Origin of the sequence: Embleya sp. NPDC127516 (assembly GCF_044765325.1) — a bacterium.
Classification (GTDB): domain Bacteria; phylum Actinomycetota; class Actinomycetes; order Streptomycetales; family Streptomycetaceae; genus Embleya.
Map to the genome: position 1 here is coordinate 227,059 of NZ_JBIWJT010000005.1, position 114,711 is coordinate 341,769.

General features: G+C 72.0%; 105 protein-coding genes and 2 riboswitches (2 of these 107 cut by a window edge). Of the genes, 45 read left to right on the forward strand and 60 right to left on the reverse strand.

Annotated features, from left to right (window positions below):
- From ACIRL2_RS11690 to mraZ, 14 genes are all read right to left on the reverse strand, one after another.
- A protein-coding gene (locus ACIRL2_RS11690) for a YggS family pyridoxal phosphate-dependent enzyme (protein ID WP_395862443.1) crosses the window boundary here: on the reverse strand, positions 1-581 show its 5' portion. Its footprint begins 145 nt before the window's first position; only the first 581 of its 726 coding nucleotides appear in the window; it begins with the start codon at positions 579-581; its stop codon lies beyond the left edge, outside the window.
- Between the two features lie 43 nt (positions 582-624).
- The gene (pgeF, locus tag ACIRL2_RS11695; protein WP_395862442.1) at positions 625-1,356 is read right to left on the reverse strand and encodes a peptidoglycan editing factor PgeF; all 732 of its coding nucleotides are present in this window, start codon (positions 1,354-1,356) and stop codon (positions 625-627) included.
- 58 nt (positions 1,357-1,414) lie between these two features.
- Positions 1,415-2,587, reverse strand: a complete 1,173-nt coding sequence (gene ftsZ / locus ACIRL2_RS11700) for a cell division protein FtsZ (protein WP_395862440.1) — start codon at positions 2,585-2,587, stop codon at positions 1,415-1,417.
- A gap of 290 nt (positions 2,588-2,877) precedes the next feature.
- Positions 2,878-3,702: a cell division protein FtsQ/DivIB gene (locus ACIRL2_RS11705; protein WP_402231745.1), complete on the reverse strand. Its 825-nt coding sequence runs from the start codon at positions 3,700-3,702 to the stop codon at positions 2,878-2,880.
- Positions 3,703-3,723: 21 nt separating this feature from the next.
- The gene (murG, locus tag ACIRL2_RS11710; protein WP_395862436.1) at positions 3,724-4,818 is read right to left on the reverse strand and encodes an undecaprenyldiphospho-muramoylpentapeptide beta-N-acetylglucosaminyltransferase; all 1,095 of its coding nucleotides are present in this window, start codon (positions 4,816-4,818) and stop codon (positions 3,724-3,726) included.
- Positions 4,819-4,823: 5 nt separating this feature from the next.
- Positions 4,824-6,146 (reverse strand): putative lipid II flippase FtsW, encoded by a 1,323-nt coding sequence (gene ftsW, locus ACIRL2_RS11715; RefSeq protein ID WP_402231748.1) that lies wholly within the window; start codon positions 6,144-6,146, stop codon positions 4,824-4,826.
- 11 nt (positions 6,147-6,157) lie between these two features.
- Positions 6,158-7,657: a UDP-N-acetylmuramoyl-L-alanine--D-glutamate ligase gene (gene murD / locus ACIRL2_RS11720; RefSeq protein WP_395862432.1), complete on the reverse strand. Its 1,500-nt coding sequence runs from the start codon at positions 7,655-7,657 to the stop codon at positions 6,158-6,160.
- Between the two features lie 5 nt (positions 7,658-7,662).
- Complete coding sequence (mraY, locus tag ACIRL2_RS11725) at positions 7,663-8,721, reverse strand: phospho-N-acetylmuramoyl-pentapeptide-transferase (protein WP_395862430.1); 1,059 nt, start codon at positions 8,719-8,721, stop codon at positions 7,663-7,665.
- Positions 8,718-10,139, reverse strand: a complete 1,422-nt coding sequence (gene murF / locus ACIRL2_RS11730) for a UDP-N-acetylmuramoyl-tripeptide--D-alanyl-D-alanine ligase (protein ID WP_395862428.1) — start codon at positions 10,137-10,139, stop codon at positions 8,718-8,720. Before murF ends, mraY begins: the two co-directional genes overlap by 4 nt.
- The gene (locus ACIRL2_RS11735; protein WP_395862427.1) at positions 10,136-11,809 is read right to left on the reverse strand and encodes a UDP-N-acetylmuramoyl-L-alanyl-D-glutamate--2,6-diaminopimelate ligase; all 1,674 of its coding nucleotides are present in this window, start codon (positions 11,807-11,809) and stop codon (positions 10,136-10,138) included. Before ACIRL2_RS11735 ends, murF begins: the two co-directional genes overlap by 4 nt.
- A 96-nt stretch (positions 11,810-11,905) precedes the next feature.
- Positions 11,906-13,669, reverse strand: coding sequence for a peptidoglycan D,D-transpeptidase FtsI family protein (locus ACIRL2_RS11740; protein ID WP_402231751.1), 1,764 nt, complete (start codon positions 13,667-13,669; stop codon positions 11,906-11,908).
- Positions 13,670-15,115: 1,446 nt separating this feature from the next.
- Positions 15,116-15,751, reverse strand: coding sequence for a septum formation initiator (locus tag ACIRL2_RS11745; RefSeq protein ID WP_402231753.1), 636 nt, complete (start codon positions 15,749-15,751; stop codon positions 15,116-15,118).
- A 28-nt stretch (positions 15,752-15,779) separates the two neighbouring features.
- On the reverse strand, positions 15,780-16,733 hold the full coding sequence (rsmH, locus tag ACIRL2_RS11750; RefSeq protein ID WP_395862421.1) for a 16S rRNA (cytosine(1402)-N(4))-methyltransferase RsmH: 954 nt from the start codon (positions 16,731-16,733) through the stop codon (positions 15,780-15,782).
- Between the two features lie 248 nt (positions 16,734-16,981).
- The gene (gene mraZ, locus ACIRL2_RS11755; RefSeq protein WP_402231755.1) at positions 16,982-17,422 is read right to left on the reverse strand and encodes a division/cell wall cluster transcriptional repressor MraZ; all 441 of its coding nucleotides are present in this window, start codon (positions 17,420-17,422) and stop codon (positions 16,982-16,984) included.
- A 348-nt stretch (positions 17,423-17,770) separates the two neighbouring features.
- Here mraZ and ACIRL2_RS11760 point away from each other — a divergent pair, with 348 nt between their 5' ends.
- The 4 genes from ACIRL2_RS11760 (at position 17,771) to ACIRL2_RS11775 (ending at position 23,555) form a co-directional block, all read left to right on the forward strand.
- Positions 17,771-18,295 (forward strand): beta-class carbonic anhydrase, encoded by a 525-nt coding sequence (locus ACIRL2_RS11760; protein ID WP_395862417.1) that lies wholly within the window; start codon positions 17,771-17,773, stop codon positions 18,293-18,295.
- A 247-nt stretch (positions 18,296-18,542) separates the two neighbouring features.
- A complete protein-coding gene (locus ACIRL2_RS11765; protein WP_395862415.1) occupies positions 18,543-19,718 on the forward strand; it encodes an AAA family ATPase in 1,176 nt (391 codons plus the stop codon).
- 1 nt (position 19,719) lies between these two features.
- Positions 19,720-21,123: a DUF58 domain-containing protein gene (locus ACIRL2_RS11770; RefSeq protein WP_402231757.1), complete on the forward strand. Its 1,404-nt coding sequence runs from the start codon at positions 19,720-19,722 to the stop codon at positions 21,121-21,123.
- Positions 21,120-23,555 carry a transglutaminaseTgpA domain-containing protein gene (locus tag ACIRL2_RS11775; RefSeq protein WP_402231759.1) on the forward strand — a complete coding sequence of 812 codons (2,436 nt, stop codon included), beginning with the start codon at positions 21,120-21,122 and terminating at the stop codon, positions 23,553-23,555. Before ACIRL2_RS11770 ends, ACIRL2_RS11775 begins: the two co-directional genes overlap by 4 nt.
- A 234-nt stretch (positions 23,556-23,789) precedes the next feature.
- On the opposite strand, the gene ACIRL2_RS11780 is transcribed toward ACIRL2_RS11775, so the two are convergent.
- From ACIRL2_RS11780 to ACIRL2_RS11805, 6 genes are all read right to left on the reverse strand, one after another.
- Positions 23,790-24,182 carry a DUF3040 domain-containing protein gene (locus tag ACIRL2_RS11780; RefSeq protein ID WP_395862409.1) on the reverse strand — a complete coding sequence of 131 codons (393 nt, stop codon included), beginning with the start codon at positions 24,180-24,182 and terminating at the stop codon, positions 23,790-23,792.
- A gap of 280 nt (positions 24,183-24,462) precedes the next feature.
- A complete protein-coding gene (gene dinB / locus ACIRL2_RS11785) occupies positions 24,463-25,671 on the reverse strand; it encodes a DNA polymerase IV (protein ID WP_402231762.1) in 1,209 nt (402 codons plus the stop codon).
- 54 nt (positions 25,672-25,725) lie between these two features.
- Complete coding sequence (locus ACIRL2_RS11790) at positions 25,726-26,484, reverse strand: methyltransferase domain-containing protein (RefSeq protein WP_402231764.1); 759 nt, start codon at positions 26,482-26,484, stop codon at positions 25,726-25,728.
- A gap of 52 nt (positions 26,485-26,536) precedes the next feature.
- Positions 26,537-27,205, reverse strand: a complete 669-nt coding sequence (locus tag ACIRL2_RS11795) for a hypothetical protein (protein ID WP_402231766.1) — start codon at positions 27,203-27,205, stop codon at positions 26,537-26,539.
- An 11-nt stretch (positions 27,206-27,216) separates the two neighbouring features.
- On the reverse strand, positions 27,217-27,714 hold the full coding sequence (locus ACIRL2_RS11800; RefSeq protein ID WP_402231768.1) for an SAV_6107 family HEPN domain-containing protein: 498 nt from the start codon (positions 27,712-27,714) through the stop codon (positions 27,217-27,219).
- Between the two features lie 12 nt (positions 27,715-27,726).
- Positions 27,727-28,014, reverse strand: a complete 288-nt coding sequence (locus ACIRL2_RS11805; protein WP_395862401.1) for a DUF6504 family protein — start codon at positions 28,012-28,014, stop codon at positions 27,727-27,729.
- A gap of 322 nt (positions 28,015-28,336) precedes the next feature.
- Here ACIRL2_RS11805 and ACIRL2_RS11810 point away from each other — a divergent pair, with 322 nt between their 5' ends.
- A complete protein-coding gene (locus ACIRL2_RS11810) occupies positions 28,337-29,203 on the forward strand; it encodes a 1-aminocyclopropane-1-carboxylate deaminase/D-cysteine desulfhydrase (RefSeq protein WP_395862399.1) in 867 nt (288 codons plus the stop codon).
- Positions 29,204-29,743: 540 nt separating this feature from the next.
- Positions 29,744-31,231, forward strand: a complete 1,488-nt coding sequence (locus tag ACIRL2_RS11815; RefSeq protein ID WP_395862397.1) for a phytoene desaturase family protein — start codon at positions 29,744-29,746, stop codon at positions 31,229-31,231.
- Between the two features lie 4 nt (positions 31,232-31,235).
- Here the strand turns inward: ACIRL2_RS11815 and ACIRL2_RS11820 are convergent, their stop codons facing one another.
- Positions 31,236-31,529: a hypothetical protein gene (locus ACIRL2_RS11820; protein WP_395862395.1), complete on the reverse strand. Its 294-nt coding sequence runs from the start codon at positions 31,527-31,529 to the stop codon at positions 31,236-31,238.
- A 70-nt stretch (positions 31,530-31,599) separates the two neighbouring features.
- Positions 31,600-32,517, reverse strand: coding sequence for a methylenetetrahydrofolate reductase [NAD(P)H] (metF, locus tag ACIRL2_RS11825; protein ID WP_402231770.1), 918 nt, complete (start codon positions 32,515-32,517; stop codon positions 31,600-31,602).
- 144 nt (positions 32,518-32,661) lie between these two features.
- On the opposite strand from metF, the gene ACIRL2_RS11830 reads away from it, so the two are divergent.
- Positions 32,662-33,753 carry a polyprenyl synthetase family protein gene (locus ACIRL2_RS11830; protein WP_395862391.1) on the forward strand — a complete coding sequence of 364 codons (1,092 nt, stop codon included), beginning with the start codon at positions 32,662-32,664 and terminating at the stop codon, positions 33,751-33,753.
- A gap of 526 nt (positions 33,754-34,279) precedes the next feature.
- On the opposite strand, the gene ACIRL2_RS11835 is transcribed toward ACIRL2_RS11830, so the two are convergent.
- The 4 genes from ACIRL2_RS11835 to ACIRL2_RS11850 all read right to left on the reverse strand — a co-directional run bounded on the left by ACIRL2_RS11835 (position 34,280) and on the right by ACIRL2_RS11850 (position 37,095).
- A complete protein-coding gene (locus tag ACIRL2_RS11835) occupies positions 34,280-34,765 on the reverse strand; it encodes a ribonuclease domain-containing protein (RefSeq protein ID WP_395862389.1) in 486 nt (161 codons plus the stop codon).
- A 36-nt stretch (positions 34,766-34,801) separates the two neighbouring features.
- On the reverse strand, positions 34,802-35,446 hold the full coding sequence (gene thiE, locus ACIRL2_RS11840; protein WP_395862387.1) for a thiamine phosphate synthase: 645 nt from the start codon (positions 35,444-35,446) through the stop codon (positions 34,802-34,804).
- A gap of 10 nt (positions 35,447-35,456) precedes the next feature.
- On the reverse strand, positions 35,457-35,822 hold the full coding sequence (locus tag ACIRL2_RS11845) for an Rv2175c family DNA-binding protein (protein ID WP_395862385.1): 366 nt from the start codon (positions 35,820-35,822) through the stop codon (positions 35,457-35,459).
- An 88-nt stretch (positions 35,823-35,910) separates the two neighbouring features.
- Positions 35,911-37,095 (reverse strand): NAD(P)/FAD-dependent oxidoreductase, encoded by a 1,185-nt coding sequence (locus ACIRL2_RS11850; protein WP_402231772.1) that lies wholly within the window; start codon positions 37,093-37,095, stop codon positions 35,911-35,913.
- 114 nt (positions 37,096-37,209) lie between these two features.
- Positions 37,210-37,321: riboswitch (TPP riboswitch) on the forward strand.
- Between ACIRL2_RS11850 and thiO the strand changes: the two genes are divergently transcribed.
- The 4 genes from thiO to pknB all read left to right on the forward strand — a co-directional run bounded on the left by thiO (position 37,317) and on the right by pknB (position 41,619).
- Positions 37,317-38,483: a glycine oxidase ThiO gene (gene thiO / locus ACIRL2_RS11855; RefSeq protein WP_402231774.1), complete on the forward strand. Its 1,167-nt coding sequence runs from the start codon at positions 37,317-37,319 to the stop codon at positions 38,481-38,483. (Overlaps the previous riboswitch by 5 nt.)
- Positions 38,480-38,689 carry a sulfur carrier protein ThiS gene (thiS, locus tag ACIRL2_RS11860; protein WP_395862380.1) on the forward strand — a complete coding sequence of 70 codons (210 nt, stop codon included), beginning with the start codon at positions 38,480-38,482 and terminating at the stop codon, positions 38,687-38,689. The genes thiO and thiS overlap by 4 nt, the downstream gene beginning before the upstream one ends.
- Before the next feature lie 5 nt (positions 38,690-38,694).
- Entirely contained in the window at positions 38,695-39,489 is a 795-nt protein-coding gene (locus tag ACIRL2_RS11865; protein ID WP_395862378.1) for a thiazole synthase, read from the forward strand.
- Between the two features lie 93 nt (positions 39,490-39,582).
- Positions 39,583-41,619: a Stk1 family PASTA domain-containing Ser/Thr kinase gene (gene pknB, locus ACIRL2_RS11870; protein ID WP_402231777.1), complete on the forward strand. Its 2,037-nt coding sequence runs from the start codon at positions 39,583-39,585 to the stop codon at positions 41,617-41,619.
- Between the two features lie 79 nt (positions 41,620-41,698).
- Here pknB and ACIRL2_RS11875 read toward each other — a convergent pair whose 3' ends face one another.
- Complete coding sequence (locus tag ACIRL2_RS11875; RefSeq protein WP_395862375.1) at positions 41,699-42,343, reverse strand: sulfite oxidase-like oxidoreductase; 645 nt, start codon at positions 42,341-42,343, stop codon at positions 41,699-41,701.
- Positions 42,344-42,599: 256 nt separating this feature from the next.
- Here ACIRL2_RS11875 and bfr point away from each other — a divergent pair, with 256 nt between their 5' ends.
- Positions 42,600-43,082, forward strand: coding sequence for a bacterioferritin (gene bfr, locus ACIRL2_RS11880; RefSeq protein ID WP_395862373.1), 483 nt, complete (start codon positions 42,600-42,602; stop codon positions 43,080-43,082).
- A 144-nt stretch (positions 43,083-43,226) separates the two neighbouring features.
- Positions 43,227-43,538 (forward strand): bacterioferritin-associated ferredoxin, encoded by a 312-nt coding sequence (locus ACIRL2_RS11885; RefSeq protein ID WP_395862793.1) that lies wholly within the window; start codon positions 43,227-43,229, stop codon positions 43,536-43,538.
- 14 nt (positions 43,539-43,552) lie between these two features.
- Here ACIRL2_RS11885 and ACIRL2_RS11890 read toward each other — a convergent pair whose 3' ends face one another.
- The gene (locus ACIRL2_RS11890; RefSeq protein WP_395862370.1) at positions 43,553-44,578 is read right to left on the reverse strand and encodes a threonine aldolase family protein; all 1,026 of its coding nucleotides are present in this window, start codon (positions 44,576-44,578) and stop codon (positions 43,553-43,555) included.
- Positions 44,579-44,656: 78 nt separating this feature from the next.
- The gene (locus tag ACIRL2_RS11895; RefSeq protein WP_395862368.1) at positions 44,657-45,991 is read right to left on the reverse strand and encodes a class II 3-deoxy-7-phosphoheptulonate synthase; all 1,335 of its coding nucleotides are present in this window, start codon (positions 45,989-45,991) and stop codon (positions 44,657-44,659) included.
- A 295-nt stretch (positions 45,992-46,286) separates the two neighbouring features.
- Here ACIRL2_RS11895 and ACIRL2_RS11900 point away from each other — a divergent pair, with 295 nt between their 5' ends.
- The 4 genes from ACIRL2_RS11900 (at position 46,287) to ACIRL2_RS11915 (ending at position 51,449) form a co-directional block, all read left to right on the forward strand.
- Positions 46,287-48,149, forward strand: a complete 1,863-nt coding sequence (locus tag ACIRL2_RS11900) for an anthranilate synthase family protein (RefSeq protein WP_402231780.1) — start codon at positions 46,287-46,289, stop codon at positions 48,147-48,149.
- Between the two features lie 406 nt (positions 48,150-48,555).
- On the forward strand, positions 48,556-49,449 hold the full coding sequence (locus ACIRL2_RS11905; RefSeq protein WP_402231781.1) for a phosphotransferase: 894 nt from the start codon (positions 48,556-48,558) through the stop codon (positions 49,447-49,449).
- A 53-nt stretch (positions 49,450-49,502) separates the two neighbouring features.
- On the forward strand, positions 49,503-49,952 hold the full coding sequence (locus ACIRL2_RS11910; protein ID WP_395862363.1) for a nitroreductase family deazaflavin-dependent oxidoreductase: 450 nt from the start codon (positions 49,503-49,505) through the stop codon (positions 49,950-49,952).
- Between the two features lie 228 nt (positions 49,953-50,180).
- Positions 50,181-51,449, forward strand: a complete 1,269-nt coding sequence (locus ACIRL2_RS11915; protein ID WP_402231783.1) for a hypothetical protein — start codon at positions 50,181-50,183, stop codon at positions 51,447-51,449.
- A 98-nt stretch (positions 51,450-51,547) separates the two neighbouring features.
- Here the strand turns inward: ACIRL2_RS11915 and ACIRL2_RS11920 are convergent, their stop codons facing one another.
- The 4 genes from ACIRL2_RS11920 to ACIRL2_RS11935 all read right to left on the reverse strand — a co-directional run bounded on the left by ACIRL2_RS11920 (position 51,548) and on the right by ACIRL2_RS11935 (position 55,387).
- Positions 51,548-52,573 (reverse strand): 6-phosphofructokinase, encoded by a 1,026-nt coding sequence (locus ACIRL2_RS11920; RefSeq protein WP_395862360.1) that lies wholly within the window; start codon positions 52,571-52,573, stop codon positions 51,548-51,550.
- 137 nt (positions 52,574-52,710) lie between these two features.
- A complete protein-coding gene (locus ACIRL2_RS11925) occupies positions 52,711-53,415 on the reverse strand; it encodes a response regulator (RefSeq protein ID WP_395862358.1) in 705 nt (234 codons plus the stop codon).
- Complete coding sequence (gene macS, locus ACIRL2_RS11930) at positions 53,412-54,560, reverse strand: MacS family sensor histidine kinase (RefSeq protein WP_395862356.1); 1,149 nt, start codon at positions 54,558-54,560, stop codon at positions 53,412-53,414. The genes ACIRL2_RS11925 and macS overlap by 4 nt, the downstream gene beginning before the upstream one ends.
- 32 nt (positions 54,561-54,592) lie before the next feature.
- Complete coding sequence (locus ACIRL2_RS11935) at positions 54,593-55,387, reverse strand: lysophospholipid acyltransferase family protein (protein WP_395862354.1); 795 nt, start codon at positions 55,385-55,387, stop codon at positions 54,593-54,595.
- 372 nt (positions 55,388-55,759) lie between these two features.
- On the opposite strand from ACIRL2_RS11935, the gene ACIRL2_RS11940 reads away from it, so the two are divergent.
- The 3 genes from ACIRL2_RS11940 to ACIRL2_RS11950 all read left to right on the forward strand — a co-directional run bounded on the left by ACIRL2_RS11940 (position 55,760) and on the right by ACIRL2_RS11950 (position 59,270).
- A complete protein-coding gene (locus ACIRL2_RS11940; protein ID WP_395862352.1) occupies positions 55,760-56,539 on the forward strand; it encodes an alpha/beta hydrolase in 780 nt (259 codons plus the stop codon).
- Positions 56,540-56,546: 7 nt separating this feature from the next.
- A complete protein-coding gene (locus ACIRL2_RS11945) occupies positions 56,547-57,371 on the forward strand; it encodes a hypothetical protein (protein WP_395862350.1) in 825 nt (274 codons plus the stop codon).
- An 84-nt stretch (positions 57,372-57,455) separates the two neighbouring features.
- A complete protein-coding gene (locus tag ACIRL2_RS11950) occupies positions 57,456-59,270 on the forward strand; it encodes a serine/threonine-protein kinase (RefSeq protein WP_402231787.1) in 1,815 nt (604 codons plus the stop codon).
- 54 nt (positions 59,271-59,324) lie between these two features.
- On the opposite strand, the gene ACIRL2_RS11955 is transcribed toward ACIRL2_RS11950, so the two are convergent.
- The 4 genes from ACIRL2_RS11955 to ACIRL2_RS11970 form a co-directional block, all read right to left on the reverse strand.
- Complete coding sequence (locus ACIRL2_RS11955) at positions 59,325-60,005, reverse strand: endonuclease/exonuclease/phosphatase family protein (protein ID WP_402231789.1); 681 nt, start codon at positions 60,003-60,005, stop codon at positions 59,325-59,327.
- 161 nt (positions 60,006-60,166) lie between these two features.
- A complete protein-coding gene (locus ACIRL2_RS11960; protein ID WP_395862344.1) occupies positions 60,167-61,105 on the reverse strand; it encodes an ROK family glucokinase in 939 nt (312 codons plus the stop codon).
- A gap of 165 nt (positions 61,106-61,270) precedes the next feature.
- Complete coding sequence (locus tag ACIRL2_RS11965; RefSeq protein ID WP_402231791.1) at positions 61,271-61,726, reverse strand: DUF5304 family protein; 456 nt, start codon at positions 61,724-61,726, stop codon at positions 61,271-61,273.
- Positions 61,727-61,950: 224 nt separating this feature from the next.
- A complete protein-coding gene (locus ACIRL2_RS11970; RefSeq protein WP_395862340.1) occupies positions 61,951-63,219 on the reverse strand; it encodes a glycosyltransferase 87 family protein in 1,269 nt (422 codons plus the stop codon).
- 295 nt (positions 63,220-63,514) lie between these two features.
- Between ACIRL2_RS11970 and ACIRL2_RS11975 the strand changes: the two genes are divergently transcribed.
- Positions 63,515-64,663: a glycosyltransferase family 4 protein gene (locus ACIRL2_RS11975; protein ID WP_402231793.1), complete on the forward strand. Its 1,149-nt coding sequence runs from the start codon at positions 63,515-63,517 to the stop codon at positions 64,661-64,663.
- A 95-nt stretch (positions 64,664-64,758) separates the two neighbouring features.
- Here ACIRL2_RS11975 and ACIRL2_RS11980 read toward each other — a convergent pair whose 3' ends face one another.
- On the reverse strand, positions 64,759-66,564 hold the full coding sequence (locus ACIRL2_RS11980) for an AMP-dependent synthetase/ligase (protein WP_402231795.1): 1,806 nt from the start codon (positions 66,562-66,564) through the stop codon (positions 64,759-64,761).
- A gap of 449 nt (positions 66,565-67,013) precedes the next feature.
- On the opposite strand from ACIRL2_RS11980, the gene ACIRL2_RS11985 reads away from it, so the two are divergent.
- The 3 genes from ACIRL2_RS11985 (at position 67,014) to ACIRL2_RS11995 (ending at position 69,534) form a co-directional block, all read left to right on the forward strand.
- Positions 67,014-67,781, forward strand: coding sequence for a metallophosphoesterase (locus ACIRL2_RS11985; protein ID WP_395862334.1), 768 nt, complete (start codon positions 67,014-67,016; stop codon positions 67,779-67,781).
- Between the two features lie 126 nt (positions 67,782-67,907).
- Entirely contained in the window at positions 67,908-68,342 is a 435-nt protein-coding gene (locus tag ACIRL2_RS11990; protein WP_395862333.1) for an SRPBCC family protein, read from the forward strand.
- A gap of 7 nt (positions 68,343-68,349) precedes the next feature.
- Positions 68,350-69,534 carry an ArsA family ATPase gene (locus ACIRL2_RS11995; RefSeq protein WP_402231798.1) on the forward strand — a complete coding sequence of 395 codons (1,185 nt, stop codon included), beginning with the start codon at positions 68,350-68,352 and terminating at the stop codon, positions 69,532-69,534.
- 60 nt (positions 69,535-69,594) lie between these two features.
- Here the strand turns inward: ACIRL2_RS11995 and ACIRL2_RS12000 are convergent, their stop codons facing one another.
- The 6 genes from ACIRL2_RS12000 to ACIRL2_RS12025 form a co-directional block, all read right to left on the reverse strand.
- Entirely contained in the window at positions 69,595-70,863 is a 1,269-nt protein-coding gene (locus ACIRL2_RS12000) for a M48 family metallopeptidase (RefSeq protein WP_402231992.1), read from the reverse strand.
- Positions 70,864-70,879: 16 nt separating this feature from the next.
- Complete coding sequence (locus tag ACIRL2_RS12005) at positions 70,880-72,268, reverse strand: hypothetical protein (RefSeq protein ID WP_402231800.1); 1,389 nt, start codon at positions 72,266-72,268, stop codon at positions 70,880-70,882.
- Positions 72,269-72,358: 90 nt separating this feature from the next.
- Positions 72,359-73,438 carry an NlpC/P60 family protein gene (locus tag ACIRL2_RS12010; protein ID WP_402231802.1) on the reverse strand — a complete coding sequence of 360 codons (1,080 nt, stop codon included), beginning with the start codon at positions 73,436-73,438 and terminating at the stop codon, positions 72,359-72,361.
- A gap of 166 nt (positions 73,439-73,604) precedes the next feature.
- A complete protein-coding gene (locus ACIRL2_RS12015; RefSeq protein WP_402231803.1) occupies positions 73,605-73,928 on the reverse strand; it encodes a hypothetical protein in 324 nt (107 codons plus the stop codon).
- Positions 73,929-74,015: 87 nt separating this feature from the next.
- Positions 74,016-75,689: an NYN domain-containing protein gene (locus tag ACIRL2_RS12020; RefSeq protein WP_402231805.1), complete on the reverse strand. Its 1,674-nt coding sequence runs from the start codon at positions 75,687-75,689 to the stop codon at positions 74,016-74,018.
- A gap of 164 nt (positions 75,690-75,853) precedes the next feature.
- Complete coding sequence (locus ACIRL2_RS12025) at positions 75,854-76,090, reverse strand: hypothetical protein (RefSeq protein ID WP_020552989.1); 237 nt, start codon at positions 76,088-76,090, stop codon at positions 75,854-75,856.
- 255 nt (positions 76,091-76,345) lie between these two features.
- Between ACIRL2_RS12025 and ACIRL2_RS12030 the strand changes: the two genes are divergently transcribed.
- Together ACIRL2_RS12030 and ACIRL2_RS12035 are read left to right on the forward strand one after the other, a co-directional pair.
- Entirely contained in the window at positions 76,346-76,984 is a 639-nt protein-coding gene (locus ACIRL2_RS12030) for an exonuclease domain-containing protein (RefSeq protein WP_395862323.1), read from the forward strand.
- Positions 76,985-77,070: 86 nt separating this feature from the next.
- Complete coding sequence (locus ACIRL2_RS12035) at positions 77,071-77,349, forward strand: Lrp/AsnC ligand binding domain-containing protein (protein WP_020552991.1); 279 nt, start codon at positions 77,071-77,073, stop codon at positions 77,347-77,349.
- 410 nt (positions 77,350-77,759) lie between these two features.
- Here the strand turns inward: ACIRL2_RS12035 and ACIRL2_RS12040 are convergent, their stop codons facing one another.
- From ACIRL2_RS12040 to ACIRL2_RS12060, 5 genes are all read right to left on the reverse strand, one after another.
- Positions 77,760-79,160: an aminotransferase class V-fold PLP-dependent enzyme gene (locus ACIRL2_RS12040; protein WP_402231808.1), complete on the reverse strand. Its 1,401-nt coding sequence runs from the start codon at positions 79,158-79,160 to the stop codon at positions 77,760-77,762.
- Between the two features lie 234 nt (positions 79,161-79,394).
- A riboswitch (SAM riboswitch) is annotated at positions 79,395-79,511 on the reverse strand.
- Positions 79,512-79,640: 129 nt separating this feature from the next.
- Positions 79,641-80,744, reverse strand: coding sequence for an anthranilate phosphoribosyltransferase (gene trpD / locus ACIRL2_RS12045; RefSeq protein ID WP_395862319.1), 1,104 nt, complete (start codon positions 80,742-80,744; stop codon positions 79,641-79,643).
- A gap of 64 nt (positions 80,745-80,808) precedes the next feature.
- Positions 80,809-81,222, reverse strand: a complete 414-nt coding sequence (locus ACIRL2_RS12050; protein ID WP_020552994.1) for a response regulator transcription factor — start codon at positions 81,220-81,222, stop codon at positions 80,809-80,811.
- A 215-nt stretch (positions 81,223-81,437) separates the two neighbouring features.
- Positions 81,438-81,848, reverse strand: coding sequence for a hypothetical protein (locus ACIRL2_RS12055; RefSeq protein ID WP_395862317.1), 411 nt, complete (start codon positions 81,846-81,848; stop codon positions 81,438-81,440).
- 9 nt (positions 81,849-81,857) lie between these two features.
- Positions 81,858-82,973 (reverse strand): cytochrome c oxidase assembly protein, encoded by a 1,116-nt coding sequence (locus tag ACIRL2_RS12060; RefSeq protein ID WP_402231810.1) that lies wholly within the window; start codon positions 82,971-82,973, stop codon positions 81,858-81,860.
- 75 nt (positions 82,974-83,048) lie between these two features.
- Between ACIRL2_RS12060 and ACIRL2_RS12065 the strand changes: the two genes are divergently transcribed.
- Genes ACIRL2_RS12065 through ACIRL2_RS12080 form a run of 4 tightly spaced genes read left to right on the forward strand, consistent with a single transcriptional unit; the run spans position 83,049 to position 87,250 of the window.
- Positions 83,049-83,678, forward strand: coding sequence for a heme-copper oxidase subunit III (locus ACIRL2_RS12065; protein WP_360304941.1), 630 nt, complete (start codon positions 83,049-83,051; stop codon positions 83,676-83,678).
- A 46-nt stretch (positions 83,679-83,724) separates the two neighbouring features.
- Positions 83,725-84,525 (forward strand): c-type cytochrome, encoded by an 801-nt coding sequence (locus ACIRL2_RS12070; RefSeq protein ID WP_395862313.1) that lies wholly within the window; start codon positions 83,725-83,727, stop codon positions 84,523-84,525.
- Complete coding sequence (locus tag ACIRL2_RS12075) at positions 84,522-85,607, forward strand: Rieske 2Fe-2S domain-containing protein (protein ID WP_395862311.1); 1,086 nt, start codon at positions 84,522-84,524, stop codon at positions 85,605-85,607. The genes ACIRL2_RS12070 and ACIRL2_RS12075 overlap by 4 nt, the downstream gene beginning before the upstream one ends.
- Positions 85,607-87,250: a cytochrome bc complex cytochrome b subunit gene (locus ACIRL2_RS12080; protein WP_395862310.1), complete on the forward strand. Its 1,644-nt coding sequence runs from the start codon at positions 85,607-85,609 to the stop codon at positions 87,248-87,250. Before ACIRL2_RS12075 ends, ACIRL2_RS12080 begins: the two co-directional genes overlap by 1 nt.
- Positions 87,251-87,426: 176 nt before the next feature.
- Here the strand turns inward: ACIRL2_RS12080 and ACIRL2_RS12085 are convergent, their stop codons facing one another.
- The 5 genes from ACIRL2_RS12085 to coxB form a co-directional block, all read right to left on the reverse strand.
- Entirely contained in the window at positions 87,427-88,653 is a 1,227-nt protein-coding gene (locus tag ACIRL2_RS12085; RefSeq protein WP_402231813.1) for an Ig-like domain-containing protein, read from the reverse strand.
- Between the two features lie 196 nt (positions 88,654-88,849).
- Positions 88,850-90,133: an Ig-like domain-containing protein gene (locus ACIRL2_RS12090; protein WP_402231815.1), complete on the reverse strand. Its 1,284-nt coding sequence runs from the start codon at positions 90,131-90,133 to the stop codon at positions 88,850-88,852.
- Positions 90,134-90,341: 208 nt separating this feature from the next.
- The gene (locus ACIRL2_RS12095) at positions 90,342-90,740 is read right to left on the reverse strand and encodes a cytochrome c oxidase subunit 4 (protein WP_395862304.1); all 399 of its coding nucleotides are present in this window, start codon (positions 90,738-90,740) and stop codon (positions 90,342-90,344) included.
- Positions 90,737-92,455 (reverse strand): cytochrome c oxidase subunit I, encoded by a 1,719-nt coding sequence (ctaD, locus tag ACIRL2_RS12100; protein WP_395862302.1) that lies wholly within the window; start codon positions 92,453-92,455, stop codon positions 90,737-90,739. Before ctaD ends, ACIRL2_RS12095 begins: the two co-directional genes overlap by 4 nt.
- A gap of 3 nt (positions 92,456-92,458) precedes the next feature.
- Complete coding sequence (coxB, locus tag ACIRL2_RS12105) at positions 92,459-93,322, reverse strand: cytochrome c oxidase subunit II (RefSeq protein ID WP_395862300.1); 864 nt, start codon at positions 93,320-93,322, stop codon at positions 92,459-92,461.
- Positions 93,323-93,557: 235 nt separating this feature from the next.
- Between coxB and ACIRL2_RS12110 the strand changes: the two genes are divergently transcribed.
- Positions 93,558-94,958, forward strand: a complete 1,401-nt coding sequence (locus tag ACIRL2_RS12110) for a cysteine desulfurase/sulfurtransferase TusA family protein (protein ID WP_395862298.1) — start codon at positions 93,558-93,560, stop codon at positions 94,956-94,958.
- A gap of 435 nt (positions 94,959-95,393) precedes the next feature.
- Here ACIRL2_RS12110 and ACIRL2_RS12115 read toward each other — a convergent pair whose 3' ends face one another.
- On the reverse strand, positions 95,394-96,371 hold the full coding sequence (locus ACIRL2_RS12115; protein ID WP_395862296.1) for a carbohydrate kinase family protein: 978 nt from the start codon (positions 96,369-96,371) through the stop codon (positions 95,394-95,396).
- Positions 96,372-96,551: 180 nt separating this feature from the next.
- Here ACIRL2_RS12115 and ACIRL2_RS12120 point away from each other — a divergent pair, with 180 nt between their 5' ends.
- A complete protein-coding gene (locus ACIRL2_RS12120) occupies positions 96,552-96,764 on the forward strand; it encodes a hypothetical protein (protein WP_395862294.1) in 213 nt (70 codons plus the stop codon).
- Positions 96,765-96,812: 48 nt separating this feature from the next.
- Complete coding sequence (locus tag ACIRL2_RS12125; protein WP_402231818.1) at positions 96,813-97,484, forward strand: hypothetical protein; 672 nt, start codon at positions 96,813-96,815, stop codon at positions 97,482-97,484.
- 109 nt (positions 97,485-97,593) lie between these two features.
- On the opposite strand, the gene ACIRL2_RS12130 is transcribed toward ACIRL2_RS12125, so the two are convergent.
- Entirely contained in the window at positions 97,594-97,947 is a 354-nt protein-coding gene (locus tag ACIRL2_RS12130) for a HesB/IscA family protein (RefSeq protein ID WP_395862290.1), read from the reverse strand.
- A gap of 144 nt (positions 97,948-98,091) precedes the next feature.
- On the opposite strand from ACIRL2_RS12130, the gene nadA reads away from it, so the two are divergent.
- Positions 98,092-99,327, forward strand: coding sequence for a quinolinate synthase NadA (nadA, locus tag ACIRL2_RS12135; RefSeq protein WP_402231819.1), 1,236 nt, complete (start codon positions 98,092-98,094; stop codon positions 99,325-99,327).
- A 76-nt stretch (positions 99,328-99,403) separates the two neighbouring features.
- On the opposite strand, the gene ACIRL2_RS12140 is transcribed toward nadA, so the two are convergent.
- Together ACIRL2_RS12140 and ACIRL2_RS12145 are read right to left on the reverse strand one after the other, a co-directional pair.
- Positions 99,404-99,682, reverse strand: a complete 279-nt coding sequence (locus ACIRL2_RS12140) for a hypothetical protein (protein WP_395862286.1) — start codon at positions 99,680-99,682, stop codon at positions 99,404-99,406.
- Entirely contained in the window at positions 99,679-100,452 is a 774-nt protein-coding gene (locus tag ACIRL2_RS12145) for a PspA/IM30 family protein (protein WP_079026675.1), read from the reverse strand. The genes ACIRL2_RS12140 and ACIRL2_RS12145 overlap by 4 nt, the downstream gene beginning before the upstream one ends.
- 187 nt (positions 100,453-100,639) lie before the next feature.
- Here ACIRL2_RS12145 and ACIRL2_RS12150 point away from each other — a divergent pair, with 187 nt between their 5' ends.
- From ACIRL2_RS12150 to ACIRL2_RS12160, 3 genes are all read left to right on the forward strand, one after another.
- Positions 100,640-101,245, forward strand: coding sequence for a DUF3043 domain-containing protein (locus ACIRL2_RS12150; RefSeq protein ID WP_395862284.1), 606 nt, complete (start codon positions 100,640-100,642; stop codon positions 101,243-101,245).
- Entirely contained in the window at positions 101,242-102,012 is a 771-nt protein-coding gene (locus tag ACIRL2_RS12155; RefSeq protein ID WP_395862282.1) for a class I SAM-dependent methyltransferase, read from the forward strand. The genes ACIRL2_RS12150 and ACIRL2_RS12155 overlap by 4 nt, the downstream gene beginning before the upstream one ends.
- Before the next feature lie 80 nt (positions 102,013-102,092).
- Entirely contained in the window at positions 102,093-103,091 is a 999-nt protein-coding gene (locus tag ACIRL2_RS12160) for an aldo/keto reductase family protein (protein WP_402231822.1), read from the forward strand.
- 65 nt (positions 103,092-103,156) lie between these two features.
- Here the strand turns inward: ACIRL2_RS12160 and ACIRL2_RS12165 are convergent, their stop codons facing one another.
- On the reverse strand, positions 103,157-103,363 hold the full coding sequence (locus ACIRL2_RS12165) for a hypothetical protein (RefSeq protein WP_395862278.1): 207 nt from the start codon (positions 103,361-103,363) through the stop codon (positions 103,157-103,159).
- A 93-nt stretch (positions 103,364-103,456) separates the two neighbouring features.
- Here ACIRL2_RS12165 and ACIRL2_RS12170 point away from each other — a divergent pair, with 93 nt between their 5' ends.
- The 4 genes from ACIRL2_RS12170 (at position 103,457) to ACIRL2_RS12185 (ending at position 108,315) form a co-directional block, all read left to right on the forward strand.
- Positions 103,457-104,770 (forward strand): bifunctional adenosylcobinamide kinase/adenosylcobinamide-phosphate guanylyltransferase, encoded by a 1,314-nt coding sequence (locus ACIRL2_RS12170; protein ID WP_402231825.1) that lies wholly within the window; start codon positions 103,457-103,459, stop codon positions 104,768-104,770.
- Positions 104,771-104,832: 62 nt separating this feature from the next.
- Entirely contained in the window at positions 104,833-105,873 is a 1,041-nt protein-coding gene (locus tag ACIRL2_RS12175; RefSeq protein ID WP_402231827.1) for a nicotinate-nucleotide--dimethylbenzimidazole phosphoribosyltransferase, read from the forward strand.
- Positions 105,870-106,652 carry an adenosylcobinamide-GDP ribazoletransferase gene (locus ACIRL2_RS12180; protein WP_402231829.1) on the forward strand — a complete coding sequence of 261 codons (783 nt, stop codon included), beginning with the start codon at positions 105,870-105,872 and terminating at the stop codon, positions 106,650-106,652. Before ACIRL2_RS12175 ends, ACIRL2_RS12180 begins: the two co-directional genes overlap by 4 nt.
- Before the next feature lie 157 nt (positions 106,653-106,809).
- The gene (locus ACIRL2_RS12185; protein ID WP_395862271.1) at positions 106,810-108,315 is read left to right on the forward strand and encodes a leucyl aminopeptidase; all 1,506 of its coding nucleotides are present in this window, start codon (positions 106,810-106,812) and stop codon (positions 108,313-108,315) included.
- A gap of 171 nt (positions 108,316-108,486) precedes the next feature.
- Here ACIRL2_RS12185 and ACIRL2_RS12190 read toward each other — a convergent pair whose 3' ends face one another.
- Positions 108,487-108,810, reverse strand: coding sequence for a hypothetical protein (locus ACIRL2_RS12190; protein WP_395862269.1), 324 nt, complete (start codon positions 108,808-108,810; stop codon positions 108,487-108,489).
- A 275-nt stretch (positions 108,811-109,085) separates the two neighbouring features.
- Between ACIRL2_RS12190 and lpdA the strand changes: the two genes are divergently transcribed.
- From lpdA to ACIRL2_RS12210, 4 genes are all read left to right on the forward strand, one after another.
- The gene (lpdA, locus tag ACIRL2_RS12195) at positions 109,086-110,474 is read left to right on the forward strand and encodes a dihydrolipoyl dehydrogenase (protein ID WP_402231831.1); all 1,389 of its coding nucleotides are present in this window, start codon (positions 109,086-109,088) and stop codon (positions 110,472-110,474) included.
- Between the two features lie 71 nt (positions 110,475-110,545).
- Positions 110,546-112,372, forward strand: coding sequence for a 2-oxoglutarate dehydrogenase, E2 component, dihydrolipoamide succinyltransferase (gene sucB, locus ACIRL2_RS12200; RefSeq protein ID WP_402231833.1), 1,827 nt, complete (start codon positions 110,546-110,548; stop codon positions 112,370-112,372).
- A 116-nt stretch (positions 112,373-112,488) separates the two neighbouring features.
- The gene (locus ACIRL2_RS12205) at positions 112,489-113,382 is read left to right on the forward strand and encodes a TIGR01777 family oxidoreductase (RefSeq protein WP_402231835.1); all 894 of its coding nucleotides are present in this window, start codon (positions 112,489-112,491) and stop codon (positions 113,380-113,382) included.
- Between the two features lie 250 nt (positions 113,383-113,632).
- Positions 113,633-114,711: the 5' portion of an NAD(P)/FAD-dependent oxidoreductase gene (locus tag ACIRL2_RS12210; RefSeq protein WP_395862261.1), read on the forward strand. Its footprint extends 166 nt past the window's final position; the window shows 1,079 of its 1,245 coding nt (coding positions 1-1,079); it begins with the start codon at positions 113,633-113,635; the stop codon falls past the right edge of the window.

Genomic DNA, 114,711 nt, shown 5'->3' on the forward strand with positions numbered 1-114,711 from the left:
ATTTCTCGCAACCCGGCGAACGCGCGGGCGGGTTCCACGCCCAGCGGGGCCACCGCCATCACCCCGCCCAGGGTCAGGTTCGGCGCCTGGGCCACCACGTCCGCGAGTTCCGCCACATCGGCCGGCGACACCCCGCCGCGCGCCGGGTCTTCATCCAGGCTGACCTGCAACAGCGCGGTGATCGTGCGGTGTTGCCGAACCGCCGCGGCGGACAGCGCGTGGGCGAGTCGGACCCGGTCCAGCGAGTGCACCACATCGGCGTAACCGGCCACCGATTTGGCCTTGTTGGTCTGCAGTTGCCCGACGTAGTGCCACGTCAGGTCGAGGTCCTCGGTGGCCTCCGCCTTGGGCGCGGCCTCCTGGTCGCGGTTCTCGCCCACGTCGCGGACGCCGAGTCCGGCGAGCAGTCGCACGTCGCTCGCCGGGTGGGTCTTGGTCACCACGACGAGGGTGACGTCCTCGCGCGGGCGGCCGGCGGCGGCGCACGCGGTGGCGATGCGATCGCGGACGGCGGCCAGGTTGGCGGCGAGTTCGGCGCCTCGCCCGGCGGGGTCTGCGCTCGGATGAACGTGCGTTTCCATTCGCCCATCGTCGCCGACGGGGGCCGAACACGCCCGGGCGGGGTCAGCCCTCGGCGAGCCACACGTAGCCGGCGATCCGACCCGTGGCCCGGTCCCGCCGGTAGGAGAAATGGTCCGCCGACTCGCGCGTGCAGATGTGCGATTTCTCACCCGACGCCACCCCCTGCGCGGCGAGTTGCGCCCACACGCCGGCCGGGATATCGAGCCCCGGAGTGCCCTCACGGGTGCGCGCGCGGGCCGCTGGGACAACTGCGGACACTTCGTCGCACATCGCCTCGGGAACCTCGTAGCAGGCGCCGCAGACCGCGGGGCCGGTCTCCGCGACGATCCGGGCCGGGTCGGCGCCGAGGGCTCGCATCGCCTCGATCGCGGCGGGCACCACGCCCGCGGCCAGTCCGGGCCGCCCGGCGTGCGCGGCGGCCACGACGCCGGCCTGCGGATCGGCGAGCAGTACCGGGGTGCAGTCGGCGACCAGGACCACGAGCGCCAGGCCCGGGGTCGCGGTGACCACGGCGTCGGTGGCGGGCAGCGGCTCGGCCGAGGCACGGTCGACGACGGTGACCGTGTTGCCGTGTACCTGGTTCATCCAGACCACCCGTTCGGGCGACAGGCCCAGCGCCTCGGCGGTGCGCGCGCGGTTCGCGGCGACCACGCGCGGATCGTCGCCCACATGGTCGCCGAGGTTCAGTTCGTCATACGGCGCGGCGCCCGTGCCGCCCCACCGGTCGGTGAAGGCGAAACGGGCGCCGCCGGCGGCGGCCCTTCGCGTGAACACGTCGGGCCCACCCCTTGTCCGAATTTTTTCGCTACTGCTGCAACCTGCCGATTGTCTTCTACTTCATGAACGGCGGGATGTCGAGATCCAGATCGTCCTTGATCGGTTCCGGCACCAGCGGCGTGCGCGGGCCCGGGGTGGTCGGCGCCGGGTAGCTGGTCGGCGCCGGGGTCGGGTCGTGCAGCACACCCGGACCCGGGTTGGACGCGGGCCGCCCCACCGGCTCGGGCCGCGACGCCTGGGTCGTGGTCGCCGGCTTGCCCAACTCGCTCTTGGACGGCGGCTGCCCACCGTCGAAGCCGGCCGCGATCACGGTGACCCGCACCTCGTCGCCGAGCGCGTCGTCGATGACCGCGCCGAAGATGATGTTGGCCTCGGGGTGCGCGGCCTCGCTGACCAGTTGCGCGGCCTCGTTGATCTCGAACAGGCCGAGGTCGGAGCCGCCGGAGATGGACAGCAACACGCCCCGGGCGCCGTCGATGGACGCCTCCAGGAGCGGGCTGGAGATGGCCATCTCGGCCGCCGCCACGGCACGGTCGTCGCCGCGCGCCGAGCCGATCCCCATCAGCGCCGAACCCGCCTCGGACATCACCGACTTGACGTCGGCGAAGTCCAGGTTGATCAGGCCGGGCGTGGTGATCAGATCGGTGATGCCCTGCACACCGGACAGCAGCACCTGGTCGGCCGAGCGGAACGCGTCCAGGACGCTGACCTGCCGGTCGGAGATGGAGAGCAGTCGGTCGTTGGGGATGACGATCAGGGTGTCGACCTCGTCGCGCAACTGCGCGATGCCGTCCTCGGCCTGGTTCGCGCGCCGCCGTCCCTCGAAGGTGAACGGGCGCGTGACCACACCGATGGTGAGCGCGCCGAGCGAACGGGCGATGTTGGCCACCACGGGAGCGCCGCCGGTGCCGGTGCCGCCGCCCTCACCCGCCGTGACGAAGACCATGTCGGCCCCCTTGAGGACCTCCTCGATCTCCTCGCGGTGGTCCTCGGCGGCCTTGCGACCGACGTCGGGGTTGGCGCCGGCGCCGAGGCCGCGGGTCAATTCCCGGCCGACGTCGAGCTTGACGTCGGCGTCGCTCATGAGGAGGGCTTGGGCGTCGGTGTTGATCGCGATGAACTCGACGCCCTTGAGACCGACCTCGATCATCCGGTTGATGGCGTTGACACCGCCACCGCCGATACCGACCACCTTGATGACTGCGAGGTAGTTCTGGGGTGCTGCCACGTCGAAGGCCTCTCGCCTCGAGTTCCGGTCGGCACGCCGTGGTTCCGGCATGCCGACATTTGCCGACTTGGGGAGGTCGGGACGCGATTTCCGCGAGCCACCAAAACCCTCACCCTCAGGTATAGAGTTACACCGATTCGCGTCGAATGCCGCCGATGCGAACGGTGCGGATTACTGCTTTGTCAACCTGGGGCTAGGCCGACACTAGGTCCCCATCGGACACGGTTCAACGAACACGCCGAACCTGTCCCTATTGTTTTATCGCAGTGACGGGGTGCTTTCGCTCCACGTCACACGGCGGGCGAGGTCGAAACCGCCGCCGCGGGTGCGACCGGAGGTAACGACTGCGCGGGCGCCGGCGGCGCGAGCGAGGGAAACGGCTGGGTTCGGGTCACCGGCGCGTCGGGCGCGCTGACGTCGTAGAACTTGGCGGGCCGCGGCAACAGCGCCGCGAGTACGAGGGCCTTGCGGTCGGACGCGTCGGCCCCGCCCCACAGCACGGTCTCGCCCTTGTCGAGCACGAGCACGATGTCGTCGCGCGTTCGAGCGGTGATGTCACGTACACGTTGGGCGACCGGCGGCGGCAAGGCCGATACCACCTGCACCACCCCCCGTAGCGTTTGCGTACTCACCGTGTTGGCGTCGGCCTTGACGACCGGCACCCCCGGCGGCGCGGCGTCCACCGTACCGAACCGTACGCCGTCCTTGTCGATCTCCGCATAGCGGCCCGCGTCCGGCATCACCAGCGCGGTCACCCGTTCGCGCACCGAGATCCGCACCGTGTGAGGCCAGTCCCGCTCGACGCGGACCGAGGCCACTCGCGGGATCGCGGCCACCCGGGCCCGGATCGCGTCCAGGTCGACGGAGGCCAGCGGCTCGCCGATCGGCACCGCCGCCACGTGCGCGACCTGATCCCGGGGCAGCGCGCCCAGGCCGCCGACGGCCACTTTGCGAGTGTCCAGCAGCGGCGAGTGGTAGACGAGCGCCCAACCGGTGACCGCGACCAGCACGAGCAGCACCAGGACCAGGAGCGGGCGCAGGTTGGTCCAGCGCCGGCGCGGCGGCCGCCCGGCCTTCGCCGGTCGCCCCGGCGCGCGCTCCCTCGTCCTGGGCAAGAACGCTCCCCCCGGCCCGCGCTACTGGGGCAACCGCGCGGCGGCGATCGCCTCGTGGACCATCCGGACCAACTCCTCGTCCGCGTCGCGCCGGCCGAACTCGGCCGCCGCCTTGCCCATGTCGTGCAGCCTGCGCGCGTCGGTGAGCACCGGCAGCACGGAGGAGCGGATCCAGTCCGGGGTCAGGTCCGCGTCGTCCACCAGCAGGCCGCCGCCCGCCTTGACCACGGGCTGCGCGTTCAGCCGCTGCTCGCCGTTGCCGATCGGCAGCGGTACGTAGGCCGCGGGCAGGCCGACCGCGGCCAGTTCGGCGCAGGTCATCGCGCCGGCCCGGCACAGCACCATGTCGGCCGCCGCGTAGGCCAGGTCCATCCGGTCCAGGTAGGGCACCACGACGTAGGCCGGTCCGCCGGGCGGGGAGGTGATCTTCAACTCGTTGTTGGGGCCGGCCGCGTGCAGCACCTGCACGCCCTCGGCGAGCAGTTGTTGCGCGGTGGCGGCGAGCGTCTCGTTCAGCCGCCGGGCGCCCTGCGAGCCGCCGAACACCAGCAGCGTGGGCCGCATCGGGTCCAGGCCGAACATCGCCCGGGCCTCGTCGCGCAGCGCGTTGCGGTCCAGCGTGGCGATCGCGCGGCGCAGCGGGATGCCGATGTAGCGAGCGCCGCGCAGCTTGCTGTCGGGCGTGCTCACCGCGACGAATCGGGTGTACCGGGCGCCGATCTTGTTGGCCAGGCCCGGCCGGGCGTTGGCCTCGTGCACCACGGTGGGCACGCCCTGGCGCTTGGCCGCGAGGTAGCCGGGCAGCGCGACGTAGCCGCCGAAGCCGACCAGGCAGGACGCGTTGGTCCGCTCCAGGACGGCCGCGGCCTCGCGGATGGTGCCGCGCAGTCGACCGGGGACGGTCATCAGTTCGGGCGTGGGCTTGCGCGGCAACGGCACGGCCGGGATCAGAGCGAGTTCGTAGCCGCGAGCGGGAACGAGCTTGGTCTCCAGGCCCTTGGCCGTGCCGAGCGCCGTGATACCCACATTGGGGTTCTGGCGGCGCAGCGCGTCCGCCAATGCCAGAGCGGGCTCGATGTGCCCGGCGGTTCCTCCGCCGGCAAGGACGACATGCACCTGATTCACCCATCCCTGCGCGGCAGGATCCGCGCGAACGCTCGACGAACCGCCCCGGGCCCGCGTGCGGCGAGCGCCGCCTCGGCCTTTGGCTCACCTCGGGCGAAGGACAACAGCATGCCCACGGCGAACATGGTCGGAAGCAGGGCGGAACCTCCGTAGGACACCAATGGCAACGGCACTCCGGCGATCGGCAGCAGGCCGAGCACCGCTCCGACGTTGATCATGACCTGGGCCATGATCCACGCGGTCGCGCCACCCGCGGCGAGCCGTACGAACTGGTCTTTCGTCCGACTCGCGACGCGGATACCTGCATAGCCTAGGGCCGCGAAGAGGGTGAGTACGGACAGCGTCCCCACGAGACCCAATTCCTCGCCGATGACGGCGAAGATGAAGTCTGTATGCGCCTCGGGCAAAGTGCCCCATTTGCCGTAACTTGTCCCGATTCCACTGCCGAACCAGCCGCCCGTGGCCAGCGAGTAGATGCCCTGCGCGGCCTGCAGCGTGCTGCCGTTGGGGTCGGAGAACGGATCCAGGAAGCCCGCGAAGCGGGCGGCCCGGTGCGGCTTGAGCACGATCAGCACGGTGGCCAGCACGGCCACCACGGCGATCGCCATGGCGAACAACCGGCCCGGCGCGCCGGCGATCCACAACAGCGCAAGCACCAGCACGGTGATGATCATCGCGGTGCCCATGTCGCCGCCGAGCAGCACCAGGAACAGGATCACCAGGGCGCCGGGCAGCAGCGGGACGAACATGTGCCGCCACTGGCCGAGCAGCCGGCGCTTGCGGGTGAGCACGTCGGCCCCCCACAACACCAGGCCCAGCTTGGCGAACTCGGAGGGCTGGATCTGGAACGAGCCGAAGCCGATCCAGTTCCGGTTGCCGTTCACCTCGATGCCCAGGCCGGGCACCAGGACCAGGCACAACGCGCCGACGCAACCGATCAGGAACGGGTACGCCAGCCGGCGATACCAGCGCAGCGGCAGACGTGACGCGATCCACATCAGCGGGAATCCCATGGCGACCGCGATCAACTGCTTGGTGAAGATCTCGTCGAAGGAGCCGTAGATCGTCCGGGAGGTGATCTGCGACGCGGAGAGCACCATCACCAGGCCCAGCACCGTCAGCAGCAGGCCCGAGCCGAGCAGCAGGTAGTAGGCGGTCAGCGGGCTGTCCAGGGCCCGGCGCAGTTCGCGGCGCGCCGAGCCCGCCGGACGCGGCGCGGGCCTCGCGCGCGGTTTGGGCAACCGCGAACCGCCCCACGGCCGCCGCTTGTCGGCGGTGGGCGTGGGGCGTGCCTCGCGCGTCTGCGGACCGGCGGCCATCGCTCGCCCGGTCAGCCGGCCGCTGTGTCGAGCCCGCGGACCGCTTCGGCGAACGCGTCGCCACGCCTGCCGTAGTTGGCGTACATGTCCATCGACGCGCACGCGGGCGCGAGCAGCACGGTGTCCCCCGGCCGCGCCAGCGCCGCCGCCTCGCCCACGACCTGTTCCATGGCCCCAGTGTCGGTCGCGGCGACCTCCACCACGGGGACATCGGGGGCGTGTCGCGCGAGCGCGTCCCTGATCACCGCGCGGTCGGCGCCCATCAGCACCACCGCGCGCAGCCGGTTCTTCGCGCCGGAGACCAGGTCGTCGAAGGACGCGCCCTTGGCCAGGCCGCCGGCGATCCACACGATGTCCCGGTAGGCGGCCAGCGAGGCCGCCGCGGCGTGCCCGTTGGTGGCCTTGGAGTCGTCCACGTAGTCGACGCCGGCCACGGTGGCCACGTGCGCGATGCGGTGCGCGTCCGGCCGGAAGGCGCGCAGCCCGTCGCGCACCGCCACCGGCCGCACGCCGTAGGCACGCGCCAGCGCGGCGGCGGCCAGCGCGTTCGCCACGTTGTGCGGCGCGGGCGGGTTCACGTCGCCCACGCCGGCCAGTTCGGCCGCGGTGCTGTGCCGGTCGGGCACGAACGCCCGGTCCACGAGCAGGTCGTCGACCACCCCGAAGTCGGACAGCCCCGGCGGGCCGAGCCCGAAGCCGACCGCGCGGCAGCCCTCCTCGACCTCGGCCTCGTGCACGAGCTGCTCGGTCTGCGGGTCGGCGAGGTTGTACACGCAGGCGATCTGGCAACCGCCGTAGATCCGGCCCTTGTCCGCCGCGTACGCCTCCGGCGAGCCGTGCCAGTCCAGGTGGTCCGGCGCGATGTTGAGCACCGCCGCGGCCAGCATCCGCGGCGCGCCGGCGTCGTCCTTGGGGCTTTCCTCCCAGGTCGGCAACCAGTGCAGTTGGAAGCTGGACAGCTCCAACGCGAGAACGTCGTAGGCCGGTTCGCCGTCACCGTCGCGGGCGAGCACCGCGTCCACCACCGGTGTGCCCACGTTGCCGGCCGCCGCCACCCGCTTGCCGGACGCCTCCAGGATCGAGGCGAGCATGCGCACGGTCGTGGTCTTGCCGTTGGTGCCGGTGATCGCCAGCCACGGCGCGGGGTTCTCCCGCGGGCGCAGCCGCCACGCCAGCTCCACATCGCCCCACACCGGCACGCCGGCCGCGCGCGCGGCGGCGAACAGCGGCTTGGTGGGCCGCAGTCCGGGCGAGGCGATCAGCACGTCCACCCGCTCCGGCAGGCTCTCGTCGTCGCCCAGGCGCACGTCGACGCCCAGCGCGCCCAACTCCTCGGCGCGCCGCCGGGCGTTGTCGTCGGCGGAGCCGTCGATCGCCACGACGCGCGCGCCGAGGCCGTGCAGCGCCCGGACCGCGGACGCGCCGGTGACCCCGGTGCCCGCGACACAGAACGACAACTCGGCCCACGGCGCACCGTGATGGGTGAAGGTGCTCAGGTCTTTCGTACTCACGTCTCTTACTGTCCCGTAACCCAGCCCGCGTAGAAGATGCCGATCCCGAGAATGGCGCACAGGCCGGCGATGATCCAGAACCGAACCACGATGAGTACTTCGGTCCACCCCTTGAGTTCGAAATGGTGCTGGAGCGGCGCCATTTTGAACACCCGTTTGCCGGTCATCTTGAAGTAGCCCACCTGGATGATCACCGACAACGAGATGATCAGGAACAGCCCGCCGATGAGCGCGGACAGCAGTTCGGTACGGGTCAGGATGGCCAGGCCCGCGAGCGCGCCGCCGAGTGCGAGCGATCCGGTGTCGCCCATGAAGATCTTCGCCGGTGACGTGTTCCACCACAGGAAGCCGAAACACGAGCCCATCATCGCCGCGGACACGATCGCCAGGTCCAGCGGATCGCGCACGTCGTAGCAGCCGACGCCGGGGGCGTTCAGGCAGGACTGGCCGTACTGCCAGACCCCGATGAAGGTGTAGGCACCGAAGACGATCACCGACGCGCCGGTGGCGAGGCCGTCCAGGCCGTCGGTGAGGTTGACGCCGTTGGAGTGCCCGGCGATCAGGATGTAGGCCCAGATCACGAAGAACACCGGCGTCAGGTCCAGCGCGGTGTCCTGCACGAAGGACAGGTGGGTGGACGCCGGGGTGAACCCACGCGCGTCCTTGAACTGGATGGCCAGCAGCGCGAACGAGATGCCCACGAAGGACTGTCCGGCCAGCTTGGCCTTGGCCCGCAGACCCAGGCTGCGCTGCTTGACGATCTTGATGAAGTCGTCGACGAAGCCGACCAGGCCCAGGCCCGCCATCAGATACAGCACCAGCAGCGCGGACGCGCTCGGGGTCTCCAGCGTGATCGCCTTGGCGCCGCCGTAGCCCGCGAGCGCCGCCAGGATGATCACCGCGCCGCCCATGGTGGGCGTACCGCGCTTGCTGTGGTGTCCGGCCGGACCGTCGTCCCGGATGAGCTGGCCGTAGCCACGCTTGACCAGGATTCGGATCGCGAGCGGCGTACCGATCAGCGACAGCACCAGGGCGATGCCGCCGGCGATGAGGATGGCCCTCACCCGTGCACCTCCGAGTTGCTCACGTCGTCCCCGGCCGCGTCCGCCAACAGCGCGTCCGCGAGCCGTTCCAGGGCCACCCCTCGGGAAGCCTTCACCAGTACGACGTCGCCCGGGGCCAGTTCGCCCCGGAGTAGTTCGACGGCCGCCTCTACGTCGGGCACCAGCACCGACTCCTCACCCCACGAACCCTCGTTCTTCGCGCCCATGTCGATCCAGGCGGCCTCCCTGCCGCCCACGGCCACCAGCCGGTGGATGTTCAGGCGTACCGCGAGCCGCCCGATCGCGTCGTGCTCGGTCAGCGACTCCTCGCCCAGCTCCCGCATCGCACCCAGCACGGCGAACGTACGATTGCCGCCCGCCATCGCGACGAGCGCCTTGAGCGCGGCTCGCATCGACTCCGGGTTGGCGTTGTACGCGTCGTTCACGACGGTCACCCCGTCGTCCCTGCGGGTGACTTCCATCCGCCAGCGGGAGATCGTACCGGCCGCGCCGAGGGCCGCCGCGATGTCCTCGACGGTCATGCCCACTTCGCGTGCCACCGCGGCGCACGCGAGTGCGTTGGCCACGTGGTGCTCACCGTACAGGCGCAAGATCACCGGCGCACTGCCCTCCGGCACGCACAGCGTGAAGGAGGCCCGGCCCTGCTCGTCGAGTGTCACGTTCTCGGCCCGTACGTCGGCCTTCGCGCTCTCGCCGAAGGTCACCACGCGGGCCTTGGTGCGCGAGGCCATCGCCCGCACCAGCGGGTCGTCCTGGTTGAGCACGGCCACGCCGTCGGCGGGCAATGCCTCGACGAGTTCGCCCTTGGCCCGGGCGATGCCCTCGCGCCCGCCGAACTCGCCCATGTGCGCGGAGCCGACGTTGAGCACCAGGCCGATCCGGGGCGGGGTGAGCTCGCACAGGTAGGCGATGTCGCCGACGTGGCGGGCGCCCATCTCGGCGACCAGGTACCGGGTTTCCTCGGTCACGCCGAGGACGGTCAGCGGCAGGCCGATCTCGGTGTTGAAGTTGCCGCTCGGGGCGATCGTCGGGCCCGCGGTGGCGAGCACCTGGCCGAGCAGGTCCTTGGTGCTCGTCTTGCCGGAGGACCCGGTCAGCGCGATCACCGTGGTGTCGGGATGCCGCTCGGTGATCGACCGGGCGAGTCGGCCGAGTGCCGCGACCACGTCATCGACGAGGATCGCCGGGGTGTCGGTGTCGCGCTCCGCGAGGACCGCGACGGCGCCCGCCTCGATCGCGGCGCGCGCGTAGTCGTGCCCGTCGACGCGCTCGCCGCGCACGGCCACGAACAGCGTGCCGGGGCCGACCTTGCGGGAGTCCACGACCACCTCGGCGGTGATGCGCGCGTGCGGATCCGCGCCGCCCGAAAGCCGCCCTCCGAGAGCGGTGGCGATCTCGGCAAGAGTGGTGGAAATCACTGGTTCGTCTCCTCGGCACGCGAGGTGCCGGTCGCCGGGACGCCTGGGGTCGGGGTCTCGGACGTCGGGGTGTGCGTTGATGGTGCGGGGGTCACGATCCTCGCATCGTCGGACTGCTCCGGGGACGCGGGGCCGCCTCGCATGGTTCTGGTCAGCGCGCGACGCAGCTCGACACGGTCGTCGAAGGGGTGTTTGACCGCGTTCGCGAACTCCTGGCCCTGCTCGTGCCCTTTGCCCGCGATCACGACCGTGTCACCCGCGCGGGCCCGCTCGACCGCGAGCGCGATGGCCGCGGTCCGGTCCGGCTCGACCAGCACGCTGCCGTGCGGTTCGGCCGGCCCGCGGGTGCCCGCGAGCATGTCGTCCAGGATCGCGAGCGGGTCCTCCGAACGCGGGTTGTCGCTGGTGAGCACGACCCGGTCGGCGAGTCGGGCGGCGGCATCGGCCATCAGCGGGCGCTTGGCCCGGTCCCGGTCGCCGCCCGCGCCCAGCACGATGGTCAGTGTGCCGGTGGTCACCGGACGTAGTGCCTCGAGCAGCGTCCGGACCGCGTCCGGGGTGTGCGCGAAGTCGACCAGGGCCAGGAACGGCTGGCCCGCGTCCACCCGCTCCATCCGCCCGGGCACGCCCGGGGTCCGGCCCACACCCTCGACCGCGTCCGCGAGCGAGACGCCGCCCGCGGTCAGCGCGACGATCGCCAACAGCGCGTTGCTCACGTTGAACGGACCGGCCAGCCGCACGCTCGCGTCGGCCTTGTGCCCGTCCGGGCCCACCACGGTGAAGCGGCTGCCGTCCGGACCGAGGTCGACGTTCTCGGCCCGCCAGTCGGCGTCCGGGGCCCCCGTCGCCGAGACGGTCAGCACCGGCACGCTCGCCAGCGCCGCCAGTCGGCGACCGTAGGCGTCGTCCACGTCGATCACGCCGATCCGCGAGCGCCGCGGGGTGAACAGGTCCGCCTTGGTGGCGAAGTACTCCTCCATGGACCCGTGGAAGTCCAGGTGGTCCTGCGACAGGTTGGTGAACAACGCGACGTCGTACACGGTGCCGTCGACCCGGCCCAGCGCGAGCGCGTGGCTGGAGACCTCCATCACCGCGGCGGTGACGCCGTTCTCCAGCATCGACGCGAGCAGCGCTTGGACGTCGGTGGCCTCGGGCGTGGTGCGCACGCTGGGCACCACCTCCTCGCCGATCCGGGTCTCCACGGTGCCGATCACCCCGGTCGTGCCGCCGCCGGCGCGCAGCCCGCCGTCGAGCAGGTAGGCGGTGGTGGTCTTGCCGTTGGTGCCGGTGACGCCGAACATCACCAGGTCCTCCGCGGGTCGCCCGTAGACCCAGGCCGCGATCTCACCCAGTCGGCCGCGCGGATCCTCGACCACCAGGGTCGGCAGGCCGCTGTCGGCGGCGAGTTCGGCGCCCGCCGCGTCGGTGAGCAGGGCCACCGCTCCGGCCGCGGCGGCCTGCCCGGCGAACACGGCACCGTGGAAGTTGTCGCCGGGCAGCCCGGCGTACAGATCCCCCGGGCGCACGGCCCGCGAGTCGTGGGTGACGCCCGTCAGCGTCGCCTCCGGATCGCTCGGGGCCCCGGTCAACGGAACACGGACGAACCCGGCCAGGCCGGTCAGCGGTTGGGGGCGCACCTCGGCTGGGCGGCGCAGATCACGGTTGGGCACGGCGGGCAGGCTACCGCGCTTTGGGCCGTCGGATCGTCCTCGCCCCGGTGCCGCGACCGGCCGCGCAGCCGCGGACCCGGCCGGTCACCGCGCCGGTCACCACTCGATCGGCAGGTCCACCGGGGCGGCGCCGCTCGGGGCGATCCGGCGGCTCTGCAACGCGAATGTCATCACCTGCTGGAACACCGGCGCGCACAGGCTGCCGCCGCCGCCGTCGATGCCCGGGGCCTGGAGCGTGACCGACACCACGACCTGCGGGTTGTCCGCCGGGGCGAAGCCGATGAACGAGGTCGTGTAGCCGTTGTAGCGGCCGGTCTTGGGATCGACCCGGTTGGCGGTGCCGGTCTTGCCCGCGACCCGGTAGCCGGGGATCCGGCCGTTCTTGCCGGTGCCGCCGTCGTCGGCGACCACCGTCTCCAGCATGTCGGCCACCTGGCGGGCGGTCTCCGGGCTGACCACGACGTTCGACTTGGGCGCGGCGGCGGGCTTGAACTTCCCGTCCGGGCCGGTGCTGCCCTTGACCAGGCTCGGTTCGATCCGCACGCCGCCGTTGGCGATGGTCTGGAACACCGAGGTGGCCTGCACCGAGTTGACCGACAGGCCCTGACCGAAGGGGATCGTGTACTGCTGGGAGCCGTTCCACTTCGGCGCCGGGGCCAGGATGCCGGGCGTCTCGCCCGGGAACTTCAGCCCGGTGGGTTGTCCGACGCCGAACCGGGTCAGGTAGTCGTGCAGCTTGGCGTTGGCCTCGGCGCGGTGGGGCGAGAGTTGTTCCGAGGCCAGGATCGTGCCGATGTTGCTGGACTTGGCCAGTACGCCGGCCAGGGTCAGCTGCTGCGTGGCGTGGTCGTGCTCGTCCTTGAACATCTGGTCGGCGCGGGCGAGTCGGTTCGGCACGGTCACGTGGGTGCCCGGGGCGGCCTTGCCCTCCTGGATGACCGCGGCCATGGTCATCACCTTGCCGGTGCTGCCCGGCTCGTAGGCCTCCTCGACGGCCCGGTTGCCCAGGTTGTGCACGTCGCCGGGGCCGATCCGGTTGGGGTCGTAGCCGGGCGCGGTGGCCATCGCCAGTATCTGTCCGCTGCGCACGTCCTGGACCACCACGGTGCCCGACTCGGACTTGGTCTCGGCGACCTTGGCGCCGATCAACTGCTCGGCGTACCACTGGAGGTCGCGCGAGACGGTCAGTTGCACGTCGGCACCGGGCACCGCCTCCCTGCCGGTGAGGTCGGAGGTGGGCACCCGGCGGCCGTAGACCATCTCCTGGGTGGTCCGCCCGTCCTTGCCCGCCAGTTGGCCGTCCAGGGTCATCTCCAGGCCGCCGCCGCCGTGTCCGGTGGCGTTGACGAAGCCGACCAGGTTCGCGCCGACCGGTCCGGCCGGGTAGACCCGCTTGCTGTGCTTGGTCGAGTAGATGCCGACCAGGTCGTTGCGGCGCACCTTGCCCAGGTCCTTCTGCACCTGGCGGATGTTGTTCCACACCGCGGGCTCGACCTGCTGGGCGAGCACCACGTAGCGGGACTTGGGGGTGCGCAGCTTCTCCTCGAGGGCGACCGGGTCGCCGTTCACCAGCGGGGCCAGCGCCAGCGCGGTGGCGTGCGGGTCGTACTTCTGCACCTGGGTCGGGTCGGCGGTGACGTCGTACGCGTCCACCGACTTGGCCAGGCTCACCCCGAACGCGTCGGTGAGCGCACCGCGTTCGGCCGGTACGTTGACGGTCTGGGTGCGCTTGGCGGCGGCCTGGGCGGCGTACGCGGGGGCGTCCAGCGCCTGCAACTGGAGCAGTCGGCCGGCGAACAGGGTCAGCACCACGCCGAGCGCGATCAGCCCGATCCGCAGCCGCTTGCGCGGGTCGCCCATCCGGGCGGCGCTCCGGGGTCGCCGGGCGGGCCGGGGACGCCCGGACGCGTGCGCGTCGCGAGTACGCCCGGGCCGGGCCGCGCCCGGACGCGGTCGGGCCGGGCGCGCCGGGCGTGCGCCGGCATGGTCGGCCCGCACGGCGTCCCGGGCGCCGCGCGCGGAACCGTCACCGGTGACCGGGCGCGGACGCCGGGTCCGCTCCGGACGGCCGGGCACATCGACGCCCCGCGCGTCCGGCCGCGGACGCGGGCGTACACCGGGGCGCGCACCGGCACCGCCCTCGACCGATGCCTCCGCCGACCTCGGCCGCGGCCGACGCGCGCCCGAACGCTCCTCACGGGAGCGCGTGCCCTCACCCGTGCGCCGCCCGGACCCGGCCGAACCCGCACCGGACCCGCCGGACCACCCGGCATCGCCACGCGGGCGCGGCGGGCGCCCGGCGGAGGCCGCGTCACCGGCGCGGGCCGAACGCTCGCCCGAGCCGGCGTCCCCCGCCCGCAACCGGGACCAGAGCCCACCCGAGGCGCCGCTGTCGGGACGCGGCCGGCTCGGCCGCTCACCGGACGACGCGGCACCGCCGCGCGGGCGGCCCCACCGCCCTTCGGAGGCGCCCGACCGGGCCGAGTCCTCGCCGCTCGACGCGCCGGCACCGGACCGGGGCCGAGCCGGACGCCCGCCGGACGCCGCGTCGCCGCGGGGTCGGGCCGGGCGCTCACCGGACGGGCCGCCGGCCGTGCCTTGGCGGGCCGACCGGGGCGCGTCGGGATCCCCGGGTCGGGCGCTCCGGCGTGCCGGGGGCGCCTGTCCGCCGCTCGGCCGACGCGGACGGCCGGAACGCGGGGTTTCCGCACCGGGCTCGTCCCGCTGCCCGGAACTCGCGCGTGGGCGACCCGCACCGGGCTCGGCCCGCTCCGGGTCGCCCGCGCGCGGGCGACGCGGGCCACGCGGCCCTGCCGGTTCCTCGCCCGCTCCCGGGCGCGGGCGTCGGCCCTCCGCCGCCCCGGAGCCGTCGGCCGCTCGGGGCCGGGCCACCGGGCGGGGTCGGCGCTCCGAGGACGCGGCCGGGTCGGCACCGCGTTCCCGGCGGGCCCGCCCCGCCGAACGCGGCTCGTCGGGATCACGCGGATCACGGGGGTCACGGCGTCCGTCGGTCAACGCGAGGTCCCTTCACCTGGATTCGGCGGCGCGGCGCGCGCGGCGACACGTACGTACAACGAGCGGGCCGGTGATCGGGGCCGACCCGAGTTCCCTCGGCGGACCGCTCGGCGCCCATCCGCCCGACGGTCGACATCACCCGGGCGATCCCGCCGCGGGCCGGCCCGCGGCGGGATCGCCGCCGGTGGCCCGACGCGTCGGGATCGCCCGAACGGTCCCGGGTGTGGCCCGACCCGCCGAGCCGAGGGGACCGGTCGCCGGGGTGGGCGAACCGGTCGGCGAAGGCATGCGTCAAGGGGTGGCTTCCGGCGCCGTGGGGCCTGCCGAGGCGGCCGGCGCGTCGGAGGCCGGCGGCATCGCCGCCGGGACCGGGACGGCCGGGGCGGCGCCGTCGGGCGTGGCAAAGGCGCCGGGCGTGGCGGGCACGGCAGGCGTCCCGGTGCCCGCCGCCGTCCCCGCCGGGTCCGACCCGGCGGTAACCGGTGCCCCCGGACCCCCACCGCCCGCCGGCGGTGCGACGGGCGTCGTGGCCGCGGCGGTCGCCGGGGCCTCGGGAACCAGCGGCGGCTTGGACGTGGCCGGCTTCGGCACGCCGAGCACCTGCCCGGTCGCCGGGTCGATGAACACCGGGCTGCCGCCCGGGACCAGGCCCAATTCCTGGGCACGTCGCGCGAGTTCGCCCGGCGCGGCCTTGGCGTCCAGTTCGCGCTGGAGCGCCTCCCGGTCGTCGGTGAGCTGGTCCTGGCGCTTTTGCAGCCGGCTCAGTTCGAACGAGCCCTGGTTGAGCGCGGTGTTGAGCAGGAGCAGCGACAGTAGGCCGCCGCCGAGCAGGCCGACCACGAGCACCACGAACGGCGTCCGGGTCGAGCCCTTCGCCTGGTGCGCGGCCAGCCGGATGCGGGTCATCGTCCTCGCCGCGCCGCTCATCCCCGGCTCCCCCGTCCGCCGCGTCGATTCACAGGTCTTCCCGCACCCGCTCCGCCGCTCGCAGCCGTACCGAGGCCGCGCGCGGGTTCTCCGCGTTCTCCTGCTCGCTCGCCTTCTCCGAGCCGCGCGTGAGCAGCTTGAACCTGGGCTGGAGGTCCTCCGGGACCACCGGCAGGTCCGGCGGCGCCTTGCTCTCGGCGCCGGCCGCGAGCACGCGCTTGGTCATCCGGTCCTCCAGCGAGTGGTAGGACATCACCACGATCCGGCCGTGCAGCGCCAGTGCCCGCACCGCCGCCGGCAACGCGCGCTCCAAGACCGCGAGTTCGCCGTTGACCTCGATCCGCAGCGCCTGGAAGGTGCGCTTGGACGGGTTGCCGCCGGTGCGCCGGGTGGCGGCCGGGATCGCGGTGCGCACGATGTCGACCAGGCGCGCGCTGTTGGTGAAGGGTTCCTTCTCCCGCTCGCGCACGATCGCGTCGGCGACCCGGCGGGCGAACCGCTCCTCGCCGAAGTCGCGCAGGATCCGGGCCAGATCGCCCGCGGTGTAGCTGTTCAGGATGTCGGCCGCGGTGATGCCCACCGTCGGGTCCATCCGCATGTCCAGCGGCGCGTCCTGCGCGTAGGCGAAGCCGCGGTCGGCCCGGTCCAGTTGCAGCGAGGAGACCCCGAGGTCGAACAGGATGCCGTCGATCCGGTCGATGCCGAGCCGCTCCAGCACCTCGGGCAGTTCGTCGTAGACCGCGTGCACGAGCGTGGCACGCTCGCCGAAGCCCGCCAACCGGGCCCCGGAGCGCTCCAGCGCCTCGGGATCACGGTCCAGGCCGATCAGCCGTGCCTGGGGAAAGGCCGTCAACAGGGCTTCGCTGTGCCCGCCCATCCCGAGCGTCGCGTCCACCACGACCGCCCCGGGCGCCCGCAGCGCGGGGGCGAGCAATTCGACGCACCGTTCCAGCAGGACCGGAATGTGGGCGGGCGCCGTCACGGCCCCTCCACCATCGTCGCGTTCACTCCGGGCCCTTCGTCGTGCGGAAACCCGCAGTCTAGAGGCTGAGTCGCGACCGGCCGGGAGAACATGCCGCCAGGTCCCCGCCCGCTCGTCTGGGGAAGTGACCTCTGGCACCGGGGAAGGAGTGCCAGAAAGCTCGGAGCGGGTGGAGACCTCGCCGCAGGTGCGTCACGGGCGAGATCGCGTTCGGGAGAGTACGAGGCACGGGGTGTACGCCGCCTCGGTCACAGCAGGCCGGGCAGCACCTCCTCGGACAGTTCCGCGAAGGACTGCTCCTGCTCCGCGAGGTAGTCGTGCCAGGTCTTGGTCGCCCACAACTCGACCCGGGTGTTCGTACCGATGACGACGCAGTCGCGGCTGTCCCGGTCGAGCCCGGCGTAGTCGCGCAGCGGTTGCGGCACCAGCACCCGCCCCTGCTTGTCCGGCACCGCGTCGGAGGCACCCGCGTAGAACACGCGCATGTAGTCCCGGGCGGCTTTCGAGGTCACCGGCGCCTTGCCCAGTTGTTCGGCGATCCGGGTGAACTCCGCGATGGGCCACACATAGAGGCAGCGTTCCTGCCCCTTTGTGATCACAAGGCCCTCCGCCAGCTCGTCCCGGAACCGGGCCGGCAGGATCAGCCGACCTTTTTCGTCCAACCGGGGCTCGTATGTGCCCAGGAACACCGAGCACCTCCGGCCGCCGCGTGGAGCCTCTCGGCTCCATTTCCCGCCACTCTACTCCACCAATCCCCACGGTCAACCCTTTTCGGGCGCGTCACTCCGTTCCCATCCTTGACAAAAGCCCAGGTCAGAAGGGGTGCCTCGAGAGAACCACCCGATTGCGCGCCCCCCGCACGCCACTCCCCCACGTCGGGCGCGGGTTTCCACCTCCGCACCATTGGGCTCCCGGTACGAATCTCCCATTCGGGGATGAGCACCCATAGACCGGAAGGAGTGACGAGTCATCCGCTCTTCGCCGGTGTGACTCCCCCCACGAAGCGAAACGCGGCCGAGGTCGCTACCGTCCTGACCATGGTCGATCGTCTTGTCGCAGCGAACCGGCACTACGCGGAGGGGTACCGCAACCCCGGAATGTCGGCGATGCCGGTACGCCACACCGCGGTCGTCACCTGCATGGACGCACGTCTGGACGTGCACGCCATGCTCGGATTGGAGCTCGGCGACACACACGTGATCCGCAACGCGGGCGGCGTGGTCACCGACGACGTGGTGCGTTCACTGACGATCAGTCAGCGACACCTGGGCACCACGCAGGTCGTACTGATCCATCACACCCAGTGCGGCATGCTCACCGTCACCGAGGATTTCCGCCGCGAGTTGGAGGCGGACACCGGCCTGCGCCCGCAGTGGGCGGTGGAGGCTTTCGTCGATCTCGACGGTGACGTGCGCCAGTCGATGAACCGGGTCCGCAGGTCACCGTTCCTGCTGCACAACGACACCGTGCGCGGATTCGTATACGACGTCACCACCGGCCTGTTGCGCGAGGTTTTCCCCCTCCCCGACGTGCAACCGGAAAGCGGCCCCGCACAGTCCTAGGGTCCGTCGCCCCGATCTTGTCGACCCGGATTCCGGCTCGACACGGCACCATCGAGGAGACGGACCCGTCTCGGCCGAGCCTTTTCTGCCGACCGGATCGCCCCCACGCCGCGTCGACTACCCTCCGGAGTCGCACGACGCGTCGTCCGGGCCGTCCAACGGGGTGACGGCAGCGCACGCGACCGGGAGAATCGGCCTGTGGCCCTGACCCAGGGCGTGCACAACGCGGTTCCAGGGAGGGGCACGGGTGTCGACGTTCAACGATCAGGCCGGTCTGGGGGATCTGACGGTCACCGCCGATCGGATCCGCGGGGCCATGGAGACCGTGATCGAGGGCAAGCCCGAGGTCGTCCGCCTCGCCTTGACCGTGCTGCTGGCCGAGGGCCACCTGCTCGTCGAGGACGTTCCGGGAGTCGGCAAGACGATGCTGGCGAAGGCCCTCGCGCGCTCGGTCGATTGCCGGATGCGCCGGGTGCAGTTCACCCCGGACCTGCTGCCCTCGGACATCACCGGCGTCAGCGTGTTCGACCAGGAGAAGCGCGAGTTCGAGTTCAAGCCGGGCGCGATCTTCGCCAACATCGTGGTCGGCGACGAGATCAACCGGGCCTCGCCCAAGACCCAGTCCGCGCTCCTGGAATGCATGGCCGAGCGTCAGGTCACCGTCGACGGCACCACCTACGAACTCCAGGCGCCGTTCATGGTGATCGCGACGCAGAACCCGGTGGAGATGGAGGGAACGTATCCTCTCCCCGAGGCACAGCGGGACCGGTTCATGGCCCGGGTCTCGATGGGCTACCCGGCCGCGGACGCCGAGCTGCGGATGATCGGCGGCCACAGCGCGGGCTCGCCGCTGAGCGACCTGACCCCGGTCGCGCACGCCGAGGACCTGGTCCGGCTCGCCGACGCGGTGCGCCGGGTGCACGTGTCCCCGGCCGTCGCGCGCTATGCGGTCGACCTGGTCAACGCCACCCGCCGCTCGCCCGAACTGCGCCTGGGCGCCTCGCCGCGCGCCACGCTGCACCTGGTCCGCGCGTCCCGCGCGGCGGCCGCGCTGGACAACCGCGACTACGTCCTCCCGGACGACCTGCAGACACTGGCCGTCGCGGTGCTCGCCCACCGGCTGCTGCCCACCGCCGACGCCCAGATGGCCCGGCGCACCCCCGAGCAGATCGTCGTCGACATCGTGCGCCAGGTCCCGGTCCCCGGGTCTCCCGGCCAGGCGCCGGTCCAGGGGCGGGTCGGCGCGCCGCAGATCGTCCCGGCGCCGCCCGCGCCGCCCGCCCACATGCCCTATCCGGGCGCGGCACCGCAGCACAACGGCGGCCGCCCCTACCCGAACCAGGCACCCACCGCGCACCAGGGCTACGCCCCGGTGACCTCCGACGGCCGCCTCGGCGGCACGGGCTCCGGGGCGGCGCGCTGACGTGCGTACCGCCCTGTCCGGCCTGACGACGCGGGGGCGGTCCTTCCTCGCGGCGGGGGTCGCCGCGAGCATCTGCGCGGTGATCCTGGGCCAACGCGACCTGTTGCGGGTCGGATTCCTGCTCACCGCGCTGCCCCTGGTGTCGGTGCTGATCGTCGCGCGCACCCGGCACCTGGTCACCAGCGCCCGCGCGCTGGAGCCGCCCCGGGTCGCGGCCGGTCACGAGTCCCAGGTGCGGCTGCGCGTGGACAACGTCTCGCGCATCCCCACCGGCCTGCTGATGCTCGAGGACCACGTGCCCTACGTGCTCGGTTCGCGGCCCCGGTTCGTGCTCGACCGGATCGAGCCGCACGGCAATCGGCACGTGTCCTACCGGGTCCGCTCGGACCTGCGCGGGCGCTTCCCGGTCGGACCGCTGCGGCTGCGGATGGCCGACCCGTTCGGGATGTGCGAGCTGACCCGTTCCTTCGCCGCGCGCGACACGTTGGTGGTCACCCCGGCGGTCCAGCCGCTGCCCGCGGTCGACCTGGGCGGCGAGTGGACCGGGTACGGCGACAGCCACGCCCGCAACGTGTCCGCGTCCGGTGAGGAGGACGTGGTCCCGCGCGAGTACCGACACGGCGACGACGTACGCCGGGTGCACTGGCGCTCCACCGCCCGCCGCGGCGAACTGATGGTGCGCCGCGAGGAACAGGCCTGGCAGAACCGGGCCACCGTACTGATCGACACCCGCGCGGGCGCGCACGTGGGCGACGGCCCGGCCTCGTCCTTCGAGTGGGTCGTCTCGGCCGCCGCGTCCGTGGGCGTGCACCTGTGCCGGCGCGGCTACACCACCCGACTGCTCGACTCCGAGGGCGACGCGCCGGCCGGCGACCTGGAGGGAATCCGGGCCGCGCCCGGCGACCTGGAGGGCTTCCTGCTGGACGCGCTGGCCGTGGTCGAGACCGTCCCGGTGACCGGGCTGGACCAGGCCGAACCCGCGCTGCGCGACCCCAACGGCGGCGGCCTGACCGTCGCCGTGCTCGGCGCGCTGACCGAGGACGACATCAAACGGCTCGGCCGGGCCCGTCACCGATCCGGCCGAGGCGTCGCGGTGATCCTGGACGTGAGCACGTGGGGCCGGGTGCCCGGCGCGCTGCCGCACGACAGCGCGGTGGCCCTGCTGCGCCAGGCCGGCTGGCGGGTGTTGTCCGCCCGGGCCGGTACCAGGTTGTCCGAACTGTGGCGTTCGGCCGGACGGGTCGGCGACCCGGCCGCCGCCGGTTCGATGTCCTTCGCCGGCACCTCCCGCGCGAGCGCCCCCGCGGCGCCCGCCGCGGAGGCCGGCGGCTCGACCCCGCCCCCGCGCCCGCGTGCGGCGCCCACGGTCGGGGGCGGCACCGTCGATGAAGGGGAACGGTCATGACCGGTCGACTCCGCCTGGCCCTGGTCGCGGGACTCGCGACCGCGCTGACGTCTTCCTCACTGCTCCCGCTGGTCGACACGGGCGGCTGGATCGCGCAGGGACTGGGCGCGATCCTCCTGGTCGCCCTGGTCGGCGAGGGCGCCCGGCGGATCCGGGTGCCGCGCCCGATCGTGGGACTGACCCAACTCGCCGCGCTGGTGCCCTACCTGCTGCTGGTGTGTGTGCCGGACGCCAGCGGCCCGATCCCCACCCCGAGCAGCATCGACGCGTTCGTGGACCTGCTGCGGGTGGGCGGGCAGGACATCCGGGAGTTCACCGCCCCCGCGCCCGCCTCGCCCGGGATCATCGCGATCCTGCTGCTGGTCATGGGCGGCATGGCCGTGCTCGTGGACCTGATCGCGGTGACCTACGCCCAGGCCGCCCCGGCGGGCCTGCCGCTGCTCGCGCTCTACAGCGTCCCCGCGGCGCTGTCCCGGTCCGGACTGGGCTGGGCGATCTTCCTGATCGCGGCGCTGGCGTACGTCCTGCTGCTGCTCGCCGAGGGCCGCGAGCGGCTGCTGCGCTGGGGTCGGCCGCTGACCCCGCCGCCGGTGGGCCATCCCACGATGCGGCAGTACCGCCCACCCGCGCGCGGCGGCGGCCGGATCGGCGTGGCCGCGCTCGCGGTGGCCGTCGTGGTCCCGGCGCTGATCCCGCTCAGCGCCAACCGGCTGATCGACAAGAACGACACCGGACCCAAGTCGCGCCGACTGACCACGATCAACCCCGTGGTCAAGCTGTCCGACGAGCTGAACCGGGCCGAGAACACCGAACTCATGCGCTACCGCACCACCGCGGCCACACCGGGCTCGGTCTACCTGCGGCTCTCCTCCCTGGACCGGTTCGACGGCCGAAGCTGGCAGCCCTCCGAACGTCCGCTGACCGACGTCCCGCGCGAGTTCCCCAAGCCCGCGGGCCTGGATTCGGCGGTGCGGACGACCGAGGTGACCACCCGGATCGAGGCCGACGACAACTACAAGCAGTTGTCGCTGCCGATGCCCTACCCGGCGACGCAGGTCCAGGTGAAGGGCACCTGGCGCTACGAGGCCGAGGGGCGGCTGCTGCTCGCCGACAACAAGCAGGACACCCGTGGTCTGGGCTGGACGGTGACCAGCCTGGACGTCGAACCGACGCCCGCCCAGCTCAAGGCCGCGCCACCACCGCCGCCCTCGCTCGCGCCGTACGTGGCGCTGCCGCTGCCGCCCGACATGGTCGACCGGGTCCGCCGGCAGGCGCTCAAGATCGGCGGGAACGGCACCTCCTACGACCGGGCCCGCAACCTGGAGGAATGGTTCGCCCGGTCGAGCCAGTTCCGCTACGACACCAAGGTCCCGCAGGGCAACGGCGCCTCCGCCCTGGAGAACTTCCTGGAGCAGAAGGTCGGCTACTGCGAGCAGTTCTCGTCGGCGATGGCGGTGATGGCCCGCACGCTCGGCATCCCGGCGCGGGTCGCGGTCGGCTTCATCCCCGGCACGCTGCAGACCGACCTGACCTACAAGGTGAGCAGCCACGACGCGCACGCGTGGCCCGAGTTGTACTTCTCCGGCGCGGGCTGGATCCGGTTCGAGCCGACCCCCTCGCGGGGCAACTCGCCCTCCTACGCCCAGCAGGACGTCGCGCCGGTGCTGCCCTCCGCGTCCCCCGACAGCGCGGACGAACTGCCCACCAAGCAGCCGCAGGCGTCGCCGGGCGCCACGCCGTCGGCGTCCGCGTCCGCCGCGCCGGTCACCGCCGCGGGCTCCTCGAACGGGCCCTGGCTCTCCGGCCGGACGCTGCTGATCGGCACCGGGATCGCGCTGGTCGTGCTGCTCGCGGCGGCACCGATGTTGACCCGGGGCCGGGTCCGGGGCCGCCGACTCGCGGCGCTGACCCGAAACGCGGCGGCGCAGGGGAGTGCCCCCGAACCCGGCGATCGCGCCGGGCCCGTACTCGGCGGTTGGGCCGAGGTGCTCGACACCGCGCGCGACCTGGGCCATCCGGCCTCCGGCGCGGAGACCCCGCGCCAGGCGGTCGAGCGGCTGCTGGGCGTGTTGTCGGACCGGGCGGCGTCGGACACCGACGACACGAAGGCCGAACCCGTCGTGGTGGACGCCGCCGTGCTCGCGGCCCGCGAGGCGCTGCCGCGCGTCGCGCTCGCCACCGAACGGCTGCTCTACGCGCAGACCCCGCCGACTCCGCAACCGGGCCTGGGCGAGGACGTCCGGGCGGTCCGCAAGGGCCTGCTGGCCCGGGCCGGCCGCGGCCGGCGACTGCGCGCGACGCTGCTCCCGTCGTCGTTGCGCCGCCGGGGCCGGCCGAGCCTGGCCGAACGCCGGTACGCGCTCACCGATCGGCTCCGCCGGCGTCGAAGCGACGGCCCGGGACCCGCGCCGAAGCCGGCCGACGTCGGCTGAGGGCGGCGGTCGGACCGACGACGGTCCGGATCGGGAGACGCGGGTCCCGGACCGGGAGACGAAACGCCGGTGGCGGTGAACCCGTCGAAGGGTTCACCGCCACCGGCGTTCATGCGTATGTATCGACGCGCCCGTGCCGACACTCGTCGGCATCGGGTCGGCCCCGACCGGGCGGTGACCGAGTCTCCCGTACCGTGCCCTGGGGCATCGGACGGGTCGGCCGCCGTGCTCCGCTCAGCTGCCGTTCTCCTCGCGCCGCCGGCGCCAGCGGTCCTCGATGCGGTTCATCACCTTGGCCTTGCGCCGGCGCGGTGCGCGCCCGGGAGCGCCGCCGCCTTCGCCCGCGTTGGCCGTCGCGGGTCCCCGGCGCCAGCCGGTGACCGCGAGGAGCGCCCCACCGAGCATCGCCAGAAAGCCGATGACGCTCACCCAGATCTGTTGGACCATCATGCCGGTCATCAACAAGACGATGCCGAGCAGGAATCCGAGGATCGCCTGAACGGTGCGTCGCCGGGTGTGCCGGCGCATGCCGGCTGCTTCGAGCGCTGTCGCGAATTTGGGATCTTCGGCGTAGAGCGCTCGCTCCATCTGCTCAAGCATGCGCTGCTCGTGCTCTGAGAGCGGCACGGCGTCCTCCTTCGTCGGCCGCGACGCGACCTTGCGGCCCTTTCAGGATAGGCAGGTAATCGCTGTCGTGAAAGCCACCCTCGGCACCGGCTCGAAGCCCGCTTCCGGATGATGGGTCACTACGTCGATTCCCGCCCCTGTCGACACTCCTGCCCTGTCCGGCGCACGCTCATGTCCCCCGGTCAGGGCTTCGATGATATGCGGCCGGAGCGGGTTCGCGCTGAGGGGCGGGGCCGCGCGGGTCGCGCCCGGTCGCCGAGGCCGTTTCCGGGGGTCTGGCTCAGCGCCCCGAACGCCCCCGGGAGCGGGGTCCGGGGGCCAGCAGCGCGGCCGAGGTGAGCGCCGCGTCGCCGAATCGGCCGCGCACCGCGTCGGCCGCGCGCTCCGCCTCGCGTCGGCCCAGAACCCTTTCGCCGAGCATCAGTTGGCGCGGATGGGCGCCGCCGACCAGGCCCTCCACCCGGATGCCCACCAGCCGCAGCCGGGCCCGTTCCAGGCCCAGCGCGCCGTGCAGCACGCAGGCCACGCCGTAGATCTCGTGGCCCACGTCGGTGGCCTCGCGCAGCGTCCTGGCCCGGGTGAGCGTGGTGAAGTCGGCGAAGCGGATCTTGATCGTGACGGTCCGCCCGGCCACCTTCGCCCGGCGCAACCGGCTCGCGGTGCGGTGCGCCAGGTCGAGCAGTGTGCGGCGGATCACCACCGGATCGTCCACGTCGGTGGGGAAAGTCTCCTCGGCGCCGATACTGCGTTCGGGTTCGGACGGGATCACCGGACGCCGGTCCCGGCCCCACGCGAGTTCGTGCAGTCCGCGACCGGCGGCCGGACCGAGCGCGCGGCTCAACGTCTCGACCGGGGTGTGTGCGACGTCACCGATGGTGGTCAGGCCCAGATCGGTGAGCAGCGCGCCGGTGCGTTCGCCGACACCCCACAGTCGGTCCACCGGGAGCGGGTGCAGGAAGTCCACCACCTCCTCGGGGCGGACCACGCGCAGGCCGTTCGGCTTGGCCAGGGCGCCGGCCAGTTTGGCGGTGAACTTGTTGTCGGCGATCCCGACCGAGCAGGTGATGCCCTGTTCGTCCAGGATCCGGGCGCGGATGCTCTCGCCGACCGTCTCCGGCGCGCCCAGTCGGCGGGTGACGCCGGTCAGGTCCAGGAACGCCTCGTCCAGGGACAGCGGCTCCACGCGCGAGGTGATCGAGCGGAGCACCTCCATGACGCCGCCGGAGATCAGCCCGTAGTCGTCGTGGTCCGGCGACAGGAACACCGCGTGCGGGGCGAGCCGGCGGGCCCGGGAGGTGGCCTGGCCGGCGTGTACACCCAGCGCGCGCACGTCGTAGGTGGCGGAGAGCACCACTCCGCGCGGACCCTGGCCGGCCACCACCAGGGGGGTGTCCCGCAGCGCGGGATTGCGGCGGATCTCGACGGACGCGTAGAAGGCGTCCATGTCCACGTGCATGATCGCCGGCGAGGCGGATCGGGCGGTGCTCATCCGGCACCGCCCGGGCCGGGGACCCGATCGGGGTCGGCCCGACCGGGGTCGGGGTCAGCCCGCCGGCTTGCTCGCCAGCAGGTGCAGTTGGGTGGCCAGGGCGCGGTACTCGGGCTGTTCGGCCGCGGCGCGCTCCAGGTCCAGGAGGGCGTCGAAGGAGCCCGGGTCGTCGACCAGGACGCCCGGGACCAAGTCGGCGAAGACCCGGATCGCGTGCACGGGGCCGGCTTCGAGGCCGGCCTTGGCGACCAGGCCGGTGAGGTCGGCGACGGTGAACCGGCGCGGCAGCGGATCGGTCGGACCGTACCGGCCCGCGGGGTCGACGAGCAGGTCGCGGGCCTGGTCGAAGTGCCCGGCGAGGGCACGGGCCAGGACCGCGCCGGTGCGGTTGGCCGCGAGCAGGCTGAGCGTGCCGCCGGCGCGCAGGGCGCGGACGATGTGCGCGAGGTCGGCCGAGGGGTCGTCGACCACCTCGAGCACGCCGTGGCACAACACCACGTCGGCGGCGTCCGGCTCGACCACGTCGAACAAACCGTGTGTGTCGCCCTGGTAGGCCCGGACCAGGTCGGTGACCCCGGCCTCGGCGGCCCGGCGTTCGAACGCGGCGAGCGCGTCCGGGCTGGGGTCGACGACGGTGACCCGGTGGCCGAGTCGGGCGATGGGCACGGCGAGGTTGCCGGTTCCGCCACCGGCGTCGAGCACGTCCAGGACGTCCCGTCCGGCCGCCCGGGCCCGTCGGTCCAACGCCTCGCGCAGCACCTGCCACACGACGGCGGTACGCATCGAGCTGCGCCTGCGCGTCTGGTCGGACACGGACACCCTCCTCCGGAACTGGTCGGGTTCCACCTTAGGGCGTCGAGGGAAGTCATCCCGCGCTCCCGGGACCGGCGTGCCAGAGCTTGTGCGGGGGCTGCTCGGTGGGGCCGCCGGCCGGGCGCAGGTCGGCGCACGGGCGGATCCGGAAGCCGCCCGTGTGCACCAGGACGCGGCGTGTGGCGGGCGCGGGCCCGTGGGTGTCGACGCGGCCACCGGTTCGTGTACGGCCGGGGGGTCGCCGGTGCTCCACGCGTCGTACCGGCCGCCCCGCTCCCGGCGGCCGGTGGCCCGCGGCGAGCGCGTCCCGCGTGGTCGCCGGGTCGGCCCGGTCGCGCCCGTGCGCGTCGCTGATCAGCCGGCACAGCGCGCTCCGGCCGGCCCTGCCCCGGGCGAGCACGGCGGCCCGGGGGTGTCCGGCGTCGGTGAATTCGCCGCCGCGCGCGGGGGTGCGTCGGCGCGGGCTCGTTTCGGCGGCGGCCGGCTCGATCGGCGGTACCGCGAACTCGGCGCCCCGGACGGGCCGGATGCCCGCCGCGACGCACCCGCGCGCGACGGCGCCGTACACCCCGTCCCGATCGGTCGGCGCGAGCGTGTCCGGACAGTGTTCGACCGTGCGCTCGATCAGCGTGTGCGGATGCGGGACGCCGGAGCGCATCGAATGCCCGGACGCGACGTGCGGGTGGACGAACGAGCGCTTCGATCGACTCGGTCGGTTCATGGGTGGTGCGTTCAATCGATAGGAGGGGGTGGGGCCGGGATCGGGGGCAGCGCGAGCAGTCGCACCACCAGGCGGAAGAAGGTCTCCACGTCGCGGATCAGGTCGTCCGCCTCGCGGCCGGTGACCGCGCCGGGCAGCCCCGCCTCGGCGGCGGCGCGCTTGCGGGCGCCGGACGCGAAGAAGGCGGCCCATTCGGTCAGCTCGGGCGCCACCTTCGGCAGCAGTTCCCACGCGCTGCGCGGGGCCCGCCGGCGCCGGCCCGGACGCTCGTCCTCGGCCTGTGCCCGAGCGGCCAGCACGGCCGCGGCCACGCGCAGCGCGGCCAGATGGGCCGTGGCGTACCGCTCTGCGGCGTCGCGGTTGACGGCGGCCTCGGTGAGCCCGCGCCGAGCCTGGGCCAGCAGATCGAGCGCGCCGCGCGGGGCGGACGACCAGCGCACGGGCGCCCGTCGGATCGGCGGCGGCTCGGGTATGTGGGCGGACTGGTTCAGACTCGCGCTCGGGCTCACGAAGCCACCTCCTCAATCGGCGGTCCGCGCCAGCGTCCAGGTCCCGGCGCCGGCGTCCAGGCTGAGGTCGTACACACCCAACGGCGCACTGCGACCGGCACCGGCCTCCACACGCCACACCTCACGCTCCCCCGTCGCCACGACGGCGGTCCGCGAGCGCGCGTGTTGCCACCACTCGCCGGTCTCGACCCAGTGCCCGATCACCTCCCGGACCACGTAGAGCCGGTCGTGCCACAGGAACCGCGCGGGGTCCCCACCACTGCGCAGCACCTCCACCGGGTCGGTGTGCAGACGCGTCATGCCGCTCCTCCTCTGCCGGGGGATCGGCGATGCGCTTCCCCACGCACCGCCGACCCGGGCTACCCATCCGGTTGCCCCGTGCCGTTCGAGTCGAACTCTTTCTCGAACAAAAGTTCGATCTCGTTTGCCAGTAAAGCTCGCTCCCCCACCCACGTCAACGTCATTGCCGCAGTCCCGGGCGAACCGTCGTGTTCGAGCGATGTTCGAGCATGTTCGAGTCCACTCGATCCGCCGTCGAGAGCGGTCGCCCCCCACGTCCTCCACCGTGACAGGCGACACCGACAGCCCCGGCGGGCCGACCCGGCGTGCCACCCTTGTCCGGGTGCGCCCACGTCTGCCCTCGCCGCTGCGCGAGCTGTCCGATCCCCGACTGACCGCCCGCGGCCTGCGACTCGCGCTCAAACGGGACGACCTGATCCATCCCGAGGTGCCCGGCAACAAGTGGCGAAAGCTGAAGTACAACCTGGTGGCGGCCCGTGAGCAGGGGCAGCGCACGTTGTTGACCTTCGGCGGCGCGTACTCCAACCACCTGCGGGCCACCGCCGCCGCCGGCCGCGCGCACGGGCTGGCCACGGTGGGCGTGGTGCGTGGCGAGGAACTCGCCGACCGCCCGCTCAACCCGTCGCTCGCCTTCGCCGTCGAACACGGCATGCGGCTGGTGTTCACGGACCGCGCGACCTACCGCGCCAAGCACACGCCGCGCGTACTCGATCGGCTGCTCGCCGCGCACGGCCCCGCGTACGTGCTCCCGGAGGGCGGCAGCAACGAGGCCGCCGTGCGCGGCTGCGCGGAACTGCCGGCCGAGCTCGGCGAGGACCTGGACACGGTCTGCGTCGCGGTGGGCACCGGCGGCACGCTGGCCGGCGTCGCGGCGGGCCTGCCGCCCGGACGGCGCGCGATCGGCTTCGCGGCGCTGAAGGGCGGCTTCCTCGCCGACGAGGTGGCCGACCTCCAACGGCGCACGTACGGCGCGCCGACCGAGAACTGGCATGTGGAGCACGACTTCCACCACGGCGGCTACGCGCGGCGCGGCCCGGAACTGGACGCCTTCCTAGCCGACTTCGCGGCCCGACACGACTTCGCACCCGAGCCGATCTACGTCGGCAAGATGTTGTTCGGCCTGTTCGCCCTCGCCGAGCGCGGCACGTTCGCGCCGGGCACCCGACTGGTCGCGGTGGTCACCGGCTGAGCCCGACCCGCCGCCGGCCCCGAACCGCGGCCCGGTCTCGCGACGTGCATGCGGCATGCGGCATGCGAAAGGCGTCGGTCCCGCCGCCCCCGCGGCAGTACCGACGCCTCGAACGACCCGGCTCCCCCGTGCCGGTCGTCGCCCACCGGGACCGACCGACGCCCCCGTCGTCCGTCCCGATGTCGCCGCGCCCCGCCGTCCCCCCGAACGGCCCTCCCCCCGAGGTTGTGTATGGGCGCTTCCCCGTGCCGACCACTGTGCCGGTCGGTCCGGTGGCGGAACATCCGTACGAATACTCAGTGGCGGGCATGAGTATCACCGCCCATATCCGCCTTGATCACGACTTTCGACCCGGGTTGCCCGCGGTGGAAAGAAATTTTCCCCGCGCGTACAACCCTCTGCCCGGGTCGCGAGTCTTACCAATCGTGACCCGCTGGGGGGTGGGCCCGTGGACCGTGGGGAGCGGTCGCGGGACGGTGAGGGGGATCAGGCCCGGGGGGCGGGCCTGATCCCCCTCACCCGCATATACGCTGTGCCACCGTGGCTCGCATTGTGGTTGTCGGCGCAGGTATGGGTGGGTTGGCGGTGGCCGCTCGGCTGGCCACGCTTCGGCACGAGGTGACCATCTGCGAACGGTCGTCGGCGACCGGCGGACTGTCCGGGTCGATCGTGCGGGACGGCTTCACCTTCACCACCGGGCCCGGGCTGCTCACGCTGCCGGCCGTCTACCGCGACCTGTTCCTCAAGACCGGCGCCGCCATCGAGGACGTCGTGGACCTGGTCCCGATCGCCACACCCACCCGCGAGTCGTTCGCCGCCGCGAGCGGCGCGCGCACCGTCGTGGACATCCCCAACGCGTCCCGGTCCGGGACCCACGAGGCGTTCGAGTCCGGGTTCGGGCCGGGCGCGGGCGACGACTGGCAGCGGCTGCTGCACCGCGCCGGCGAGATGTGGGGCGTCACGCGCAAGAGCTTCTTCGAGGCGCCGCTCCTGGCCGATCCCGCACAGCGCGCCGAGCGGCTGCGCAGCGCGGGCGGGCGGGCCGACCTGCGGGTGACCGCGCCGTGGCGCTCGCTGCGCTCGCTGGGTCGGACCCACCTGGGCGACCTGCGGCTGCGCGCCCACCTGGAGCGCTTCGCCGCCGAGGCGGGCTGCCACCCGGGCAAGGCACCCGCGACGCTGGCGACGCTGCCGTACCTGGAGGAGACCTTCGGGGTGTGGTGGGTGCGCGGCGGTCTGCACCGGATGACCCAGGCGCTGCACGCGCGCTGCGTGCAGCGGAAGGTGAAGGTGCGCACCGACACCGAGGTGATCTCGATCGAACGCGCCGGCGGGCGGGTCGCCGGCGTACTGCTGGCCGACGGCGGCCGGCTCGACGCCGACGTCGTGATCACCGACCTGCCCACCGACCCCGAAAGCGCCGGGCTGCTGCCGGCCGCGAGGACCGGCGGGGCAGGGCGGGTGCCGGCCTCCTCGGCGATGCTCGAACTGCATCTCGCGCTGCGCGGCGGCTCCGCCGGGACGCCGCACCGCACCTACCTGTTCGCGGACGATCCCGGGCACGAGCCGGACGCGCTGTTCGCGCGCCGCGCGGCGCCGCCGGTCGATCCCTCGCTGTGCGTACTGGCCCCCGACGACCCGGCGCTGGCCCCCGAGGGGCACAGCGCGTGGACGGTACAACTGCGGGTGCCTCGGCACGGCGCGGTGGACTGGGACTCGGCCGCCGTCCGGGCCGCCTACCCGGCGACCGTGCTCGACCTGATGGCCCGTCGCGGTCTGGACGTCCGCGACCGGGTGTTGTGGTCGGAGCTGCGCACGCCCGCCGACCTGGCGGAGCAGACCGGCGCCCCGGGCGGCGAGGTGCCGGGCGCGGGCGCCGACGGTCCGCGCACCGCACCGCGCCGGGTCCCGAACCGGTCGGCCGTACCGGGACTGTTCTCGGTCGGCGCGAGCGCCCATCCGGGTGGCGGTCTGACCCGGGTGGGCATGTCCGCGGCGCTGGTGGCGGAGCTGATCGGGCGCGCGTGAGGCGTCAGCGGGCCTTGGCGCGGCGGCCCTTCGGGCGCCGGCCGCTGACCGTCCAGCCGTGGTGGTAGGCCTTGCGCACGTAGCGCGTGGTCAGGAACTGGCCCACGGCGAAGCAGAACACGCCGATGCCGACCAGCACCGGGTTCTTGATCCCCACGCCTGCGGCCACACCGACGAAGCCGACGAAGGCGAGCACGCGGTAGCGGAACGGCGCGCCGTGCTGCCACAGCACCTCGGTCAGCAACCACAACCCGATCGGCACGAACAGGATGTAGAGCACCACCAAGCCGAGCTGCACGGTAGATCCCTTCGTTACCGGCGCGTTGCCTCACCCTAAAGGGTGAACCGGTCGTTGGGGCCGAACCGGATCAGCCGCCTTCGTGAAGCCCGAGGTTCTGGTAGATCTCGGTGGTCGCGGTGGATCGGTTGAGGGTGATGAAGTGCAGTCCCGGCGCGCCCTCGGCGAGCAGCCGCTCGGACATCCGGGTCGCGTACTCCACGCCGATCGCGCGCACCGCGGCCCGGTCGTCGGCGACCGCCTCGACCGCCACCGCCAGCTCGGCCGGCACCCTGCAGCCGCTCAGCTCGTCCGCCCGCACCAGCGTGGTCGGGCTGGTGACCGGCATCACCTCGGGAATGATCGGGATGTCGCAGCCGGCCGCCGCCACCCGGTCGCGCAGCCGCAGGTAGTCCTCGACCGAGAAGAACATCTGGGTGATCGCGTAGTCGGCGCCGGCCCGGCACTTGGCCACGAAGTGCCGGATGTCCTCTTCCCAGTTCGTCGAACGCGGGTGCATCTCCGGGAACGCCGCGACGCCCACGCAGAAGTCGCCGGACGCGCGCAGCAGCTCGACCAGCTCGATCGCGTAGGTGAAGCCGTCCGGGTGGGCGACCCACTCGCCCTTCGGGTCGCCGGGCGGGTCGCCGCGCAGCGCGAGCACGTTGCGCACGCCCGCGTCGGCGTACTGCCCGATGATGTTGCGCAGCTCGGCGCGGGTGTGCCCGACCGCGGTCAGGTGGCCCACGGGGGTGAGCGTGGTCTCGGTGGCGATCCGTTCGGTGGTGTCCACGGTCATGCCCCGGCTGGAGCCGCCCGCGCCGTAGGTGACCGAGACGAAGGTCGGCGCCAGCGCCTCGACCCGACGGATGGCATCCCACAGTGTGCGGGTGCCCTTCTCGCTCCTGGGTGGCATGAACTCGAACGAGAAGGACCGGGTGCCGCTCGCGAGCAGATCGCGAATGGCGGGGGTTCGACTGATCCGAGTGGATGCGGCACCGAGAGACATGTACGCAGGTTATCCGGCGGTCACGCGGACGAGAACGTCTTCCCACTCCGCGAGACGGCCGGGCTGCTCCGGATGGCCGGACCGGGCGCAAGTTAGGCTGCCCCGTACTTCCCCACCGTTTCATCGCCCTCGACGGAAGACTCCATGGCTGCCGATTCCTTCCCCGTACATCCCCTGGACCGGGACGGCCTGCGGCAGCGCGTCAATGCCGCGCTGGGCGAGTTCATGGACCGTCAGGCCGAGGTGCTCGCCGACGTGGGCGAGGGCATGGTCCCGGTCACCGCGGCACTGAGCGACTTCGTGCTCGACGGCGGCAAGCGGCTGCGGCCGGGCTTTTGCTACTGGGGCTGGCGCGGTATCGCGGGACCGGACGCGGAGGATGCCGCGATCGTGCGCGCGGCCACCGCGCTGGAATTGCTCCAGGCCAGCGCGCTGATCCACGACGACCTGATGGACAGCAGCGACACCCGGCGCGGCAAGCCCGCGGTGCACCGCCGGTTCGAGGGCCTGCACGCGACGAGCGGCTGGGTCGGCTCGGGCGAGTCGTTCGGCTCGGCGGCGGCGATCCTGCTCGGCGACCTGTGCCTGTCCTGGTGCGACGAGATGTTCGGCGCGAGCGGTGTGGACGACCGGGCACTGCGCGCGGCCAAGCCGTTGTTCGACGTGATGCGCACCGAGGTGATGGCGGGCCAGTACCTCGACGTGCTGGAGCAGGCGATGGGCGGCGGCTCGGTCGAGCGCTCACGGCGCGTGATGCGGTTCAAGTCCGCCAAGTACACGATCGAACGCCCCCTGCACGTGGGTGCCGCGCTGGCCGGCGCCGATCGGGCCGCCCTGGACGCCTACTCCGCGTACGGGCTCCCGCTCGGTGAGGCGTTCCAACTCCGTGACGACGTGCTCGGCGTCTTCGGTGACCCCGAGCGGACCGGCAAGCCCGCCGGCGACGACCTGCGCGAGGGCAAGCGCACCGTGCTGCTGGCGCTCGCCGGCGAGCGGGCCGACGCCGCGCAGGCCGAGGTGCTGACCGCGCTGCTCGGCGATCCCGCGCTGAGCGACACCGGGGTCAAGGAATTGCGCGCGGTGATCGAGGACACCGGCGCGCTCGCCGACGTGGAGACGATGATCACCGAGCTGACCGAGCGGGCCCTCGCCGCCCTGGCCGTCGCGCCGATCGCCGAGGACGCGCGCGAAGTGCTGCGTGAGCTGGCCGACGCCGCCACCGTGCGCAGCGTCTAGTCCGGCGTCCGCGGCGTCGCCGACCGCGAACGGTGCGCCCAGGGCCGCGGGGCGGGGCCGCTCCGGCTCGGACGCCCGGCCCCGGGAGGGGTGCGGGCCGTGCGTCTCGTCGGCCTCGAGCAGTGCCTGGGGCGGGTTGCGGCCGATCAGGTAGATCCCGCCGATCATCGCGGCGAGCACGAACAGCGGGAACAGCAGCGCGGCGCCGCCGTCGGATGTCGTGCCCGGGTGGGGCCGCGAGTGTTCGGCGCCGGCTCTGGGCCCGGGGATCGACGGCTTCGCCGGGCCCGTCGAGGTGGTCGGCACCGTCGCGGGGTGCGGCAGGTCGTGGTCGCGGGCATCCTCTGCGGACCCCGGACGACATCGAACGTCGGGTGTGTCCATCTCGGCAGTCTGGCCGCTTGCTCCGCCCGGTCCGGCCGGAATAGCCCATCCGCGAGGCCAACCACCCGATCGGCCCAGGACCGGTGCCGGCGCCGGCACCCACCCGCAGAGTCGACCCCTTCGTGCGAGCCGGCGCACCCGCTCAGGGCAGCACGGCCGCGAAGCTCGCGTAGTGGTCGTCGCTGTAGTAGCGCTCGGTGTTCCTGCCCGTGACGATCCGGCGCGCGCCGCGATCGGCAGCGCCCGGCGTGCGGACCGTGTACTCGCGGTAGTACCCGTCGGGCTCCGCCGGCAGCAGCTTCTCCCGGTTGCCGAAGACGACGCCGTCGCGGTTGTAGGGGAACGGCCCGCCCGCCGCGATCAGGCGCAGCGTCTCGCGGGCCTCGGCCGGCAGCCGCGCCGCGGCGACGGTGCGCATCCCGGCGGGCACCCAGTCGGGGCGCGCGGCGGTGGACCCGAGCGGTCCGGGGGCGGTCGCGCCGGTGCGGATGGTCGCCGTGGTGGGCGGCGCACTCGCGCGGGTGCCGCCGTCGCCGTCGTCCCGGGTGAGCGCGAAGGCCAGAGCGAGCGCGGCGACGAGCGCGAGCAGCGTGACAACGACGAGAGCACGCCGCCGAGAACCGGACATGGCCGGATATTGTCACGCCGTCTCGCGCGCGCCGGGTCAGCGCCCGGCGAGTCGCCGGACGAATTCCGCCGTTGCCTTCGCCGGGTCCGCGGCCTCGGTGATCGCGCGTACGACCACCACGCGGTCGGCACCCGCGGCCAGCACCTCGTCCAGGTTGTCCCGGTCGATGCCGCCGATCGCGAACCACGGCCGGGTCGGGCGCAGCGCCGCGGTGTAGCGGACCAGGTCCAGGCCCGGCGCGGGTCGGCCCGGCTTGGTCGGGGTGGGCCAGACCGGCCCGGTGCAGAAGTAGTCCACCCCGGGCTCGAGGATCGCCGCGTCCACCTCGGCCTCGGCGTGCGTGGACCGGCCGATCAGCACGTCGCCGCCGATGATCGCGCGCGCGGCCGGGACGGGCAGGTCGTCCTGTCCCAGGTGCAGCACGTCGGGGCCGATCGCGTGCGCGACGTCCGCGCGGTCGTTGACCGCGAGCAGCGCGCCGTGGCGGCGGCACGCGTCCGCGAACACCTGGAGGTATCCGAGTTCGGGCCGGGCCTCCAGGCCCTTCTGCCGCAGTTGCACGATGTCCACGCCCGCGCCCAGGACCGCGTCCAGGAACGCGGGCAGGTCGCCCTGGCGCTCGCGCGCGTCGGTGCACAGGTACAGGCGCGCGGCGGCCAGCCGTTCCTGTCGGCTCGTCATCGGCCCGGCCTCAGATCGCCAGCGCCTGGGCGCGGCGACGCACCTCGGTCATCCGGTTCTCCTGGAGCGCCTGCACCGGCGTGCCCGGGAGCGTGTCGTCCGCGGTGAACAACCACTCCAGCGCCTCCTCGTCGGTGAACCCGGAGTCCGCGAGCAGGGTCAGCGTGCCGACCAGGCCCTTGACGATGTTGCCGTCCTGGAAGAAGTCGGCGGGTACCTGGAGGGCCCGGTGCTCGCCGCGGCGCACGGCCAGGAACTTGCGCTCCTTGAGTTGCTGCCGGACCTTCAGGATGTCCACACCGAGGATCTCGGCGATGTCGGGGAGTGTCACCCAGGCGGGGACGAGGGCTTCTGTTTTGGCGTCGATCTCGCTCACCCGGCCAAGTTTAGGTTCCGCGGCCGGGCCGGCCGGCCGGCGCCCGGCCCGGTACGGCCCGGTGCGGCACGGCGCGGCCCGACCGCGGTCAGCGCGCGACCGACTTGAGCGGGTTCTCGGGGTCGGCGAACCGCTCCCGGTCCACCGGCGTGCCCAGTTGCACGAGCTTGCGGCCCTGGGCCAGGTCGCGCGGCCGGGCGACGGCGAGCAGCGCCGTCAGCCGGTCGCCGGCGAACCAGCCCGCGGCCCACTTGCCGTCCTCGCCCGCGCCGCGGAAGACGAGTTCCTCGCCCGCGCCGTGCCGGCCGACGTACTGGACCATCCGACCGAACTGGTCGGACCAGAAATACGGGACCGGGTCGTACGCCTGGTCGCCGCCGAGCAGGTTGGCCACCAGCACGCGCGGTGCCTGGAGCGCGTTGTCCCAGTGCTCGACGTTCATCCGGGTGCCGTAGCGGGCGGACGGGAAGTCCACGCAGTCGCCGACCGCGTACACCCCGGGCACCGAGGTGGCCAGGTGGTCGTCCACCTCGACGAAGCCGCGGTCGTTGACGGCCACACCGGAGTCGGCCAGCCACTCGGTGGCCGGGCGCACCCCGATGCCGACCACGATCGCGTCCGCGCGCAGCCGGCGGCCGTCGGTCAGGTGTACCGCGCCCGGCTCCAGGCGATCCACCCGCGCGCCCAGCAGCAGTTCCACGCCGGCCTCGGCGTACCACGGCACGAAGCGTTCGCCGATGGCGTCGGGGAAGGGGCCGGCGAGCGGGGTGTGCAGGGCCTCGACCACGGTGGTCGGGCAGCCGGCGGCGGCCGCGGCGGTGGCCACCTCGGCGCCGATCCAGCCCGCGCCGACGATCACCACGTGCGCGCCGGGCACCAGTGCGGCGCGCAGCGCGCGGGCGTCGTCGATGGTGCGCAGCACGTGCACGCCGGGCACCTCCCCCGCGCCGGGCAGGTTGAGCACGCGCGAGCCGGTCGCGATCACCAGGCGGTCGAAGGCGACCGGTCCCGCGTCGGTGTCCACCGCGCCCGGTCGCAGTCCCGTCGCGGTCCGGCCGAACAGCACCTCGGTCTCCAGCGCGGCCCAGTCCGCCTCGAAGGACGTGTCGTCGGTCTTGCCCGCGAGCACCTCCTTCGACAACGGCGGCCGGTCGTACGGCGCGTGCGCCTCGGCGCCGAGCAGGGTGACGCGCCCGGCGTACCCCTGGTCCCGCAGCGCCACCACGGTTTGCAGGCCGGCCATGCCGGCACCCACGACGAGCACGTTGTCCATGCGGGGCACCCTATGACGCGCCCCGGCGCGACCGGCGGGCAGGGTCTTGACTCAGTCAAGGACATCTCGGACGCACTCGGGCACCCCGGGGCACGCGAAACCGGTGTCGTAGTGTGGAGAGGTCACGGGAGCCCGGTGAGACCGGGCTGAGAGGGGGGCTGCGAGCCCCCGACCGTCCGAACCTGATCCGGGTCATACCGGCGAAGGGAGTTCCCCTCACCATGTCCACCATCCCCACCACCGATGTCGTGGTGGTCGGCGCGGGCGTCGCCGGGCTGTCCGTCGCGTGGCGCGCGCGCACCCGGTACGGACTGGCCGTCACCGTGGTCGACCCGACCCCGGGCGCGGGCGCCTCGCACGCCGCGGCCGGCATGCTCACCCCCGTCTCCGAACTCCAGTACGGCGAGGAGAGCCTGCTCCGGCTGAGCATCGAATCGGCCCGGCGCTACCCCGAGTTCGCGGCCGAGCTGGCCGAGGCCGCGGGCCTGCCCTCGGGCTACCGCGCGTGCGGCACGATCGCGGTCGCGCTGGACGCGGACGACCGGGCCGTACTCAAGGACCTGCACGCCCACCAGCAGCGGCTGGGCCTGCACTCGTCCTGGCTGACCAGCCGCGAGTGCCGCCGGCTCGAACCGATGTTGTCCCCGGCGATCACCGGCGGCCTGCATGTCGAGGACGACCACCAGATCGACAACCGCCTGCTGGTCGCGGCGCTGCTCGCGGCCTGCGCGCGGGCCGGCGTCGGCTTCGTCCGCGAGCGCGTCGAGCGCGTCCTGGTCGCCGACGAGCGCGCGTACGGCGTGCGGTTGCCCGACGGGCGCGACCTGATCGCGGATCAGGTGCTGCTCGCGGCGGGCGCCCGCTCGGCGCTGATCCCCGGCCTGCCGCCGGAGGCGGTCCCGCCGGTGCGCCCGGTCAAGGGCGAGATCCTGCGCCTGCGGGTGCCGCCGGCCCTGCTGCCGCTGCTGTCCCGCAACGTCCGGGGCGTGGTCAAGGGCGGCAGCATGTACCTGGTGCCGCGCGCGGACGGCGAACTGGTGATCGGCGCGACCGAGCACGAACTCGGGCACGACACCGAGGTCACCGCCGGCGGCGTGTACGAACTCCTGCGCGACGCGCACGAACTCGTCCCCGGCATCACCGAGCTGCCTTTGATGGAGACGCTCGCCGGGCTGCGCCCCGGCAGCCCGGACAACGCGCCGATCCTGGGTCGTTCCGCGCTGGCCGGCCTGGTGGTGGCCACCGGCCACTACCGGCACGGCATCCTGCTCACCCCGATCACCGCCGACACCGTGGCCGAGGCGCTCGCGCACGGCACCACCCCCGAACTCATCGAGCCCTTCGGGCCCGACCGCTTCGCGAGCGCCGCCCGAGAGGTGATGGCATGAACGACATCGAGGTCTTTGTCAACGGCGACCGGCGCCGCGTCGCGGACGGCACCACCGTCGCCGACCTCGTGGCCACGCTGACCACCGCCGCCAAGGGTGTCGCGGTCGCGGTGGACGAGTCCGTGGTGCCGCGCGGCGCGTGGGCCGAGACCGTGCTCGACGCGGGCAGCCGCGTCGAGGTGCTGACCGCCGTCCAGGGAGGATGACCGGCATGGCCGACGACAAGCTGGTGATCGGCGGCGAGTCCTTCACGTCGCGGCTGATCACCGGGACCGGCGGCGCGCCGAGCCTGGAGATCCTGGAGCAGGCGCTGATCGCGTCGGGCACCGAGATCACCACGGTGGCGATGCGCCGAGTGGATCCGGGGACCTCGGGCTCGGTGCTGGACGTGCTGCGCCGGTTGGGCATCCGGGTGTTGCCGAACACCGCGGGGTGCTTCACCTCGGGCGAGGCGGTGCTGACCGCGCGGTTGGCCCGGGAGGCGCTGGAGACCGACTGGGTCAAGCTCGAAGTGGTCGCCGACGAGCGCACGTTGCTGCCGGACGGGGTGGAACTCGTGGATGCCGCAGAGCGGTTGGTCGACGACGGCTTCCGGGTGCTGGCGTACACCAACGACGACCCGGTGCTCGCGCGCCGGCTCGAGCAGGTGGGCTGCGTGGCGGTGATGCCGCTCGGGTCGCCGATCGGTTCGGGCCTGGGCATCCGCAACCCGCACAACATCCGGCTGATCACCGACCAGGCCAAGGTCCCGGTGGTGCTGGACGCGGGCCTGGGCACCGCCTCCGACGCGGCGCTCGCGATGGAGCTGGGCTGCGACGCGGTGATGCTCGCGACGGCGGTCACCCGGGCGCAATCGCCGCGGTTGATGGCCGAGGCGATGCGGCACGCGGTGGACGGCGGCCGGCTCGCCTACCGCGCCGGGCGGATCCCGATGCGACACCACGCGCACGCGTCGTCACCGATGGCCGGCATGCTGGAGACGAGCCCCGAGCACCCCGCCTTCTGACCGGGCCGCACGATCGGTGCGGCCTTCCTCGGACGGGGAACCATGGGGAAGACCGTCGGCGTCCACAAGGCAGTGGACCCTACACTCCTGAACATGGACACGACCTTGAATGATCCGCTCGTCGGGCGGCTGCTCGACGGTCGATACCGGGTCGATGCCCGAGTTGCCGCGGGTGGCATGGCCACGGTGTATCGGGCTCTCGACACCCGTCTCGACCGCACCGTCGCCCTCAAGGTGATGCACGCCGGGCTGGCCCAGGACCCGGAGTTCACCCGCCGGTTCATCCTGGAGGCGAAGGCCGCGGCGCGGTTGTCGCACCCCAACGTGGTCAACGTCTTCGACCAGGGCACCGACGGCGCCTTCGCCTACCTGGCGATGGAGTACGTCGAGGGCCGCACGCTGCGCGAATTGCTCCAGGACCTGGGCAACATGACACCGCGCGAGGCGTTCGGCGTACTGGAGCCGATGCTGGCGGCGCTGTCCGCGGCGCACCGGGCGGGCTTCGTGCACCGCGACGTCAAGCCGGAGAACGTGCTGATCTCCGACGACGGCGGGATCAAGCTCGGCGACTTCGGGCTGGCCCGGGCGACCAGCACCACCGCCACCGCCGCGACCGGCAAGGTCCTGGTCGGCACGGTCGCCTACCTCGCGCCGGAACAGGTCGAGCGAGGCGAGTCCAGCCCGCGCTCGGACGTGTACGCGGCGGGCGTGGTGCTCTACGAGATGCTCACCGGCCGGCAGCCGCACCACGGCGCGACCGCGGTCGAGGTCATCTACAAACACGTGCACGCGGACGTGCCGGCGCCCTCGCTCGCGGTGCCGGGCCTGTCGCACGCGCTGGACACGCTGGTGCGCACCGCCACCGTGCGCGACCCGGAGCAGCGGCCGAACGACGCCGAGACCCTGCTGAGCCTGGTCCGCCGGACCCGGCACGCGATGCCGGACACGGAGCTGGACTTCGGCGCGGCGCTGCGTCTGCCGCCGCCGCCCGAGCCGATCCACGACAACGCCACGAGCGTGTTCCGGGCGGGCGAGGTGATGTTGCCGCCGCATCTGGCGCCGCTCGGACTGAGCGTGGACTCGATGGAGGACGAGCAGGCGCGCTACGGCGGCGGCGCGTACGACGAGCCCTATGCGGCGGAGCACCACGAGTACGCCCCGGCCACCGAGGCGCCCCCGACCGGCACCCCCGGCGGCGGCTATCCGCAGCAGCCCAAGCTGCCCGGTCGGCGCCGCCGGCGCGGGCCCTCGCGCGGGATGATCGTGCTCGCGGTGGTACTGCTCGTCGCCGCCGCGATCGGCGGCGGTGCGTGGTGGTACGGCGCGGGTCGCTACTCCGATGTGCCGGGTGTCCTGAACATGACCCAGGCCGACGCCGAGCGCAAACTCGAGTCCGCGGGCCTGAAGGTCGAGTACGTCGGCGACGGGGAGTTCAGCGAGATCACCGCCAAGGGCTCGGTGTTGTCCACCGACCCCGCCCCGGGCAAGAACGTGCTCAGCGGCTCGAAGATCAAGGTCAAGCTGTCCAAGGGCCCGGAGCGGCACGTGGTGCCCGCGCTGGTGAACCTGAAGATCGAGGACGCCAAGAAGGCGCTCGCCGACGCGAGCCTGAAACCCGGCACCGAGACCAAGACCGCGAGCAACAAGCCGCCCGGCACCGTGGTCGGCAGCCAACCGGCCGCCGGCGAGCCGCTCCAGCGGGACAGCGTGGTGGCCCTGGTGGTCAGCCGCGGCCCGGACACCGTGGTCCCGGACCTGACCGGGCTCAGCGTGGACGAGGCCAAGGCCAGGTTCCAGCCGGCGACCGGGGTGAGCGTCGAGGTGGATCCGACCCAGCAGTTCTCGGACACCGTGCCGGTCGGCCGGATCATGTCCTTCGCCCCGGGAACGAACGCGACCGTGCCCTTCGGCACCCGGATCACCGTGGTGTTGTCCAAGGGACCGGACCTGGTCCAGGTGCCGCCGGTGACCGGGATGAACCCGGACGACGCGGCCCGGGCGCTGCAGGCCGTCGGGCTGCGGGTGAACAACCGAATGATCCCGCTGATCCCGGCCAACGTCGGCAAGCAGGATCCGGCGGCGGGTTCGATGGTCAAGCGCAACAGCGAGGTCTTCATCTCGAACTTCTAGGGCGGCACCGCGAAGGCCCCGCTCCCTCGACACGTCGTCGGGGAAGCGGGGCCTTCGGTCGTTCGCCCGCGGGCACCGCTCAGGTCAGCGCGGGGCCCTCGCCGCTCTCCTCCTGGTAGGAGTAGCGCTGCTCCCGCCACGGGTCACCGATGTTGTGGTAGCCCCGCTCCTCCCAGAAGCCGCGCTTGTCGGCCACCATGTACTCGATCCCGCGCACCCACTTGGGGCCCTTCCAGGCGTACAGGTGCGGCACGATCAGCCGGACCGGGAACCCGTGCTCGGCGGTGAGCGGCTCGCCGTTGTGATGGGTGGCCAGGATGGTCTGGTCGTTCGCGAAGTCGAACATGCGCAGGTTGGAGCTGAAGCCGTACTCCGCCCACACCATCGCGTGGGTGACCTCCGGCGCCGGCGGGGCGATCTCCAGGAGCTTGGCGACGGTCAGCCCGCTCCACTCGTTGCCGAGCATGCTGAACTTGGTCACGCAGTGGAAGTCGGCGACGACGGTGTCGTGCGGCAGCGCCGAGAACTCGTCGTAGTTCCAGCAGTGCTTGTCCCCCGAGGCGGTCGCGCCGAAGACGCGGAAGTCCCATATCTCGGGCTTGAACCGAGGGACCGGTCCGTAGTGCAGAACGGGCCATCCGCGCTGGATTCGCTGGCCCGGCGGAAGTCGCGGATCGCGGTCCGGAGCCTCGGTTCCACCTTGTGCCGCTTCCGTATGCCCCATACCTCACATGGTCCCAGACGCCCCGACCAACTCACGACCGCCCCCGCGCGCCCCGGACCCCGCGCGCGGCACCCGATCCGGTCCTGGGCCCGGGAATCCCGGGCCGACCGACCCTGGTGGGACATGTTCGACATTGCAAGGCAAGGCTGCCCTTCGTGGCGGATGAGCTACCAAAAGTGACAGGATTCGAGGGAAAACCGCCTCATGCGCGCTCGGGGTTCCCCCGTGTCCCACCCACACCGGAAGGTGCGTCGCGATGCACAGTGACCCGCAGATCATCGAGCTCCTGAACGAACAGCTCACGGCGGAGCTCACCGCGATCAACCAGTACTTCCTGCACGCGAAGATGCAGGAGCACCGGGGCTACATCAAGCTCGCGGCCTGGACCCGCCACGAGTCCATCGACGAGATGAAGCACGCCGAGAAGCTCACCGACCGCATCCTGATGCTCGAGGGACTGCCGAACTACCAGCGACTGAACGCGCTGCGCATCGGCCAGAACCTGGAGGAGATGTTCCGCGCCGACCTGGCGGTGGAGATGGAGGCCGTCGAGCGGCTGCGGCGCGGAATCCCGTTGATGCGCGAGAAGGGCGACGTGACCTCGGCCAACATCTTCGAGGAGATCCTGGCCGACGAGGAAGAGCACGTCGACTACCTGGAGACGCAGCTCGCCCTGCTCTCGGAGGTGGGCGAGCAGCTCTACATCGCGGGCCTGCTCAAGCAGCCGAACGAGAGCTGACCGGCGGCTCGGGACATTCCCGGATGCGATCGGGCAACCGCTCGGATTGTGTTACCGATCACCCGGTATTCCCCCCGGCGAACGCTGAGGTTACCCTTACCTAAGTAGCCTCGCCGCTGGGGGGAAATCTCCGTGTACGTCTGCATGTGTTTCGGTGTCACCGACAAACAGGTGAACGACCGGATTGCCGATGGCGCGCGCACCATGCGTGAGATAGCCCAGTCCTGCGGCGGTGCCGGCACCGACTGCGGGCGTTGCGTCAAGAGCATCACCGCGATGTTGCCGCGTGACGAGTCGCGCCGCCGCCGGCGCGAATTGTGCGGCGAGACCGAGACGTGCGCGACCCCCTGCGGGACCGCCCCGGCCCCAGAGCCGGTCCCGCTGCCGATGCCCGCGGTCGCCGCGTCGGCGCTGCCCGACAACGTGGTCCCGCTGCGCCGGCACTCCGCCGCCTGACCGGCGCCCCCTGATCAGCCCTTCGCCGCCTGCGCGATCGCCGTCGCGGCACGCGCGCAACCGGCCGCGTCCACGTCCATGTGCGTGACCAGCCTGATCAGCCGAGGCCCGAACGGCGACACCAGTACACCCTCCACACGGCAGCGCTCCGCCACCGCTGCCGCGTCCGGCTGCCCCTCCCCCAGTTCGACCAGCACGATGTTGGTCTCCGGGTCGGGCACCGCGAAGCCCGCGTCGCGCAGCAGATCGGCCAACCCCCGCGCGTGCTCGTGGTCCTCGGCCAGCCGCTCGACGTGGTGCTCGAGCGCGTACAGGCCGCCCGCCGCGAGGATGCCCGCCTGGCGCAGCCCGCCGCCCATCCGGTGCCGCATCCGACGCGCCTCGGCCTCGTACTCGGCGGGCAGCAGCAGCACCGAGCCGGCCGGCGCGCCCAGCCCCTTGGACAGACACACGCTGAGCGTGTCGAACAGCGCGCCGTAGGCCCGCAGCGGCGTACCGGTCGCCACGTGCGCGTTCCAGATCCGCGCTCCGTCGCAGTGCAGCGGCAGCTCGTACCCGTGCACCAGGTCGCGGATCGCGGTCAACCGCTCCAGCGGGTACACCGAGCCGCCGCCCCGGTTGTGCGTCTGCTCGACCGCGACCATGCGGGTGCCGACGGTGTACGCGTTGTCCACCCGGATCAGCCGGGCCAGGTCGGCGACCTCCAGCAGACCGCGCGGGCTGAGCGTGGTCCGGGTCTGCACACCGCCGTGCCAGGCCGCCGCGGCGTCCTCGTGCGCGACGATGTGCGCGTCGGCGTCCAGGACGAGTTCGCCACCCGGCGGCACGGCCAGCCGCACGGCGAGCTGGTTGGCCATCACCCCGGTCGGGGCGAACAGCGCGAAGGAGTGCCCGAACAGGTCGGCGACGTACTCCTCCAGCGCCCGCACGGTCGGGTCCTCGGCGTAGACGTCGTCGCCGACCTCGGCGTTGGCCATCGCCGCGCGCATCGCGGGGCCGGGCTTGGTGACGGTGTCGCTGCGCAGGTCCGTGAAGGTCATACCGGCAGCATTACAGACGCGCCGAAGGGCGGACCCGGGGAGGGTCCGCCCTTCGGCGATCGTGGTGATCGCGCGCGGTCAGCTCTTGCGGTACATCTCCGCGACCAGGAACGCCAGGTCGAGCGACTGGCTGCGGTTCAGCCGCGGGTCGCACGCCGTCTCGTAGCGCTGGTGCAGGTCGTCGACGAAGATCTCGTCGCCGCCGCCCACGCACTCGGTGACGTCGTCACCGGTGAGCTCGACGTGGATGCCGCCCGGGTGGGTACCGAGCGCCCGGTGCACCTCGAAGAAGCCCTTGACCTCGTCGAGGACGTCGTCGAAGCGGCGGGTCTTGTGTCCGCTGGACGCCTCGAACGTGTTGCCGTGCATCGGGTCGGACACCCACACCGGGTGGGCGCCGGCCGCGGCCACCTTCTCCACCAGGGCCGGGAGGTTGTCCCGGACCTTGCCCGCGCCCATCCGGACGATGAAGGTCAGTCGGCCCGGCTCGCGGTTCGGGTCCAGCTTGTCGATCAGCGCGAGCGCGTCCTCGGGCGAGGTGGTCGGGCCGAGCTTGACGCCGATCGGGTTGCGGATCCGGGAGGCGAATTCGACGTGCGCGCCGTCGAGCTGCCGGGTCCGCTCGCCGATCCAGACCATGTGGCCGGAGACGTCGTACAGGTCGCCGGTGCGCGAGTCCACCCGGGTCAGCGCGTCCTCGTAGTCCAGGATCAGCGCCTCGTGGCTGGCGTAGAACTCCACGGTGCGGAATTCCTCGGGGTCGGTCCCGCACGCGTGCATGAACCGCATCGCGCCGTCGATCTCGGCCGCGAGCCGCTCGTAGCGCTCGCCCGAGGGCGAGAGCGCGACGAAGTCCTGGTTCCACGCGTGCACCTGGCGCAGGTCCGCGTAACCGCCCGTGGTGAACGCGCGGACCAGGTTCAGCGTCGCGGAGGACGAGTGGTACATGCGCTTGAGCCGCTCGGGGTCCGGCGTGCGCGCGGCCTCGGTGAAGGCCAGCTCGTTGACCGCGTCGCCCCGGTAGGACGGCAGGGTCACCCCGTCGCGGGTCTCCATGCCGCTGGAGCGCGGCTTGGAGTACTGACCGGCCATCCGGCCGACCTTGACCACCGGCACCGAGGCCGCGTAGGTCAGCACGACGGCCATCTGGAGCAGGGTCTTGAGCTTGTTCTTGATCGCGTCGGCGGTGTTGCCGGCGAAGGTCTCCGCGCAGTCGCCGCCCTGGAGCAGGAACGCTTCGCCCTTCGCCACCGACGCGAGCCGACCACGAAGCTGGTCGCACTCGCCGGCGAAGACGAGCGGCGGATAGGAACGGAGGTCCGCGAGGGCGGAGCCCAGGGCCTCGTTGTCCGGCCACTCGGGCTGTTGGGCCGCCGGGAGGGTACGCCAGGATTCGATGTCGTTCAGGGTCACCGCTCAAGACTAAGCGGAGAGGCAACCCGATTGAGTCCACCGCCCGGAGAGCGAGACGCCGACTCCGCCCGCCCGATATGGTGAGGCCGTGATCGCGATCAATCTCCATCGGAGCTCCTGGTGGCCCGTCCCTGCGGCGGCCCACTGACTTCGCGATCACCTTGACGATCCGACGGCCGCCCGGCAGGGCGGCCCTTTGTTTTTCCCGGACCGGGCGGACCTCCGCCCCGGCCGGGGCGGACAACCGGCGGATCGCCCGGTCGGGAGGGCGTCTCTTCCCCACCGAGGAGCACCCATGCGCACCGCCGACGCCCTGTCCCCGCTGTTCCGCGACGCCCCACCGCCCTTCGCGCTGATCCGGCGCGAACACTCGGCCGAGGTCGAACTGCTCACCGGCGAGATCGTCGACGTCCGAGACCTCGACGACCTGCCGCTGCCGGCCGCCGGCGGACCCGGCCACGAACTGCTCGCCCTGGTGCCCTACGCGCAGATCCGCGAGCGCGGGTTCGAGCATCACCAGGACGGCACACCGCTGCGCTGCCTGAAGGTCACCGAGCAGCGCCTGCTGCCCCTGGACGAGGTGCTGGCGGCGTTGCCGCAGGTGCCGGTCGAACTGCGCGGCGGCGACTTCGACGTGGACGACGAGACGTACGCCACCATCGTCAAGCGGGTGATCGAGGACGAGATCGGCCGCGGCGAGGGCGCCAACTTCGTCATCCGGCGCGACTACCGCGATCACATCGAGGGGTACACGCCGGCCGCCGCGGGCACCCTGCTGCACCGGCTGCTGACCCGGGAGAGCGGCGCGTACTGGACCTACCTGATCCACACCGGTGACCTCACCCTGGTCGGCGCCAGCCCGGAGCGGCACGTCAGCTCGGTGGGCGGCGAGGTGGTGATGAACCCGATCAGCGGGACCTACCGGCACCCGGCCGAGGGGCCCTCCCGCGAGGGGCTGATGGCGTTCCTGCGCGATCCCAAGGAGATCGACGAGCTGTTCATGGTCGTCGACGAGGAACTCAAGATGATGAGCGCGGTCTGCGACCTCGGCGGCGCGGTCGAGGGCCCGTTCCTCAAGCCGATGGGCCACCTCACGCACACCGAGTACCTGCTGCGCGGGATCACCTCGCACGACGTCGCCGCGGTGCTGCGCGGCACCATGTTCGCGCCGACGGTGACCGGGAGCCCGCTGGAGAACGCGTGCCGGGTGATCCGCCGACACGAGCCGACCGGGCGCGGCTACTACTCCGGAGTGCTCGCGCTGATCGGGCGCGACGACCAGGGGCGGCGCACGCTGGACGCGCCGATCCTGATCCGGACCGCGTACATCACCCCCGACGGCGGCCTGCGGGTGCCCGCCGGCGCCACGCTGGTCCGGCACTCCAGGCCCGAGGACGAGGTCGCCGAGACGCACGCCAAGGCGGCCGGGGTGCTGGCCGCGCTCGGTGTGGTGCCGGCCGCCGAGCGGACGGCGGGCCCGGCGCTCGCGGCCGATCCCGAGGTGGCCGCGCTGTTGGCCGCGCGCAACACCGCGCTCGCGCCATTCTGGCTCCGGCCACGGGACGAGAGCGCGCTGCGCGCCCCGGAACTGGCCGGCCGCCGGGTGCTGGTGGTGGACGGCGAGGACACCTTCACCGCGATGCTCGCGCACGTGCTGCGCACCCTCGGCCTGCACGTGGAGCTGCGCTCGTACGACGACGTCACCTCGCGTCGGGTGCGCGCCGCGGAACTGGTCGTGCTCGGCCCGGGTCCGGGCGACCCCAGGGACACCGCGCACCGCAAGATCCGGCTGATGGGCGCGCTGCTGCGCACCCGCCTGGACGCGGGCGGACCGCTGCTCGCGGTCTGCCTGGGCCATCAGCTCCTGGCGCACGAGCTGGGTCTGGACCTGGTCCGCAAGCCGCGGCCGTATCAGGGCAAGCAGGTCGAGATCGACCTGTTCGGTCGGCCGGAGCGGGTCGGCTTCTACAACGCGTTCGCGGCCGTGCGGACGGCCGGCGTCGTACCCAACGTCGAGTTCGCCGCGGACCCGGAGAGCGGACAGGTGCACGCGCTGCGGTCGAGCCGGATGCGGCTCGCGGGCGTGCAGTTCCACCCGGAGTCGGTGCTCACCCACAACGGCCTGGGCATCGTGCGGGAGTTGCTCGCCGGGCTGTGAGGTCCGCCGCGCGTGCGCGCACGCACCCGCCCGAGGCGCCCGGCCCGCGACGGCCGGGCGCACGGGGGACGCGGCCGAACCCGGCGGTCGAAAATGGTCCCAGGCGATCCGAGGCGATTCGAGGCGATATGAGGCGATCGGTCCCAGGCGCGCCCGCGGGGGTCGCCAACCGGCCGCACCGGCCCCTTCGTCGCACCGGCGTGCGACCATAATCGCGTTGCTCGCCGCGGTACGACGGAGGATGCTCGACCCCGTTCGTTGACCGGTTTTCCAGTGGAGGGGGTTCCCGTGGGCTCCGATTGTCCGCCGCACGACCCCGTCGACTGGAGCGGTCGCAAACGTTGCCGCAAATGCGGAGTGACCTTCGGCGGGCCGCGCCCGCTGCCACCGTCACCACCGGAAGCCGATGGCTGATCCGCCGCTTCCGCCGCCGAACTTCCATACGGCGCCGCGTACCCTGTGGGACGAGCTGCCCACGGACGCGCGCGCCGCGGTCGAGCGGTGTGCGGGACGCGTGCTGGCCGTCGCCACCGTGTGGGCCGGATTCAACTGCGAGTTCGCCGCGATCGTGACCACCGAGCACTCCCGCTACTTCGTCAAGGGCGTCCCGCGCGATCACCCGGCGGTGTCGCAACAGCGCGTCGAGGCCCGGATCGCGCCGCACGTGGGCGCCGTGTCGCCGAGGTTGCGCTGGGAGATCCGGCTCGACGACTGGGTACTCCTGGGCTTCGACCACATCATCGGCCGACACGCCGACTTCGCACCGGGCACGGCGGATCTGCCGCTCGTCGCGGACGCGTTGCGCCGACTCGGCCGGGTCGCCGTCCGCGATCTGCCGCTGCCGCGGATCGAGGAGCGCTGGCGTCCGCTGCTCACCAGTCGTCAGCTCGAACTCCTGCGCGGCGAGAGCTTGTTGCATACCGATCTGCACCCGCACAACGTGTTGATCAACGATCGCGGCCCCCGGGCCTACCTGGTCGACTGGGCCCAGCCCGCCCGGGGCCCCGCCTGGATCGAGGTCACCTTGGTGGCCAGCCGGCTGATGGACGAGGGGCACACGGCCGAACAGGCGGCCTCCTGGGCGGATCGGTTCGCCTGCTGGCGCACGGTCTCCCGGGAGGCGATGGAGACCTTCGTGTTCGCCGCCACCAACCAGTGCTCGCGCGGGATCGGCGCCGCCCACGCGGCCCCGTGGAACGCCCGGTTGACCGCGCTGGCCGAGGCCCGCGCGGCCCGCGCCCACCTGCGGGCCTGCCCACCGCGCACAACCCGCTCCCCCGCCCACCGCACGGCGGAGTGACTCGAATCCCCCGAACCACCCGAACCCACGCGCACTCACCCTCGGAGGTACGAATGCCCGAACTCGACGCAACGACCAGTCCCCGCAAGTGGGTTGCCGACCAGGCCCGGCGCTACGAGGAATCCGGCGGCACCAAGGGCATCACGATGCAAGGCGCGCCGTGCCTGCTCCTGGACACGCTGGGCCGCAAGAGCGGCGTCTGGCGCCGCACCGTGCTGATCTACGGGCGCGACGGCGAGGACTACCTGATCGTGGCCTCGCTCGGCGGCTCGGACCACCACCCGCTGTGGTACCTGAACCTGACCGCCGAACCCCGAGTCCGCCTGCGAGTGGCCACCGAGCGCTTCGCCGCCACCGCCGAGACGCTGACCCCCGCCGAGAAGGCGCGGGTGTGGCCGGGTCTGGTCGAGGTGTTCGCGCCCTACGCGGGGTACCAGGACAAGACCCGGCGGGACATCCCGGTGATCCGGCTGCGCCGCGCGGACGATCCGCACGGCTCCTGAGCGGCGGCTTGGGCGTCGGGAACCGACGGCCGGCCCGCATCGCTATATCGGTGTGGCCCGGCCCGTACCGCCCGGTAGGCTCCGGCCGTTCGAACCTACGGTCGAGCAAGCTCCTTCCTACGACGGGTACCCCGCATGCGCCTGCGCCGCTGTCTCGCCTCGACGGCCCTCCTCGTGCTTCTCGGGTCGCCGACCGGGCACGCGGCGCCGGTCCCCGATCCCACGCCCGTGGCGGAACCGCCGATCGGGCAGGTGGTCGAGGTGCGCGGAATGCCGGACCGGATCCGACCCGCGACTCCCGTCGAACTCACCGCGAGCGCGCGCAACTTTGGCGAGGTCCCGCTGCTGCTGGAACCGCGGGTGGAGATCATCGGCGCCACCGGGCACCTGGCCCCCGACCAGGTGCGCCTGGAGATACCGGATCCGGTGCACGCGGGCTGGACCCCGACCCCACTGGACCCGCAGGGCGGCGCACGACTGCCCTTCCCGGGTCCGGGCGCGATCGACGCGACCTCCGGTCGCCTGGCGCCCGGTGCCTCGGTCGAGTTCCGGGTGCGCTTCACCATCGCCGCGAACGTGCCCGCGCAGTTCGTGCAGGTGCTGGTGGGCGGCCGACCCGTGTCCCCGGGCACCGGCGACGAACCGCGCTTCGTGAGCGGCTACATCGCCGACTCCGCGCTGCTGGGACCGGACGGGGCCATGCCCACGCGTCCGCCGGATCCCGGTGGGACCCGCTCCCCGTCGGTGCCGGACGCGGGCACGGAGCACCTCGGCGGCACCGCCAAGGTGGTGCCGACCGCGCGGCGCTCCGACGGGCCGACGTTCGACCTGGTGGGCGTGCCCGGTTGGCTGCGCGCGGGCGCCGGCGCCGCCGAGTTCCGGGTCACCTTCGGCAACGACACCGACCGGATCATCCCCGCGGTGCGTCCGGAACTGGTGTTCACCAGCGGCCAGTCCCCGATCACGCCGCAGCAGTTGGTGGTCGAGGCGTACGACGACCACGACCGGGGCTGGTTCCCGGTGCCGCTCGCGGTGCTCACCGACCCCGCCAACGGACGCGACGCGCACCTGGTCGGCGAGTTGACGCCCAAACCGTGGGACGGCCGCCGGCCGCTGCCGCCGGGCGAGCTCACCGCGATCACGGTGCGCGTGTCGATCCCGACCGGCTCGCCGGTGGCGGGCGGCGACCTCGCGGTGCTGGTCGGCGGCGGCGCCCCGGAGGGAACCGACCGCGCACTCGCCTCGCGCAGCGACTTCCGGGTGTTCCACGTGCCCAACGCCGGGGTGCCGCCCCGCCCGCCCAAGCTGCGCCCGGAACTGCCGCCGACCGCCCCGGACTCGGCGGCCGGGCAGCGTGAGGAGGACGAGGACGACACCTCCACCCTCGCCACCGTCGCGATCTGGGTCATCCTGGCCGGCGTCGGGGCGACGATCGTGTACTTCGCCCGCAGGAACCGCCGGCAAGGCGCCGGAATCGAGCCCGATCCCGGCGCCTGACCGAACCCGCCCGTCGCGCGCCCCGCGCGACGGGCGGGCGGTGGTAGGCCGTGGTTCGCGAAGGATCCGCGAAGAACCCGCGGTGGTTCGGCGACGGATCAGCCGAACAACACCTTCGCCTCCTCGTACAGGGCCGGCGGCACGGTCTTGAGCTCGCGGGTCGCCGCCTCCAGCGGCACGGTCACCACGTCCGTCCCGCGCAGCGCGACCATCTTGCCCCAGTCCCCCGCGTTCACCGCGTCGATCGCGTGGAAGCCGAACCGGGTGGCCAACCACCGGTCGAACGCCGTGGGAGTGCCGCCGCGCTGCACGTGGCCGAGCACCGTGGTGCGCGCCTCGTGACCGGTGCGCTTTTCGATCTCCGAGGCCAGCCAGTCGCCGATGCCGGACAGCTTGACGTGGCCGAACGCGTCCAGCGTCTGGTCCTTGGTGACCATCTGACCGGCCAGCGGGATGGCACCCTCGGCGACCACGATGATCGGCGCGTAGTTGGTGCGGAACCGGCTGTCCACCCAGGCGCAGACCTCTTCGACGTCGAAGTTCTGCTCCGGGATCAGGATCACGTTCGCGCCGCCGGCCATCCCGGAGTGGATCGCGATCCAGCCCGCGTGCCGGCCCATCACCTCGACGATCAGCACCCGGCGGTGCGACTCGGCGGTGGTGTGCAGTCGGTCGATCGCCTCGGTGGCGATGTTGACCGCGGTGTCGAAGCCGAACGTGTAGTCGGTCGCGTTCAGGTCGTTGTCGATGGTCTTGGGCACACCGACGACCTTGACGTCGTGCTCGTGCAGGCGGGTCGCGACGCCGAGGGTGTCCTCGCCGCCGATCGCCACGAGCGCGTCCACCTCGAGCTTGGCCAGGTTCTCCCGGATCCGCTCGATGCCACGATCGACCTTGATCGGGTTGGTCCGGGACGAGCCCAGGATGGTCCCGCCGCGCGGCAGGATGCCGCGTACGGCCTTGATGTCGAGCGCCATGACGTCGCCCTCGAGCGGCCCGCGCCACCCGTCCCGAAAGCCGATGAAGTCGTACCCGTAGTCCTGGACGCCCTTGCGGACGACCGCCCGGATCACCGCGTTCAGGCCCGGGCAGTCGCCGCCGCCGGTCAGTACTCCGACACGCATCGAAATCTCCGATTTCTTCCGTCCGGTACGATTCGCGGCCCACGCTACCGGTGCGAGAAGCCACCTCGACTCTTCCCACCACCCGTTCGAGGTACCCGACTTGATCGGATCGAGCAGACCCGGATCCACACCGACGCCTAGTCGTCCAGACCCTTCTCGATGGCATAGCGCACGAGTTCCACCCGGTTGTGCAACTGCAGCTTGTTCAAGGTGTTCTGTACGTGGTTCTGCACCGTGCGATGGGACAGGAACAGGCGCTGGGCGATCTGCTTGTAGGACAGGCCCTTGGCGACCATCCGCAGCACCTCGGTCTCGCGGTCGGTCAGCCGCGGCGCGGCCGGGCCGCCGGTCGCGTCCTTGCGCGGCGGGTCGGTGGCCATCCGGCGGAACTCGCCGAGCACCAGACCGGCCAGCCCGGGGGTGAACACCGGATCCCCGACCGCGGTCCGACCCACCGCGTCCACCAGTTCCTCGCGGCTCGCCGACTTGACCAGGTATCCGGTCGCGCCCGCCTTGACCGCCTCCAGCACGTCCTCCTGCTCACCGCTGGCGGACAACACCAGGATCCGCACCGACGGGTCGTGCCGGACCAGTTCGCGCGCCACCTCGACGCCGGGCAGCTTGGGCAGGTGCAGGTCCAGGATCACCACGTTCGGCGAGGTGGCCCGGGCCCGCCGGACCGCCTCGGGGCCGTCGCCGGCGGTGGCGACCACGTCGTGGCCCGCCGCCGCGAGGTCGCGGGCCACCGCCTCGCGCCACATCGGGTGATCATCGACGACCAGGACCTTCAGCGGCGTCGGGGCCGGCTCGGTCCCCGGTGTGGGTGTACTCGTCTCGCTCATCCGCTCCCCTGCCTCGGCACCCGGAACTCCAACTCGGTGCCTTCTCCCGTCACCGACGACCACACCACACTGCCGCCGAGATCCCGCACCCGGCCCTCGATCGACTGGGCCACGCCCAACCGGCCCTGGGCCCGGGCCGCCTCCAACCGGCCCGGAGCCATCCCCGAACCGTCGTCCCGGACGCTGACCACGATCTCGTCCGGCTCGTCCTCCACCAGGATCCACGCGTTGGCCTGCTCACCGGCGTGCCGGCGCACGTTGTCCAGCGCCGCCGCGACGGCCGCGGTCACCTCGCGCGCCGCCGGGGTCGGCAGCAATACCGGCGTACCCGGCGAGGACACCGTCACGCGCGCGCCGGCGAAGCCGCCCAGCAGCACCCGCAGATCCTGCCGGGCCGGGTCGCCGTCCTCCCCGGATCCGGGCAGGTCGGCCGACTCGACCCGGGCGGGCGTCGCGGAGATCAACTGCCGCAGCGCCACCTCCTGCTCACCGGCCAACTTGCCCAGGCCCGCGGCGTCCCCGCCGATCTCCGCCCCGCGCCGTTGCACCAGCGCGAGCACCTGGAGCACGCTGTCGTGGATGTCCCGGGCCAATCGCTCGCGTTCGCGCGTGGCCGCCTCCAGTTGCAGCGCGCGGGTCAACGCCTGTTCGCTCACCCGGGCGATCTCCACGACGTAGCCGACCGCGCCGCCCGCGAGCAGCAACAGCACGATGTTGTGCTGGTTGTCGGCGGTGAGCGCGCTGCGTTCGAAGATGTCGGCGGCGCCTATCGTCAGCGCCGCCGCCGAACCGGTCCGCCAACCGCCCTTGATCGCGCACGCCAGCACCGGTGCCGAGGCCCACACCGTGGGCAGCGTCATCGTGCCCTGGGCGATCCGCTCCGGATCGTCCAGCCACCGGGTCGCGACCAGGCACCCGACGGCCACGCACAGGTCCAGGATCAGCAGCGGAGGTTCGCGGAAGGCGGGCTTGCGGAAGCCGTACGCGGTCACCGCCGTCCAGACCACGAGCAGCGCCATCACGGCCCACCCGCCGACCGGGTGCCGATACTCGTCCGCGACCTGGGCGTACCGCACGACCGCGTAGACGAGGGCGAGCGTGCGAAAGACCGTGAGCGCGCGCCACAGCGACTGCTCGACCCCCACGTGAACCCCCAGGTGTGCCGGGTGCCGCCCGGTCAGGCGGCGGGTCGGCCGGAACCGCCCGAGTCGTCGTTCGGGGTCGGCGCGGCGTCCGGGCCGGCGGCGTCCGTCGGGTCCGCCGGCTTGTCGGCCGCCTTGGACGCCTGCTTGCGCGCCTCGTCGATCCGCTTCTTGGCGTCGGCCGCGTACATGTCCACGTACTCCTGGCCGGACAACTCCATCAGCGCGTACATGATCTCGTCGGTGATCGCGCGCAGGATGAAGCGGTCGTCCTCCATGCCCTCGTAACGGGAGAAGTCCAGCGGCTCGCCGACCCTGATGCCCACCCGCATCACCTTGGGCACGATCTTGCCGGGCGGCTGGATCTTCTCGGTGTCGATCATCGCCACCGGGATCACCGGGGCGTGCGACTCCAGCGCGAGCCGGGCGATCCCGGTCTTGCCCCGGTACAGCCGACCGTCCGGCGAACGGGTGCCCTCGGGGTAGATGCCGAACAGGTGGTCCTCGCGCAGCACCTTGAGGCCGGCGTCGAGCGCGGCCTCACTGGCGCGACCACCGCTGCGGTCCACCGGGAGTTGGCCCACGCCCTTGAAGAACGCGGCGGTGAGCCGGCCCTTGACCCCGCGGCCGGTGAAGTAGTCCGACTTCGCCAGGAAGGTGATCCGGCGCGGGACCACGACGGGCAGGAAGAACGAGTCCGAGAACGAGAGATGGTTGCTCGCCAGAATCGCCGGGCCCCGGTCCGGGATGTGCTCCTCACCCTCCACCCAGGGGCGGAAGAAGAGCCTCAACACGGGGCCGACGATGATCTTCATCAGCCGGTAGAACAACCCTGACCTCCTCCTCGGGACAGGACGAACCCTAGAGCATGCCCCCGGGCCGGGACCCGTGTACGGCCCGGTCGGGCAAACCGCCCGACCGGGCCCGGGAACCCGCCCCGGGCCGCTCGCGGTGGATCCTCGGCCGGGTTGTGCGGGCCGCCTCCCGGGCCGGCCGCCGGCCACACGGCGCCGCTGTACGCATCGCGCACCCCCGTGGGACGATTCCGAGGTGTCCAGGTGTTAGGGGGTAAGAGGCGGAACCACTCGCCTGTCGACCCCGTTATGGAACCTGTATCGCCGTCGTCCACCGGTCGCCACAACCTCGTGGTGCCCACCCGGCCGGCTGGTCCCGCCAAGCCCGTCACCCGAAGGAGCCCGTTGGTGTCGATCCTGCCCGGTGCCGAGCCCCACCACCACGACGGCGGTCCCGTGGGCGTCCTGCTCTGCCACGGCTTCACCGGCACACCGCAGTCGCTGCGACCGTGGGCGGAACACCTGGCCGCGGCCGGGCTGAGCGTGTCGCTGCCGCTGCTGCCCGGTCACGGCACCCGCTGGCAGGACATGAACCTGACCACATGGCAGGACTGGTACGCGACCGTGGACCGCGCGTTCGACCGACTGCGCGAGCGCTGCGACACGGTGTTCGTGATGGGCCTGTCGATGGGCGGCGGCCTGGCCCTGCGGCTGGCCCAGCAGCACGGCGACAAGGTGGCCGGCCTCGTGCTGGTCAACCCGTCCGTGCAGGCCGACGATCCGAAGATCAAGCTGCTGCCGGTATTGCGCCACGTCATATCATCGGCGCCCGGCATCGCGTCGGACATCCGCAAGGAGGGCTCGGTCGAGCTCGCCTACCCGCGCACGCCGGTCAAGGCGGCCTATTCGCTGTCCCGCTTCTGGCGCGTGGTCTCCGCCGATCTGCCGCAGGTCACCCAGCCGGTGCTGCTCCTGCACAGTCCGCACGACCACGTGGTCTCGCCGGCCAACTCCGAGACGGTGCTGGCCAGGATTTCCTCCACGGACGTCACCGACGTCCTGCTCAACGACAGTTATCACGTGGCGACGCTCGACCACGACGCGGAACGGATCTTCGCATCCAGCCTGGAGTTCGTACACCGGCTCGCGCCGGACGCGCGAGCCCCGGAGACGGCCGAGAGGGACTGAACGAACGGTGCGCGGACGTGGCAACGGACTCGACGCGGAGTCCTTCAAGCCCCTGACCGACCTCGATCCCGAGGCGGCGGACGTGATGCTGGTCGCCCTGCGGGACGCGGGGGTCGCGGCATACGTCTCGACGTTGGAACCCCGGGATCCGGACGAGGAGCCCGAGGAGATCGAGCGCCTGTGGGTGGACGCGACGGCGACGTCGCGGGCCCGGGCGATCCTGCGCTCGCTGACCGAGCCGTCCTCGCCCCGGACCCGGGCCAAGGAGGCGGCGACCGGACCGGCGGACATCCCGCAGGTGGATCCGCCGCGCGCGGAAGGCGCCGAGCGGGGCGAACCCGACGCGCCCGCCGACCGGCCGGGCGACGACGAGGTGTGGGCGCAGATCGTCGCGTCCTTCGACAACGACGTGGCCGACCCGGTCCCGCGCTGGCCGGTGGCCGAGGACCTGGGCGGCGAGCGGTCGGACCGGGACGAGCCGGGCGAGGGATCGTTCAAGGTCGGGCTGCCCGCGGCCGCGGGACCGCGCGACTACTCGCTGGCGCCGCCCGGGCCGCCGGTGATCGACGAGTTGCACGAGGACCCGGAGGAGCACTTCGTGCCGCCTCCTCCGCCGCCGCTGCCCAAGACCGACGCGGCCACCAAGATCGCCTGGATCGCGCTGGTGGGCGGTCCGCTGTATCTGCTCGTGTCGGTGCTGCTCGGCCGCGCGGTCGGACCGTGGACCTCGTTCGCCGCGTTCGCCGCGTTCACCGGCGGATTCGTCGCGTTGGTGGCACGGATGCGACGAGATCGGGACGAGGACGACCCGGACGATGGCGCCGTGGTCTGATTCGACCTCATGTGCCTTGTTCGCGACCGGTTCTGACGGGACATCATTCCGCATTCGAGGTCCGGGTCCGGGTACCTTCCTTGCGTGGACGCGGATAACGAGGGACGCCTGATCGGCGGGCGCTACCTGCTCGCCGACCGACTCGGGCGAGGCGGCATGGGTGCGGTCTGGCGAGCTCGGGACGAGGTCCTGGGGCGCGAGGTCGCGGTGAAGGAGATGTTGCCGCAGCCCGGCGCGGACGAGGCCGACCGGGCCCGGCTGCGCGAGCGCGCGGCGCGTGAGGCCCGGGCCGCCGCGCGGCTGAGCCATCCCTCGGTGGTGCGCGTCTACGACGTGGTCGAGGAGGACGATCGGCCCTGGATCGTCATGGAGTTGGTCCCCTCGCGCTCGCTGGCCGAGGTGATCCGCACCGACGGCCCGATGGCCGCCGACCGGGTCGCCGAGATCGGGCTGACCATGATCGACGCGCTGCGCACCGCGCACGCGGCCGGGATCCTGCACCGCGACGTCAAGCCCGGCAATGTGCTGATCACGCTCGACGACCGGGCCGTGCTCAGCGACTTCGGCATCGCGGTGGTCGAGGGCGACTCGTCGGTCACCCAGTCGGGTGTGGTGCTCGGCGCGCCGGCGTACATCCCGCCGGAGCGGGCCAAGGGCCTGAGTCCGACGGCGGCCTCGGACCTGTGGTCGCTCGGCGCGACGCTGTACGCGGCGGTCGAGGGCAAGGCGCCGTTCGAGCGCTCCACGCCGCTCGCGACGCTGACCGCGATCGTCAGCGAGGACCCGGCGCCCGCCAAGCACGCGGGCGCGCTCGACCCGGTATTGCGCGCGCTGTTGGCCCGCGATCCGCAGGAGCGGCCGGACGCGGCGGAGGCCGAGGCGATGCTGCGCGACGCGCTGCGCGAGATCCGGGAGGAGAACGCGGCCACCCGGGCACTGCCGCTGCCGCCCGCACCGCTGCTGCCCCGGCCCGCGCCGGCGGCGGACCCGAAGGCGGAGTCGAAGGCGGAGTCGATACCCGCGGTGGTGCCCGCGGTGCGCGTCACCGACCCGGATTCGGACGAAATACCCCGGGGCGACGTGGAGTTCGCATCGCCACTCGTCGCCCCGCCCGCGAAACCCGCCAAGCCGGTCCGAGAGGACCGCCCGGCGCGCACGTTCCCGTGGTTGCCGCTGCCCGCCGCGATCGCCGCCCTGGTGGTCTTCGGCGTCGTGGTGGGCCTGATCCTCTTCCTGATCGTCCCGGCCGACGACAAGAAGCCCAACGCGAAGGCCGGCGCAGGCGACTCGGCCGGCCCGCAGACCACTCCCTCTCCGCCGGCCTCGCCGAGCTCCGCCGCCTCCGCCCCGGCCGCGGGCAATCTCACCCAGCCGCCGAGCACCGAGCCGGAGCAGAGCCCGAGCGGCCCGCCGGCGCAGACCACGCAACAGCAGCAGCCGCCCCCCGAGACGAACGGCCTGCCGGCGGGCTGGACTTCGTACACGGGATCGACCACGCCCTACCGGATCGGCCTGCCGCCGGGCTGGAGCAAGGTCAAGACCGAGGGCTCGCAGGAGTTCTTCGCCAACGCGGAGCGCACGCTCAAGCTCAACGTGGACACCGTCGCCAGCTCGCCGACCGATCCGGTCGAGGACTGGAAGAACCTGGAACCCGACGTGCGCGGCAATTTCCCGAACTACCAGCGGCTGAGCATCGAGAAGGCCGACTACCGCGACTACCGCGCCGCCGCCTGGCACTTCACCTACGGGAGCACCGTCAAGCACCACGTGCTCAACCTCGGCTTCACGGTCCCGTCCGGGCGCGGCTATTCGCTGTACATGGACACTCCGGACGCGGTCTGGAACGACCCGGCCACCCAGGAGTTGCTGGCCGGTTTCAAGGCGAGCTTCCAGCCCTGACCCGTCCGAACGCCCGGCCCGCCTCCCGGTTCACCCGCGCCGCCCGATCCGCTGTCAGGCGGTGGGCACCCGCAGGTCGGCCAGCACCGGGCGGTGGTCGGAAGCCGCAGTGTAGTCGGCGTCCGTGACGTCGTCGGGGACGCCGCACCCGAGCACCTCGATGCCCTTGGACACGAACACACCGTCCAACCGGCGCCCGGGATCGCGGCGCGGCGAGGTGAACTCCGAGCCGTTCGGCGCGGTCGCGTAGCCGTCCTGCAACTCCTCGGCCAGCCGGTCCCACGCCGGCCGGCCGGCCGACTCGTTGACGTCCCCGGCCAGCACCCGGTGTTCGACGCCGAGGCCGGCCAGCCGGCGAAGCACCAGTTCGGCCTGTTCGAGCCGCTCGGCGGCGTCCAGGCTCAGATGTGTACTGGCCACCGCGAACTCGGCGCCGCCGACCTCGACCACGGCGGTGGCCATGCCACGCTGACGCAGCCCGGGCGTCCGCGGCAACAGCACGTCGTTCGCCCGGCGTACGCTCACCCGCAGGCCGCCGAGCAGCAGCAGACCGGACGCGGTGCCGCCGCCGGTGATCACCACCAGGCCGCACTCGCGCGCGAATCGGGCCACCGCGTGCCGCCGGCGCAGGAACCGGGGCGCCTCCTGGACGCAGAGCAGGTCTGGCGCGCAGTGTCGGACGATCCGCGCGAGGGCCTCGCGATCGTCGCGCAACGAGCGCACATTGTACGACATGACCCGGATCTCACCGGTACCGACAGTCACTGGAGCCCCCTTGCCCGGCTCGGACCGCCCGGCCCGAACCACGATCGACCAGCCATGCGCCCGCCCGCTCGTCGGGCGGCGATTGTCCGCGCGTCGGCGCGGCACCGGTATCGCGCGTCGTCGCGAAACCGTCAGCGACGGGCCAGGTCCGCCGCGCCGACCAGTCCCGCGTCGCTGCCCAGCGTGGCCACCACGACCTCGGCACCCAGCCGGTGCCCCCGGCGCAGCACGCTGCGATAGGTCTCCAGGGCCGGGACCAGCAGCAGGTCGCCCGCGTCGGAGACGCCGCCGCCGATCACGAACGCGGCGGGGTCCAACACGGCGGACAGATCGGCCAGCCCCTGGCCCAACCAGGTGCCGAGTTCGCGGAAGGCGGCCAGCGCGACCGGGTCGCCGAGCAGCGCGGCCTGGGTGACGTGCGGGCCCTGGATCCCGGCGGGCGTGCCGTTCCCGAGCGCGAGCAGCTTCTCCGCCGCCTCGGGGATGCCGGCCGCGCGGTCGCGGGCGTAGCGGGTCAGCGCGCTGCCGCTGGCGTACTGCTCCCAGCAGCCGTAGTTGCCGCACGGGCAGGCGATGCCGTTCGGGACCACCCGCATGTGTCCGGGCTCACCCGCTATCCCGCCACCGCCCCGGTACAACTCGCCGCCGAATACGATCGCGCCGCCGATGCCGGTACCGACGGTCACACACATCACGTTGGTGTGGCCCGCGGCCGCGCCGAAGCGCACCTCGCCCCACGCGGCCGCGTTGGCGTCGTTCTCCACCACGACCGGGAGGCCGATCAGCGCCTCCATCCGGTCGCGCAGCGGCTCGCCGACCCACGCGCCGACATTGGCCGAGAACAGCACGGTCGATCGGTCCGCGCCGATGAAACCTGCCGCGCCGAGCCCGACCGCCTCCACGACGTGGTTCCGGCGCAGGGTGTTGACCGCCTCGGCGATCACCCGCGCGGTGCCATCGGCGTCCTTGGGGGTCGCGACCTTGAGCCGATCGAGGATCACCCCGTCGGCATCGACCACGCCCGCGAGGATTTTGGTGCCACCGATGTCGACACCGATCGTGAGTCCCATGTCGTCCCAAGCTCGTTCGCGTGCATTGCCCGCAACGGATCGTACTGGTCCCTTCCCCGGGTCCACCCCACCCGTACGCCCGCAGGTCATCGTGGGGATACCCGGAAACGGGCGGCCGACCGGGGGACGACGGCGCCGGCGACGCGGCCCGGCGCGCAGGGCCGGTTATTCGTCGTCGAGCCGAATCCGCTCGGTCTCCGCCGGCCGCGCGGCCCACCGGCGCTCCCGGTCGCCCACGAAGGCCCGGTACGCGGAGGCCAGCTCGGATCCGGCCGCGGCCAGGTGCGCGGCGACCTCGGGATGCCTGCGCACCACCTGCTCGCGTACCGCGCCCGCCTGCTCCACGAGCGTCTCGGCCAACCTGCGCGCCTCCTCCGCCAACCGGGCGGCGGGCGCCTCGTCCCCCTTGTCGGCCCCGCTCAACGATTCGGCGAGCCTGCGAGCCTCCTCCCCGAGCCGCGCCCAGGGATCGACCCGCTCGCCGTCACGCTCCGTGTGTGCCCCTTCTTCGGTGGAGCCGGCATCCGCCTCGTCCGACGGCACCCGGTCCGTGTTGTCCGCCCACGCGTCCGCACCGTCGCCGGCCGCGCCCTTGCCCGTCACCCGCTCGTCTCGGTCCATCCGACGCATTGTCCGCGCTCGCGCACCCCGACGCGAACAGAACCCCGCGCGAACGATCCGAGACCACGAACCCGACGAGGCCGTCGCCGAACCCGCGCACCCTCGCGAGGCACGAAATCGAGCCCCGGAATCGAGCCCTCGCATCGAGCCCCGGAATCGAGCCCGGGAAACGAGCCCGGGAAACGAGCCTCGGGATGGCGACGGCTCCCCCGTACCCAGCCTGCCTAGACCGGGCTCTCCGCCGGCCGCCGGCCGGCACCGACCGTCGCGGCCGGATCCGGCGCCCGGGCCACGACCGCGTCCTCGACGGTCCGACCGGCCCGCCACAACCGCCGTCCCGACACCACCGTCGCCGCCACCAGCAGTGCGTTGCGCAGTCCCAGGGCCAGCACCGCGTGCGGCTGGGAACCGAGCAACTCGCCGAACCAGATCGGGAATTCGAGCATGGTCAACGGCATCGCACAGAGCAGCAGTACGGCCGTCGGACGCTGCGTGGTGTCCCGCCGCACCAGGCACACCGCCGCCAGGCCGATCAGCCACACCAGGTACTGCGGGCTGATCACCCGGCTGGTCACCACGAAGATCAGCAGCGCGCACAGCGCCGCGTCGCACGCCGTCGTGTCGGTGAACCGGCGGGCCTGGACCCGCCACAGCAGCAGCCAGCCGAAGCCGAGCACGGTGGCGACCAGGCTGAGTCGGCCCACCGCCGAGACGTACGGGCCGTGGAACTCCAGCGAGCCGTAGCTCTCCTGGACCCGGCCGCTCCAGCCCAGCCGGGCCGCGATGTGGAAGGGCATGGCGAACACCGACTCGACTTCGATGCCGCGTTCGCGCTGGTAGCCCAGGAACGCGAAGGCGCCGGGCAGCGCGGCGGCGAAACCGAGCACCACGGCCGCGCCGCCGAGCAGGGTCCAGCCGTACACCCGGGCCATCGGGCCCCGCCCGCGCAGTCCGACGAAGATCAGCACCGGCCATACCTTGATCGCGGCCGCGACGCCCGCGAGCAGGCCCGCGAGCCGGTTGCGGTCCGTGCGCCGCCCGCCGATCAGCAGCAGCGCGGCCACCGTCGGCGCGGTCACCGCGAGGTCGTAGCGAGCCAGGACTATCGGCCCCAGCAGCGGCACCGCCAGCACCCACAGGGCCGCGCCGTACGGCGAGCCGCCGCGCGGGATCGTCCGAGCCAGCAGCCACAACACCACCGCGTCGGCGGCGAGCATCAGCAGGTAGACCGACGTCGCGTAGTCGAACGGCAACACTCCGGGCAGCAGCAGCACCCCCGCCGCGCCCGGCGGGTACTGCCAGCGCACGTCGTCCACCGGGAAGGTCCCCGAGCGCAGCACGTGGAACCACTCGCGGTAGATGGCCCGCGCGTCGCCGGTCACGAACGGCCACGGGTTGGGCAGCACGTCCATCGCGGTCAGCAGCAACAGGACTCGGGTCGCCGCCCAGACGAGCGCGATGGTCCACAGGACACCCGACGGGCTCCGAAACACGTTCCGGACACGGTGTGACTGTGGAGGGCTCACCGTCGGATCGTATCGAGGCGCCCGGGTCGATCCGGGCGGATCGGCGACGCGGCCGGATCCGCGCGTCGCGGTCGGGGCGCCCCGGCCATGCCGTCCCGGACCCTCGAGCGTGTCGTCTCGGCGCCCCGAGCGTGCCGTCTCGGAGCCCCGAGCGTGTCGTCCCAAGCCTTGATCGGGCGATCCGCGGCGCTCGGTTCGAACGACCCGGGATCCTCGTTCGTGCGGTCCGCGGCAAGGATTCCCCGGTCTGGGATCCTCGTTCGTGATGAAGACCTTGATCGTCACCAACGACTTCCCCCCGCGCCCCGGCGGCATCCAGTCCTTCGTGCACTCCATGGCCCTGCGGCTGCCGGCGGACGGCGTCGTGGTCTACACGTCGTCGTGGAAGGACCGGGCGGAGATGGCCGCGTTCGACGCGGAGCAGCCCTTCCCGATCGTGCGCGACCGTACTCCGATGCTGGTGCCCACTCCCGGTGCGGTCCGCCGAGCCCGCGAGATCGCCCGCGCCGAGGGCTGCGACACCGCGTGGTTCGGCGCGGCGGCACCGCTGGGCCTGATGGCGCCCCGGCTGCGCGCGGTCGGCGTCGAGCGCCTGGTGGCCACCACACACGGGCACGAGGCCGGCTGGGCGGTGCTCCCGGGCGCGCGGCAATTGTTGCGGCGGATCGGCGAGGGGGTGGACACGGTCACCTTCCTGGGCGAGTACACGCGCGGCAGGATCGCGCCCGCGCTCACCCCGGCGGCGGCCGCCCGGATGGTGCAACTGCCGCCCGGCGTGGACGAGAAGGTCTTTCGCCCCGACGTCGGCGGGGCCGAGGTGCGGGCCCGGCACGGGCTGAGCGATCGTCGCGTGGTGGTGTGCGTGTCCCGGCTGGTCCCGCGCAAGGGCCAGGACGTACTGATCCAGGCGCTGCCCCGGATCCGGCGCCGGGTGCCGGACGCGGCACTGCTGATCGTGGGCGCCGGGCCGTACCGGGACCGGCTGGAGGCGATGGTCGACGAGGTCGGCGTACGCGACTCGGTGGTGTTCACCGGCGCGGTGCCGTGGGCCGAGTTGCCCGCGCACCACGAGGCCGGCGACGTGTTCGCGATGCCGTGCCGGACCCGGCGCAAGGGGCTGGACGTCGAGGGCCTGGGCATCGTCTACCTGGAGGCGTCCGCGGTGGGTCGGCCGGTGGTCGCGGGCGACTCGGGCGGCGCCCCGGACGCGGTCCTGGACGGCGAGACCGGTTACGTGGTGAACGGCCGCTCGCCCGCCGCGGTCGCCGACAAGGTGGCGGGCCTGCTGGCCGACCCGGCGAAGGCGGCCCGGATGGGCGCGGCGGGACGGCGCTGGGTCGAGCGGGAATGGCGCTGGGACCTGCTGTCGGGGCGGCTGCGCGGGCTGCTGGACCCGGACCGGGCGGGCTGAGCCGGGACACGTCGAAGGCGGGTGGCCCAAGGAACCCCGGACCACCCGCCTCCGCTGTCGCGAGCGCCTGCCGACGACGTCGACAGGCTCGGGGCTCAGCCCTCGTAGATCTTCTCGATGTCGTGCTCGAAGTCCCGCAGCACGAGGTTGCGCTTGAGCTTGAGGGACGGCGTCACATGGCCGCTCTCCTCGGTGAAGTTGATGGTCAGCACGCGGAACCTGCGCACGCCCTCGGCCCGCGAGACGGCCTTGTTGCCCTCGTCGATCGCGTCCTGGACGGCGGCCAGCAGGTCCGGGTCCTCGGCGAGGTCGGCGACCGTCGCGTCGGCGGGCTTGCCGTGCTGCTCCTTCCAGGTCGGGAAGGCCTCCGGGTCGATGGTGATCAGCGCGCCGACGAACGGGCGGCGGTCGCCGACCACCATGCACTCGCTGATCAGCGGGTGTGCGCGGATGCGGTCCTCGATCACGGCCGGCGCGATGTTCTTGCCGCCCGCGGTGACCAGGATCTCCTTCTTGCGTCCGGTCACGGTCAGGAAGCCGTCGTCGTCGAGCACGCCGATGTCCCCGGTGCGGAACCAGTCGCCCTCGAACGCGTCGGCGGTGGCCGCCTCGTTCTTCCAGTAGCCGGTGAACACGTTCGGGCCCTTGGCCAGGATCTCGCCGTCCTCGGCGATCCGTACCGCCGAACCGGGCACCGGCCGGCCGACCGAGCCGATCCGGATCCCGACCGCCGGGTTGACCGTGTGCGCGGCGCACGTCTCGGTCAGGCCGTAGCCCTCCAGGACGGTGAAGCCGATGCCGCGGAAGAAGTGCCCGAGGCGGGTGCCCAGGGGTGCGCCGCCGGAGATCGCGTGGGTGGCCTGGCCGCCCAGCGCCGCGCGCAGCTTGCCGTAGACCAGCTTGTCGAACACCTTGTGCTTGAGCTTGAGGCCCAGGCTGATGCTCGCCGCGTCCATGCCCTCGCTGTAGGCGATCGCCGTCTCGGCGGCCATGTCGAAGATCTTGCCCTTGCCGTCGGCCTGCGCCTTGGCCGAGGCCGAGTTGTAGACCTTCTCGAACACGCGGGGCACCGCGAGCACGAAGGTCGGCCGGAAGGACGCGAGTTCCGTGGTCAGCTCCTTGACGTCCGGACAGTGCCCGACCCGCACGCGTGCCATCACGCAGCCGATCTCCAGGATCCGGCCGAGCACGTGCGCGAGCGGCAGGAACAGCAGGCAGCTCGACTTCTCCGGAATGAAGAGTTGTTCGAGCAGCGCGACCACGTTGCCCAGCTCGGCCTGGAAGTTGCCGTGCGTGAGGATGCAGCCCTTGGGCCGCCCGGTGGTCCCGGAGGTGTAGATGATGGTCGCGACCGAGTCGGCCCGCAGCGTCGCGCTGCGCTCCTCGACCACGGCGTCGGCCACGTCGCGCCCGCCGGCGGTGAGCGCGGCCACCGCGGCCTCGCCGTCGCCTTCGTCGATCCGCCATACGTGCTTGAGCTCGGGCAACCGCTCGCGTGCCCGCTCGACCGCGCCCTCGTGCGCCGTGTTCTCCACGATCACCGCACGCGCGCCCGAGTCGGACAGGATCCACTCGAGCTGTTCGGCCGAGGAGGTCTCGTAGATCGGGACCGAGATCGCGCCCGCGCACCAGATGGCGAAGTCGATCAGCGTCCACTCGTAGCGTGTCCGCGACATCAGGCCGATCCGGTCGCCGGGCTCGATGCCCGCCGCGATCAGGCCCTTGGCGACTTCGTACACCTCGGCCAGGAACCGGGTCGAGGTCACGTCGGTCCAGCGTCCGCCCACCTTGCGGGCGAGCGCCGCGGCATCCGGTGCCTCCGCGGCGTTGCGCTTGATGAGGTCGGTCAGGTTGCCCTCGGCGGGAACCTCGGCCAGGGCCGGGACGCTGCACTCGCGCACTGATGCTCCTCGTTGCGGTCTCGGCGCCGGGGGTTCGGCGCTGCCGTTTGCCGTTGTCTGTGTCGCCGGCGGGTCGTACTCGCCGGTGGCTCGCCGGTCCGTCCGCGGTCCGTTTCCGCGGTCCGTCGCCGGTCCGTCTCTGCGCTGGGTCTCTTCGGGTCTCGTCGGTGCGGCTCGTCGGTGGCTCTTGCCCGTTTCGTCGACGGGGGCAGACGTTACTGGCAAGTAGGTCCGGGGGACAGAGGTCCCGATGATCCTGTGCCCCGTCTCACGCCACGGACAAGCCCACGCCCGGATCGACTCGGATCCCGTGCGGGCGCCCGGGGCCCATCCGTCCCGATTCGGTCGTGCATGTCGAGAGTATCGATTCGTCGCCGAGGGCGGGTGTGACGGAGGCAACCCCACCGCGCCGTCGGTTTCGGTTCCGGCCCGTCAGTACAGTGACCGACATGCGGGTCCACGTGGTGAGCGACGTCCACGGCGCTGCCGAGGCACTCGCCCACGCGGGCGACGGCGCCGACGCCCTGGTGTGCCTGGGCGACCTGGTGCTCTTCCTCGACTACCACGATCTGGACCGGGGCATCTTCACCGACCTGTTCGGTGTGGAGAACACCCGCAGGCTGCTCGCGCTGCGCAACGCCCGCCGGTTCACCGAGGCCCGGGAGTTCTCCGGGGCACTGTGGGCGGGCGTGCCGGGTGGGGCCCGCGCGGCGATCGAGGAGGCGGTGCGCCGGCAGTACGCCGCGCTGTTCGCGGCCTTCCCGACGCCCACGTACGTGACCTACGGCAACGTCGACGTGCCCGACCTGTGGCCGGACTACGCGCGTGAGGGCGTGACCGTGCTGGACGGCCAGGTGGTCGAGATCGGCGGTCGCACCTTCGGCTTCGTCGGCGGCGGGCTGCGCACCCCGATGCACACGCCGTACGAGATCTCCGACGAGGAGTACGCGGCCAAGGTCGCCGCGGTCGGCCGGGTCGACGTGTTGTGCTGCCACATCCCGCCCGCGGTCCCGGACCTGACCTACGACGTGGTCGCGCGCCGGTTCGAACGCGGCAGCGAGGCGGTGCTGCGGGCCATCCACGAGACCGGGCCGGATCTGGTGCTGTTCGGTCACGTGCACCAGCCGCTGCGGGCGCGGATGCGGATCGGGCGTACCGAATGCGTCAACGTGGGGCATTTCCAGGCCACCGGGAAACCGTACGTCCTCACCTGGTGAGCCGGTGCCGCGTACGCGCAGGTCGGGCACGATAGCCTTCGAGCGGATCGGCTGTACCCAAGCATCCGGTGATGTTTGTCCGGGACAGCCACAACGGCTACGCGAGCTTCCGGAGGACTCCTCACGATGGCTGAACGGACCAGCTCGACCATCACGATCGACGCCACGCCGGCCGAGGTCATGGCCGTCATCGCGGGGTTCGAGGGCTATCCCGAGTGGACCGGCGAGGTCAAGGAGACCGAGGTCCTCGAGATCGACGAGGCGAGCGGGCGCGCGGTGCGCGTGCGCTTCAAGCTCGACGCGGGCGTGATCAGCGACGAACACGTGCTCGGTTACACGTGGGACGAAGACCGCGAGGTGCGCTGGACCCTGGTGACCAGCCAGATGCTCAAGGCGCTCGACGGTCGCTACGCGCTGCGCCCAATCAGCGGCGGCACCGACGTCACCTACGAACTGACCGTGGACGTCAAGATCCCGATGCTGGGCATGCTCAAGCGCAAGGCGGAGAAGGTCATCATCGATCGCGCCCTGACCGGGCTCAAGAAGCGCGTCGAGAGCTGACCCGGCGGTGACGCGGGTCCTGTTGGTCACCGGCCTGCCGGGAGCCGGACGCACGACCGTCGCGGCGGCGACGGCGGTCGCCTCGGCACGGGCCGGGCGACGCACGCTGCTGCTCGCCGCCGACGGCACCCGGGACATGGACGCGGTCCTGGACGTGCCGGTGAGTACCGACGCGTCCGACGTGCTGCCGGACCTGACCGTGCAGCGAGTCGGCGCGCGGGCCGAGTTCGAGCGCGAGTTCCTGCTGGTCCAGGGCCAGTTGGGCGCGGCGCTCGCGGTGGTCGGGGTGGATCCGCTGGATCCCGAGGAGATCACCGTGCTGCCCGGGGCCGGCGATGTGCTGGCGTTGCGGGTGCTCGCGCGGGCGGTGAGCGCGCGGCGCCACGAGCTGATCGTGGTCGACCTACCGGCCGTCGAGCGCGCGGTGCCGGCGCTGGCGCTGCCGGAGGGGCTGGCGCGCTACCTGGACCGCCTGCTTCCGGTGGAGCGGCAGGCGGCCCGGGCGTTGCGGCCGGTGCTGGCGGCGGTCGCCGGTGTGCCGATGCCCGAGGACTGGGTCTACGACACGGCCCGGCGGGTCACCGCCGAATTGGCGGTGCTGCGCTCGCTGGTGGCCGCGCCGACGACCACGGTGCGTGTGGTGCTGCGACCCGGGACGGTCGCGCTGGCGGCGGCGCGGCGGGCCGCCTCGGCGCTCGCGCTGTACGGGCACCGGATCGAGGACGTGATCGTGAACGGGGTGGGCGCCGCCGACTCGCCCGATCCGGCGGTGCGTTCGCGGGCCGAGGTGGCCCGGGAGACGGTGGACGCGCTGTGCGCGCTGTTCCCGCGGGTGCCGTTGGCGCAGATCCCGACGCTGACCGCCGAGCCGCTGGGCGCCGCCGAACTCGCGGACGTGGCGGCTCACTTCGGCCCGGTGCGGCCGGGCGGCCCGGCCGAGGACGAGCACCTGATCGAGCGCGACGGCGAGCGGCTGTCGCTGCTGCTGCCGCTGCCGGGCACCGATCGCGACGACCTGGACCTGCTGCGGCGCGGCGACGAACTGGTGATCACGGTGGGCCCGAACCGTCGCCTGATCAAGCTCCCCTCGGCGCTGCGACGTTGTGTCATCGAGGGCGCGGGGCTGCGGGACGGCATGCTGCGCGTGCGCTTCGTCCCGGACCCGGCGGTGTGGATGCGCTCGTCGACGTAACGGCGACGAGGACGCCGACGCCGGTGATCGACGCCGGATCCCGGGCCGGCCGCGTCCGACCTACCCCTTGCCGTGCAGCCGCTCCCAGTCGCGCGCGAGCGCGATGCGCTCGGGAGCGGACGGGTGTGAGGCGAACAGGAACTGCAGGATCGGGTTCGGGGTGACGTTGGAGCGGTTGGCCACCGCCAGGCTGTGTTGCATCCGGATGAAGGCCGCCGGGTCGCGGGTCAGGTCGAGCGCGTGCACGTCGGCGCGCGCCTCCAGGCGGCGGCTGATCAACATCTCGCCGGGTCCGGCCAGTGTGCCGATCACGGCGACCGCCGCGAGCAGCAGGGCCAGCGAGCGCGGATCGCCCGCTTCGTCCGCGCCCGCCCGGCGCAGCAGCGGCGCGCACGTCATCAGCAGGCCCAGCGCGCAGACGCCCGCCGCGAGCGCCGCCGCGCCGATCAGCGTGCCGTGCAGCACGTCGTTGCGCTTGGCGTGCCCCAGCTCGTGCGCGGCGATCAGCTCCACCTCGCGCGGATCCGCGTCCCGCACGGTCGTGTCGTAGACCACGATCCGCCGGGTCGAGCCGAATCCGGACACGTACGCGTTGAGCGCGGTGGTCCGCCGCGACGCGTCCGCGACCAGGACGTCGCGTACCGGCACCCCGTCCCGCTCCGCCAGTTGCATCAGCGACGTGCGCAACTCCCCGTCCGGCATCGAGTGGAACTTGTTGAACGCCGGTTCCACCACCAGCGGGTACAGGAACGAGATCGCCACCACCAGCAGCGCGCCGGCGCCCGCCGCGAGCAGCCAGCCGGCCCGGGGCAGCGCGCGGATCAGCGCGTACAGCCCGAGCACGACCATCAGCAACAGGCCGGTGGACATCGCGAAGCCCTTGGCCAGGTCCAGCCACCAGCTCCCCCACGACTGCACGGACAGGCCGTACCGTCGCCGGACCACCTCCAGGCGCGCCGCGAACGGCAGCGTCGCCAGCCGGCCGATCAGGGCCAGCGCCAGGCCGCCGAGCAGGATCCGCCACACCCATCCGCCGCCGAGCGGGCGGGCGACCGCCTCGATGATCCGCGCGCCGGCGGGGGTGAGCCCGAGCACGAGGGAGACCACCAGCGACAACGCCATGGACAGGTAGGCGGGCGGGCGCGCGGCCCGGGCCAGCGAACGACCCCGGGCGATCTCGGCGGCGGTGAAGTCCCGGGCCGCGTCCGGGTGGGTGAAGCCGCCGGGCGGCTCGGCCAGCGGGCGCCACGGCGTGGTCACCACGACCGCCACCAGCAGCAGCACGCCCGTGCACACCAGGCAGATCAGCAACAACCGCTGGACCGACATGCCCGCCACGCCCCCGTCATCCGGCCTGCGTCCGCAGGTAGTCGAGCCAGGTCCTGGTGAAGGAGTCGGGGTTGGTGCCCAGGACGGACACCATCGCCGACGCGAGCGCCGAGGCCGAGTCGGGCGCGTCGACCCCGGGCGGCCGTTCGGCGCCGACCGTACGGTACAGGTCGACCAGCTTGGCCTGGCCCCACCGCTCCGCGATCAGTTTGCACGCCAGCCAGCCCATCTCGTACGCCTGGGGCAGGTCCTCCTGCGTGGTCTCGAAGCTCGCGTCGGCCGGCAGCCGCTCGGGCACCTTGCCCGCCTTGACGTCGCGGCGCAGTTCGGGAGCCGCCGTGCGCATCGTCTGCGCCGAGTCGAGGTAGCCGACGTAGTCCGCGAAGCCCTCGGAGAGCCAGGTCGGCGTCCAGGCCCGGGTGAACGCGCGGCTCGCCACGTGGGTGATCTCGTGCGTCATCACCACCCGGCGCTCCAGGTCGCCCAACTCGCGGAACGCGTCCGGATTGACGATCACCCGGTCGGCGGCCGCCGCGTCCGCCGCCGCGCCGCGCTCACCGGTGGTCACCGCCGCGATCCTGGCGTACTTGCCCGGTTCGGCGCCCAGCAGCCGGGCCATCTGCACCTGGGTGCCGGGCACCACGACGACCGTGCGCCCGGGCCAGGACTCCCCCCAGACCGCGCTGACCCGGGGTACCGCCTGGTCCGCGATGTCGGCGAACTCGCGCATCACGTCGCGCGTACCGATCCCGAGCACGGTGCTGTGCGTGCCCTGCACGACGGTGACCGGGCCCAGGTCCCACACCTGGGCGGGAGCACGCATCCCGGCCCCGGCGCCGTCGGTGTCGGCCGCGAGGTACCACGTGCCCGCGCGCAGCACGAAGGTCAGGTATTGCGGCACCCGCACGGGCGCCACGTCGTGTCCGGTGATCCGGTAGAGGAGGTCGACGTGCGCGGTGAGCACCGGGGCGCCCAGCGCGCTCTCGCGCGCGGCGGAGAGCTCGAACGCGTCGGGGGTGACGACCTCGTACTCCCAGCCGGCGAACGGCACCTCGGCGATGTTGTCGAAGACGCCGATCTGGGACTGCCGGAACTCCGCGCTCTGCGGGTCCAGGGTGCTCGTGAACGCCTCGCGATCGCGGGACAGGACCGCGCCCGAACGCCGCTCCAGCAGCGCCCCGATCGCTATCCGGCGCGCGTTCGCGTGCTGTTCGTCGCCGTCCGCGGTGGTCCGGCCGGGGGTTTTCGAGGCCCCGGAGTGGACGCCCGGAGGCGCGTCGGTCACCGTGTCCGCGATGAACCGGGTGACCCCGAGGACGGCCCCGAGCTGGGCGAGCGCACACACCACGATCAGGACCGGCAGCAGGCTGCGGATCCGGCGCGCGGCCCGATTCGGGTCATCCACCGGTCGATCGTAACGTGGGCGCGACCGGCGCCCGGTCCGCGCCGGGACCGGGCCTGCGACGAACGTGGTCCCCCGACGGGCCGGGGGCGGTCAGGCGGGGCGAACGACCTTGGCGATCGGCATCGACCTCAGCGGCGCGTAGCGCACGTTCGTCCCGGGCTTGGGGGCGTGGATGATCCGCCCGGCGCCGACGTAGACGCCCACGTGGGTGTATCCGCCGAAGTAGACGACCAGGTCGCCGGGCCGGATCTCGGCGATCGGGACCGCGCGGCCCGCGCCGGCCTGCGCCTGCGACGTGCGCGGCAGCACGACGCCGGCCTGCCGCCACGCCCAGCCGGTCAGCCCGGAGCAGTCGAACGAGTCGGGGCCGCCGGCGCCCCAGACGTACGGCTTGCCCAGCGCCCTCGTCGCGGCGGCCACCGCGATCGCCGCACGGCCGTCGAGCGGGGCCGTCCGGGCATCCCGCGCCGACCCCGTCCGGGCCTCGTCGCGCGAGGCGCGGTTCGGATCGGTGCCATCGGCGAACGCGCCCGCGGACCCCTCGGCCGGCCCGTCGGCAACCAGGAACCGGGCCCGATCCGACGCGTCGAGCGTGTTCAGCAGTTCCCGGGCCCGGGTCAATTTGCTCTCGACGTCGGCCCGCTTGGCCGCGAGATCCCTGCGACCAGCCTCCAGCGCGGCGAGCGTGTCGGCGGCCTCGCGACGCTCCTGGTCCAGCGTGCGCCGGGTGGACCGGGCACGGACGACCGCGGCTTGCTGCCGCTCGGCGAGCCGATCCAGGGCGGACGCCCGGGACAGGTACTCGTCCGGGTTCTCGGACATCAGCAGCGCGAGCGTGGGATCCACGCCGCCGCCGCGGTACCGCGCCGCCGCCATCGAGCCCAGGTCGCCCTGGAGGACCACCAGCTCGGCCTGCGCGTCGGCGATCCGGCCCTGCGCGCGAGCCACCTGCTCGCGCAACCGCTCCTGCCGCTCGGCGAGGCCGTTGTACTCCTCGGTGGTCGCCTCGGCCTGGTGGTACAGCTCGCCGATCCGCTGCCGCACCTGCTCCTGGGAGGGCGCCGGGTCGGCGTACGAAACGTTCGACGCGAACGCGACCGCCGTGACGGCGGTGGCGGTCAACACGGTGACCCGGGTCTTGCCGGCCCTCGGCCTGCGATGGGACGCCACGGAGGTGGGCTCCTTCTCCGAGCCCGGCTACCCGCCGTCCGGGCCGGACGGTCGAGTGCTCGGGCGCTCGACCGGCGACCTTAGTGACCCAAACATGATCACTTCAAATCAATCGGCGAATTCCGTGTCGCTCTTCGCCAATTCTCCGAAAAAGGTCACCCGACGGTCACCTTTCGCGCTCGACCGATCGACGGACGCTCGGCATCTCGCCGTTGTCGCGCGGTTGCGCGCCGGCCGCCGCGAGCATCCCCTCGGCCGCGAACAACCGCAGCGCGGTGAGGGTTTCCTCGTCCAACTCGGCGTAGTCGAGCTGATCGGCGTGCTCGCCGTACTCCCCGGAGTCGGCGTATTGCGAAATAAATGATAATTCGGACGATATACCGGAATCGATCGAACGAACGCTGATCAACGCCGGCCCGATCGAGGCCGGAATCGCGCAACCGGCGCCGGCGCGCCCTCGGCCGCGGTGCGTACGACAGGCGATGCGCATGTGGCTTCTCCCCTTTCGTCGACTTTCCTCGTCAACGGTAGGGAGCGGCACCGACACGCGGTGCGAACGGCGCCCGGGCGCCAGGGGTCAGCCGCGGGTGAGCCGGCGCAGCAGCATCGTGGAGGGCACCGGGCGGGCCCCGGCCTTGCGCACGCCCTCGGCCACCTCGCGGTCGGTGGAAACCACCACGACCGGGCGGCCCGGCGGCTCGGCCCGGACCAGCCGGCGAATCAGCTCGTCGGCCGTCTCGCCCGGCTTGCTGAACATCACCCGCACCCCGCGTGCGGGGGCCAGCAGCACCGGCGCGTCCAACTGCGCGCCGTCGAACACGCACGTCACCTCGCAGCCGGTCTGCGCGGCGAGCCCGGTCAAGCCGCCGACCAGCCGGTCGCGCTGCTTGTTCAGCGCGAGCGTGGGATAGCCGGTCTTGGTCACGTTGTAGCCGTCGATCACCAGGTGCGCCTGCGGCAGCGCGAGCAATTGGTCGAGCAGCGCCGGGTCGTCGCCCTCCAGCGCGCGCTGCGCGATGTCCTTTATCCCGGACGCGCCCGGCACCACCGCGTCCACCATGTCGGCGGGCCGGATGCCCACCGGCGGCAGCGCGAGCTCGCGGCGCAGCCCCTGGGCGGCCTCCAGCACGGTGTCCAGGAGCAGCCGGACCCGGGTGTCCTCCATGCTGCGTCCCTCGCGGGCCGCCCGACGGCTGGCCTCCAGGGCCGATTCGACCTCGGCGACGCGACCGCGCAGGCGGCGCGCCTCCTTCTCCGCGGCGGCGACCGCAGCCTGCGCCTCGACCCGCACGGCGTCCAGCTCGGAGCGGGCCCGACGGGCCTCCTTCTCCTCGTGCTTGGCGCTGCCCTGGAGGCCGCGGACCTGGCGGCGCAGGTGGTCGGCCTCCTTGCGGGCGGTCTCCAGCTCCGCGCGCAGCCGTTCGTGCTCGGTCTTGGATGCCGCGCGCAGTACGCCGACCTCGTGCTCGAGGCGGGACAACGTCTCGGCGGCCTCGGCCTCGGCGCGATCGGCGGCGGCCTCCTTGGCCGCGTCGCCGGCGGTCTCGATCAGTCGGACCCAGCCGCGCGGGCGCAGCAGGTACGCGGCGGCGGCCACGTCGAGCGGGTCGGCCGCGGCGGGCACCTTGCCGGCCTCGAGCGCCTCGGAGATCTCCGGCAGGCCCTTGCGAAAGCGCTCCGCTATGCGCTGCCGGAACACCGGGTCGTTCTCCAGCGCGGCGGCCAGCGGCGTCGCGGCGAACTTGGCCCGGCGCTGGTGGGTGAACCGGGCGAACCGGCGCAGCGGTCCGGGCACCTCGTCCGCGGTCATCGTGCCGAGCGCGTCCGCGGCCACCGAGATCACCCGCACCCGGACCGCCTCGGGCAACGGCCCGGACAACACCTCGGGCTCGACGACCTGCGGATCACCCCGCTCCGGGTCGGCCCCGACGGCACCGGGTTCGGCGCAGGCGTCGGCATCCGCGCCGGCGGCGACACGGGGTTCGGCGGTGGGGTTCGGATCGGCCTCGGCGCTCGCCGGCCCGGCCGGATGCGCGTGGGCCGCAGGGGCGGCGGGCCCGTGCGGCTCCGGATCGACCGCGTGGTCGACGGGTGCCTCCGGGGCGGCCTCGGAGTCGACGGACACCGGGTCGGTCTCCGCCTCGGCCCGGGGTTGCGCGTCGAGGTCGGGCTCGGCGGCCGGCACCGCCTCGGCGGCCTCGGCGGCGTGCGCAGGCGTGACCTCGTCCGCGCGGGTATCCGGTCCGCTCACTGCTCCTCCGGTCCTTCCCGTTCCCTTGAGGCCCCTCCCCGCGTCACCGTTGCCGGGACGCCGACGCCTTGATCATGGCGTGTTCCGGAGCGGGGACGGCCGCGCCGGGCCGCCCCGATGCCGAAACGATGCACAGTCCCATTGTCGCCGCACGGTCTCGGCACTCAGCTCGCGTCGGGTCGCGCCACCAGCTCGACGGAGTCGGTCGCGTTGCACCAGCGGCAGCGCACCGACTCGATCTCGTCGGAAACGATCTCGCGCTCCTCGACCCGGGCGACGCCCGCGAGGTCGAGGTGGGTGAACTCGACCGCCTTGGTGGTCCGCGTCACGTCGAACCGGGTCAGGTTGCCGCACAGCGAGCAACGCCACCGGGTGTCCTCGGTGGGGGCCTGGATCGACATGCGTGTTCCCTTCCTGTCTGGTCTGCGAGCGTCTGCCGGTCCGCGAGCGGCCCGCGTACACCCATGATGCCGGGCGGCGAGAGGTACCTGGGCGCGGCCGTGTCGGGCCGGAAACGTACCGTCCGGTACATGAGCAGCACCGCGCACCGGGATTGCCGGTCACGAGGTTCGGCGAATCAGGGCTTGCCGGCGGCCGACCGGCCGCGGCGTTCCCGCCCGCCGGACAGTATCGCCCCGGGCCACGAGTTGCGAACCATGCCCGGGTCCCGAGCGATTCGTGACGAGGTGGAGCGCCAGGTGTTCACGGTCGTCGATCTGGAGACGACCGGCCTGGATCCGCAGGAGGCGCGGATCACCGAGATCGCCGCCGTACGCCTGCGCGGATCGGACCGTCTGGGCGAGTTCGCGACCCTGGTCGCGCCCGGCGTACCGATCCCGGAGTTCATCACGGACCTGACCGGGATATCCGACGATCTGGTGGCCGACGCGCCACCGCTGCGGCTGGTGTTGCCGGCGTTCACCCGGTTCGCCGAGGACGCCATCCTGGTCGCCCACAACGCCCCCTTCGACGTGGGCTTTCTGCGTGCGGCGAGCCTCGCCTGCGACGCGCCGTGGCCCGATCTGCGGGTCGTGGACACGCTCGCGCTGGCCCGCGCGTTGCTGCCGCCGGGGACGGTGCCGAACATGCGTCTGGGCACGCTCGCGCGGTACTTCGAGGCGCCCACCGACCCGACCCACCGAGCGCTCGCCGACGCCCGGGCGACCGCGCACGTCCTGCGCGCCTTCATCGGCCGGATGCACGCGAGCGGCCGGCACGAGCTGTCCGACCTGCTCACCCTGGGCCGGCCGGCCGCACCCAGGGTGTGGCCGGAGCAAACCACTCCGATCGGGTGAAGCCGCGGTCTCGCCACCGACACTCCCCGGCGCACGTGCGCCGACTAAGCTCGGGCACCTTGTCGTCGAGAGCCGGAGGACTACCCGTGATCACCGCGATCGTGCAGGTCAAGACGCGTGTGGACCAGACCCCGGAAATCGCGGAGGCGATCGCCGCGATCGAGGGCGTGAGCGAGGTCTACTCGGTCACCGGAGAATTCGACCTGATCGCCATGGTGCGCGTCCGCGCCCACGACGACCTGGCCGACGTCATCCCCGGCCACCTCAACAAGGTCCCCGGCGTGGAGGCCACCACCACCCACATCGCCTTCCGCACCTACTCCCAACACGACCTCGAAGCCGCCTTCGCCATCGGCCTGGAATAACCCCCGGTCCGGGCGCCCCCAAAGCGCCCGGACCCACCCCGCCCAACACTCGAACCCACCCCCGGCAAGGCCACCCCACCCCGGGCCGATTCCAGCCCACCCGGCGCACCCGAAACCGCAGCCCCACCGCCCAACAACACCAAACCCAGCCCACCCGGCGCTCGAGGACACCCACCCCGGCGCACCCAAAACCGCAGCCCCACCGCCCAACAACACCGATCCAGCCCGTCCGGCGCTTGAGGACACCCCCGGCAGGGCCGCCATCCCCCGGGCCCGGGCGCAATCAACACCCCAGCCCCACCGCCCAACAACACCAATCCAGCCCGTCCGGCGCTTGAGGACACCCCCGGCAGGGGCCACCCCAGCCCGTCCGGCGCTTGAGGACGCCCGGCCGGCGAGGCCAAAACCCCCTACGCCGCAGGCAATTGCCGCACAGAGCGCGGGTCCGCGTCCGGAACGCACCGCCCCCCATCGACCGTGTAGCTCCACAACGCCCCACGCTCCACGATCTCCCGCACCGCCCCCGCAAAGCGGTCCAGGTGCTCGACGGGCGTGCCCAAGCCGAAGCTGACCCGGATCGCGTTGAGGTTCTGCTCACCCTCGGGCGCGTCCGGAGACCCGCACTCGCTCGGCTGGTCGGCCCGCCCGCCCAACAGGTGCCGCACCAGCGGATGAGCGCAGAACAGCCCGTCCCGCACACCGATCCCGTACTCCGCCGACAACACCGCCGCGAACCGCGAGCTGTTCCACCCCTCGACCACGAACGAGAGCACCCCCACCCGGGCCGACTCCGGCCCGAACAGCTCCAGCGTCCGCACCGCCGGAATCTGCGCCAGCTGCGCCCGAAGGCGCGCGAGCAGCGCCTCCTCGCGGGCGACCAGCGCCGCCGGCCCCGCCTCGGTGATCGCCCGACACGCGGACGCCAACGCGTAGGCGCCGATCACATTCGGCGATCCCGCCTCGTGCCGGGCCGCACCGCGCTGCCACTCCACGTGGTCCCGACTGACCGCCTTGCTCGCCCCGCCACCGGCCAGGTACGGCTCGGCCGCGTCCAGCCAGTCGCCCCGCCCGGCCAACACGCCGGAGCCGAACGGCGCGTACAGCTTGTGCGCCGACAGCGCGATCCAGTCCACGTCCAGGTCGGCCACCGACACCGGGTGGTGCGGCGCCAGTTGCGCGGCGTCCAGCACGATCCGCGCGCCGTGCCGGTGCGCGACCTCGGCCAGTTCGGCGACCGGGAAGAGCTCACCGGTCACGTTCGAGGCACCGGTCACGCACACCAGTCGGGGCCCGTCGCCGGACCCGGCGAGCGCCGCCTCCAGCGTCGCGACGGCCTGCGCCGGCGAGGACGGCGCGGCCAACTGGGTCACCCCGGCGTGCCGGCGCCACGGCAGCAGCGCGGCGTGGTGCTCGGTCTCGAAGACGAACACCCGCGTGCCGCGCGGCAGTACCGACGCGAGCAGGTTGAGCGAGTCGGTGGTCCCGCGGGTGAACAGCAGTGTGTCGTCGGCCCGCAGCCCCAGGAAGCTCGCGACCGTGGCCCGGCTCTGCTCGTACAGGTCGGTGGACAACTGGGACAGGTAGCCGGCACCGCGGTGCACGCTGCCGTAGTAGGGCAGGTATGTGGACACGTCGTCCCACACCCGCTGAAGACACGGCGCACTCGCCCCGTAGTCGAGCGCGGCGTACTCGACCTCGCCACCGGTCACCAGCGGAACGAGCACGTCCCGCCCGACCACGGGCAGCGGCGCGGCGATCGCGACGTCACAGTCGAAGGCGGCGGAGGAGGCGGAAGCGGTGTCGACGGTCATGGCGAAACTCCTCGGCAGGCACGGAACACCGAGGCGAATGTCGCTGAATCGACATTGAAACGCACCGGGTGATCCGCTGGTGAAATGTGGTCTCGGAAAAGCGACGCGCGACGACTCAGCGCGTACGGATCAGGGCGATTCGCCCGTTTCGAGAAAGAGATTTCACGCCATCACATGCTCCCCAGGTACAGGACCCCCGGGTCACATGGAGCAATTGCCTGCCGTCATGCAAGGGGTCCGCGCTTGCCGGGGCGCCTTACGACGCCCGGCCGTGTCATCACCCGGGGCACCCCACCGCGGAGCGAGGGTTGCCGGACAGCAAGCCGGGGCTTCCCACTGTCACTCGTGACCTGCGCAGAATTATTACCAGACGGAGCGCCCCGCGCAACGACGGCCCCACCATTCCCACATCCTGGACGGCACGACGCCGGGCGGGTCGGCCACGACCACGCCCGGCGTACGGTCTCCCGCCCGGACCCGCTATCCCCGCGCGAACGACCGGGTCGTGGCCACCCAACGATCCAGCGCGGCCTGCGCCGCGCCCGAGTCGATCGCCTCGGCGGCCCGATCGATCCCGGCCGCCAACTGCTGGGTCAACGATCCCTCTCCCGGGCCCAACGCGGCCAGCGCCGCCGCCGAGTTCAACAACACCGCGTCGCGCACCGCGCCCTGCTCGCCCGCGAACAACTTCCGGGCCACCTCGGCGTTGAACGCCGCGTCGCCGCCGCGCAACGACTCGATCCCGTTCAGCGGGATGCCCAGGTCCCGCGGGTCCACCCGGTCCTCGCGCACGTCGCCGTCCCGCACGATCCACACCTGCGACGTGGTCGTGACGGTCAACTCGTCCAGCCCGTCGTCACCCCGGAACACCAGCGCGGTCGCACCCCGATCGGCCAGCACACCGGCCACGATCGGCGCCATCCGCAGATCCGCGACCCCGACCGCGTGGAACCGCACACGAGCCGGATTGGTCAACGGCCCCAGGAAGTTGAACGTGGTCGGCACCCCCAGCTCGCGCCGCGCCTGCGCGGCGTGCCGCAGCGACGGGTGGAAGCGCTGGGCGAAGCACAGCGTGATGCCCGCCTCCTCGGCCGTCCGGGCCACCTGCTCCGGGGTCAGGTCCAGCACCACACCGAGCGCCTCGAGCACGTCGGCGGCACCGCTGGACGAGGACGCCGCCCGATTGCCGTGCTTGACCACGGTCTCGCCCGTGCCCGCGACCACGATCGCGGACATCGTCGAGATGTTCACCGTCCGCGCGAGGTCGCCACCGGTGCCGACGATGTCGACCGTACGGCCGGGCACCTCGATCGTCGACGCGTGCGCGTACATCGCCCGCACCAGACCCGAGACCTCGTCCACGGTCTCGCCCTTGGCCCGCAGCGCGATCACGAACCCGGCCACCTGCACCGGCGTCGCCTCGCCGGTCATGATGTGGTCCATCGCCCACGCGGTCGCGTCGGCCGGCAGGTCGTCGCCGCGCATGAGCGTCGCCAGGAGGTCCCGCCAGGAACGGGCCGCCGGGTTGCCGCCGCTCTTGTTCGTAGAGGCCGAGGCGCCCATGGTCCGCTCCCGCTGTGTCATCGGATGAGTCCGCGACAGCGTACCCACCGCGCCCGTCGCGGCCGGGTGGTTATCCGGGATGCGGTCAGGCCGGCTGGCGTCCGGCGATCCGACCCCGGATCAGGTCGGCCGCCGCGTCCGCGAGCGTGCGCGGATCCAGCGGGTGGGCGACCACCGCGTCCGCCCGGCACCACGTGGCCAGCCACGCGTCCTGCGGACGGCCGACCAGGGTCAGCACCGGCGGGCAGTTGTAGATCTCGTCCTTGAGCTGACGACACACACCCATGCCACCGGCCGGGGCGGTCTCCCCGTCCAGGATCACCAGATCGATGCCGCCCTTGTCCATCGCCTCGATCACGGCGGGCTCGGTGGCGCACTCCAGGTATTCCACGAACGGCACGTCGACGGCGGGCCTGCGCCCGAGCGCGAGGGTGACCTTCCGTCGGGTGTTGCGGTCGTCGCTGTACACGAGGACGGTCATGGTCTCGCCGCGCGTCATGTCCACCTGCCTGTGTCTGGGCTGCGTGTGTTCAGGGCTGCATATGTTCAGGCTGCGCATGTTCGGTACGGGCAACACTCGGATCGACCCGGATGTTAGCGCTTTTCGGCACGAAAATGTGTGCCTCGTCACGCGCTCGTCACGCGCTCGTCCCGCTCCCGGCCGGCCACGGTCCGGCCCGGGCGACACCGACCGCACCCCCGACGCGCCCCGAATCACCCGCGCGCGAGCACCTCGTAGCCCTCGGCGTCGCCGCCCAGGCGCTGGGCCAGCCCGGCCATCCGGGTCCGCTCCCGGGCCGGCTCCAGGCCGGTGATCACCTGCTGCCGGGAGATCAGCACCCGCAGCGGCCGCTCGTCGGGGGCCGGCGCCACCACCCGCCAGCCGTCCGGCGTCAGGATCCGGGCCGCCTCGTCGGCCGCCGCCAGATCCGGCAGCGTCAGCACGTGCCGCATCACGAACCGTCCGGTCTCCACCGCGACTCCGTCCGCCCGCATCTGCGCGACCACCGCCGAATCGGCGCGCGAGGGGTCGAAGCAGGACCCGACCACCACGAGCGTGCCGTCGTCGACGAGCACGGGATCGGGTTCCGGTCGCCGCCGGCGCAGGAAACGTTCCAGGATCATGCCGCGACGCTACTCGGCCGCGTCGGCCAACCTCGGCTCGGGCCCGCGGGCCACCCGGACGGCCGAGTCGGCCTCCTCCGTTCGGGCAGAGTCACCCGGAAGAGTGCTCTTCGACACGGGTTTTCCGGCGTCGTCCAAGCCCTGCTCCACACCGCCGCCGGCCTCGGCCGCCTCGCGCGCCAACCGCTCCTCGTGCGCCTTGCGGCCGGCCTCGATCAGTTCGAGTCGATCCAGCCGGCGGTCCTCCCGGACCGCCTCGCGCTCCGACGCCCGGGCCCACTGCACGAACAACACCAGGAAGACGAGCAGTCCGATGATGTCGCCGCTGCCCCACAGGATTCCGCCCGCCGTGCCCTGGTCCGAGAGCGGACTGGCGCCCCAGTCGCGACCGAGGTCGTTGTACCAGTCACCGGCGAGCACGTTGGACGAACTCATGATCGCGATACCCAGCCACGCGTGGAACGGCAGCGTCGCGAACACCGCGAGCAGCCGCATCGGATAACTCGCGCGCGGCATCGGGTCCAGACCCAGCAGCGGCCAGAACCACATGCAGCCGATGATCACGAAATGCACGTGATTCATGTCGTGCATGAAGGTGTTCCGCAACGTGAGCTCGTACCAAGGGGTGAAGTACAGGGCAAACGGGTTGAGCACGAAGATGAACCCGGCGAAGGCCGGGAAGGTGACCACCTTCGCGTATCTGCTGTGCAGCAGCGCGTTGAGTCGATTACGCCACTTGGTCGGCAGGGTACGCAGCGCGAGTGTGATCGGCGCTCCGAGCGCCAGGAAGATCGGCGTGATCATCGCCAGCACCATGTGCTGAACCATGTGCACACTCAGCAACACGGTGTCGTACGCGGCCAACGCGGACTCGGTCGCGAGCAGGAACGTGCCCAGCCCCAGTCCCAGGAAGGAGAAGCTCCGCCACCGCGACCACGAGTCCCCACGGGCCCTGAGCTTGTGCACCCCGTACAGATAGAGGCCGCCGAAGAGCATCGCGACCAGGATCGGGATCGGCTCGAACACCCACCCGGTCAGGAGCCGAATGGGGGTCAGTTCCGGCGGTACGTTCCCAGGGGTCGCGTGCGCCAGAAACACCCCGGCGTCGCCTGCAGAGCCACTCACGGAACCAGAGCCTAACCCGGACACGTTGTACAAAGGTTGCCCCCCGAAGTGTGGGCAGATCCGGCGACCGCAATAATGGCCGCCGTGGCGACAGCAACTTCACTAGAAACCGGGCCCCCCTCACACGGGACACACGGGACGCTCAACCGTCCCAACTTGGTCAGCATCGGCACGATCGTCTGGTTGGCGTCCGAGCTGATGTTCTTCGCGGCCTTGTTCGCGATGTATTTCACGATCCGCTCCGTCACCGGCGCGGACGCTTGGCGTGAGCACGCCAGTGAGCTGAACATCCCGTTCTCGACGGGCAACACGACGATCCTCGTGCTGTCCTCGCTCACCTGCCAGCTCGGCGTCTTCGCGGCCGAACGCGGTGACGTCAAGAAGCTCAGAATGTGGTTCGTCATCACCTTCGTGATGGGCGCCGTCTTCGTCGGCGGCCAGGTGATGGAGTACACGGAGCTGGTCAAGGAGGGCACGACTCTCTCGTCGTCGGCTTACGGTTCGGTCTTCTACCTGACCACCGGCTTCCACGGCATGCACGTGACAGGCGGTCTGATCGCCTTCCTGCTGATCCTCGGACGCACCTACGCGGCCCGACGGTTCACGCACGAGCAGGCCACGGCCGCAATCGTCGTCTCGTACTACTGGCATTTCGTCGACGTGGTCTGGATCGGTCTGTTCTTCACGATCTACGTCATCAGGTAGACGTCCCGACACTTACTACGCAGACGACATTGGACCGGGGTTTTCCGTGAAAAAGCTCTCCGCGCGGCGACGCCACCCCTTGGCGGCGATCGTCGTACTCATCTTCGCGCTCGCGGCCACGGGGGGTCTGTACGCCGCGTTCGCGCCTGCCAAGAAGGCGGAGGCCGACGATTCCGCCTCCATCGCCGTCGAGGCGGGCAAGAAGCTCTACCTGAGCGGATGTTCGACCTGCCATGGGCTCGACGCCCAGGGTTCCACCGACGGTCCGTCCCTGATCGGCGTCGGCGCGGCCGCCGTCGACTTCCAGGTGGCGACCGGCCGGATGCCGCTTCAGCAGCCCGGCGCCCAGGCGCCGCGCAAGCCCGAGGTCTACACCCAGGCGCAGATCGACCAGCTCTCCGCGTACGTGGCCTCCCTCGGCGTCGGACCCAAGGTCCCGACGGCGAACATGTACGCGCCCGACGGCGACATCGTCAACGGCGCCGAGCTGTTCCGCACGAACTGCTCGCAGTGCCACAACTTCTCCGGTGAGGGCGGCGCCCTGACCGAGGGCAAGTTCGCGCCGCCGCTGAAGAACGTGGACCCGAAGCACATGTACGAGGCCATGCTCACCGGCCCGCAGAACATGCCTTCGTTCCCGGACAGCACGATGCCCGAGCAGCAGAAGAAGGACATCGTCACGTACGTCAACGAGACGACCAAGAAGGAGCCGAACCCCGGCGGCCTGGGTCTCGGCCGGCTCGGCCCGGTCTCCGAAGGTCTGTTCGGCTGGATCATCGCGCTCGGTCTGCTCATCGGATGTGCGATCTGGATTGCCGCCCGGACCCCCAAGGCCAGGACCAAATGAGTAGCCAGGACAAGTCTGAAGTGCCTGAAGAGCACCTGCCCGAGGTCCACGCCTCGGCACATGTTCCGGCGGAAGGCGACCCGTTCGCCGACCCCGGCCTGCCGGCCCACGAGCCGCGCGTCACCGACATCGACGAGCGGGCCGCCAAGCGCGCCGAGCGTCAGGTCGCGTTCCTCTTCGTGATCTCGATGTTGTCCACGATCGGTTTCATCTGGGCGTACGTCGGCATCGACAAGTACCGCATCATCGACATCTTCTTCTTCGGGAAGATCGGTGCCCAGAACCTCGCGCTCGGCGGCTTCCTCGGCCTCGCGCTGTTCTGCATCGGCGCCGGCGCGATCCACTGGGCGCGCACGTTGATGACGGACGAGGAGATCGTCCAGGAGCGGCACGAGTTCACCTCGGACCCGGAGACCCGCGAATACGCGATCCGGGAGTTCACCCAGGGTGCCGCGGACTCGGTGATCGGTCGCCGCCCGCTGATCCGGCGCACGATGATCGGCGCGATGGCCCTGGTGCCGCTGTCCGGCGTCGTGCTGCTGCGCGACCTCGGTCCGCTGCCGGGCACCAAGCTGCGGCACACCGACTGGAAGCCGGGCGTCGAGCTGATCAACGAGGCGACCGGCCTGCCGATCAAGCCGGACGACATCGTCAAGGGCTCGCTGACCATGGTGCTGCCCGACGGCCTGGTCGAGAAGTACGGCCCGGCCGGCGAGAAGGAAGAGCTCTCGCACGGCTGGCTGGAGAAGGCGGGCATGTCCGCGGTCCTGGTGGTCCGGCTGGAGCCGGAGGACATCAAGTCCAAGAAGGAACTGGACTGGGGCTACGAGGGCATCGTGGCGTACTCGAAGATCTGCACCCACGTGGGTTGCCCGATCGGCCTGTACGAGCAGCAGACGCACCACCTGCTGTGCCCGTGTCACCAGTCCACCTTCGACCTGGCGGACGACGGCAAGGTCGTGTTCGGTCCGGCCGCGCGCTCGCTGCCGCAGTTGAAGATCCATGTGAACGAGGCGGGTAACCTCGCCGCGACGCAGGACTTCGCCGAACCGGTCGGCGCGAGCTTCTGGGAGCGTGGCTGATGTCGAGCGAACAACCCAAGGGCGGGGCGAACAAGAGCACCCCGATCCCGAACAACGCGGCCGTTCGCGCGGCCGACGCCCTGGACAGCCGGCTGGGCATCTACGGCGCGGCGAAGAAGAACCTGCGCAAGGTCTTTCCGGACCACTGGTCCTTCATGCTCGGTGAAGTGGCGCTGTACAGCTTCATCGTGCTGCTGCTGACCGGTGTCTTCCTGACGCTGTTCTTCAAGCCGAGCATGCAGGAGGTCGTCTACGACGGCTCCTACGTGCCGCTCCAGGGCATTCACATGTCCCAGGCGTACGCCTCGACGCTGGACATCAGCTTCGACATCCGCGGTGGTCTGGCGATGCGTCAGATCCACCACTGGGCCGCGCTGATCTTCGTGTCGTCGCTGTTCGTGCACATGTTCCGGATCTTCTTCACCGGGGCGTTCCGCAAGCCGCGCGAAATAAACTGGCTGTTCGGCTTCCTGCTGCTGATCCTGGCCATGGTCAACGGCTTCACCGGCTACTCGCTCCCGGACGACCTGCTCTCCGGTACGGGTCTGCGGATCGCCGAGGGTGTGGTCCTGGCCATCCCGCTGGTCGGCACGTACGTGCAGTTCTTCCTGTTCGGCGGGGAGTTCCCGGGCGAGGACATCGTGCCCCGCCTGTTCACCATCCACGTGCTGCTGATCCCGGCGATCATGGTCGGCCTGGTGACCGTGCACCTGATCCTGGTCTTCTACCAGAAGCACACCCAGTTCCCCGGCCCGGGCAAGACCGAGAAGAACGTGGTCGGCCTGCCGCTGCTGCCGGTCTACGCGGCCAAGGCCGGTGGCTTCTTCTTCATCGTGTTCGGCATCACCGCCGCCCTCGGCGGCATGGTGCAGATCAACCCGATCTGGGCCTACGGTCCATACAACCCGGGTCAGATCACGGCGGGCTCCCAACCGGACTGGTACATCGGGTTCCTCGAGGGATCCCTGCGCATCATGCCGAACTGGGAATGGAACATCTGGGGCCACACGCTCAGCTTCAACGTGCTGATCCCGTCCCTGGTCCTGCCCGGCGTGCTGTTCACGTTCCTGGCGATGTACCCGTGGATCGAAGGCTGGATCACCGGCGACAAGCGTGAGCACCACCTGCTCGACCGCCCGCGCAACATGCCGGTGCGCACCGGCCTGGGCGTCGCCTGGATCATCTGCTACGGCGTGTTGTGGGTCTGTGGTGGCAACGACATCATCGCCACCCACTTCCACATGTCGATCAACACGATCACCTGGATCGGCCGCGTCGCGTTCTTCGTCGCGCCCGTGCTGGCCTACCTGGCCACGGTGCGCATCTGCAAGGGTCTGCAACGGCGCGACCGGGACAAGGTCCTGCACGGTCGCGAGACCGGTGTGATCAAGAAGCTCCCGCACGGCGAGTTCGTGGAGATCCACGAGCCGCTGGACGCCGGGGTGCGGCACACCCTCACCGCGCACGAGCAGCCCAAGCCGTACCAGCTCGAGCCGGCCGAGGACGAGAACGGTGTGGCCCGCAAGGTCAAGCGTTCGCAGAAGCTGCGCTCGAAGATGTCGCACTGGTACTTCGCCGAGCCGATCGAGAAGCCGACGGCCGAGGAGTACAAGGAACTGACCAGCGGACACGGTCACCACTGACGCGACCGGGGCCGGGCTGCTGACGCCACATCGGCACGACCCGTAGGACGCGCAGGAACGACGAAGGGCCCCACCGGATCTTCCCGGTGGGGCCCTTCGCGTCGCGCCCCGCAGGCGGCCGTACAGCGCCTTCACGGGAGCGCCGGGCGGCGGGCCCGGAGTTGCCGGACGGCCCGTCAGAGCCGGCGGGTGGTGGCCGGGCCGTTCGTGCTGTGGGTCAGCCACTGCGACCAGTCCAGGTTCCACTCGCCGTAGCCGTTGCCGATCGGCTCCATGCTCTTGGCGTCGCCCGTGTTCACCACGGTGACCACGTCGCCGACCTTGACCTGGTCGTAGAACCACTTGGCGTCCTCGTCGCTCATCCCGACGCAGCCGTGGCTCACGTTCTCCCGGCCCTGCGAGCTCACCGACCACGGGGCCGCGTGCACGAACTCACCGCTCCAGGTGACCCGGGTGGCCCAGTAGACGTCCAGCCGGTAGCCGTCGCTGCTGTCCGCGGAGATGCCCACCGTGGTGCCGTCCATCAGCACGTGCGGCGCCTTGCCGAGCACCACCTTGATGCCCGACCGGGTGGTGAAGCCGGGTTTGCCGGTGGTCACCGGCATCGTCTTGATGTCGACGCCGTTGCGCTCGAGGGTCAGCGTGTGCGCCGCGGAGTCCACGGTGGCGACCACGGCGTCGCCGACCTCGAAGTCGACCACCTTGCCGGGGCCGCCGTAGACGCCGTTCCCGAAGTCGACGCCGAGCAGACTGGTGGCCACCGAGACCCTGGTGTTCACCGGCCAGTAGTCCTTGGGCCGATAGCGCACGGTCGTGTCGTCCACCCAGCCCCACGCGCCCTCGACCGGCGTGGACGCGGATACCTGGAGTCGCCGCTCCACCTCGGCACGCCGCGCCGGGTCGGTGACCGGCCGCTCCAGGGTGACCGTGATCGGCATGCCCACGCCCACCTTCGAGTCCGCCTCCGGCAGCACCGACTCCACGTGCGTCTCGGCGTCCGGGGTGAGCGTGGTGAACGACTCGGTCCGGGTCGAGGTCAGCCCGTACACGTCGACGGCGGACGCGGTCAGCGTGTACCTGCTGCCGTAGGCCAGCGGTTCGGAGTTGGACCACGTCGTGTCGCCGGCCGCGTTGCCGCCCGGCACCGGCTTGCCGTCCGGGCCCACCAGGCTCACCGCGTACAGCCGCCCGTCGCCGGCGGTGACGGTGATCGGCCGGCCCGGCTGGGCGGGACGATCGGTGCGCACGTCCACCGCGAGGCGGGCGACGCTCTCGGCGGGTCGGTCGATCTCGGCGGTGCGCTGCTTCTCCCACGTCCCGCATCCGGCCACGAACACGAGTGGCAGCGCCGACGCGAGGGCCCAGCCGAGCCGGCGGACGCGAACAGCTCTGTCCCGATTCACTCATGACCTCCAGCCGTACCGGCCGATCACCGTACATCCGTGCTCGCCGAGCGCGGATGGCGCGGAGTTTGGTGCATCGAGAGTGGCCGGGAACGACCCACTTCATTCAGATAAAACGACAAACCGCCCGATCGCCTGACACCGGCCGCCGGCCGGGTCGCGCGATCGGGCGGTTCGCCCTACCGTGTGGGACTTGCTACGCCGCCGGGGTCCCGGCCGCGCCACCGCCGGTGAGCGCGCTGCCCTTGAGCCAGGTCGCCCAGTCGACGCTCCAGCCGCCGAGCCCGTTGCCGGCCTTGACCGTCTTGTCGGTGCTGTTGAGGATCTCCACCGGGTCCCCCTGGGTGACCAGGTCGAAGAACTTCTTGGCGTTGGAGGCGCTCAGCCCGATGCACCCGTGGCTGTCGTTCTGCCGGCCGAACTTGCCCTCGTTCCAGGGCGCGCCGTGCGCGTACGTGCCGGACGCGGTCAGGTGCACCGCGTGCCGCACGTTCTTCATGTTGTACGCGTCGCCCAGGCCGACCGTCTCGGAGTCCATCGTGATGCCGTCGACCTTGTCGAGCACGACCATCGTGCCGCCCCAGGTCGGGAAGCTGGGGCCGCCCGCCGAGATCGGCAGGTCCTCGATCTGGGCCCCGTCCTTGGTGACCACCATGTGCTTGGACTTGAGGTCCGCGGTGGCCACCAGCGAGCGGCCGATGGTGAACTTGATGTCCTTGGTCTGCTTGCCGTAGACACCCGGCGCCGCCTTCGCGCCGGTCAGGTTGGCCTTGAGGTTGACCTTCGTGCCGCTCGCCCAGTACTTCTCCGGGCGGTAGTCGATCCGGTCGTTGCCGTCGAGGTCCTTGAGCCAGGACCACGAGCCCTGCACGGCGGGCTCGGAGACGACCTTGAGGTTGCGCTCGATCGCGGCCTTGTCCTTGATCGGCTCGTTGAACTTGAGCGAGATGATCGCGCCGACGCCCCACGTGCTGTCCGGCTCGATGTTGAAGTCGGCCACGAACGTGTCGTCGGCGGCCTTGGTGTTGAACTTGCTCTGCGCGGTGACCTCGGCGCCGTCGGCGTTGGCGGCCTTGGCCGCGACCGTGTAGGCGCCGCCGTTGGCCAACGGGGCGTCCGGCTTCCAGCCGATGCCGTCCGGGCTGATCTGCCCGTCGACGGTCTTGCCCTTCGCGTCGGTGACCACGACCGAGGTGAGCTTGCCGCCGGTCGCGTCGACCTTGAGCGCGCCGTCGGTCTCCACGCTCTTGGTACCGTCGGCGGGAGTGATCGCGATCGTGGCGGGTGCCGCGGCGACCTTCTTGTTCGGACCGCCACCGGAGCCGCCGGAGTTGCCACCGGTCGAGCCGCCGGGGTCGGTCTTGCCGCCGTCGGACGAGCAGCCTGCAATGAATATGAGCGGCGCCACCATGAGTCCCGCGAAGAGGCGTATGCCGCCGCCCGCTGCCCCCGTGCGCGATGCTCCGTGTATCCGGGGCACGCGTGTTCCTCCCTCGTCCTGGTACTCCCTTGCGTCCATTTGACGCGTCGACCCCCGGTTCGGGTTGCTACAACCGCCGAACGGTCACACACCGGTGACATTCGGGGGCGTCAGGGAGTCCTCTGTAGATATCACACAAGGCCGACCACCCATCAGGGTGATCGGCCTTGTGGCAAAACCGTGTTGCGAAGGTTGCGAATCGGTGGCGCTAGTAGCGCTGGTCCGCACCCCGGTAGAACTCGAAGACCCAGCCGAAGACACCGATCGCGACGAACGGCGCGGCGAACATCGCCAGCCACCAGCCGAAGATGACGCCCAGGAACAGCAGCGCCGAACCGGTCGCCAACAGCAGCGGCTGCCAGCTGTGCGGGGCGAAGAAGCCCAGCTCGCCGGCGTCGTCGGCGATCTCGCCCTCTTCGTTGTCCTGCGCGAGCAGGTCCATCCGGCGCGCGGTGAAGATCAGGTAGAACCCGATCATCAGCGCCAGGCCGAACGTCAGCGCCAGGGCGGTCGTACCGGTCGGGTCCTCGGACAACAACCAGTAGATGATCGTCACCGGCAGCAGGAACACGGCCAGGACTGCGAACAGGACACCGTTGAACTTCACTTCTCGGCTCCCTTCGCCAGCTCGGGCGACGCCTCGGAACGCTCGTCGGTGAGGTACTCCAGCGCGGCGATCTCCGGGTGGTGGAGGTCGAACGCGGGAGCCTCGGAACGGATCCGCGGAATGCTCGTGAAGTTGTGCCGCGGCGGCGGGCAGGAGGTCGCCCACTCCAGCGAACGGCCGTAGCCCCACGGGTCGTCCACGGTGATCTTCTTGCCGTACTTGTGCGTCTTCCAGATGTTGTAGAAGAACGGCAGGATCGACAGACCCAGCAGGAACGAGCCCAGGGTCGAGATCGTGTTCAGCGTGGTGAAGCCTTCCGAGTCCAGGTAGTCCGCGTACCGACGGGCCATGCCCTCGGCACCCAGCCAGTGCTGCACCAGGAACGTGGTGTGGAAGCCGATGAACAGCGTCCAGAAGGTGATCTTGCCCAGCCGCTCGTCGAGCATCTTGCCGGTGAACTTGGGCCACCAGAAGTGGAAGCCCGCGAACATCGCGAACACCACGGTGCCGAACACCACGTAGTGGAAGTGCGCCACCACGAAGTAGGTGTCCGAGACGTGGAAGTCCAGCGGCGGCGACGCGAGGATGACGCCGGTGAGACCACCGAACGCGAAGGTCACCAGGAAGCCCACGGTCCACAACATCGGTGTCTCGAAGGACAACGAGCCGCGCCACATGGTGCCGATCCAGTTGAAGAACTTGACGCCGGTCGGTACGGCGATCAGGAACGTCATGAAGGAGAAGAACGGCAGCATGACCGCGCCGGTCGGGAACATGTGGTGCGCCCACACGGTGACCGACAGGCCCGCGATCGAGATGGTCGCGGCGATCAGGCTCTTGTAACCGAACATCGGCTTGCGCGCGAAGACCGGGATGATCTCCGACACGATGCCGAAGAACGGCAACGCGATGATGTACACCTCGGGATGGCCGAAGAACCAGAAGAGGTGCTGCCACAGGATCGGTCCGCCGTTGGCCGGATCGAAGATGTGTGTGCCGAACTTGCGGTCGGCCTCCAGCGCGAACAGCGCGGCGGCCAGGACCGGGAACGCCATCAGGACCAGGACCGAGGTCAGCAGCACGTTCCAGCAGAAGATCGACATCCGGAACATGGTCAGACCGGGCGCGCGCATGCAGATGATCGTGGTGATGAAGTTGACGGCACCCAGGATGGTGCCGAAGCCCGACATCGCCAGACCCATGATCCACATGTCGCCGCCGATGCCCGGCGAGCGCACCGCGTCGGACAGCGGCGCGTACGCGAACCAGCCGAAGTCGGCGGCACCCTGCGGGGTGATGAAGCCGGCCACCGCGATGATCGAGCCGAACAGGTAGAGCCAGTAGGCGAACATGTTCAGGCGCGGGAACGCGACGTCGGGGGCGCCGATCTGCAGCGGCATGATCCAGTTCGTGAAGCCCGCGAACAGCGGCGTCGCGAACATCAGCAGCATGATCGTGCCGTGCATCGTGAACGACTGGTTGAACTGCTCGTTCGAGATGAACTGCGTACCGGGGCGGGCCAGCTCCGCGCGCATGACCAGCGCGAGCACACCACCGATGCAGAAGAAGACGAAGGAGGTGATCAGGTACATCGACCCGATCGTCTTGTGGTCCGTGGTCGTCATCCACTTGATGACGATGTTCCCGGGCTCCTTGCGCCGGACCGGCGGAGGTCCGTCCGGGGCCACGGTCTGTGGCTCACTGAGGATTGTCACTCGTCACTTCTTCCCGTGCGCTTCAACGGGGGCAGGCTCGTTGATCTTGCTGCGCAGCCAGCCGGTCTGGCCCTTCGCGGCCAGGTCCTTCAGGTGCTGGACGTAAACGGCCTTGTCCACGATCTTCACGTTGAAGAGCATGCGCGAGTGGTCCACGCCGCACAGTTCGGCGCACTTGCCGCCGTACGTGCCCTTCTTGGTCGGAACGACCTCGAACTTGTTCGTGCGGCCCGGGATGATGTCCTTCTTGTACAAGAAGTTCGGGACCCAGAACGAGTGGATGACGTCCGGCGAGGTCAGATCGAACCGCACCGACTCCTTCACCGGCAGGTACAGCGTCGGCGGCTTGCCGGGCGTGCCCTGCTCGTAGACGTCGACCGTGCCGTCGGCCGGGTCGCCCTGATAGTTGAAGGACCAGCTCCACTGCACGCCGACCACGTTGATCGTGTTGTCGGGGTTCTTGGAGAGTTCTTCGAGCTTGGTCTCGTCACGCGCGGTGAAGTAGAAGAAGACCGCGATCATGATGCCGGGGATGACCGTGTACAAAACCTCGATGGGGAGGTTGTAGCGCGTCTGCGGCGGGATCTCGATCTTGGTACGCGACCGGCGGTGGAACGCGACGCTCCACAGGATGAGCCCCCACACCACGACCCCGACGATCAGCGCTGCAATCCAGGCGCCCTGCCAGAGCGACAGGACTCGCGGACCCTGCTCGGTGACAGGGTTGGGCAGGCCGAGTCTCGGCAGGTCCTTGGAATCGACGGAGCAGCCGGTGGCGGTCGCGGTGACGAGGCCCAGAGCCAGCAGCTGCGGCACCCTGCGCCGCATCCAGCGCCGCGGCGAGCGGTCGGAGCCGTAGGGACTCACGTAGCGCCTTCCCGAATGTCTCGCCCGCGCGCGAGTCACGGTGGGGAACTTTTCTTCCCTGACGACCCGTTGCGCGGACAGGTATGGATGTTTCTGCGGGCCAAACCCTACTCCAGCCCTATTCGGGTCGCGCGCGGAGGTCTGGTGTGGCGGGCCGGGTAGATGTGCCGGTGCGTCCGTTCGGGCGAACGGCCCGAACGCGTCCGGGATTCGGGTATTGGCTAACGTCCGACGCATGGCGTATTTCGACGCGGCCTCCACCGAGCCACTGCACCCGGCCGCGAAAGCGGCCTTCCTGAGCACTCTCGACGAGGGCTGGGCCGATCCCGCGCGCGGCTATTACGACGGCCGGCGCGCCCGCATGCTGCTCGACGCGGCGCGCGAGACGGTGGCGTCCGTTCTGGGCACCCGATCTGATGAAGTGTCATTCACCACATCCGGGACACAGGCGGTCCAGTTGGGCATGCTCGGCGTGCTCGCCGGCCGCCGCCGAGTGGGAACGCACGTGGTCCTCGGCGCGGTCGAACACTCCTCCGTATTGCACACCGCCGACACCCACGCGGCCCGTTCGGAGCAACTCGGAACGGTCGCGGAAATCACCCGGACGAGGGTGGACCGTACGGGCCGACTCGACGTAGCGGCGTTCGCCTCGGCGCTTCGTTCGGACACCGCGCTCGCGTGCGTGCAGAGCGCCAACCACGAAGTGGGTACGGTCCAGCCGCTCGCCGAGGTGGTGACGGCGTGTCAGGCGGCCGGTGTGCCCCTGCTCGTGGACGCCGCGCAGTCGGTGGGTCGGCTATCGGTGCCGGATGGCTGGTCGGTGCTGACCGCGAGCGCGCACAAGTGGGGCGGACCGGCGGGGGTCGGCCTGCTCGTGGTGCGCAAGGGCACCCGCTACGCGTCGGCCCTGCCCTACGACGAGCGCGAGGCGCGCCGCGTGCCCGGCTTCGAGAACGTCCCGGCGATCGTCGCGGCGGCGGTCGCGCTGGGTGCGGTGAGCACCGAGTCGGCCGACGAGGATCGCCGACTGTCCGGCCTGATCGACCGCATCCGCACCCGCGTTCGCGAAACGGTGCCCGACGTCGAGGTGGTCGGCGATCCGGTCGACCGACTCCCGCACATCGTCACCTTCTCCTGCCTGTACGTCGACGGCGAGGCGCTGCTGACCGAGTTGGACAAGGCCGGCTTCGCGGTGTCCTCGGGCTCCTCGTGCACGTCCTCGACGCTGACCCCCAGCCATGTCCTGGAGGCGATGGGCGTGTTGTCCCAGGGCAATATCCGCGTCTCCCTGCCCCGCGGCGTCCCCGAGGCCGAGGTCGACCGCTTCCTGGCGGTACTCCCCGGCCTGGTCTCGAACCTCCGCGCGGCGGTGTCCCACACCCACACCCCCACGCCGACACCGACACCGCCGGAAGGCGTGATCGTCAACGCCCTCGGCCGCCGCTGCCCCATCCCGGTGATCGAACTGGCCAAGCGCATCCTCGACGTCGAGGACGGCACCCTGGTCACCGTCCTCTCCGACGACGAGGCCTCAGCCCTGGACATCCCCGCGTGGTGCGAAATGACCGGCCACGAATTCCTCCACACCACCCCCCACCCCCAGGGCACCGCCTACGTGGTCCGCCGCCGCTCCTGACCGGATCACCCTCGGCCGGGCATACACCAAAACCCACCCGCCCCGGCCGGGCCACCCCTCAACCCAACCAACACCGAAACCACCTCACCCGACCGGGCAACCCCTCAGCCCGGCCGGCGCTTGAGGCCACCCAGCCCGTGCGGCGCCTGAGCACACCAGCCCGGCCAACGCTTGAGCACACCAGCCCGGCCGGCGCTTGAGGCCACATAGCCCGGCCGGCGCTTGAGGCCACCCAGCCCGGCCGGCGTTTGAGGCCACCCAGCCCGTGCGGCGCTTGAGCACACCAGCCCGGCCGGCGCTTGAGGCCACTCAGCCCGGCCGGCGCTTGAGGCCACTCAGCCCGGCCGGCGCTTGAGGCCACTCAGCCCGGCCGGCGCTTGAGGCCAACTCAGCCCGGCCGGGCGCTTGAGGCCAACCACCACCCGGAGGCCGGGTTCAGATCGGAACGTGCGCCGAAACCTCAGCCGCAGCCACATCCCCATACGCGGCAGCAAACCGTCCCAGGAACGAGGCCCGCCGCAACGTGTACTCCTGCGTACCGACCGTCTCGATCACCAACGTCGCCACCATGTTCCCCACCTGCGCCGCCCGCTCCAGCGACAACCCCCACGAGATCCCCGACAGGAACCCGGCCCGGAACCCGTCCCCCACACCCGTCGGGTCGACCTTGGCGTCCTCCGCGGGACAAGGCACGACGATCGTCTCCTCGCCCGCCTGCTCGACCTTGACCCCGCTCGAACCGAGCGTGGTGACCCGGACGCCGACCTTCTTCAGGATGTCCGCCTCGGACCAGCCGCTCTTCTGCACGATCAGCGCGCTCTCGTACTCGTTCGTGAGCAGGTACGCCGCACCGTCGATGAGCCGCCGGATGTCCTCGCCGTCCATCCGGGCCAACTGCTGCGAGGGGTCCGCCGCGAACGGGTAGCCCCGGTCCCGGCACTCGTCGCTGTGCCGCAACATCGCCTCGGGGTCGTTCGCACCGATCACGACCAGGTCCAGCCCGCCGACACGGTCGGCCACCGGCCGAAGTTCGATCTCCCGCGCCTCGCTCATCGCACCCGTATAGAAGGACGCGATCTGGTTGTGTTCCTCGTCCGTCGTGCAGACGAACCGCGCGGTGTGATGCGTCGGCGAGATGTGCACGGACTCGGTGTCCACGTGGTGCCGGTCCAACCACGACCGGTAGTCGACGAAGTCTGCCCCGGCGGCGCCGACCAGGATCGGCGACAGTCCCAGACAGCCCATCCCGAAGCAGATGTTCGGCGCCACGCCGCCGCGCCGGATGTCCAGCTTGTCGACGAGGAAGGACAGCGAGACCACGTGCAGCTTGTCCGAGACGAGCTGGTCGGAGAACCGACCCGGGAACGTCATCAGATGGTCGGTGGCGATCGACCCGGTCACGGCAATGCGCATGGCGCGTGTCTCCTAGTGGAGTACGGGGAGGGGTGACGTACGGGGTGTACGAGAGGGGGGAAACTCGCACACGTTATCCCACCGCACTCTGGCGGCCCTGTGAAAACTACCGGTCGGTACACCGTGCCGTCACGCTCCGTGCGACCTACTCTGGGGATCCCCAGTACAAGGAGTCGTGAAATGTCCCCGATGCCCGTGATGCCGTCGCAGGCCGAGCCCGAGACGCTCGAGGACCTGCGCGGTGACTGCCGTCACATCGACGCGTCGTGGACCACCCCGGGCCCGGAGCGCACGCCGATCAAGGCCGCGCCCGCCGGTTCGCACGCCCCCGCCACCGACGTCCCCGCGCACGGCGCGACGCTGGTCGCGGGCATGTCCGAGTACGGCGACTGACCGACACCCCGAGGGGAACCGCCCCGGCGCCGGCCGCGTCGAATCGTCATGCGTACACACGGTGAGCACGACGAAGGAATTCGACCCGAACCCACCGCACGCCGCCGGCCGTTGATCGTCGGGCTCGCGATCGTCGCGGTGCTCGGCGTGGGCGGCGGCACCTGGGCGGTGCTCGGCGGCGAGGAATCCCCCCGCTCGACCACCGCCGACCCCGGCGCCGGCGCGCCGGTCGAACCCGGCGCCCCGACCGGCGGGGACACCCGGCCGGGCGCAGCCGCGCAGCAGCCGCCGAGCGGAGCCACAGAGCCCGGCGGAGGCGCCCAGGCCCGACCCGGCGCTCCCGCCGCCGGCGACAACGCCGCCGGCCCGGACACCTCGACGTCCTCGCCCAACCTGCCCACGGGCCCTCCGCACACCTACTACCCCGCCCAGGACAACACCCGGTTCAGCCGCTACACGCTGGCGCCGGACGGCCGCACGCTGACCGCCTGGTTGTGGGGCGGCCAGTGCGAGACCAACCGCCTGGTGATCGCGAGCGAGTCGGCGACGCAGGTTGCCATCCGCGTGGAGACCACCCGCACCGGCGACGTGTGCACGGAGATGGCCGTGGAGAACAAGGTGAACGTGACCCTTCCCACACCGCTGGGCACCCGCACGCTCGTCGACGCCGAGACCGGCGCACCCGTCACGCCGGGTGGCAAGCCCTTCTCCACCGGCTGACCCGAGGACCTCTCCGAGCCCGCACACGACGACGCCACGCCGACCCGGAAGGGGTCGGCGCGGCGTCGTCGTCGAGCGGGGTGCGTCGCGACCGATCAGTCGCGAGACGTCAGTGGAACGAGTCGCCGCACGCGCAGGAGCCGGCCGCGTTCGGGTTGTCGATCGTGAAGCCCTGCTTCTCGATCGTGTCGACGAAATCGATGGTCGCGCCGCTCAGGTACGGCGAGCTCATCCGGTCGGTGACGACCGAGACACCGCCGAAGTCGGCCACCACGTCGCCGTCGAGCGAGCGCTCGTCGAAGAACAGCTGGTACCGCATGCCGGAACAACCGCCGGGCTGGACGGCCACGCGCAGCGCGAGATCGTCGCGACCCTCTTGCTCCAGCAGAGTCTTGACCTTGGCCGCCGCCTCATCGCTGAGGAGGATGCCACCGGTCTTGGTGGTCTCGTCCTGGACAGTCATCTGCAAGCTCCCACGTGGTGGTTCGACATTCGTACGCCACTTCCACCGTCGGCAACCGATGGTGGCTCGGCCCTATTCCCACATCATGCTTCGGGCCCTCGCGTTTTACTCATGGTCGCACACCCCCACTCTCGTCAACCTGACATGAACAGGATAGGATTATTAGTGTCAAGTAGACGAGAAGAGGTGCGCGCCGTGACCGCGACACACGATCTGGACCTGCCGCCGGGGGTGCAGCCGACGCCGCTCGCGCTGCTCATGCTCGGGCGCGCCGCCGACCCGCGCAGCGAACGGGGCGTCGAGTGTCCCGGCGACCTGCCGTCGCCGTCCGACCCGAACCTGGTGGCCAGGGCCCGCGCGGCCAAGGAGCGGCTCGGCGACCGGGTCTTCATCCTGGGCCACCACTACCAGCGCGACGAGGTGATCGAGTTCGCCGACGTGACCGGCGACTCGTTCAAGCTCGCGCGTGAGGCGGCGGCCCGTCCGGACGCGCCGTACATCGTCTTCTGCGGTGTGCACTTCATGGCCGAGAGCGCGGACATCCTCACCTCCGACGAGCAGCAGGTGATCCTGCCGGACCTGGCCGCGGGCTGCTCGATGGCCGACATGGCCACGTCGGAGCAGGTCGAGGAGTGCTGGGACGTGCTCGCCGACGCGGGCATCGCGGATGTGACCGTGCCGGTCTCGTACATGAACTCGTCGGCCGACATCAAGGCGTTCACCGGCCGCAACGGCGGCACGATATGCACGTCCTCCAACGCCCGGCGCGCCCTGGACTGGGCCTTCGAACAGGGCGAGAAGGTGCTGTTCCTGCCCGACCAGCACCTGGGTCGCAACACCGCGGTGCTGGAACTGGGGCTGAGCCTCGATGACTGCGTGCTCTACAACCCGCACAAGCCGAACGGCGGCCTGACCCGCGAGCAGTTGCGTGCGGCCAAGATGATCCTGTGGCGCGGGCACTGCTCGGTGCACGGGCGGTTCGACGTGAGCTCGGTCGAGGACGTACGGGCCCGGATCCCCGGGGTCAACGTGCTCGTGCACCCGGAGTGCCGGCACGAGGTGGTGACCGCGGCCGACTACGTCGGCTCGACCGAATACATCATCAACACGCTGGACGCGGCCGAGCCGGGTTCGGCGTGGGCGATCGGGACCGAGCTCAACCTGGTCCGCCGGGTGGCCGCGGCGCATCCCGACAAGCAGGTCGTCTTCCTGGACAAGACGGTGTGCTTCTGCTCGACGATGAACCGGATCGACCTGCCCCACCTGGTGTGGACCCTGGAGTCGCTGGTCGAGGGCAACGTGGTCAACCGGATCCGGGTGGACGCGGAGACCGAGAAGTTCGCGAAGGTCGCGCTCGACCGCATGCTGGCACTGCCGTAACACGTGAGCGGGCGGTGTGCTCCGGGAGTCCCCGGGGCACACCGCCCACACGCAGCACGGAGGAGCGGTAGTCGCGTCAGCCCGGGATCAGACCGTCCGCGCTCAGCATCTTCCTGACCTCGTCCACATGGGCGTCCTCGGCCGGCAACAGCAGGTCCGAGGGCACGATCTCGTCATCCGGCACCGCGGTGCCGACCTCTCGGACCTTGGACAGGAGCGCCGTCAGCGCCGCGCGGAAGGCGGCGTCGTCGCCGCCGTCGATCGCGGCCTGAAGCTCGTCGTCGAAGCGATTGAGCACATCCAGGTGCTCCGCCGCGACATCGAGCTGGCCCTCACCCACGATCCGAACGATCATGTGCCGTCTCCCTGCTTGTCGAAACGCGGCCGGGGCTGTCCGGGGCCGATCGCCGGCGGCGGGGTGCCACCGGAGAGCTCGGCCTTCATCCGCTCCAGTTCCAGTTCCACGTCCGACGTGCTGGACAAACGCTCCAGCTCCGCGGTGATGTCGTCCTTCGCCATCCCGGTCGGGTCGTCGAGCGCGCCCGAGGCGAGCAGCTCGTCGATCGCACCCGCCCGGGCCTGCATCTGCGCGGTCTTGTCCTCGGCCCGCTGGATTGCGAGCCCGACGTCGCCCATCTCCTCGGAGATGCCGGCGACCGCGCCACCGATCCGCGCCTGGGCCTCGGCGGCCGTGTAGGTCGCCTTGATCGTCTCCTTGCGGGTACGGAACGCGTCCACCTTGGCCTGCAGTCGCTGCGAGGCCAGGACGAGCTTCTCCTCCTCCGCCTGGAGGTTCTGGTGTTGGGTACCGAGGTCCGAGATCTGCTGCTGCACACCCGAGCGGCGCATGAGCGCCTCGCGGGCCAGATCCTCGCGACCGAGCGCCAGCGCCTTGCGGCCCTGGTCCTCGAGCTTGCCCGACTGCTGCTGCAGACCGGTCATCTGCAATTCGAGCCGCTTGCGGGAGGTCGCCACATCGGCCACGCCCCGACGTACCTTCTGCAACAGCTCAAGTTGTTTCTGGTACGAGTAGTCGAGCATCTCGCGTGGATCCTCGGCCTTGTCGAGGGCCTTGTTGGCCTTCGCGCGGAAGATCATCGCCATTCGCTTCATTACACCGCTCATGGGCCTCGCGTGCCCCCTTCGTAGGCAACCCGTGCTGCTCCCTGAAGCCTAAATGCCCAAGCGACCTTGTGGCAGCAGGGCTTTGCCTCACTTGACGTGTTCCCGCCCGCGAGAGTTCCGCATCCCCCTCGCACCGGATCCGGGGAGCCTTGAAATGTCCGCGACCTCGAACACGTAGGCTTTGAGGGTGTTCCGACGACGTTCCCACGCAGAGCCCGAGACCGCCGAGCAGTCCCTGGAGCGTTCCCAGGGTTCGCAGGCCGTCCGTGACCCCCAGGCGCCCAAGGGCCGGCCCACGCCCAAGCGCAGCGACGCCCAGGCCAACCGCAAGACCAAGGTGTCCGTCGCCAAGGACCCCAAGCAGGCCCGCAAGCAGGCTCGGATGCGGATGCGCGAGGAGCGCGAGGCCCAGCGCCAGGCGCTGCTGACCGGCGACGAGCGGGCGCTGCCGGCCCGGGACCGCGGACCGCTGCGCCGGTTCGCCCGTGACTACGTCGACGCGCGCTACACGGTCGGCGAGTTCTTCCTGCCCTCGGCCGTGATCATCCTGATCCTGAGCATTCTGCCCAGCCTGGCGGTGAAGAACTTCTCGCTGTTCCTGTGGATCGCGGTGATCCTGCTGATCATCCTCGACTCCATCCGAGTCAACCTGGGCATGAAGAAGGCGCTGCGGGCGAAGTTCCCCAAGGAGAACCTCAAGGGCCTCACGCCCTACGCGCTGATGCGCTCTCTCCAGCTCCGTCGGCTGCGGCTGCCCAAGCCGCAGGTCAAACGAGGCGAGAAGGTGGCATGACCACGATCACCGGGCTGACCGGCGACCTGCACACGCAGGTGCGTCGCGAATTGGTGGCCCGCCAACTGGCCGAGCACATGACACGGCTGCGCGACCGGGGCCCCCTGCGGGTGCTCGACGTCGGCTGCGGGCCCGCGTCGCCCGGCATACTGCTCGCCCGCGCCGGACACATCGTCACCTCGGTGAACACCGACACCGATGTGCTCACCCGACTGCACGAGGACCTGGCCCAGGAATCGGCCGACGTGCAGGGGCGGATCCGGCTGGTGGAGGGCGACGGCGCCGAGGCCGGCCGGCACTTCCCGCCGGGCAGCTTCGACCTGGCGCTGTGCCACGACGTGCTGGAGGCGCAGCCCGAGCCGGACGGCATGCTCGCCGCGCTGGCCCGGATGATGACCCAGGGCGGTCTGATCTCGATCACCTCGCGCAACGCCGGCTCGCTGGCGATGCGCGCGGGCGCCGCGGCCCAGTGGACGGCGACGCTCAAGGGCCTGTCCGCGACCACGTACCCCAACCCCGCCGGCGGTACGTTGCGCGCGGACACCGTCGAGGGCCTGTGTACGGTGCTCGCGGATCTGGGCGCGCCGGTGCTCGACTGGTACGGCGTGGGCGTCTTCAGCGGCCTCCAGCCCGACGACGCCGAGCCGCCGCGCGGCCAGAAGGCGTGGACGAACCTGCTGGCCTGCGAGGAGGACGCGTCCCGGCGCGACCCGTACCGGCTGATCGCGCCGGTCCTGCACCTGGTCGGCGAGAAGACGGTGCGCTAGGAAGCGCCCCGGACACCTGTGGCCGGTGGGGGCGGTGGTGCGGCCGATCGTCGCGTCGGTGTCCGACATAGGGTGTTCGCATGGACTTCCGACACCTCGGCCGCAGCGGCCTCGTCATCAGCGAGATCGCGTACGGCAACTGGCTCACCCACGGCTCCCAGGTGGAAGAGGACGCCGCGCTCGCGTGTGTGCGGGCCGCGCTCGACTGCGGGATCACCACGTTCGACACCGCCGACGTGTACGCGGAGACGCGTGCGGAATCGGTGCTGGGTCGCGCGCTCAAGGGTGAGCGCCGCGAGGGCCTGGAGATCTTCACCAAGGTCTACTGGCCCACCGGCCCCGGTCGCAACGACCGGGGTCTGTCGCGCAAGCACATCCTGGAGTCGATCGACGGTTCGCTGTCCCGGCTGGGCATCGACTACGTCGACCTGTACCAGGCGCACCGGTTCGACCACGAGACGCCGCTGGAAGAGACGATGCTGGCCTTCGCGGACGTGGTCCGGGCCGGCAAGGCGCTGTACATCGGCGTCTCCGAGTGGAACGCCGAGCAGATCCGCGCGGGTGCCGAACTCGCCCGTGAGCTGCGCGTGCCGCTGATCTCGAACCAGCCGCAGTACTCGATGTTGTGGCGGGTGATCGAGGCCGAGGTGGTGCCGACCTCCGAGGAGCTCGGGCTCGGGCAGATCGTCTGGTCGCCGATCGCCCAGGGCGTGCTCACCGGCAAGTACCTGCCCGGGCAGCCGCCGCCGGCCGGGTCGCGCGCCACCGACGACAAGGGCGGCCAGGACTTCGTCTCCCGGATGCTCACCGACGACGTGCTCACCCGGGTGCAGCAGCTGCGCCCGCTGGCCGACGAGGCGGGCCTGTCGCTCGCCCAGCTCGCCGTCGCGTGGGTGCTGCAGAACCCGAACGTGTCCGCCGCGATCATCGGCGCGTCCCGGCCGGAGCAGGTGCACGAGAACGTCAAGGCGGCCGGCGTCACGCTGGACGAGGGTCTGCTGACCAAGATCGACGTGATCCTGGACCCGGTGGTCAGCCGCGACCCGGCGCTCACCGTGAGCCCGGCGACGCGTCCGTAGCACCCGCTCGAGACGATCGGGGGCGCGGCGTCGGCCGCGCCCCCGATCCGTTCGAGCGCGCCTGCTCAGCCCTCGGCGGCGCGCAGGCTCATGTGCTCGTACACGACGGCGTCGTCCTCGAGCAGGCTCACCTGTTCGATGCCCGCCTCGAGCAGGTCCTTCCAGGTCTCGCCGAGCCAGCTCTCCGCGTCCGACTGGTTGGTGAAGTCCTCCGCCTGCGGTCCCTCGACCGGGGCACCGTCCGCGTCCTCATACCGCCACACCCACGACATGTCGGGCTCCTCACCTCGGGATCTCGGACCGTCAAAAGACCTGCACAGTAGATCAAGCCCGACCACCTCATAGCCAGGAGCACGACGACACCCATGGAGCTGACGCTGCTCGGCACGGCCGGTCCCAAGGGCTGGCCCCAGCCGTTCTGCACCTGTGCCTCGTGTCTGGGGTGCACCGGTCCCGTGGTGCGCGGACCGGCGTGCGTGCTGCTGGACGGCACGCTGCTGCTGGACTGCGGCCCCGAGCCCGCGCACGCGGCCGCCCGCGCCGGACACCCGCTCACCGGGGTGCGCCGCCTGCTGTTGAGCGGGCCGGCCGAGTCCGCGCCACTGGCCTGGTTGCCCGCCGCCGGGCTGGCCGAGGTGGCCGCGCCGTCCGGGCCGCCGCCCTGGCTGCCCGCGCCGTCGGCGGACGGACCGCACTGGCGGCAGGTGGCCGAGGGGGACGCCTTCGAGCTGGACGAGCACCGAATACGCGTACTTCCCGGCGGCACCCCCGGGCGGGTCGCGTACGAGGTGACCGGCGCGGACGGGACGCGACTGCTGTACGCGCCGCCCTCGACGCTGCCGCCCGAGGCGGAGGCCATCCGGGCCTGGACGCGCGAGGGCGGGCACTACGACGTGGTGCTCCTGGACGTGGTCTCGTGGCCGGAGCGGCTGGCCACGCTGCGCCGCGACGGCGCGGTCACCGAGGACACCGACGTGCTCGCGGTGCACCTGTCGCACGAGTCGCCGCCCGGCGAGGAGTTGCACCGCCGGCTCGCCGCGTGGGGGGCTCGCGCGGTGCCGGACGGCGGTCTCGTCCGGGTCGGCGCGGACCCCTCGCCCACCCCGCGCCCGCATCGCACGCTGGTCCTGGGCGGCGCCCGCTCGGGCAAGTCGGCCGAGGCCGAACGGCGCCTGGCGGCCTGCCCGGACGTACTCTACGTGGCCACCGGCGGCACCCGAGAGGGTGACGCCGAATGGGCCGAACGGGTCGCCCTGCACCGCGAACGACGCCCGGACAGCTGGCGCACCGCCGAGACGGTCGAGCTGACCCGGCTGCTCGCCCAGGCCCGGCAGCCGCTCCTGGTGGACTGCCTGTCGCTGTGGTTGACCGCGGTGATGGACGCGCACGACGCGTGGGACGACGCCCGATGGGCGGCGGGCGCGCGCGAGGCGGTACGCGCCGAGGTCGGCGCGCTGGCCGCCGCGTGGCGCGCGTGCCGCGTCCCGGTGGTCGGCGTCAGCAACGAGGTCGGCAGCGGCGTGGTCCCACCGACCCCCGCCGGACGCCGCTTCCGGGACGAACTGGGCCGACTCAACGCCGTCGTCGCCGGCGAATCCGACGAGGTCCTGCTCGTCGTGGCCGGCCAGGTCCTCACTCTGCGCAGCCTCCCGCGCCGCGCGAAGCACGCGGCGTCCTGACCGGTCGAGGCAACCGGGCCGCCCGCGCCACGGGCCCGGGCCCGCACAACTACCCTGACCTGGTGAGCATCGACCTCGACTCCCTGGCCGCCCGGGTGGAGCGCCCCGACGACGACGCCCGCGCCCGCGTGCGCGAACACCTCCTCGCCGTCGCGGGCGCGCCGAACGCCTACGGCCGACTAGAAGACCTCGCGATCTGGTTCGCCTCGGTCCGAGGCGGCAAGACCACCGCGCCGATCGGCGCCCCCCGGGTCGTGCTCTTCGCCGCCGACCACGGCGTCGCCGCCCACGACGTGTCGGTCCGCCGCCCCGGCTGGACCGCGCGCCAGGTCCGGGCCACGCTGGCGGGCACCTCGACCGCGGCCACGTTCGCGGCCGGTCTGGACGCGCCGATCAAGATCGTCGACATCGCCGTCGACGCCGAGCCCGACGCGTTCCCCGAGCAGGTCTCGCGGGATCGGATCCGCCGCGCGTCCGCGCCGGTGGACACCGCCGACGCACTCGCCCCCGGCGAGGTCGAGCGCGCGTTCGCGGTCGGCATGGCCACCGCCGACACGGAGATCGACTCGGGCGCCGACCTGCTGCTGCTCGGCTCGTTGGGCGCCGCCGCGTCCACCCCGGCGGCGGTCCTGATCGGCGCGCTGACCGGCATGGACGCCGCGGCCGTGATCGGTCGCGGCTCCGGCATCGACGACGCGACCTGGATCCGCAAGTGCGCCACGATCCGCGACGCGCTGCGTCGGGCGCGGCCGGTGCTGGGCGACCCGATGCGGCTGCTCGGCGTGTCCGGCGGGGCCGACTTCGCGGCGATGACCGGATTCCTGCTCCAGTGCTCGATCCGGCGCACCCCGGTGCTGCTGGACGACGTGGCCACCGCCGCGTCCGCGCTGGTCGCCCAGCGGATCTCGTACCGCTCCCCGGACTGGTGGCTGGCCGGCCACGTCACGCCGGAGCCGGGCCACGTCAAGGCGCTGGACCGGCTCGCGCTGGAACCGGTGCTGGACTACCGGGTGCGCGGCGGCGAGGCGGTCGGCGCGCTGCTCGCGCTGCCGGTGCTGCGCGCGGCGGTCGACCTGGTGGCCCGGGTGCACCCCACCCCGTGAGCCCGGGCACCACCTCGGCCGGACTGCGCCTGGCGTTCGGCATGTTGTCGGTGATCCCGGTCCGGGTGGAGCGGGTGGATCGCCCGGTGGCGGGCCGCGCGATGGCGTGCGCGCCGCTGGTCGGCCTGGTCCTGGGCGGCCTCGCCGCCGGGGTGCTCGCGCTGGCCGAACGGGCGGGCACCGGCGCGCTCACCGCGGCGGCGCTCGCGGTCGGCACCCTGGCGCTGCTCACCCGCGGCCTGCATCTGGACGGCTTGGCCGACACCGCCGACGGCCTCGGCTCGGCCAAGCCCGCGCCGGACGCGCTGCGGATCATGAAGGCGTCCGACATCGGCCCCTTCGGGGTGCTGAGCCTGCTGTTCCTGGTGCTCCTCGAGACCGGCGCGCTGGTCCGCCTCCAGCACGACGGCCCCGGGCCGGCCGCGGCCGCTCTGGTGCTGGCCGCGGTGACCGGCCGCGTGGCGCTGTCCATCGCGTGCGGCCCCGGCGTACCGTCCGCGCGGCCGGAGGGGCTCGGCGCGATGGTCGCGGGCACGGTCGGGCGCGGGGTGCTCGTCGTGTGGTCGCTGGTCCTGCTCGGCGCGGCCGGGTTGTACGGCGTGCTCCAGGGCCCGATCGAAGCGCTGCGCGCGTTCGGCGCCGCGGCCGCCGGACTCGCCGCCTGCGCACTGCTGTTGCGGCACACCACCCGCCGATTCGGCGGGATCACCGGCGATGTCCTGGGCGCCGTCGTGGAGGTGTGCGGGTGCGTCGTCCTGGTGGTCGTGTCCACTGGCTGAGATGTTTGCCGGGAAGGCGTGAAATGCTGAAGGCGAACGTATCTTCCATACGGCTCGTCACCGCTCGACGAGGCATCCCGAGCAAGGATCGCCGCGTCGGTGCCCCACCGATCGTGCGGGCACTCAGCACCCCCGAGAGATGAGAGACAGGATCCTCGTGACCACACTGAGTATCGGCTCCACCGCGGCCCTTTCCCTGCGCGCCGACGTGCTCGTGATCGGCACCGTCAAGGGTGAGGACGGTGCCGTCCTCGCCGCAGGCGCCGAAAGCGTCGCCGCGGCGTTCGACGGCCGGCTCACCGACACCCTGTCCGCGCTCGACGCCACCGGCGCCGAGGGCGAACTACACCGCGTGCCGACCTTCGGCGCGGCCAAGGCCCCACTGGTACTCGTGGTCGGTTTGGGCGAGCAGCCCGCCGACGGCTTCACCCACGACACGCTGCGCCGCGCCGGCGGCAACGTCGCCCGGGCGCTCGCCGGTGTCAAGAAGGCTGGCGTCGCCCTGCCGCTCGCCGGTGCGGAGGCGATCGGTGCGTTCGGGGAGGGCGTGCTGCTCGGCGCCTACTCGTTCGAGACCTACCGGGAGAAGTCCCGCGAGGGCCGCAAGGACGCGGTCAAGGACGTCGTGCTGCTCGGCATCAAGGGCCGGGACAAGGCCGCCAAGGCCGCCGTCGAGCGCGCCGCGATCACCGCGCAGAGCGTCAACCAGGCCCGTGACCTGGTGAACACCCCGCCGAACGACCTCAACCCGAAGGACTTCGCCGCGATCGCGGTGGACACCGGCAAGAACGCCGGCTTCAAGGTCGAGGTGCTCGACGACAAGGCGCTCGCCAAGGGCGGCTTCGGCGGCATCCTGGGCGTGGGCCAGGGCTCGGCGAGCAAGCCGCGCCTGGTCCGCCTGGGCTACACGCACCCCAAGGCCAAGCGCACCATCGCGCTGGTGGGCAAGGGCATCACCTACGACTCGGGCGGCATCTCGCTCAAGCCGGCCGGCGCCAACGAGACGATGAAGATGGACATGGGCGGCGCGGCGGCCGTACTGGGCGCGGTCGCGGCGGTGGCGCGGCTGGGCCTGGAGGTCAACGTGACCGGCTGGCTCGCGCTGGCCGAGAACATGCCTTCCGGCACCGCGACCCGTCCCGGCGACGTGCTGCGCATGTACGGCGGTCGCACGGTCGAGGTGCTCAACACCGACGCCGAGGGCCGGCTGGTGCTCGCCGACGCGATCACGCGCGCGTGCGAGGAGTCGCCGCAGATGCTGATCGACGTGGCGACGCTGACCGGCGCGATGATGGTCGCGCTGGGCAACGACATGTACGGGATCATGTCGAACGACGACACGTTCCGCGGCGCCGTGCACGACGCCGCGACGCGCGCGGGCGAGCCGGCCTGGCCGATGCCGCTGCCGACCGAGCTGCGCAAGTCGATGGACTCGCCGATCGCCGACATCAAGAACATGGGCTCGCGGATGGGTGGCGGCCTGGTGGCCGGTCTCTTCCTCCAGGAGTTCGTGGCCGAGGGCGTCAGTTGGGCGCACCTGGACATCGCGGGTCCCGCGTTCCACGAGGGCGAGGCCGCCGGCTACCGGCCCAAGGGCGGCACCGGTGTCGCGGTGCGCTCGCTGCTCCAGGTCGCGCAGGACGTCGCGGACAACCGGATCTGATTCCGCGCTCACCGGGACCGGTGCGGTCCGGTGGGTTCGATCCGACTCGATCCGACTCGATCCCGGTTCGACCGGTTCGACCGGTTCGGCCGGGGCACGCAGGCGCCCCGGCCGAACCCGATCCGGGTGGACCCGGATCGCTCGGACCCGGATCGCTCGGACCCGGATCGCTCAGGATCCCTCGCCGGACTGCCGGCGGGTCCACTCGCGCATCCGCTTCGGGTAGCCCACCAGCGCCGCCTCGTAGACCGGGATGCCGAGCTTGCGCGCGAGCGTGCGCGCGGCGCCGGGGTCGACGACCCGGCGTCGGGTCCACTCCCCGGTGTCGGCGATGAACACCACCGTCGTTCCGCTCAGGGTGGTCACCGGCTCGATGTACGCCTCGACTCCCTTGCGGCTGCGCGCGAACTCGCTCAGGTGCGCGGCCGCGGCAGCGGCCTGCCTGCGGTCGGGCGCGTCCGCGCCGGCACCGCGTTTGCGTCGGAACAACCCCACGGGGATTTCCTTCCTGTCGTACGCGCATGTCATCCGCGTCCGTCCGGGGTCGGCGGTCGCGTTCGTGTCGGAACAACGAGTCACGACGACACGTTGTGCCCCCGGTCCGCCATTTCCGCCCCGCCCTTGTGGGACAGGCAACACCGGGGCGGAGTGCTCGGCCGCTCCCGACAAGTGGGAGGATGTTGTACCGGCACTTGAGACCTTCCACAAGAAGGGGGTGCTCCCCGCCGCGTCCCGCGCGGGTGGGCATCGCAATCACAGGAGGACGTGACGTGGCGAACGACGCCGGAGCCGTTTTCGATGTAGTCATTCTCGGAGGCGGGAGCGGCGGCTATGCGTGCGCCCTTCGCGCGGCCGAACTCGGTATGCGGGTCGTCCTCATCGAAAAGGGCAAGCTCGGCGGCACGTGTCTGCACAACGGCTGCATCCCGACCAAGGCCCTGCTGCACGCGGGCGAGGTCGCGGACCAGACTCGTGAGAGCGAGCAGTTCGGCGTCAAGTCGACGTTCGACGGCATCGACATCGCAGCCGTGCACGCTTACAAGGACGGCGTCATCTCGCGCCTGTTCAAGGGCCTGACCGGACTGATCAAGAGCCGCAACATCACCGTCGTCGAGGGCGCAGGCAAGCTCGTGTCGCCGACCGCGGTCGAGGTGAACGGGCAGCGCTACGAGGGTCGACACGTGGTACTCGCGACCGGCTCGGTGCCCAAGTCGCTGCCGGGCCTGGAGATCGACGGCAACCGCGTGATCAACAGCGACCACGCGCTCGTGCTCGACCGGGTCCCGCAGTCCGCGGTGGTGCTGGGCGGCGGTGTGATCGGCGTCGAGTTCGCCAGCGCCTGGAAGTCCTTCGGTGTGGACGTAACCATCGTCGAGGCGCTGCCGCACCTGGTGGCGCTGGAGGACGAGGCGAGCAGCAAGCTCCTGGAGCGCGCCTTCCGCCGTCGCGGCATCAAGTTCGAGCTCGGCGCGCGCTTCGCCGGTGTCGAGTACACCGACGCGGGCGTGCGGGTCTCGCTGGAGAACGGCAAGCAGATCGAGGCCGAGCTGCTGCTCGTCGCCGTCGGTCGCGGCCCGGTCTCGGCGGGCCTGGGCTACGAGGAGGCCGGCGTCGCGATGGATCGCGGTTACGTCCTGGTGGACGAGTACTGCGCCACCAACGTGCCGACCATCTCCGCCGTGGGCGACCTCATCCCCACCCTTCAGCTCGCCCACGTCGGTTTCGGCGAGGGCATTCTGGTCGCCGAGCGGATCGCCGGACTGAACCCGGTGCCGATCGACTACGCGGGCGTGCCGCGCGTGACCTACTGCGACCCGGAGGTGGCCTCGGTCGGCCTCACCGAGGCGCAGGCGGTCAAGCGCTACGGCTCGGACAAGCTCGCCACGATCAGCTACAGCCTCGGCGGCAACGGCAAGAGCCAGATCCTCAAGACGACCGGCCAGGTCAAGGTCGTCTCGGTCAAGGACGGCCCGGTCGTCGGCATCCACATGGTCGGCGCCCGCATGGGCGAACTGACCTCGGAAGCCCAGCTGATCTACAACTGGGAGGCCCTGCCGGCCGAGGTCGCCCAGCTCATCCACCCGCACCCGACGCAGTCCGAGGCGCTTGGCGAGGCCCACCTCGCGTTGGCGGGCAAGCCCCTGCACGTCCACGACTGACGACGCGCCCGCAATCGCGCCCCGTCATCCAAGACACACGCCTTGAAGCGTTGAGAAGGAGTCATTGACCCATGCCGGTCTCCGTAACACTGCCCGCGCTCGGCGAGAGCGTGCAGGAGGGCACCATCACCCGCTGGCTCAAGCAGGAGGGTGAGCGCGTCGAGCTGGACGAGCCCCTGCTCGAGGTCTCGACCGACAAGGTCGACACCGAGATCCCCTCCCCCGCCGCCGGCATTCTGGTGTCCATCAAGGCCCAGGAAGACGACACGGTCGACGTCGGCGCCGAGCTGGCCGTGATCGACGACGGCACCGGTGCCGCGGCGCCGGCTCCGGCCGCCACGCCGGCGCAGGAGGAGGCGGCTTCGGCCGCCGCGCCGGCGCAGGAGGAGGCGGCTCCGGCCGCGCCCGCCGAGGCCGCGCCCGCCGCGCAGGAGCCCGCCCCGGCCGCGGCTCCGGCCGCACCCGCCGGCGACGTGCAGGGCACTCCGGTGCTGCTGCCCGCGCTCGGCGAGAGCGTGCAGGAGGGCACCATCACCCGCTGGCTCAAGCAGGAGGGTGACACGGTCGAGGCCGACGAGCCGCTCCTGGAGGTCTCGACCGACAAGGTCGACACCGAGATCCCCGCGCCGATCGGCGGCGTGCTGCTGAAGATCAGCGTCGCCGAGGACGAGACGGTGGAGGTCGGCGCCGAGCTGGCCGTCATCGGCGCGCCCGGTTCCGCGCCGGCCGCGGCGCCCGCTCCGGCGGCGCCCGCACCGGCCCAGCAGGCTCCGGCCCAGCAGGCTCCGGCCCAGCAGGCTCCGGCTCCGGCCGCCGCCGCACCGGCTCCCGCTCCGGCGCCCGCCGCTCCGGCCCAGGCGCCCGCGCCCAAGCCGGCTCCGGCGCCCGCTCCGGCTCCGGCCGCCGCCGCACCGGCTCCGGCCGCGCAGCTCACCCCGCCCGCCGAGGCCGACGGCGCGTACGTCACGCCGCTGGTGCGCAAGCTGGCCGCCGAGCACAACGTGGACCTGGGCTCGATCGCGGGCACCGGCATCGGTGGTCGGATCCGCAAGCAGGACGTCCTGGAGACGGCCCGCAAGCAGCAGGCGGCCCAGGCCGCCGCCGCGGCATCGGCTCCGGCCGCCGCCTCGGCCGCGCCCGCCGCCAAGGCCCCGGCTGCGATCGAGCCGTCGCCGCTGCGCGGTCGGACCGAGAAGCTCTCGCGCATGCGCACGGTGATCGCCAAGCGCATGGTCGAGTCGCTGCAGACCTCGGCCCAGCTCACCACGGTCGTGGAGGTGGACGTCACCAACATCGCCCGCCTGCGCGACCGGGCCAAGAACGACTTCGCGGCGCGTGAGGGCGTCAAGCTGTCGTTCATGCCGTTCTTCGCCAAGGCGGCCGTCGAGGCGCTCAAGGTCCACCCGGTCCTGAACGCGTCGATGGACCTGAACGCGGGCACGGTCACCTACCACGACGCCGAGCACCTGGTGATCGCGGTGGACACCGACCGCGGCCTGATGGTCCCGGTCATCCACAACGCGGGTGACCTGAACATCGCGGGCCTCTCGCGCAAGATCTCCGACCTGGCCGAGCGCACCCGCACCAACAAGGTGAGCCCGGACGAGCTGGCCGGCGGTACGTTCACGCTGACCAACACCGGTTCGCGCGGCGCGCTGTTCGACACGCCGATCTTCCCGCAGCCGCAGGTCGCGATGCTCGGCACGGGCGCGGTCGTCAAGCGCCCGGTCGTGGTCAACGACCCGACGCTCGGCGAGGTCATCGCGGTCCGCTCGATGGTGTACCTGGCCCTGTCCTACGACCACCGTCTGGTGGACGGCGCGGACGCGGCCCGCTTCCTGCAGACGGTGAAGACCCGCCTGGAGGAAGGCGCCTTCGAGGGCGACCTCGGCCTGTAGGACACGCCGCGGCGGTGCGGACGCACCGCCGCGGCAGGCACGTCCCGAGGGCGGTCCGGACAGCGCGTCCGGGCCGCCTTCGGCATGTCCGGGGTCCGGTGGGCAAGGATGTTCCCATGCGCATCGCCGTCACCGGTTCGTCCGGCCTCGTGGGTTCCGCTCTCGTCCGCTCGCTGACCGCCGACGGCCACGACGTGGTCCGGCTGGTCCGCCGGCCTCCCGGCAGGCCGGACGAGGTGCGCTGGGACCCGCATGCGGGCACCGTGGACACCGCCTCGCTCGGTCCGGTGGACGCGGCAGTGCACCTGGCCGGCGCGGGCATCGGGGACAAGCGCTGGACGGCCGCCTACAAGCGCGAACTCCGCGACAGCCGGGTCCTGGGCACCGAGGCCGTCTCGCGCGCGCTGGCCGCCCTCGAGCCCGCCCCGCACGTGCTCCTGGCCGGTTCCGCGATGGGCTATTACGGCGACACCGGCGATCGCGAGGTGGACGAATCGTCCCCGCCCGGCAGCGGCTTCCTCGCCGACCTGTGCACCGAGTGGGAGGCCGCCACCGCACCGGCCCTGGAGGCGGGCATCCGGGTCGCCCATCTGCGGACCGGCCTGGTGGTCTCCCGATCCGGCGGTGCGTGGGGCCGGATGTTCCCGCTGTTCAAGGCGGGTCTGGGCGGCCGGCTCGGCTCGGGCCGGCAGTACTGGAGCTTCATCTCACTGGTCGACGAGGTCGCCGCGATCCGCCACGTCCTGGACCGCGCCGACCTCGCCGGCCCGGTCAACCTGACCGCGCCGCACCCGGTCACCAACGCGGAGGCGACCAGGGCGATGGGCCGGGCCCTGCACCGCCCCACCGTCTTCGCGGTACCCCCCTTCGCCCTGCGCGCCGTCCTCGGCGACTTCGCCGACGAGATCCTCACCGGCCAACGTGTGCTCCCCAAGACCCTGCTCGACTCCGGCTTCACCTTCCGACACCCCACCATCGACACCGCGATCGCCGCGGCCCTGAACCGCTGACGAGACCGACGGCGACCCCCGCCCGGCCGCTGCCCCGGGCCGTAGGACGCGGCGTCGGCCGGGCGGATGCGATCGCCGGTCGGTAACGGGCACACCGGGTCGGCGGGTCGCACACCTGCCGAACCACACCAACTCCCGTGTACCGCAACGGTCTTTCGGCATTTCGCTGGGTATGACCAGTAGGCGATGAAACCGACTCCGCGGCGCCTGCGGCCGTGGGCAGGGGGACGGGAGGACGACCGTGGTCGACGTGCGTCGAACCGAGGTGATCGTGGTGGGAGCCGGCCTGGCCGGCTTGAGCGCGGCACGGACCATCGCCGCGGCGGGGGTTGCGGTGACGGTCCTGGAGGCCGCCGACCGACCCGGTGGGCGGGTGCGCACCGACCTCGTGGACGGCTTCCGGGTCGATCACGGCTTCCAGTCGCTGACCACCTCGTGGCCTCAGGTGGGCCGGCAACTGGACGTCCCCGCACTGGGGTTGCGCGCGTTCCAGCCCGGCGTGCTGCTCCACGAGGACGGCCGCACCCATCGGGTCGGCGACGTCCGCCGGGTCCGGGACGCGCTCGGCGGTCTGCGCAACGGCAACGGCACCGACCGCGCCCGACTCGCCGCGTTACTGGCCCGGACCGCGTCCTCTCCGGTCGCCCGGGTGATGAGCGCTCCCGAGACGGCCACCGTCGACGCCCAGACGATGCGCGCGCTGCCGCCGGACCTGACCCGCCGTACGCTGCGCCCGCTGCTGACCGCGCTGTTGCACGATCCCGCGCTGGGCACGTCGAGCCGGTTCGCCGAATTGACGCTGCGCTCGTTCCTGCGCGGCCGGGTGGCACTGCCCGCGCGCGGCATGGCCGCCGTACCCCGGCAACTCGCGGTCGGCCTGCCCGCCGGCGCGGTGCGCTACGGCGTGCGGGTGTTGTCCGTCTCGGCCGACCGCGTACTGACCGACGTGGCGGGCGAGATCCGCGCCGGCGCGGTGGTCGTGGCCACCGACCCGACCACGGCGGTGGCCCTGCTGCCGGGCCTGCGGATGCCCGAGTTCCACCCGGTGACCACGCTGTACCACGTGGCGCGCGCCGCTCCCCGGCCCGACGCGTCACTGCTCGTGGAGGCCGACCCCCGCAGCCCGTTCACGCACACCGCGGTGGTCAGCCAGGTCGCGCCCACGTACGCGCCCGACCGGCGCGCCCTGATCGCCACCACCGTGCTGGGCCACGACGGCTCGGAGCCGACCAAACTCGAACTACGGGTCCGCGAACGGCTGGCCGTCGTGTACGACACGCCCACCACCGAGTGGGCGCACCTGACCACCTGTCATATCCCGCGCGCCGT

Excerpts from the sequence above, each read along its gene's own strand:
- ftsW (WP_402231748.1), bottom strand. The coding sequence starts at position 6,146 with ATGGCCGCCGGTCCGCAGACGCGCGAGGCACGCCCCACGCCCACCGCC.
- ACIRL2_RS11740 (WP_402231751.1), bottom strand. The coding sequence starts at position 13,669 with ATGGGCGACCCGCGCAAGCGGCTGCGGATCGGGCTGATCGCGCTCGGC.
- ACIRL2_RS11745 (WP_402231753.1), bottom strand. The coding sequence starts at position 15,751 with ATGAGCGGCGCGGCGAGGACGATGACCCGCATCCGGCTGGCCGCGCAC.
- ACIRL2_RS11760 (WP_395862417.1), top strand. The coding sequence starts at position 17,771 with ATGGTCGATCGTCTTGTCGCAGCGAACCGGCACTACGCGGAGGGGTAC.
- ACIRL2_RS11775 (WP_402231759.1), top strand. The coding sequence starts at position 21,120 with ATGACCGGTCGACTCCGCCTGGCCCTGGTCGCGGGACTCGCGACCGCG.
- dinB (WP_402231762.1), bottom strand. The coding sequence starts at position 25,671 with ATGAGCACCGCCCGATCCGCCTCGCCGGCGATCATGCACGTGGACATG.
- ACIRL2_RS11795 (WP_402231766.1), bottom strand. The coding sequence starts at position 27,205 with ATGAACCGACCGAGTCGATCGAAGCGCTCGTTCGTCCACCCGCACGTC.
- ACIRL2_RS11805 (WP_395862401.1), bottom strand. The coding sequence starts at position 28,014 with ATGACGCGTCTGCACACCGACCCGGTGGAGGTGCTGCGCAGTGGTGGG.
- metF (WP_402231770.1), bottom strand. The coding sequence starts at position 32,517 with ATGTCTCTCGGTGCCGCATCCACTCGGATCAGTCGAACCCCCGCCATT.
- ACIRL2_RS11830 (WP_395862391.1), top strand. The coding sequence starts at position 32,662 with ATGGCTGCCGATTCCTTCCCCGTACATCCCCTGGACCGGGACGGCCTG.
- ACIRL2_RS11835 (WP_395862389.1), bottom strand. The coding sequence starts at position 34,765 with ATGTCCGGTTCTCGGCGGCGTGCTCTCGTCGTTGTCACGCTGCTCGCG.
- thiE (WP_395862387.1), bottom strand. The coding sequence starts at position 35,446 with ATGACGAGCCGACAGGAACGGCTGGCCGCCGCGCGCCTGTACCTGTGC.
- ACIRL2_RS11850 (WP_402231772.1), bottom strand. The coding sequence starts at position 37,095 with ATGGACAACGTGCTCGTCGTGGGTGCCGGCATGGCCGGCCTGCAAACC.
- thiO (WP_402231774.1), top strand. The coding sequence starts at position 37,317 with ATGTCCACCATCCCCACCACCGATGTCGTGGTGGTCGGCGCGGGCGTC.
- thiS (WP_395862380.1), top strand. The coding sequence starts at position 38,480 with ATGAACGACATCGAGGTCTTTGTCAACGGCGACCGGCGCCGCGTCGCG.
- ACIRL2_RS11865 (WP_395862378.1), top strand. The coding sequence starts at position 38,695 with ATGGCCGACGACAAGCTGGTGATCGGCGGCGAGTCCTTCACGTCGCGG.
- pknB (WP_402231777.1), top strand. The coding sequence starts at position 39,583 with ATGGACACGACCTTGAATGATCCGCTCGTCGGGCGGCTGCTCGACGGT.
- ACIRL2_RS11875 (WP_395862375.1), bottom strand. The coding sequence starts at position 42,343 with ATGGGGCATACGGAAGCGGCACAAGGTGGAACCGAGGCTCCGGACCGC.
- bfr (WP_395862373.1), top strand. The coding sequence starts at position 42,600 with ATGCACAGTGACCCGCAGATCATCGAGCTCCTGAACGAACAGCTCACG.
- ACIRL2_RS11885 (WP_395862793.1), top strand. The coding sequence starts at position 43,227 with ATGTGTTTCGGTGTCACCGACAAACAGGTGAACGACCGGATTGCCGAT.
- ACIRL2_RS11890 (WP_395862370.1), bottom strand. The coding sequence starts at position 44,578 with ATGACCTTCACGGACCTGCGCAGCGACACCGTCACCAAGCCCGGCCCC.
- ACIRL2_RS11900 (WP_402231780.1), top strand. The coding sequence starts at position 46,287 with ATGCGCACCGCCGACGCCCTGTCCCCGCTGTTCCGCGACGCCCCACCG.
- ACIRL2_RS11905 (WP_402231781.1), top strand. The coding sequence starts at position 48,556 with ATGGCTGATCCGCCGCTTCCGCCGCCGAACTTCCATACGGCGCCGCGT.
- ACIRL2_RS11910 (WP_395862363.1), top strand. The coding sequence starts at position 49,503 with ATGCCCGAACTCGACGCAACGACCAGTCCCCGCAAGTGGGTTGCCGAC.
- ACIRL2_RS11920 (WP_395862360.1), bottom strand. The coding sequence starts at position 52,573 with ATGCGTGTCGGAGTACTGACCGGCGGCGGCGACTGCCCGGGCCTGAAC.
- ACIRL2_RS11925 (WP_395862358.1), bottom strand. The coding sequence starts at position 53,415 with ATGAGCGAGACGAGTACACCCACACCGGGGACCGAGCCGGCCCCGACG.
- ACIRL2_RS11955 (WP_402231789.1), bottom strand. The coding sequence starts at position 60,005 with ATGTCGTACAATGTGCGCTCGTTGCGCGACGATCGCGAGGCCCTCGCG.
- ACIRL2_RS11960 (WP_395862344.1), bottom strand. The coding sequence starts at position 61,105 with ATGGGACTCACGATCGGTGTCGACATCGGTGGCACCAAAATCCTCGCG.
- ACIRL2_RS11965 (WP_402231791.1), bottom strand. The coding sequence starts at position 61,726 with ATGGACCGAGACGAGCGGGTGACGGGCAAGGGCGCGGCCGGCGACGGT.
- ACIRL2_RS11985 (WP_395862334.1), top strand. The coding sequence starts at position 67,014 with ATGCGGGTCCACGTGGTGAGCGACGTCCACGGCGCTGCCGAGGCACTC.
- ACIRL2_RS11990 (WP_395862333.1), top strand. The coding sequence starts at position 67,908 with ATGGCTGAACGGACCAGCTCGACCATCACGATCGACGCCACGCCGGCC.
- ACIRL2_RS12000 (WP_402231992.1), bottom strand. The coding sequence starts at position 70,863 with ATGTCGGTCCAGCGGTTGTTGCTGATCTGCCTGGTGTGCACGGGCGTG.
- ACIRL2_RS12015 (WP_402231803.1), bottom strand. The coding sequence starts at position 73,928 with ATGCGCATCGCCTGTCGTACGCACCGCGGCCGAGGGCGCGCCGGCGCC.
- ACIRL2_RS12025 (WP_020552989.1), bottom strand. The coding sequence starts at position 76,090 with ATGTCGATCCAGGCCCCCACCGAGGACACCCGGTGGCGTTGCTCGCTG.
- ACIRL2_RS12030 (WP_395862323.1), top strand. The coding sequence starts at position 76,346 with ATGCCCGGGTCCCGAGCGATTCGTGACGAGGTGGAGCGCCAGGTGTTC.
- ACIRL2_RS12040 (WP_402231808.1), bottom strand. The coding sequence starts at position 79,160 with ATGACCGTCGACACCGCTTCCGCCTCCTCCGCCGCCTTCGACTGTGAC.
- trpD (WP_395862319.1), bottom strand. The coding sequence starts at position 80,744 with ATGACACAGCGGGAGCGGACCATGGGCGCCTCGGCCTCTACGAACAAG.
- ACIRL2_RS12050 (WP_020552994.1), bottom strand. The coding sequence starts at position 81,222 with ATGACGCGCGGCGAGACCATGACCGTCCTCGTGTACAGCGACGACCGC.
- ACIRL2_RS12055 (WP_395862317.1), bottom strand. The coding sequence starts at position 81,848 with ATGATCCTGGAACGTTTCCTGCGCCGGCGGCGACCGGAACCCGATCCC.
- ACIRL2_RS12065 (WP_360304941.1), top strand. The coding sequence starts at position 83,049 with ATGGCCGCCGTGGCGACAGCAACTTCACTAGAAACCGGGCCCCCCTCA.
- ACIRL2_RS12075 (WP_395862311.1), top strand. The coding sequence starts at position 84,522 with ATGAGTAGCCAGGACAAGTCTGAAGTGCCTGAAGAGCACCTGCCCGAG.
- ACIRL2_RS12080 (WP_395862310.1), top strand. The coding sequence starts at position 85,607 with ATGTCGAGCGAACAACCCAAGGGCGGGGCGAACAAGAGCACCCCGATC.
- ACIRL2_RS12110 (WP_395862298.1), top strand. The coding sequence starts at position 93,558 with ATGGCGTATTTCGACGCGGCCTCCACCGAGCCACTGCACCCGGCCGCG.
- ACIRL2_RS12115 (WP_395862296.1), bottom strand. The coding sequence starts at position 96,371 with ATGCGCATTGCCGTGACCGGGTCGATCGCCACCGACCATCTGATGACG.
- ACIRL2_RS12120 (WP_395862294.1), top strand. The coding sequence starts at position 96,552 with ATGTCCCCGATGCCCGTGATGCCGTCGCAGGCCGAGCCCGAGACGCTC.
- ACIRL2_RS12125 (WP_402231818.1), top strand. The coding sequence starts at position 96,813 with ATGCGTACACACGGTGAGCACGACGAAGGAATTCGACCCGAACCCACC.
- ACIRL2_RS12130 (WP_395862290.1), bottom strand. The coding sequence starts at position 97,947 with ATGACTGTCCAGGACGAGACCACCAAGACCGGTGGCATCCTCCTCAGC.
- nadA (WP_402231819.1), top strand. The coding sequence starts at position 98,092 with ATGAACAGGATAGGATTATTAGTGTCAAGTAGACGAGAAGAGGTGCGC.
- ACIRL2_RS12140 (WP_395862286.1), bottom strand. The coding sequence starts at position 99,682 with ATGATCGTTCGGATCGTGGGTGAGGGCCAGCTCGATGTCGCGGCGGAG.
- ACIRL2_RS12145 (WP_079026675.1), bottom strand. The coding sequence starts at position 100,452 with ATGAGCGGTGTAATGAAGCGAATGGCGATGATCTTCCGCGCGAAGGCC.
- ACIRL2_RS12155 (WP_395862282.1), top strand. The coding sequence starts at position 101,242 with ATGACCACGATCACCGGGCTGACCGGCGACCTGCACACGCAGGTGCGT.
- ACIRL2_RS12160 (WP_402231822.1), top strand. The coding sequence starts at position 102,093 with ATGGACTTCCGACACCTCGGCCGCAGCGGCCTCGTCATCAGCGAGATC.
- ACIRL2_RS12165 (WP_395862278.1), bottom strand. The coding sequence starts at position 103,363 with ATGTCGTGGGTGTGGCGGTATGAGGACGCGGACGGTGCCCCGGTCGAG.
- ACIRL2_RS12170 (WP_402231825.1), top strand. The coding sequence starts at position 103,457 with ATGGAGCTGACGCTGCTCGGCACGGCCGGTCCCAAGGGCTGGCCCCAG.
- sucB (WP_402231833.1), top strand. The coding sequence starts at position 110,546 with ATGCCGGTCTCCGTAACACTGCCCGCGCTCGGCGAGAGCGTGCAGGAG.
- ACIRL2_RS12205 (WP_402231835.1), top strand. The coding sequence starts at position 112,489 with ATGCGCATCGCCGTCACCGGTTCGTCCGGCCTCGTGGGTTCCGCTCTC.